106 protein-coding genes, 1 tRNA gene and 2 pseudogenes (2 of these 109 cut by a window edge) are annotated in these 112480 nt (G+C 65.5%); 42 read left to right on the top strand and 67 right to left on the bottom strand.

Going from position 1 to position 112480, the window contains the following annotated elements; genetic code table 11:
* The 3 genes from ILT42_RS08710 to ILT42_RS08700 all read right to left on the bottom strand — a co-directional run.
* A protein-coding gene (locus ILT42_RS08710) for an adenylate/guanylate cyclase domain-containing protein (RefSeq protein WP_204215041.1) crosses the window boundary here: on the bottom strand, positions 1-188 show its 5' end (the start). It extends 1060 nt beyond the left edge of the window; the window shows 188 of its 1248 coding nt (coding positions 1-188); its start codon is at positions 186-188; the stop codon falls past the left edge of the window.
* A gap of 70 nt (positions 189-258) precedes the next feature.
* Entirely contained in the window at positions 259-3441 is a 3183-nt protein-coding gene (locus ILT42_RS08705) for an efflux RND transporter permease subunit (RefSeq protein WP_204215040.1), read from the bottom strand.
* Between the two features lie 76 nt (positions 3442-3517).
* The gene (locus ILT42_RS08700) at positions 3518-4672 is read right to left on the bottom strand and encodes an efflux RND transporter periplasmic adaptor subunit (RefSeq protein WP_204215039.1); all 1155 of its coding nucleotides are present in this window, start codon (positions 4670-4672) and stop codon (positions 3518-3520) included.
* Positions 4673-5050: 378 nt separating this feature from the next.
* On the opposite strand from ILT42_RS08700, the gene ILT42_RS08695 reads away from it, so the two are divergent.
* Positions 5051-7027, top strand: coding sequence for a glycoside hydrolase family 113 (locus ILT42_RS08695; RefSeq protein WP_204215038.1), 1977 nt, complete (start codon positions 5051-5053; stop codon positions 7025-7027).
* Positions 7028-7087: 60 nt separating this feature from the next.
* On the opposite strand, the gene ILT42_RS08690 is transcribed toward ILT42_RS08695, so the two are convergent.
* The 3 genes from ILT42_RS08690 to ILT42_RS08680 form a co-directional block, all read right to left on the bottom strand.
* The gene (locus ILT42_RS08690; protein ID WP_204215037.1) at positions 7088-7654 is read right to left on the bottom strand and encodes an NADPH-dependent FMN reductase; all 567 of its coding nucleotides are present in this window, start codon (positions 7652-7654) and stop codon (positions 7088-7090) included.
* A gap of 164 nt (positions 7655-7818) precedes the next feature.
* Entirely contained in the window at positions 7819-8757 is a 939-nt protein-coding gene (locus ILT42_RS08685) for a ring-cleaving dioxygenase (protein ID WP_204215036.1), read from the bottom strand.
* A 150-nt stretch (positions 8758-8907) separates the two neighbouring features.
* Positions 8908-10347 (bottom strand): M20 family metallopeptidase, encoded by a 1440-nt coding sequence (locus ILT42_RS08680; protein ID WP_204215035.1) that lies wholly within the window; start codon positions 10345-10347, stop codon positions 8908-8910.
* 133 nt (positions 10348-10480) lie between these two features.
* Between ILT42_RS08680 and ILT42_RS08675 the strand changes: the two genes are divergently transcribed.
* On the top strand, positions 10481-11188 hold the full coding sequence (locus ILT42_RS08675; protein WP_204215034.1) for an ArsR/SmtB family transcription factor: 708 nt from the start codon (positions 10481-10483) through the stop codon (positions 11186-11188).
* A gap of 219 nt (positions 11189-11407) precedes the next feature.
* Here the strand turns inward: ILT42_RS08675 and ILT42_RS08670 are convergent, their stop codons facing one another.
* Positions 11408-13261, bottom strand: a complete 1854-nt coding sequence (locus tag ILT42_RS08670; RefSeq protein WP_204215033.1) for an ABC transporter ATP-binding protein — start codon at positions 13259-13261, stop codon at positions 11408-11410.
* Between the two features lie 82 nt (positions 13262-13343).
* A complete protein-coding gene (locus tag ILT42_RS08665) occupies positions 13344-14879 on the bottom strand; it encodes a helicase HerA domain-containing protein (RefSeq protein ID WP_204215032.1) in 1536 nt (511 codons plus the stop codon).
* 248 nt (positions 14880-15127) lie between these two features.
* On the opposite strand from ILT42_RS08665, the gene ILT42_RS08660 reads away from it, so the two are divergent.
* The gene (locus ILT42_RS08660; RefSeq protein WP_204215031.1) at positions 15128-15364 is read left to right on the top strand and encodes a hypothetical protein; all 237 of its coding nucleotides are present in this window, start codon (positions 15128-15130) and stop codon (positions 15362-15364) included.
* Between the two features lie 30 nt (positions 15365-15394).
* Here the strand turns inward: ILT42_RS08660 and ILT42_RS08655 are convergent, their stop codons facing one another.
* Together ILT42_RS08655 and ILT42_RS08650 are read right to left on the bottom strand one after the other, a co-directional pair.
* Positions 15395-16885, bottom strand: a complete 1491-nt coding sequence (locus tag ILT42_RS08655) for an MDR family MFS transporter (RefSeq protein ID WP_204215030.1) — start codon at positions 16883-16885, stop codon at positions 15395-15397.
* A gap of 124 nt (positions 16886-17009) precedes the next feature.
* A complete protein-coding gene (locus tag ILT42_RS08650; RefSeq protein WP_204215029.1) occupies positions 17010-17651 on the bottom strand; it encodes a LysE family translocator in 642 nt (213 codons plus the stop codon).
* 209 nt (positions 17652-17860) lie between these two features.
* On the opposite strand from ILT42_RS08650, the gene ILT42_RS08645 reads away from it, so the two are divergent.
* The 3 genes from ILT42_RS08645 to ILT42_RS08635 all read left to right on the top strand — a co-directional run bounded on the left by ILT42_RS08645 (position 17861) and on the right by ILT42_RS08635 (position 20032).
* On the top strand, positions 17861-18463 hold the full coding sequence (locus ILT42_RS08645) for a LemA family protein (protein ID WP_407664542.1): 603 nt from the start codon (positions 17861-17863) through the stop codon (positions 18461-18463).
* Between the two features lie 150 nt (positions 18464-18613).
* Entirely contained in the window at positions 18614-19417 is an 804-nt protein-coding gene (locus ILT42_RS08640; RefSeq protein WP_204215028.1) for a TPM domain-containing protein, read from the top strand.
* Positions 19418-20032, top strand: coding sequence for a TPM domain-containing protein (locus tag ILT42_RS08635; protein ID WP_204215027.1), 615 nt, complete (start codon positions 19418-19420; stop codon positions 20030-20032).
* A 9-nt stretch (positions 20033-20041) separates the two neighbouring features.
* Here ILT42_RS08635 and ILT42_RS08630 read toward each other — a convergent pair whose 3' ends face one another.
* The 13 genes from ILT42_RS08630 to ILT42_RS08570 all read right to left on the bottom strand — a co-directional run bounded on the left by ILT42_RS08630 (position 20042) and on the right by ILT42_RS08570 (position 30383).
* Positions 20042-20341 carry a CcdB family protein gene (locus tag ILT42_RS08630; RefSeq protein ID WP_204215026.1) on the bottom strand — a complete coding sequence of 100 codons (300 nt, stop codon included), beginning with the start codon at positions 20339-20341 and terminating at the stop codon, positions 20042-20044.
* Positions 20341-20595: a type II toxin-antitoxin system CcdA family antitoxin gene (locus tag ILT42_RS08625; protein WP_229428548.1), complete on the bottom strand. Its 255-nt coding sequence runs from the start codon at positions 20593-20595 to the stop codon at positions 20341-20343. The genes ILT42_RS08630 and ILT42_RS08625 overlap by 1 nt, the downstream gene beginning before the upstream one ends.
* Positions 20596-20670: 75 nt before the next feature.
* Positions 20671-21411 carry a DUF1223 domain-containing protein gene (locus ILT42_RS08620; RefSeq protein WP_204215024.1) on the bottom strand — a complete coding sequence of 247 codons (741 nt, stop codon included), beginning with the start codon at positions 21409-21411 and terminating at the stop codon, positions 20671-20673.
* Between the two features lie 52 nt (positions 21412-21463).
* A complete protein-coding gene (locus ILT42_RS08615; RefSeq protein ID WP_204215023.1) occupies positions 21464-22411 on the bottom strand; it encodes a lipid A biosynthesis lauroyl acyltransferase in 948 nt (315 codons plus the stop codon).
* Positions 22412-22422: 11 nt separating this feature from the next.
* A complete protein-coding gene (locus ILT42_RS08610; protein WP_204215022.1) occupies positions 22423-23445 on the bottom strand; it encodes a zinc-binding dehydrogenase in 1023 nt (340 codons plus the stop codon).
* Positions 23446-23714: 269 nt separating this feature from the next.
* Positions 23715-24179, bottom strand: coding sequence for a PTS IIA-like nitrogen regulatory protein PtsN (gene ptsN / locus ILT42_RS08605; RefSeq protein ID WP_204215021.1), 465 nt, complete (start codon positions 24177-24179; stop codon positions 23715-23717).
* 203 nt (positions 24180-24382) lie between these two features.
* The gene (hpf, locus tag ILT42_RS08600) at positions 24383-24958 is read right to left on the bottom strand and encodes a ribosome hibernation-promoting factor, HPF/YfiA family (protein ID WP_204215020.1); all 576 of its coding nucleotides are present in this window, start codon (positions 24956-24958) and stop codon (positions 24383-24385) included.
* Between the two features lie 146 nt (positions 24959-25104).
* Positions 25105-26601 (bottom strand): RNA polymerase factor sigma-54, encoded by a 1497-nt coding sequence (rpoN, locus tag ILT42_RS08595; RefSeq protein WP_204215019.1) that lies wholly within the window; start codon positions 26599-26601, stop codon positions 25105-25107.
* Between the two features lie 113 nt (positions 26602-26714).
* Positions 26715-27506 carry an LPS export ABC transporter ATP-binding protein gene (gene lptB / locus ILT42_RS08590; protein WP_229428546.1) on the bottom strand — a complete coding sequence of 264 codons (792 nt, stop codon included), beginning with the start codon at positions 27504-27506 and terminating at the stop codon, positions 26715-26717.
* Between the two features lie 110 nt (positions 27507-27616).
* Entirely contained in the window at positions 27617-28288 is a 672-nt protein-coding gene (gene lptA / locus ILT42_RS08585; protein ID WP_204215018.1) for a lipopolysaccharide transport periplasmic protein LptA, read from the bottom strand.
* Positions 28285-29055 carry an LPS export ABC transporter periplasmic protein LptC gene (gene lptC, locus ILT42_RS08580; RefSeq protein WP_204215017.1) on the bottom strand — a complete coding sequence of 257 codons (771 nt, stop codon included), beginning with the start codon at positions 29053-29055 and terminating at the stop codon, positions 28285-28287. The genes lptA and lptC overlap by 4 nt, the downstream gene beginning before the upstream one ends.
* 106 nt (positions 29056-29161) lie before the next feature.
* Complete coding sequence (locus tag ILT42_RS08575) at positions 29162-29776, bottom strand: ribonuclease D (protein WP_204215016.1); 615 nt, start codon at positions 29774-29776, stop codon at positions 29162-29164.
* A gap of 109 nt (positions 29777-29885) precedes the next feature.
* Positions 29886-30383 (bottom strand): hypothetical protein, encoded by a 498-nt coding sequence (locus tag ILT42_RS08570; RefSeq protein WP_204215015.1) that lies wholly within the window; start codon positions 30381-30383, stop codon positions 29886-29888.
* Positions 30384-30585: 202 nt separating this feature from the next.
* Here ILT42_RS08570 and ILT42_RS08565 point away from each other — a divergent pair, with 202 nt between their 5' ends.
* From ILT42_RS08565 to ILT42_RS08545, 5 genes are all read left to right on the top strand, one after another.
* Entirely contained in the window at positions 30586-33660 is a 3075-nt protein-coding gene (locus tag ILT42_RS08565) for an AAA family ATPase (protein WP_204215014.1), read from the top strand.
* Positions 33661-33669: 9 nt separating this feature from the next.
* Positions 33670-34863 carry a YcaO-like family protein gene (locus tag ILT42_RS08560; protein ID WP_204215013.1) on the top strand — a complete coding sequence of 398 codons (1194 nt, stop codon included), beginning with the start codon at positions 33670-33672 and terminating at the stop codon, positions 34861-34863.
* Positions 34860-35612 (top strand): TfuA-like protein, encoded by a 753-nt coding sequence (locus ILT42_RS08555; protein WP_204215012.1) that lies wholly within the window; start codon positions 34860-34862, stop codon positions 35610-35612. Before ILT42_RS08560 ends, ILT42_RS08555 begins: the two co-directional genes overlap by 4 nt.
* A gap of 70 nt (positions 35613-35682) precedes the next feature.
* On the top strand, positions 35683-36882 hold the full coding sequence (locus ILT42_RS08550) for a gluzincin family metallopeptidase (protein WP_204215011.1): 1200 nt from the start codon (positions 35683-35685) through the stop codon (positions 36880-36882).
* 52 nt (positions 36883-36934) lie between these two features.
* On the top strand, positions 36935-37696 hold the full coding sequence (locus tag ILT42_RS08545; RefSeq protein WP_204215010.1) for a hypothetical protein: 762 nt from the start codon (positions 36935-36937) through the stop codon (positions 37694-37696).
* An 83-nt stretch (positions 37697-37779) separates the two neighbouring features.
* Here the strand turns inward: ILT42_RS08545 and ILT42_RS22810 are convergent.
* From ILT42_RS22810 to ILT42_RS08480, 12 genes and pseudogenes are all read right to left on the bottom strand, one after another.
* Positions 37780-39303: pseudogene (locus ILT42_RS22810) on the bottom strand (amino acid ABC transporter permease/ATP-binding protein).
* Positions 39304-39340: 37 nt separating this feature from the next.
* Positions 39341-40324: an ABC transporter substrate-binding protein gene (locus ILT42_RS08530; protein WP_204215007.1), complete on the bottom strand. Its 984-nt coding sequence runs from the start codon at positions 40322-40324 to the stop codon at positions 39341-39343.
* The gene (locus tag ILT42_RS08525; RefSeq protein WP_204215006.1) at positions 40317-41993 is read right to left on the bottom strand and encodes a gamma-glutamyltransferase family protein; all 1677 of its coding nucleotides are present in this window, start codon (positions 41991-41993) and stop codon (positions 40317-40319) included. The genes ILT42_RS08530 and ILT42_RS08525 overlap by 8 nt, the downstream gene beginning before the upstream one ends.
* Before the next feature lie 114 nt (positions 41994-42107).
* A complete protein-coding gene (locus ILT42_RS08520; protein WP_204215005.1) occupies positions 42108-42971 on the bottom strand; it encodes a substrate-binding periplasmic protein in 864 nt (287 codons plus the stop codon).
* 236 nt (positions 42972-43207) lie between these two features.
* A complete protein-coding gene (locus ILT42_RS08515) occupies positions 43208-44257 on the bottom strand; it encodes an ABC transporter ATP-binding protein (RefSeq protein ID WP_204215004.1) in 1050 nt (349 codons plus the stop codon).
* The gene (locus tag ILT42_RS08510; RefSeq protein ID WP_204215003.1) at positions 44254-45261 is read right to left on the bottom strand and encodes an ABC transporter ATP-binding protein; all 1008 of its coding nucleotides are present in this window, start codon (positions 45259-45261) and stop codon (positions 44254-44256) included. Before ILT42_RS08510 ends, ILT42_RS08515 begins: the two co-directional genes overlap by 4 nt.
* Entirely contained in the window at positions 45258-46088 is an 831-nt protein-coding gene (locus tag ILT42_RS08505) for an ABC transporter permease (protein WP_204215002.1), read from the bottom strand. The genes ILT42_RS08510 and ILT42_RS08505 overlap by 4 nt, the downstream gene beginning before the upstream one ends.
* Before the next feature lie 10 nt (positions 46089-46098).
* On the bottom strand, positions 46099-47016 hold the full coding sequence (locus ILT42_RS08500) for an ABC transporter permease (protein ID WP_204215001.1): 918 nt from the start codon (positions 47014-47016) through the stop codon (positions 46099-46101).
* On the bottom strand, positions 47010-48440 hold the full coding sequence (locus ILT42_RS08495; protein ID WP_204215000.1) for a M20/M25/M40 family metallo-hydrolase: 1431 nt from the start codon (positions 48438-48440) through the stop codon (positions 47010-47012). The genes ILT42_RS08500 and ILT42_RS08495 overlap by 7 nt, the downstream gene beginning before the upstream one ends.
* On the bottom strand, positions 48437-49960 hold the full coding sequence (locus ILT42_RS08490; RefSeq protein ID WP_204214999.1) for an ABC transporter substrate-binding protein: 1524 nt from the start codon (positions 49958-49960) through the stop codon (positions 48437-48439). Before ILT42_RS08490 ends, ILT42_RS08495 begins: the two co-directional genes overlap by 4 nt.
* Positions 49961-50093: 133 nt before the next feature.
* Positions 50094-50888 carry an HpcH/HpaI aldolase family protein gene (locus ILT42_RS08485; protein ID WP_204214998.1) on the bottom strand — a complete coding sequence of 265 codons (795 nt, stop codon included), beginning with the start codon at positions 50886-50888 and terminating at the stop codon, positions 50094-50096.
* 107 nt (positions 50889-50995) lie between these two features.
* A complete protein-coding gene (locus tag ILT42_RS08480; RefSeq protein WP_204214997.1) occupies positions 50996-52165 on the bottom strand; it encodes a M20 aminoacylase family protein in 1170 nt (389 codons plus the stop codon).
* A gap of 270 nt (positions 52166-52435) precedes the next feature.
* Between ILT42_RS08480 and ILT42_RS08475 the strand changes: the two genes are divergently transcribed.
* From ILT42_RS08475 to ILT42_RS08450, 6 genes are all read left to right on the top strand, one after another.
* Positions 52436-53338 (top strand): LysR family transcriptional regulator, encoded by a 903-nt coding sequence (locus tag ILT42_RS08475; RefSeq protein ID WP_204214996.1) that lies wholly within the window; start codon positions 52436-52438, stop codon positions 53336-53338.
* 235 nt (positions 53339-53573) lie between these two features.
* Positions 53574-54266, top strand: a complete 693-nt coding sequence (locus ILT42_RS08470; RefSeq protein WP_204214995.1) for a GntR family transcriptional regulator — start codon at positions 53574-53576, stop codon at positions 54264-54266.
* 222 nt (positions 54267-54488) lie between these two features.
* Positions 54489-55736 carry a CaiB/BaiF CoA transferase family protein gene (locus tag ILT42_RS08465; RefSeq protein WP_204214994.1) on the top strand — a complete coding sequence of 416 codons (1248 nt, stop codon included), beginning with the start codon at positions 54489-54491 and terminating at the stop codon, positions 55734-55736.
* The gene (locus ILT42_RS08460) at positions 55682-56200 is read left to right on the top strand and encodes an enoyl-CoA hydratase-related protein (protein ID WP_204214993.1); all 519 of its coding nucleotides are present in this window, start codon (positions 55682-55684) and stop codon (positions 56198-56200) included. The genes ILT42_RS08465 and ILT42_RS08460 overlap by 55 nt, the downstream gene beginning before the upstream one ends.
* A gap of 115 nt (positions 56201-56315) precedes the next feature.
* On the top strand, positions 56316-57398 hold the full coding sequence (locus ILT42_RS08455) for an ABC transporter substrate-binding protein (RefSeq protein ID WP_204214992.1): 1083 nt from the start codon (positions 56316-56318) through the stop codon (positions 57396-57398).
* 39 nt (positions 57399-57437) lie between these two features.
* Entirely contained in the window at positions 57438-57824 is a 387-nt protein-coding gene (locus ILT42_RS08450; protein ID WP_204214991.1) for a cupin domain-containing protein, read from the top strand.
* Between the two features lie 372 nt (positions 57825-58196).
* Here the strand turns inward: ILT42_RS08450 and ILT42_RS23270 are convergent.
* A pseudogene (locus ILT42_RS23270) lies at positions 58197-59111 on the bottom strand (site-specific integrase); the annotation flags it as partial.
* 475 nt (positions 59112-59586) lie between these two features.
* Here ILT42_RS23270 and ILT42_RS08440 point away from each other — a divergent pair.
* The gene (locus ILT42_RS08440) at positions 59587-60144 is read left to right on the top strand and encodes a hypothetical protein (protein WP_204214990.1); all 558 of its coding nucleotides are present in this window, start codon (positions 59587-59589) and stop codon (positions 60142-60144) included.
* Positions 60145-60221: 77 nt separating this feature from the next.
* Here the strand turns inward: ILT42_RS08440 and ILT42_RS08435 are convergent, their stop codons facing one another.
* The 3 genes from ILT42_RS08435 to ILT42_RS08425 form a co-directional block, all read right to left on the bottom strand.
* On the bottom strand, positions 60222-61055 hold the full coding sequence (locus ILT42_RS08435; protein ID WP_204214989.1) for a reverse transcriptase domain-containing protein: 834 nt from the start codon (positions 61053-61055) through the stop codon (positions 60222-60224).
* 720 nt (positions 61056-61775) lie between these two features.
* Positions 61776-65021, bottom strand: coding sequence for an Eco57I restriction-modification methylase domain-containing protein (locus ILT42_RS08430; RefSeq protein WP_204214988.1), 3246 nt, complete (start codon positions 65019-65021; stop codon positions 61776-61778).
* Positions 65022-65113: 92 nt separating this feature from the next.
* Entirely contained in the window at positions 65114-66172 is a 1059-nt protein-coding gene (locus ILT42_RS08425; protein WP_204214987.1) for a Shedu anti-phage system protein SduA domain-containing protein, read from the bottom strand.
* Between the two features lie 326 nt (positions 66173-66498).
* Here ILT42_RS08425 and ILT42_RS08420 point away from each other — a divergent pair, with 326 nt between their 5' ends.
* Positions 66499-67122, top strand: a complete 624-nt coding sequence (locus ILT42_RS08420) for a recombinase family protein (protein ID WP_204214986.1) — start codon at positions 66499-66501, stop codon at positions 67120-67122.
* Positions 67123-67386: 264 nt separating this feature from the next.
* Here ILT42_RS08420 and ILT42_RS08415 read toward each other — a convergent pair whose 3' ends face one another.
* The gene (locus ILT42_RS08415; RefSeq protein ID WP_204214985.1) at positions 67387-69042 is read right to left on the bottom strand and encodes an FG-GAP-like repeat-containing protein; all 1656 of its coding nucleotides are present in this window, start codon (positions 69040-69042) and stop codon (positions 67387-67389) included.
* 328 nt (positions 69043-69370) lie between these two features.
* Positions 69371-69700 (bottom strand): hypothetical protein, encoded by a 330-nt coding sequence (locus tag ILT42_RS08410; protein ID WP_204214984.1) that lies wholly within the window; start codon positions 69698-69700, stop codon positions 69371-69373.
* A gap of 1623 nt (positions 69701-71323) precedes the next feature.
* Here ILT42_RS08410 and ILT42_RS08405 point away from each other — a divergent pair.
* The 3 genes from ILT42_RS08405 to ILT42_RS08395 all read left to right on the top strand — a co-directional run bounded on the left by ILT42_RS08405 (position 71324) and on the right by ILT42_RS08395 (position 74388).
* On the top strand, positions 71324-72019 hold the full coding sequence (locus ILT42_RS08405) for a hypothetical protein (protein ID WP_204214983.1): 696 nt from the start codon (positions 71324-71326) through the stop codon (positions 72017-72019).
* A 169-nt stretch (positions 72020-72188) separates the two neighbouring features.
* Positions 72189-72566, top strand: a complete 378-nt coding sequence (locus ILT42_RS08400; RefSeq protein ID WP_204214982.1) for a hypothetical protein — start codon at positions 72189-72191, stop codon at positions 72564-72566.
* A 469-nt stretch (positions 72567-73035) separates the two neighbouring features.
* A complete protein-coding gene (locus ILT42_RS08395) occupies positions 73036-74388 on the top strand; it encodes a tyrosine-type recombinase/integrase (protein ID WP_204214981.1) in 1353 nt (450 codons plus the stop codon).
* Between the two features lie 165 nt (positions 74389-74553).
* Here the strand turns inward: ILT42_RS08395 and ILT42_RS08390 are convergent.
* A tRNA-Leu gene (locus tag ILT42_RS08390) sits at positions 74554-74638 on the bottom strand.
* Positions 74639-74827: 189 nt separating this feature from the next.
* Here ILT42_RS08390 and ILT42_RS08385 point away from each other — a divergent pair.
* Entirely contained in the window at positions 74828-75934 is a 1107-nt protein-coding gene (locus ILT42_RS08385) for a complex I NDUFA9 subunit family protein (RefSeq protein ID WP_204214980.1), read from the top strand.
* On the opposite strand, the gene ILT42_RS08380 is transcribed toward ILT42_RS08385, so the two are convergent.
* Positions 75931-76680 (bottom strand): sulfate transporter family protein, encoded by a 750-nt coding sequence (locus tag ILT42_RS08380; RefSeq protein ID WP_204214979.1) that lies wholly within the window; start codon positions 76678-76680, stop codon positions 75931-75933. The genes ILT42_RS08385 and ILT42_RS08380 overlap by 4 nt on opposite strands.
* 107 nt (positions 76681-76787) lie before the next feature.
* Between ILT42_RS08380 and ILT42_RS08375 the strand changes: the two genes are divergently transcribed.
* Genes ILT42_RS08375 through ILT42_RS08365 form a run of 3 tightly spaced genes read left to right on the top strand, consistent with a single transcriptional unit; the run spans position 76788 to position 78824 of the window.
* The gene (locus tag ILT42_RS08375; RefSeq protein WP_204214978.1) at positions 76788-78077 is read left to right on the top strand and encodes a flavin monoamine oxidase family protein; all 1290 of its coding nucleotides are present in this window, start codon (positions 76788-76790) and stop codon (positions 78075-78077) included.
* A gap of 59 nt (positions 78078-78136) precedes the next feature.
* On the top strand, positions 78137-78511 hold the full coding sequence (locus ILT42_RS08370; RefSeq protein ID WP_204214977.1) for a type II toxin-antitoxin system RelE/ParE family toxin: 375 nt from the start codon (positions 78137-78139) through the stop codon (positions 78509-78511).
* A complete protein-coding gene (locus tag ILT42_RS08365) occupies positions 78498-78824 on the top strand; it encodes a helix-turn-helix domain-containing protein (protein ID WP_407664514.1) in 327 nt (108 codons plus the stop codon). The genes ILT42_RS08370 and ILT42_RS08365 overlap by 14 nt, the downstream gene beginning before the upstream one ends.
* Before the next feature lie 11 nt (positions 78825-78835).
* On the opposite strand, the gene ILT42_RS08360 is transcribed toward ILT42_RS08365, so the two are convergent.
* Positions 78836-79828: a 2-hydroxyacid dehydrogenase gene (locus tag ILT42_RS08360; protein ID WP_204214976.1), complete on the bottom strand. Its 993-nt coding sequence runs from the start codon at positions 79826-79828 to the stop codon at positions 78836-78838.
* Between the two features lie 142 nt (positions 79829-79970).
* On the opposite strand from ILT42_RS08360, the gene ILT42_RS08355 reads away from it, so the two are divergent.
* Both ILT42_RS08355 and ILT42_RS08350 read left to right on the top strand, forming a co-directional pair.
* Entirely contained in the window at positions 79971-80549 is a 579-nt protein-coding gene (locus tag ILT42_RS08355) for an SH3 domain-containing protein (RefSeq protein WP_204214975.1), read from the top strand.
* 39 nt (positions 80550-80588) lie between these two features.
* Positions 80589-80738 (top strand): hypothetical protein, encoded by a 150-nt coding sequence (locus tag ILT42_RS08350; RefSeq protein WP_204214974.1) that lies wholly within the window; start codon positions 80589-80591, stop codon positions 80736-80738.
* 14 nt (positions 80739-80752) lie between these two features.
* Here the strand turns inward: ILT42_RS08350 and coaA are convergent, their stop codons facing one another.
* From coaA to hisF, 4 genes are all read right to left on the bottom strand, one after another.
* Positions 80753-81730, bottom strand: coding sequence for a type I pantothenate kinase (coaA, locus tag ILT42_RS08345; protein ID WP_204214973.1), 978 nt, complete (start codon positions 81728-81730; stop codon positions 80753-80755).
* 53 nt (positions 81731-81783) lie between these two features.
* On the bottom strand, positions 81784-82104 hold the full coding sequence (locus ILT42_RS08340; RefSeq protein WP_204214972.1) for a phosphoribosyl-ATP diphosphatase: 321 nt from the start codon (positions 82102-82104) through the stop codon (positions 81784-81786).
* A 55-nt stretch (positions 82105-82159) separates the two neighbouring features.
* Positions 82160-82519: a hypothetical protein gene (locus ILT42_RS08335; RefSeq protein WP_204214971.1), complete on the bottom strand. Its 360-nt coding sequence runs from the start codon at positions 82517-82519 to the stop codon at positions 82160-82162.
* Positions 82520-82610: 91 nt separating this feature from the next.
* Complete coding sequence (gene hisF, locus ILT42_RS08330; RefSeq protein ID WP_204214970.1) at positions 82611-83393, bottom strand: imidazole glycerol phosphate synthase subunit HisF; 783 nt, start codon at positions 83391-83393, stop codon at positions 82611-82613.
* 27 nt (positions 83394-83420) lie between these two features.
* Between hisF and ILT42_RS08325 the strand changes: the two genes are divergently transcribed.
* Entirely contained in the window at positions 83421-84164 is a 744-nt protein-coding gene (locus tag ILT42_RS08325) for a DUF3800 domain-containing protein (protein ID WP_204214969.1), read from the top strand.
* Positions 84165-84260: 96 nt separating this feature from the next.
* On the opposite strand, the gene hisA is transcribed toward ILT42_RS08325, so the two are convergent.
* Genes hisA through hisB form a run of 4 tightly spaced genes read right to left on the bottom strand, consistent with a single transcriptional unit; the run spans position 84261 to position 86805 of the window.
* On the bottom strand, positions 84261-85034 hold the full coding sequence (gene hisA, locus ILT42_RS08320) for a 1-(5-phosphoribosyl)-5-[(5-phosphoribosylamino)methylideneamino]imidazole-4-carboxamide isomerase (RefSeq protein WP_324617704.1): 774 nt from the start codon (positions 85032-85034) through the stop codon (positions 84261-84263).
* Positions 85022-85672, bottom strand: coding sequence for an imidazole glycerol phosphate synthase subunit HisH (hisH, locus tag ILT42_RS08315; RefSeq protein ID WP_204214967.1), 651 nt, complete (start codon positions 85670-85672; stop codon positions 85022-85024). The genes hisA and hisH overlap by 13 nt, the downstream gene beginning before the upstream one ends.
* Positions 85669-86166 (bottom strand): DUF2628 domain-containing protein, encoded by a 498-nt coding sequence (locus ILT42_RS08310; protein WP_204214966.1) that lies wholly within the window; start codon positions 86164-86166, stop codon positions 85669-85671. The genes hisH and ILT42_RS08310 overlap by 4 nt, the downstream gene beginning before the upstream one ends.
* A gap of 51 nt (positions 86167-86217) precedes the next feature.
* On the bottom strand, positions 86218-86805 hold the full coding sequence (gene hisB, locus ILT42_RS08305) for an imidazoleglycerol-phosphate dehydratase HisB (RefSeq protein WP_204214965.1): 588 nt from the start codon (positions 86803-86805) through the stop codon (positions 86218-86220).
* Between the two features lie 180 nt (positions 86806-86985).
* On the opposite strand from hisB, the gene hslV reads away from it, so the two are divergent.
* The 5 genes from hslV to ILT42_RS08280 all read left to right on the top strand — a co-directional run bounded on the left by hslV (position 86986) and on the right by ILT42_RS08280 (position 90778).
* A complete protein-coding gene (gene hslV / locus ILT42_RS08300) occupies positions 86986-87513 on the top strand; it encodes an ATP-dependent protease subunit HslV (protein ID WP_204215130.1) in 528 nt (175 codons plus the stop codon).
* Positions 87514-87576: 63 nt separating this feature from the next.
* The gene (locus ILT42_RS08295) at positions 87577-88659 is read left to right on the top strand and encodes a hypothetical protein (RefSeq protein ID WP_204214964.1); all 1083 of its coding nucleotides are present in this window, start codon (positions 87577-87579) and stop codon (positions 88657-88659) included.
* A complete protein-coding gene (gene hslU, locus ILT42_RS08290) occupies positions 88656-89963 on the top strand; it encodes an ATP-dependent protease ATPase subunit HslU (protein WP_204214963.1) in 1308 nt (435 codons plus the stop codon). Before ILT42_RS08295 ends, hslU begins: the two co-directional genes overlap by 4 nt.
* A gap of 100 nt (positions 89964-90063) precedes the next feature.
* On the top strand, positions 90064-90222 hold the full coding sequence (locus tag ILT42_RS08285) for a DUF5993 family protein (protein ID WP_204214962.1): 159 nt from the start codon (positions 90064-90066) through the stop codon (positions 90220-90222).
* Between the two features lie 13 nt (positions 90223-90235).
* Positions 90236-90778, top strand: a complete 543-nt coding sequence (locus tag ILT42_RS08280) for a disulfide bond formation protein B (RefSeq protein ID WP_204214961.1) — start codon at positions 90236-90238, stop codon at positions 90776-90778.
* On the opposite strand, the gene ILT42_RS08275 is transcribed toward ILT42_RS08280, so the two are convergent.
* The 11 genes from ILT42_RS08275 to ILT42_RS08225 form a co-directional block, all read right to left on the bottom strand.
* Positions 90757-91557, bottom strand: coding sequence for a YdcF family protein (locus ILT42_RS08275; protein ID WP_204214960.1), 801 nt, complete (start codon positions 91555-91557; stop codon positions 90757-90759). The genes ILT42_RS08280 and ILT42_RS08275 overlap by 22 nt on opposite strands.
* Positions 91554-91961, bottom strand: a complete 408-nt coding sequence (locus ILT42_RS08270; RefSeq protein WP_204214959.1) for a metallopeptidase family protein — start codon at positions 91959-91961, stop codon at positions 91554-91556. The genes ILT42_RS08275 and ILT42_RS08270 overlap by 4 nt, the downstream gene beginning before the upstream one ends.
* Before the next feature lie 5 nt (positions 91962-91966).
* Entirely contained in the window at positions 91967-92239 is a 273-nt protein-coding gene (locus ILT42_RS08265; RefSeq protein ID WP_204214958.1) for a hypothetical protein, read from the bottom strand.
* Positions 92240-92242: 3 nt separating this feature from the next.
* Positions 92243-93649 carry a 3-isopropylmalate dehydratase large subunit gene (gene leuC / locus ILT42_RS08260; protein ID WP_204214957.1) on the bottom strand — a complete coding sequence of 469 codons (1407 nt, stop codon included), beginning with the start codon at positions 93647-93649 and terminating at the stop codon, positions 92243-92245.
* Positions 93650-93876: 227 nt separating this feature from the next.
* Complete coding sequence (gene rplS / locus ILT42_RS08255) at positions 93877-94269, bottom strand: 50S ribosomal protein L19 (RefSeq protein ID WP_204214956.1); 393 nt, start codon at positions 94267-94269, stop codon at positions 93877-93879.
* Positions 94270-94509: 240 nt separating this feature from the next.
* The gene (trmD, locus tag ILT42_RS08250) at positions 94510-95205 is read right to left on the bottom strand and encodes a tRNA (guanosine(37)-N1)-methyltransferase TrmD (protein WP_204214955.1); all 696 of its coding nucleotides are present in this window, start codon (positions 95203-95205) and stop codon (positions 94510-94512) included.
* Positions 95202-95948: a ribosome maturation factor RimM gene (gene rimM, locus ILT42_RS08245; protein ID WP_407664511.1), complete on the bottom strand. Its 747-nt coding sequence runs from the start codon at positions 95946-95948 to the stop codon at positions 95202-95204. The genes trmD and rimM overlap by 4 nt, the downstream gene beginning before the upstream one ends.
* Positions 95949-95953: 5 nt before the next feature.
* On the bottom strand, positions 95954-96313 hold the full coding sequence (rpsP, locus tag ILT42_RS08240; protein WP_204214953.1) for a 30S ribosomal protein S16: 360 nt from the start codon (positions 96311-96313) through the stop codon (positions 95954-95956).
* A gap of 9 nt (positions 96314-96322) precedes the next feature.
* The gene (locus tag ILT42_RS08235) at positions 96323-96592 is read right to left on the bottom strand and encodes a hypothetical protein (RefSeq protein ID WP_204214952.1); all 270 of its coding nucleotides are present in this window, start codon (positions 96590-96592) and stop codon (positions 96323-96325) included.
* Positions 96589-98151, bottom strand: a complete 1563-nt coding sequence (gene ffh, locus ILT42_RS08230; protein ID WP_204214951.1) for a signal recognition particle protein — start codon at positions 98149-98151, stop codon at positions 96589-96591. The genes ILT42_RS08235 and ffh overlap by 4 nt, the downstream gene beginning before the upstream one ends.
* A 2-nt stretch (positions 98152-98153) precedes the next feature.
* Positions 98154-98369, bottom strand: a complete 216-nt coding sequence (locus ILT42_RS08225; protein WP_204214950.1) for an eL24 family ribosomal protein — start codon at positions 98367-98369, stop codon at positions 98154-98156.
* Positions 98370-99057: 688 nt separating this feature from the next.
* Between ILT42_RS08225 and ILT42_RS08220 the strand changes: the two genes are divergently transcribed.
* Positions 99058-100122, top strand: a complete 1065-nt coding sequence (locus ILT42_RS08220) for an MBL fold metallo-hydrolase (RefSeq protein ID WP_204214949.1) — start codon at positions 99058-99060, stop codon at positions 100120-100122.
* Between the two features lie 3 nt (positions 100123-100125).
* Here ILT42_RS08220 and ILT42_RS08215 read toward each other — a convergent pair whose 3' ends face one another.
* Positions 100126-100863: a GyrI-like domain-containing protein gene (locus ILT42_RS08215; protein WP_204214948.1), complete on the bottom strand. Its 738-nt coding sequence runs from the start codon at positions 100861-100863 to the stop codon at positions 100126-100128.
* Between the two features lie 495 nt (positions 100864-101358).
* Here ILT42_RS08215 and dapF point away from each other — a divergent pair, with 495 nt between their 5' ends.
* Positions 101359-102246, top strand: coding sequence for a diaminopimelate epimerase (gene dapF / locus ILT42_RS08210; RefSeq protein WP_204214947.1), 888 nt, complete (start codon positions 101359-101361; stop codon positions 102244-102246).
* Entirely contained in the window at positions 102246-103517 is a 1272-nt protein-coding gene (mtaB, locus tag ILT42_RS08205; protein WP_204214946.1) for a tRNA (N(6)-L-threonylcarbamoyladenosine(37)-C(2))-methylthiotransferase MtaB, read from the top strand. Before dapF ends, mtaB begins: the two co-directional genes overlap by 1 nt.
* Positions 103518-103623: 106 nt before the next feature.
* Here the strand turns inward: mtaB and ILT42_RS08200 are convergent, their stop codons facing one another.
* Entirely contained in the window at positions 103624-104376 is a 753-nt protein-coding gene (locus tag ILT42_RS08200; protein WP_229428535.1) for an RluA family pseudouridine synthase, read from the bottom strand.
* An 83-nt stretch (positions 104377-104459) separates the two neighbouring features.
* Between ILT42_RS08200 and ftsY the strand changes: the two genes are divergently transcribed.
* Together ftsY and ILT42_RS08190 are read left to right on the top strand one after the other, a co-directional pair.
* On the top strand, positions 104460-105908 hold the full coding sequence (gene ftsY / locus ILT42_RS08195; protein ID WP_204214944.1) for a signal recognition particle-docking protein FtsY: 1449 nt from the start codon (positions 104460-104462) through the stop codon (positions 105906-105908).
* Complete coding sequence (locus tag ILT42_RS08190; RefSeq protein ID WP_204214943.1) at positions 105905-106513, top strand: septation protein A; 609 nt, start codon at positions 105905-105907, stop codon at positions 106511-106513. Before ftsY ends, ILT42_RS08190 begins: the two co-directional genes overlap by 4 nt.
* Positions 106514-106516: 3 nt before the next feature.
* Here ILT42_RS08190 and ILT42_RS08185 read toward each other — a convergent pair whose 3' ends face one another.
* Positions 106517-109105: a DNA translocase FtsK gene (locus ILT42_RS08185; RefSeq protein ID WP_204214942.1), complete on the bottom strand. Its 2589-nt coding sequence runs from the start codon at positions 109103-109105 to the stop codon at positions 106517-106519.
* Positions 109106-109248: 143 nt separating this feature from the next.
* Between ILT42_RS08185 and ILT42_RS08180 the strand changes: the two genes are divergently transcribed.
* Genes ILT42_RS08180 through ILT42_RS08170 form a run of 3 tightly spaced genes read left to right on the top strand, consistent with a single transcriptional unit; the run spans position 109249 to position 111222 of the window.
* The gene (locus ILT42_RS08180) at positions 109249-109635 is read left to right on the top strand and encodes a hypothetical protein (RefSeq protein WP_204214941.1); all 387 of its coding nucleotides are present in this window, start codon (positions 109249-109251) and stop codon (positions 109633-109635) included.
* 40 nt (positions 109636-109675) lie between these two features.
* On the top strand, positions 109676-110614 hold the full coding sequence (locus ILT42_RS08175; RefSeq protein ID WP_204214940.1) for a DUF1775 domain-containing protein: 939 nt from the start codon (positions 109676-109678) through the stop codon (positions 110612-110614).
* A gap of 11 nt (positions 110615-110625) precedes the next feature.
* Positions 110626-111222: an SCO family protein gene (locus ILT42_RS08170; protein WP_204214939.1), complete on the top strand. Its 597-nt coding sequence runs from the start codon at positions 110626-110628 to the stop codon at positions 111220-111222.
* Positions 111223-111468: 246 nt separating this feature from the next.
* Here the strand turns inward: ILT42_RS08170 and ILT42_RS08165 are convergent, their stop codons facing one another.
* Positions 111469-112480 carry the 3' portion of an ammonium transporter gene (locus ILT42_RS08165; RefSeq protein ID WP_229428363.1) on the bottom strand. It continues 365 nt past the right edge of the window, so 1012 of the gene's 1377 nt are visible here — the last part of the coding sequence; its start codon lies beyond the right edge, outside the window; its stop codon occupies positions 111469-111471.

The following is a 112480-nucleotide window of genomic DNA, read 5'->3' as shown; positions in this document are numbered from 1 at the left end:
CGCCAGCGGAAGACGCGGCCCTCATGGATCGGGTGCAGGGTGTCGATGAGCACGTTCGCGCGGGAGATCGGCAGGCCGTTCTCGATCAGCCGGCCGCAGAAATCCCTCAAAAGGTCGAGCTCGGACGCCCCGACGAGGCCGGCCTCGGTCATCGCCTGGGCGATCTGGTTGGCTTGCGCCTCGTTCATGGCTGTCCTTGAGAGCAGACGGGAGCCCCGAAGATAGCACTCCCGGCGCGCTTGCCCAGGGCATCCGCCGTCATTCGGCGGGCGCCGGCTCCGTGGCGTCCTGCGGCGGGGCTGCCTTGGGCTTGCGCCCGAAGCGCAGGACCAGGAGCCGCAGGGCCACGTAGAAGACCGGGGTGAGGAACAGGCCGAAGACCGTCACGCCGATCATGCCGGAGAACACCGCGGTTCCGAGCGCCTGGCGCATTTCCGCGCCGGGACCGGTGGCGATGACCAGCGGCAGGACGCCGAGAATGAACGCGAAGGCGGTCATCAGGATCGGCCGCAGTCGCAGGCGGCAGGCCTCGATGACGGCCTCGATGGGGCTCATCCCCTCCTCTTCGGCCTGCTTGGCGAATTCCACGATCAGGATCGCGTTCTTGGCAGCCAGCCCCACCAGCACCACGAGGCCGATCTGCGTCAGGATGTTGTTGTCCATGCCGCGCAGCATCACGCCGAGCAGGGCCGAGAGCACGCTCATGGGAACGATGAGGATGATCGCGAGCGGCAGCGACCAGCTCTCGTACTGGGCCGCCAGCACCAGGAAGACGAACAGCACGGAGAGCCCGAAGATGAAGATCGCCGTGTTGCCGGTCTGGCGCTCCTGGAAGGCGAGCTCCGTCCACTCGAAGCCCATGCCGGGCGACAGGTTCTGGCGCGCCAGCTGCTCCATGGTGTCGAGCGCCGTGCCCGACGAGACGCCCGGCCCCGCATCCCCCTGCAGCGACACGGACGTATACATGTTGTAGCGCTGGATGAGGTCCGGCCCCGAGATCTCGCGGATTTCCACCAGCGTCCCCATGGGCACCAGCGCCCCGGTGGCGGAGCGCACCCGCAGGCGGTTGATGTCGGCCTGGTCGACGCGGAAGCGCTGGTCGGCCTGGGCGCGCACCTGATAGACCCGCCCGAAGGCGTTGAAGTCGTTCACGTAGGCCGTGCCCAAGTTGATGCGCAGGGTCTCGAAGATGTTGGAGATGGGAACGTTGAGGATGCTTGCCTTCTGGCGGTCCACCGCCAGGAAGACCTGAGGCGAGTTGGCCGAGAAGGTGGTGAACACGCCCGACACGTTCGGGTTCTGGCGCGCCTGGCCCATGATCTGCTGGGCGGCCGCCAGAACGCTGCGCACGTCGTCGCCTGTGCGGTTCTGGAGCTGGAGCCGGAAGCCGCCCGAGTTGCCGAGGCCGCGCACCGGCGGCGGCGGGATCGCGATGATGAAGGCTTCCTCGATCTGCTGCATGCGGCCGAACAGATCGCCGATGATCTTCTCGGCGGTTTCCCCGCGCTCGATGCGCTCCTCGAACGGCTTGAAGCTCGCGAAGATCGCGGCCGCGTTGGTGGCGTTGGTGAAGGTGGCGCCCGAGAAGCCCGCGAAGGCCACCGCGTCCTTCACGCCGGGGGTCTCCTGCATGATCTTGGAGGCGCGCTGCACCACCGCGTCCGTGCGCGACAGGGCGGCTCCGTCCGGCAATTGCACCACTACGATGGCGTAGCCCTGGTCGAGGCTTGGAATGAAGCCGCGCGGCACGTGGTTGGCGATCCAGACCGTGCCGGCCAGAAGCCCCGCATAGATCGGCAGCACGATGAGCTTGTGCCGCACGAACACGCCCACGGTCTTCGCGTAGCCGTTGGAGGTCGCGTCGAAGCCCCGGTTGAACCCGCCGGCCAGACGGCTCCCGAACCGCGCGATGGGGTTGCGCGGCGCCTCGTGGCTGTGCGGCTTGAGCAGAATCGCCGCCAGGGCGGGCGACAGGGTCAGCGAGTTGAAGGCCGAGATGAGGGTCGAGACCGCGATGGTCAGCGCGAACTGGCGGTAGAACTGGCCCGTGATGCCGGGGATGAAGGCGGTGGGAATGAACACCGCCGCGAGCACCAGCGCGATGGCGACAAGCGCCGTACCGACCTCGTCCATGGTCTTGTGCGCGGCCTCCCGGGGCGACAGGCCCTGCGCGATGTTGCGCTCCACGTTCTCCACCACCACGATCGCGTCGTCCACCACGATGCCGATGGCCAGCACCATGCCGAAGAGCGTGAGGGTGTTGATGGAGAACCCGAGCATCGACATGACCGCGAAGGTGCCGATGAGCGAGACCGGGATGGCGATGATGGGGATGATGGCGGTGCGCCAGCTCTGGAGGAAGACGAGCACCACCACGACCACGAGGGCGGCGGCTTCGAACAGGGTCTTGTAGACCTCGTTCACGCTCTCGGCGATGAATTCCGTCGGGTTGTAGACGATCTCATAGGTGATGCCGGGCGGGAAATCCGCCTTGAGGCGCTCCATGGTGTCGATGATCTGGTCCGCCGCCGCAAGCGCATTCGTGCCCGGCCGCTGGAAGATGCCCAGCGCCACCGCGGGCTTGCCGTTGAGATAGGAGTTCGTCACGTAATCCTGCGCGCCGAACTCGACCCGGGCCACGTCCTGCAGCCGCACGAGGCGCCCGTCCGGGGTCGAGGTGACGATGATCTGGCGGAACTGGCGCGGATCCTCGAAGCGGCCTTGCGTGCTCACGGTCAGCTGGAACGCCGCGTCGGAGGGCGTCGGCTCTTGTCCGAGCGCGCCGCCGGAGACCTGCACGTTCTGCTCCTGGATCGCCCGCACGACCTCGCTGGCGGTGAGCCTCGAGGCCGCGAGCTTCTCGGGATCGAGCCACACGCGCAGGGAATATTGCCGCTCTCCGAACAGGATGAGATCGCCCACGCCGTCGAGGCGCATGAGGATGTCGCGCACGTTGTTGCGGGCGTAGTTCGAGACGTAGAGCTGGTCGTAGGTCTCGTCGGGCGAGAGCATGTGCACGACCATCATCAGGTCGGGCGAACTCTTGAGCGTGGTGATGCCGAGCCGCCGCACCTCCTCGGGCAGGCGAGGCGTCGCGATGGCGACCCGGTTCTGCACCAGCACCTGGGCGGTGTCGAGATCGGTTCCGAGCTTGAACGTAATCGTCAGCGCCATCGCGCCGTCGCCGGTGGAATAAGAGGACATGTAGAGCATGTCCTCGACGCCGTTGATCTGCTGCTCCAGGGGCGTGGCCACGGTGGCCGCGACGGTCTCGGCGTTGGCGCCCGGATAGGTCGCCCGCACCACGATGGTGGGCGGCGTGATGTCCGGGTACTGCGCGATCGGAAGACCGAGATACGCGACGCTGCCGACGATGAGCAGGACGATCGACAGCACGCTGGCGAAGATGGGGCGGTCGACGAAGAAATGGGCGAAACGCATAGGTCAATCCCGCCGGGCTGGATCGCGATGGATCGAAGGAAGTGAAAAGGCCCGACACTTCATCGGGCCTTTGGGATCAGGTGCCGTTGCGCTCCCGCACGGGCGGCAGCATGGTCATCTGCGGGCTGACGGGCTGGCCGGGGCGCACCCGGACGATGCCGTTGACCACCACGGTCTCGTCGCCTTTGAGCCCCTCGCGGATCACCCGGTAGCCGTCGATGCGCGGTCCCACGCGCACGGGCCGGATCGCGGTCTGGTTGTTCTCGCCCACCACGTAGACGATGCGCCGATCCTGGTCGCTGCCGATGGCTTCATCCGGCAGGAGAACGGCCTTGTAGGGGTCCGAGCCGCCCAGCGTGACGCGGCCGAAGAGGCCCGGCGTCAGGAACAGGTCCTTGTTCTCGAACACCGCGCGGGCCCGGATCGTGCCGCTTGCGGAATCGAGCCGGTTATCGACGAAATCGACCTTGCCGTTGCGGGTGCCCTGGCGCTCGTCCGTGAGGGTGAGCGACACCTCGTTGGGGGCCCCGTGCGTGGAGGTCTTGGTGCCGCCCTGGTCCTGGCGCGAATAGGCGAGGTAGGAGCGCTCATCCACGTCGAAGTAGAACTGGATCGGGTCCAGCGACACGATGTTGGTCAGGACCGTCTGGTTGGCGGTGACGAGGTTGCCCTCCGAGACGAGCTTGCGCGAGATGCGGCCCGCAAGCGGCGACTTGATCTGCGTGAAGCCGACATCGAGCTGGGCCTGGCGCAGGGCCGCCTGGGAGCGGTCGAGCTCGGCCTTGGCGGTGAGGAAGGCCTGGCGCCTTTGGTCGAAGACCTGGTCGGCGATGTTGCCGGTCTGGCGCAGCTGCTGGGCCCGGTCGAGATCGCTCTGGGCGAAGGTCTGGCGCACCTCCGCCGAGGTCACGGCGGCCTGCGCCTCCTGAAGGGCGTTCTGGTAGGGACGCGGATCGATGGTGAAGAGCAGGTCGCCGGCCTTGACCAAGCTACCGTCCTGGAAATGCACCTTGTCGAGATAGCCCGACACCCGGGCCCGGATGTCGACGTGATCGACGGCCTCGAAACGGCCGATGAAATCGTCCCGCTCGATAATGTCCTTCACGACGGGCTTGGCCACGGTCACGGACGGCGCCGGGGGCGGTCCGCCCTGGGCCTGGGCCGTCCCGAGGGCCAGAACGGAGGAAACGAGAACGCTACCAAGCACACCAACGGTCCGGAGAAGGCACATCGAGAGTCCCCTGAACGAACGGATTGTCCTGAGTCTTAAGAACGCCGCCTCTTGGATCTGTGGCGCACCAGCCCTGGCGACAACCGGGGCGTCCGAGGCCTGACCTTACGGTACGCGGGCCCGGTACCCTTGGCAATATCGCGAAGCTTCGCGCTCATCCCGGCTGCGGCGTCCGTCCCCCGACCTTCCGAAAGGCCGGGACCGTAGTGACCGGGTCCCGGCCGGGCTGTGCGCTGGGGCACACGCGCAACATCGCGCCGCACCCCGTCACGATGGAAGATATCCGGATATAACGATACGTTATTTCGACTACGATTCGTGCGCGTCACAAGCCGACGGGCATCCTGCCCTGCGGCATATCACTGGAACGGGACCACCATGGCAGGCAGCGAAGACACCATGACGTGGGAGGGCATCAGCCTCCCGGCCTTCTGGGGCGGCCGCTACCAGGAGGCCGGCCGCGGCCGCGAGGCCATGGATCAGATCAAGGCTGCGGGCGCCAACACGATCTCGATCGTGCCGGCCTTCTTCATGCCGGACAAGACCAGCAACACGATGGGGATCATGGCGGGGCGCAGCGACACCCTCGCCCAGGTCGAGGAGGCGATCCGGGACAGCCTGTCCCGAGGCCTGAAGGTGGTGCTCAAGCCTCACGTGGAAGTGAACGACGAGGTGGGTACGTGGCGCGCCGAGATCGCGCCCACGAACCCCGACCTCTGGTTCTCCAACTACAAGGCCATGATGGTGGAATACGCCAAGGTGGCCGAGAGAACCGGCGTCTCCATGGTCTGCATCGGCACCGAGATGAAGAGCATGACCGACCCCTCCAAGCCGGGCTACACGCAAAAATGGGGCGAGATCGCCGATGCGGTGCGGGCCGTGTTCAGCGGCCAGGTGATCTATGCGGGCACCGACAGCGAGGCGTTGAAAATCCAGTTCTGGGACAAGCTCGACTATATCGGCGTCGATGCGTATTTCAGCATGATGGCGCAGGGGCAGGCCAACAGCACCCATCCCACCGTCGCTGAGTTGATCGACACCTGGATCAAGCCGTCGGTCAACTGGAATTCCATCGCCGTCTACGGCGCCACCTCCGTGATCGACACGTGGAAGAACCTGTCCGAGCAATGGGGCAAAAAGGTCATCTTCACGGAGATCGGCTACGGCAGCTACGACGGCGTGAACCTCAGCCCGGGCTGGATCCCGTACGGGAGCACGGTCGACCTCCAGGAGCAGCGCGACTGCTATGAGGCCCTGTACCATGTGATGCAGAACTACGGCGGCCAATGGCTCGATGGCGCGCTGCTCTGGGCCTATTACCAGGGCGCCGATCCGGCCTCTTACGGGCTCACGCCCCTGGATTTCACCACCCAGGGCAAACCCGCTGACGCGGTGGTCCATGCGAACTTCTCGGGCCCGGCGCACGTCACCGGACTGACCTGGACCGGCACGAACGCCGCCGACAGGCTGGACGGCGGCTATCACAACGACACCCTGGTCGGGAACGGCGGCGACGATGTGCTCTGGGGCGGGGCTGGCCAGGATGTTCTGACGGGCGGAGCGGGCGACGATATAATCCAAGGTGCTTCCGGCCAGGATACGATGATCCTCTCGGGCACCCGGACGCAGTACGCCGTGACGAAGAATGCCGACGGGTCGCTTCGCATCGTGGATTTCCTGGCGGCCCGCGACGGCAGCGATACGGTGCGGGACGTGGAAACGTTCCGGTTCTCCGACGGCGATGTGTCCCTGGCGGACCTCACCGCCACGGTGCCTGTCGATCCAACTCCGCCGACCACTCCAACCGATCCCACTCCGCCGACCACCCCTACCCCGCCTGTCACTCCGGAAATCCCCGTGACACCCGTAACGCAGGGCACTCCAACCCTGCCCCCAACGCTACCGCCTAATCCCGAGAACAAGATTCTCAACGGCACCAAGGCCAAGAACAATCTCGTCGGCGGCGACGGGCATGACAGGCTTGCGGGCAAGCTTGGCAACGACACGCTCACCGGTAAGGCCGGAGGAGACATCTTCGTCTTCGACACCGCCCCCGGCCCCGGGAATGTCGACCGGATCACGGATTTCTCGGTTGCGGACGACGCGATCCATCTCGGTCACAAGGCCTTCGCGGCTCTCGCCCGCAAAGGCTCGCCGGCAAAGCCCGCCGAGATCAAGAAAGCGGCTTTTTGGACGGGAGCGAAGGCGCACGACGCGTCCGATCGCATTCTCTACGACAAGAAGACGGGCCTCCTGTCGTACGACCCGGACGGGACCGGCGCGTTGGCGGCCGTTCAGGTCGCCAAGCTCGCAAAGGGCCTCTCGATCACCCACAAGGACCTGTTCGTCATCTGAGGCAGGCGGGAGCTTGAGAGGCCGGAACTTGGAAAACAAGAGCCTAGCCGCGAGGCTGGGCTATGCCCGCAACGGCTTGAGGGCGCCGGTCCAGCGCGCCAGCTCGTCCAACAGCGGCTTCACGGATTTTTGCGTGATTTCGCTCGGGCTGAAATTCTGCTCGTCGTCGAAATATTGCGACACCATCGGGATGGTGACGGCCTCAGGGATCGGCATCATCTTGAAGGTGGTCAGCATCAGCTTTTCCATCTGAACAGCCCGCAGGCCGCCGGAGATACCACCGTAGCTGACGAAGGCCGCCGGCTTGTAGTGCCATTCCGTCACCAGGTAATTCATGGCGTTCACCAGCGACGGCGGCGGCCCGAAATTGTATTCCGGCGTCACGAACACGAAGGCGTCGGCCTCGCTCACCTTGGCGCTCCAGGCCTTGGTGTGGGCGTGCCGGTAGTTGCGCAGGCGCGGATGCTCCGGCTCGTCGAAAACCGGAAGATTGAAAGCCGCGATATCGACCAATTCGGCATCGAACCCGCCATGGGCGACGGCCTCCTTGTGAAACCACCCGGCAATGGACGGGCCGATGCGGGTGGGACGGGTGCTGCAAATGACAACGTGAAGCTTGAAGGCCAAAACATGTTCCCTTTTATGATCGATCGGGCGCAGCAGGATTGACCCTACGACACGTCCCAAGCCCGCAAGTGCAAGCCTTCACAGCATCGAGGACAGGTGCGCGGATGGTAGAATCCCGGATGAGGCCACCCTGCCATGCGAGCAGGGCGGCCCTCCCGAGATTGTCAGAGCGGCTTCAGACCCGCCTCGATCTGGGCCCGGCGCGGCTCCAGGAAGGGCGGCAGCGCGAGGCTTTCGCCCAAGGTGGCCAGGGGCTCGTCCGTGGCGAAGCCCGGTCCGTCGGTGGCGACCTCGAACAGGATGCCGCCGGGCTCCCGGAAGTACAGGCTCTTGAAATAATACCGGTCGACCGGGCCGCTGGACGGTGCCCGCAGGGTCTGCAGGCGCTCCCAGCATTCCTGGTAGGTCTGCTCGTTCGGCGTGCGGAACGCCACATGGTGCACGCCGCCCGCGCCCGGCTGGGCCGGCGGCAGGCCGGGATCGACCGCCACGTGCAGTTCGGCGGCGGGACCGCCCGCTCCCATCTCGAACACGTGGATGCTGCGCTCTCCGATGCGGTATTCCCGTGCGGCGCGCATATCCATGCCCTCGGTGAGAACGCGGGCGGTGCGGTCGAGCTTCGGCACGCTCATGGTGATGGGGCCCAGGCCCCGAATCTGGTAGCGCTCGGGCACGGGGCTGCGGTCCCACGGATGCGCGTCACCCGCGCCGCCGTCGTCCACGAGACCGAGGCGCTGGCCTTCCGGATCCTCGAAATCGACCCAGAGCCGCCCATCCCGCTCCACGATGCCCGTATGGGCGATGCCGCGCTCGTCGAAGCGCTTCGTCCACCATTCCAGCGCCTCCTGGCCGCCGACCCGAAGCGCCGTCTGCGTGACGCTGTGGGTGCCCCGGCGCTCGCGGCCGACGGGCCAGTCGAAGAAGGTCAGGTCCGAGCCCGGTGAGGCGAGCCCGTCCGCATAGAACAGGTGGTAGGCGCTGACATCGTCCTGGTTGACGGTCTTCTTGACGAGGCGCATGCCGAGCGCCCCCGTGTAAAAGTCGTGATTGCCCGGCGCATTCGCCGTGACGGCGGTGAGATGATGAATTCCAGTGAGCTGCATGGCGCCCTCCTTGGCGTGTGGGCTCAAGATATGCTTGCAAGGGCGCACAATCGATCCCTGCATCGCCAAGGATAACTTGCCAAAATGCAAGATGCCCAGGCAACCACCAGGGCATCTCGTGGACGTGAAGGAGACAGGAGCGCCGAAGCCCTACGCGGCTTTCTTGCCCCGCAGGTCTTCGGGCGTCACATCGTCCGGGATCGGACAGACATAAGCCTTGCCGCCGGTGCGCTCCTTCAGCTCGGCCTTGGCACGGGCGATGAGGTCCGGGTTGCGGAAGGCATCGGCGGCCGTGGCCGCCATGGCCTTGGCGGCCAGCACCATGCCCTTGTGGGCGGCGGGCAGGTTGCCCTGGGCCACGAGCTGCCAGGTGTGGAAGGGCGTCCCGATGGCGAAGCAGGCCGCGTGGCACTGGGCGGTGGGCACCACCCAGCTCACGTCACCCACATCGGTCGTTCCCATCATGACGGTCTCGCGCTCCGGCATGGCCAGGATCCCGTCGTGCAGCACCTTGACTTTAAGCGACACGTCGTGCGGCTTCACGCTCGCCAGGATGTCCTCGTCCGTCAGCGAGGCCCTCTGGAGCTTCTCGGCGAAGGCCCGATCGGCCGCGTCGAAAGCGGGCGGCCCGAGACGGCGCATGTTCTCGTACATGGCGCCTTGCAGGGCCTTGTTGGGCAGCACGTTGGAGGTGGCGTCGGTGATCTGCACCGACACGCTGGTTTCCGTCATCAGCGCCGCGCCCTCGGCGATCCTCTTCACGCGCTCGAACAGTTTTTGGGCGTCGGCGAGTTCGGGCGAGCGCACCAGATAAAGCGATTCCGCGTAAGCCTGCACCACGTTCGGGGCATCGCCGCCGGTATTGGTGATGGAGTAATGCACGCGGGCGTCGGACGGCATGTGCTCGCGCATGTAGTTCACGCCCACATTCATCAACTCCACCGCATCGAGGGCCGAGCGGCCGAGATGCGGGATCGCGGCGGCGTGGGCGGCGCGGCCCTTGAAGCGGAAATAGGCCTGCACGGTGGCGAGCGAACTCGTGGTCTGCACCTCGTTGACCACGCTCGGATGCCACGAGAACGCCGCGTCCACGTCGTCGAAGGAGCCGTGGCGGGCCATGAAGGTCTTGCCCGATCCGCTCTCCTCCGCCGGGCAGCCATAATAGCGCACCGTGCCGGCGATCCCGGCCTCTTCCAGCGCCATCTTCAGGGCGACGGCGGCGAGCGCCGAGCCGGAGCCGAGGAGGTTGTGGCCGCAGCCATGGCCCGGCGTCCCGGCCATGGTCGGCTTGTGCTCCGTGACGCCCGCCTCCTGGGCGAGATCCGGCAGGGCGTCGAACTCACCGAGGACCGCGATGACGGGCCCGCCCCCTCCGGCCTCCGCGATGAACGCGGTCGCCATGCCGGCGACGTTGCGGGTGATCCGGAAGCCGTCCCGTTCCAGCATGGCGATCTGCTCCTCCACGGAGCGGTGCTCCTCGAAGGCCAGTTCCGGCATGGCCCAGATCCGGTCGCTCGACGCGCAGTAATCCGCCGCGCGGGCCTCCACGTGACGGACGATTTCATCGAGGCTCAGGCGGTCGTTCTGCACGGGCAAAATCCTTCTGGGTTACGTTTCGCGTCTCCTTACGCCCTGAAATGCCCCTGCGAAAGCCTGAGGATCCTTCGCCCCCCGCCGAAGCGTTCGCGATGGCGTTTCGGTGGCGGCGGCCTAAACTGGACCCATGAGCACCGATCACCTTGCCTCCGTGGCCGCCGCCGTGGCCGATTCCGCCCGGGCGGCCATTCTCCTGGCCCTCATGGATGGGCGTTCCCGCACCGCCAAGGAACTGGCCTATCTCGCCCGCGTCTCGGCCTCGACCACGAGCGGCCATCTGGCCAAGCTCACGGATCTGGGGCTCCTGGCCGTGACGCCGCTCGGCCGCAACCGCTATTTCCGCCTCGCCTCGCCGGAGGTCGGCCGCATGATCGAGGCCATGGCCAACGTGGCCGCCGATCTCCGTCCGCGCCGCGCCCGCGTGCCGGGCGATCCTGCGCTCCAGCTCGCGCGCACCTGCTACGACCATCTCGCCGGGCGCCTCGGCGTCGGCATGGCCGATGCGCTCCAGGACCGGGGCCATGTGGCCTTGAGCCCCGACGGCGGCGAGGTGACGCCGGACGGCCGGGCATTTTTCGCCTCCATCGGCGTCTCCCTCGAACGCGCAGGCCTGTCCAAGCGCATCTTCTGCAAGCCCTGCCTCGATTGGACGGAACGCCGGTCCCATCTCGCGGGAGTTGTGGGCGCGGCCTTGTGCCGCCACTGCCTCGACCACGGCTGGATCGAACGCCAGCGTGACAACCGGGCGCTGCGGATCACGCCCGAAGGACACAGGCAATTCGCGCGGTTGTTCGGGCTGCAGCTTGGGGACGACGCGGCCCGTTCGGCGGCTTGATCAACAGGCATCGTGCCAAGGAAGCGTTCTCGACCTCTCTCGACCTCATCCTGAGGAGGCCGTCAGGCCGTCTCGAAGGAGGGCTCCAGTTGGCACCGGCAGCACTCCGCTGGACCATCCTTCGAGACGCCCGCTTAAGCGGGCCCTCAGGATGAGGTCGAGACGAATGACTCCGCCATTCTCTCAGGATGAGACTGTGCGTCAGGTCTCCAAAGACGCCTAAACCCGCTCGCCCCGCGCCCGCTTGCGCGGCGTCAGGAACCCGCCCGACTGGCGCGCCCAGAGCCCTGCGTACAGGCCGCCGCGTTCCAGCAGGGCCGCGTGGGTACCCTCCTCGACGATGCGGCCCTCGTCCAGCACCACCAGCCGGTCCATGAGCTGCAGGGTGGAGAGCCGGTGGGCGATGACGATCGCGGTCTTGTCCTCCATGAGGAACGCCAGCGAGTCCTGGATCGCGGCCTCGACCTCGGAATCGAGGGCGGAGGTGGCCTCGTCGAGCACCAGGATCGGGGCGTCCTTCAGGATCACGCGCGCGATGGCGATGCGCTGGCGCTGGCCGCCCGAGAGCTTCACGCCGCGCTCGCCCACATGCGCCTCGTAATCGCGCCTCTCCTTGTTGTCGACGAGGCGGGCGATGAACGTCGCCGCGTGGGCCGCTGCGGCGGCCTCGCGCATGGCGTCGTCATCCGCCTCGGGACGTCCGTAGAGAATGTTCTCGGCGATGGAGCGATGAAGCAGGGAGGCGTCCTGCGTCACCACCGAAATCCCCGCGCGCAGGCTCTCCTCCGTCACGAATGCGATGTCCTGCCCGTCGATGAGGATGCGGCCCTCCTGCGGCTCGAAGAAGCGCAGGAGCAGGTTGACCAGGGTGGTCTTGCCAGCGCCCGAGCGGCCCACGAGACCGATCTTCTCGCCGGGCCGGACCGTCAGGCTCAGGTTGCGGATGACGGGCTCGCCGGACCCGTAGGCGAAGGACACGTTCTCGAACCGGATTTCGCCGCGCTGGCCCTGCAGGGCCGCGGCACCGGGCCGGTCCTGCAGGGTGAGCGGCCGCGAGATCGTCTTCATGCCCTCCTGCACCGTGCCCACATTCTCGAAGATGCCCATGACCTCGTAGGCGACCCAGCCTGACATGGACACGATCTGGGTGGCGAGGAGCAGGGCCGTCGTCATGGTGCCGGGATCGATGCGCCCGAGGCTGAAGAGCCACACGGCCATGCCGCCCGTGGCCACGAGAAACGCCGCGTTGAGGAACACCAGGCAGACCACGTAGAGGGTGTTGATCCGCTGCTGGCGCAGGAACATCGCGTTGAAGTGGCGGTAGCCGTCGCTGATATAGGCGTCCTCGTCGGCGCGGCGTCCGAAGAGCTTCACGGTCATGATGTTGGTGAAGCTGTCCACCACCTTGCCGGACACGGCGGAGCGCGCCTCGCTCGATTCGCGGGAACGCTTCTGGATGCGGGGCAGCGCGACCGCCAGAAGCGTTCCGTAGAGCACGAACCAGCCCGCCATGGGCAGCGCCAGGCGAATGTCCTGCGTGCCCATGAGGCCGATGGAGGCCGCCCCGAAGATCAGGATCTGCCACACCGCGCGGGCCACCGACAGGACGGTGTCGCGCAGGGGCCGCCCGGTCTGCATGACCCGGTTGGCGATGCGCCCGGCGAAATCCTCCTGGAAGAAGCTCAAGGGCTGGCGCACCACGTGCCAGTAGTTCTGCCAGTGCACCATGCTGGTGAAGGACACCGAGATCGAGTGGTTCACCAGCAGGCGAAAAAGGATCGTCGAGAGCGGCCGCAGCACCAGGATGATGGCCACCATGGCGATAAGCAGCGGGCCGGCATCCCGAAGGATGCCCTCCGGGCTCGTGCGCGACAGGGCGTTGACGAGGCGGCCGATGAGATAGGGCACGACGGCCTCGACCACCGCCAGCACGAAACCCAGCGCGAAGACCGCGATGAACAGGCCTTTCGCCTGACGGATGAAGTGCCAGTAGAAGCCCCACAGGTTGTCCGGCGGCGCGGATTGGGGCGGGCGCTTCGTGAAATCGATGCGGTTTTCGAAAAAGTGGAACATCGCAACAGGGGTATCCGGCCCGAAACGGCCGGGCCACCCCATCAAACTAGGGCGCCGGTCCCGGTCTCCCAGGAGCCTCCCCTCACCCCGCCGCGAAAAGGTCCTGTGGATCCGGGGCCTGCGGCTCCTCGAAGGCATTGGGGTCGCCGGGTCCGGTCTCCCAGCCGAGATCGGGGAGCGCGATGATCCGCAGGCCCCTGGTATCGTTGCGGGTCACCACGATGTTGCGGCTCTCCAGATAGGCCACGAGGCGCCGGGCCCGGCCCGGCGAGCGGCTGCCGCAGGCCCGCGCGATCTCGCCGTCCGGCGGACAGGGTGCGCCCTCCAGGGCGGCGCGGGCGAGGAGCAGGAACACGCCCTGGATGTCCTCGGACAAATCCGCCGCGAAGGTCATGGCCCGACCCCATTCCGAGCCCTCGGCGGTGGCGGTGTCGACGCCCGCGCGGGCGACGGCGAGGCGACGCCGGAACGCGGGCAGATTCGGGGGCTCGCCGGAGACCCGGCGGATGCGGCAGCGGACCAGGAAATCCTGGTACAGAACCGCCACGGTGCGGAAGGCGGCCTCGGGATCGTCCAGGATCTCGCGCAGGATCGTATCGAGCACGGCCTCGCGCTCGGCCTTGGATTCCTCCGTCATCTCCGGGGCGGGCTCGGGAGCGGCGGCCGGACGGGCGCGCACGAGCTGGGCCAGGAGATCATTGGTGCCGGGCGGCGGCGGGGCCACGGGGCGACGCGGGGCGGGAGCCGGGCGGGCGGGCTCGTCCTGGCCCGCCTTGAAGATGAGGTCGCGGGCATCCTCGGCGGGCTGCTCCGGGAGCGGCATCAGCTTGAAGGAGCCGCTGCGGGCCGAGGTCTCCACCGCGCCGATGCGCACCGGGACGGGCCGGCGGGACAGGGCCGGTCCGAGGGCCACGAAATGGCCCCGCTCCAGGTCGCGGAACATCTCGGCCTGGCGGCGCTCCATGCCGAGCAGATCCGCCGCGCGGGCCATGTCGATGTCCAGGAAGGTGCGGCCCATGAGAAAATTCGAGGCCTCGGCCGCCACGTTCTTGGCGAGCTTGGCGAGGCGCTGGGTCGCGATGATGCCGGCAAGGCCTCGCTTGCGGCCCCGACACATGAGGTTGGTCATGGCGCCGAGCGACACCTTACGGGCCTCGTCCGACACCTCGCCGGCGGCCGCGGGCGCGAAGAGCTGGGCCTCGTCCACCACCACCAGCATGGGGTACCAGAGGTCCCGGTCGGCATCGAAGAGGCCGCCGAGAAACGCCGCCGCGCAGCGCATCTGCTGCTCGGCATCGAGGCCTTCCAGGTTGAGCACCACCGAGACCCGGTGCTGGCGCACCCGGGCGGCGATGCGCTGGAGGTCGCCCTCGGTGCGGGAGGCGTCCACCACCACGTGGCCGAACTTGTCGCCTAAGGTGACAAAGTCGCCCTCCGGGTCCACCACGCATTGCTGAACCAGGGGCGCGCTCTGTTCCAGGAGGCGGCGCAGGAGGTGCGACTTGCCCGAGCCCGAATTGCCCTGGACGAGCAGGCGGGTGGCCAGGAGCTCCTCGAGGTCGAGCAGGGCCTGACCGCCGCCGGTGGAGATCGCCCCCATGTCGATTCCAGCCTTCATCCGCTCCCCGCGCGCTCCCTCGCTGCCTGCCCAGCTCTAACAGCACAGGTCCCCGGAAAGTGCCAGGGGCGGCCCGGTGCTCCACAGGCTTTCGGCCGGAAAACCGCACCCTCGGTCCCCAGGCAAGAAGCCGCAGGGCCCGCGTCCCCCGCCGGCCGTCCCGAGGCCCCGAACCCGCTGCCGGCCGGAAACCGATGGCCGCCCGGAACATTAACCCCCCGCGTCCCGCGATCGAGGTGAGCCCGCCGATGACCGTCCTCCCGTCTCCCGCCGCCCCGGTCCGGTTCGACGGGCTGGTCCATCCGGTCCAGGTTCAGGGCAATCCGGGCGTGCCGGCGGGGGACGCGGGGTCCGAGACCCGCCCACCCGCGCCCGGAGCCGACCACGCGGCGGGCGCGTTCGGCTATTTCGGCATGGCGGTCTCGATCCTGATCGTCCTGTTCGCGGTCGCGCTGCTGATCCGTAAAACGCAGCGCTCCAAATAGGAGCATTCACCGGGGAGAAGCGTCCCGGCGCTAGTCCGCGATGGCGGCCTCGGCGGCCTTGCGGGCGCTGCCCTTCAGGGGGAGTTCCTTCATGGCCGCCAGGAACAGGAAGGCCAGGAGGAAGCCGCAGGCCCCCGCCGCGAACACGAAGCGGAACACGTCCCCGAGATCGACGCCGCTCCGGGCCGCGGAGGCGCCGAGGGCCTCGAAGCTCGCGGCTCCGGTGGCGCCCGTCAGGCCGATCACGATGGATCCGAACAAGGCCACGATGATGGCGCCCCCCAGGGAGCGGAAGAAGTTCGCCGTGCCCGTTGCGGTGCCGAGTTCATGGAGCGACACCGCGTTCTGGATCGCCACCGTGGTGACCGGCAGGAGGGTGCCGAGTCCGACGCTGAGGACGAACAGCATCACTTCGACCGCCGCGAGAGGCAGGCCGTTGGCGAAGGCCGCCAGAAGGGCCGTGGTGGCGACCGCCACGACGAGCCCCCCCATCGGGATGCGCTTGTAGTGAGCGACCCGCGCCATGGCGCGCCCGGACAGGGTTGCGCCCGTGACCGTGCCGGCCCCGAGGGGGATGAGCGCCAGGCCCGATTCGCTCGCCGTCAGCCCCCGCACGGCCTCGAAATAGACCGGAAGGTAGATCGTCAGGCCGATATAGGTGCCCATGCCGAAGCAGGCCGACAGGGTGCCCATGCGCACCACCGGGTTGCGCAGCACGCCGGGCGGGATCAGCGGCTCGGACGCCAGGCTCATGCGGGCCGCAAAGACCGCCCACAGGACCGCCGACAGGCCCACGAGCCCGAGAATCGGGGCTGATCCCCACGGATAGCGCAGGCCGCCCCAGCTCAGGGCCAGCATGATCGACACCGTGGCGGCCACCAGCAGCACCGCGCCCAGGAGGTCGAGGCGGTGCGGACGGTCGTGGCGGGGCAGGCGCTTGAGGCCCTGCCAGGCGATCGCGAAGGCGACGAGGCCCAGCGGCAGGTTGATCCAGAAGATCATGGACCAGTGGAAATGCTCCGCGAAGAACCCGCCCAGGACGGGACCGGCGAGGCTCGAGGTCATGAACACGCTGGCGAAATAGACCTGGTACCGGCCCCGCTCCCGGGGGGCCACGATATCGGCCACGATGGTCTGGGCGAGCGCGATGAGCCCGCCGCCGCCGAGGCCCTGGAGCCCCCTGGCCAGGACGAGCACCAGCATGCTCGGCGCCAGCGCGCAGGCCACGGAGCCCAGGATGAAGATCGCGATCCCGATCAGCATGGTGACGCGGCGGCCGTGGGTGTCGCTGAACTTGCCGTAGAGAGGCGTCACCGCCGTGGCGGTGAGCAGGTACGACGTCACCACCCAGGGCAGATGCTCCAGGTCGCCCAGCTCCTTGCCGATGGTGGGCAGGGCCGTGGCGATGATGGTCTGGTCGAGGGCCGCCAGGAACATGGACAGCATGAGGCCCAGGATGATGGTGCGGATTTCCGCGTGGCTCATCACGGGGCGCAGGTCGTGGGGGTGGGGCTGATCCATCGCGGTCTTTCACCGGGCACGGTCATCGGCCGGATCGAGACCCATTTAGGTCAGGTTCCGGCCTTTGTCTCGGATCCCGCCTGCGGGGCAGATATGCACCGGCTGTGCGATGGGCGCGGGGCGTCTATCGGGCCGAGGTCGCCAGGATCTTGACCGCGAAGGCCGAGAACAGGCCCGCGAAGGTGAAGTCGATGCCGCGCATGATCCTGGGACGGTGGCGCAGGGCCGCGATGACCCGGTCGGCGCCCATGATCATCAGGGTGGCGAGCGGGATGCTGAGCGCCACGAAATAAAGGCCGAGGAAGACCAGCTTCTCGGGCGCGTACGGGTCTCCGGCCTGCACGAATTGCGGCAGGAAGGTCACGAAGAACAGGACGATCTTGGGGTTCGTGAGATTGATGCCGACGCCCAGCATGAACGTCTTCCAGAACGAGACCTCGGTTCTGGCCTGGTCCTTCAGGTTGAGGGCCGAGCCGTTGCGCACCGCGTCGAAGGCGAGCCAGAGCAGGTAGAGGGCGCCCACCACCTTGAGCACCGTGAAGGCCGTCGCCGAGGCAGCGAGCAGGGCCGAGAGGCCGAGGGCGGCCAGCAGGGTGTGAACGCAGCAGCCCGCCATGGCGCCCAGCATGGCGGCGATGCCGGCCTTGCGGCCGCCCGACATGGTCTTGGCCAGGAACAGGCTCATGTCCGGACCGGGCGTGATGAACAAAACCACGCAGGCGAGCGAGTAGGTCAGGAAGGTGGCCGTGTCGGGCAGGAAGTTCATGGCGCGTCTCCGGCGCGGTGTCGGCGGGCGATTCCTCAGTCCCGCGCGAGGCGGACCATGCCTCAAACGCGGCCGCGAGGCCAGACCAACTTGTTGAATGCCGGTCCTGCTCCATGTGGTGCGGGAGAAACACCATGCTATGGTGCCGCCTGCGTCGCGCCCCGAAGGCGGGCCACGGCGATTTCGACTTAAAGGGACAGACACCAATGATGCCTCAGATCGTGCCGGCACGAATCCGCGCCGCCCTCCTCGGAATGGCGCTCGCTTTCGGTCTCTCGGCCTGCGGCATCAACAATGTCCCCACCCTCCAGGAGCAGGCTAAATCCGCCTGGAGCGAGGTGCAGAACCAGTACCAGCGCCGGGCCGACCTCATCCCCAACCTCGTCGAGACCGTGAAGGGCTACGCCCAGCAGGAGCGCGAGGTGCTCACCCAGGTGACCGAGGCCCGCGCCAAGGCCTCCCAGATCAAGGTCGATGCCTCGACGGTGACGGACCCGGAGAAGTTCCGCCAGTTCCAGGAGGCGCAAGGGCAGCTCTCGGGAGCGCTCGGGCGCCTGCTCGCCACGGTCGAGCGATACCCGGACCTGAAGTCGAATTCCAACTTCCTGGCCCTGCAATCGCAGCTCGAGGGCACCGAGAACCGCATCGCGGTGGCCCGGCGCGACTACATCGAGACCGTGCGGGCCTACAACACCGAGATCCGCACCATTCCGGGCCGCTGGATCGCGGCCTTCATGTACCCGGACGCCAAGCCCATGGAGACCTTCTCGGCCACCGCCGGCTCCGATCGCCCCCCGGAAGTGAAGTTTTAAGGCGTGAAGCGATCGGATGAGACGGAGCGGCCATACTCACGGCCGTCATGGCCGTCCCCGGACTTGATCCGGGGATCAACCCGGCCACCCGCGTACTCAAATCGGACGTCTCGCGACGTGGACCCGTCGGCCTCCGGATCAAGTCCGGGGATGACGGCTGGGGGATATGAAGCGGCTCGCGCCCTCGCGGGACTGATCGTCGCCTGCCTATTCCTCCTCCTTCCCGTCGCGGCCTTCGCCCAATCCTTCCCGCCCCTCACGGGCCGCGTGGTGGACGCCGCCAACCTGCTCCAACCCGGCCAGCGCCAGAGCCTCGAGGCGAAGCTCATGGCCTACGAGGACAAGACGTCGGACCAGGTGGTGGTCGCCACGGTCCCGTCCCTCGGCGGCACGTCGGTCGAGGATTATGCCAACCGGCTCTTCCGGGCCTGGAAGCTCGGACAGGCTAAAACCGACAACGGTGTGCTGCTGCTGGTGGCTCCCACCGACCGGAAGGTGCGCATCGAGGTCGGCTACGGCCTCGAGGGCGCCCTGACCGACGCTCTCTCCAAGGTGATCATCACCACGGCGATCGCGCCGCAGTTCCAGAAGGGCAACTTCTTCGGGGGCATCGATGCGGGCGTGGACGCCATCCTGTCGATCCTCACGGGCGACGCGGAGCAGTGGCAGCGCCGGGCGCAGGTGCGGGAGGATACGGGCGATCCGGCCGAGATGGTCTTCGCCTTCCTGTTCATCGCCATCATCGTGTTCATCATGTTCCGGTCCGCTCTCGGCAACAGAGGGCTCGCGCCGGTGCCGGGACGCTCCGGCGGGCCCTGGATCGGACCCATGGGAGGCGGATTCCCGGGGGGATTCCCCCGGGGCGGCGGCTTCGGCGGGTCGGGCGGGCGCTCCGGCGGCTTCTCGGGCGGGGGCGGCTCGTCCGGCGGCGGCGGCGCCTCGGGGAGCTGGTAGATGATTTCACCCGAGGACAGGCACCGCCTCGCCCACGCGATCCGCGACGCGGAAGCCACGACGGCGGGCGAGATCGTCGTGGTGGTGGCCGAGGCCGCGAGCCGCTACCGCTCGATCCCGGCCCTGTGGGCGCTGGTCCTGGCCCTCCTGACCCCCTGGCCGCTCATCGCCTTCACGGAGCTGGGGCCGACCCGGATCTTCCTGGCCCAGCTCGCGGTCGCCCTGGCGGCCAGCCTGGCGACGACCTGGCCCCGCCTCCACGCCGCCCTGGTTCCAGGCTTCGTCATGCGGGCCCGGGCGCACGAGGCGGCGCTTCGCGAGTTCAACGGACGCGGCCTGACCCGCACCCGGGGCCGAACCGGGGTGCTGATCTACGTGGCGGCGCTCGAGCACCACGCCGAGATCCTGGCCGATATCGGCGTCGCGGACCGGGCCGGCCAGGCGGTCTGGACCGAGATCATCGCGGACCTGACCGCCGCCCTGCGCGAGGGGCGCGCGGCCGACGGCCTGATCCGGGCCGTGCACAGGGCGGGCGCGATCCTGGCCGAACACGCGCCGCCGGGCTTCGACGACGAGGACGAGCTGCCCAACAAGGTGATCGTGATCGAGGCGTGAGGTGAAGGATCAGATTCCGAAGAACAGGATGTCGAGCGCTCGCTTGATCCTGTCCTGGTCGTCCGCAAGCGATCCGATCCGCTGATGCAATTCCCGCGACGGGACAGCAGCCATCTCGGGGAGAACAACGATGAATTCATTGCCGTTGACCGTCACGGCTGGCGTCAGGCCTGTGATCGCTTCCATGTCCGCTCTCGGGATCAAAGGTGCTACGATCCGTGTCGCAAGTCGGTCGAGAAGACCGGCCTGCAGATCGACGACCGCCCCACCCGACCGGCCGACACCCGTGTAGAGATCGAACTGAGCCATCAAAAGCGACGATAAGCATCGAGGATCAACCCATCGCGTTCGATACGCTCGTTATAGGCCTCGATGGCAGCTTTATTCTCGTTGAGCCAGCGTGCCCGCCGAGCTTCCGCCACCGATTGGGCCAAGCCGCTCTCACAGGCTTGGGACACGTTGACTTGGAGCGCCTTGGCCTCCGCGACTAAGCCAAGCGGAAGAGTCACGTTCGTGGGACGTCTGATCCGACTATCCACGACTTTCGGTTTGGATTTTGGCATGAGCATCCGCCCTCGATGACCGATGCGCATCATATATGCGCATGTCGGATCATGCAAAGGGATGACCGATCCGCCCTAGAGCCCCGGCCCCTTGGTGGCCCCCAGGATGGCGCCGGGCCGGGTGCCGTCGGCGGTCTGGAGCAGCACCACGTAGCTGTCCGCATCCTTGCGGGCGAGCGAGACCGGCACCTTGTACTGGGCTGTGCCGCCGTTCCATTCGCCGACCCGGTTCATGGCCCGCACCACGTTCACATAGGTGATGGCGCGGCCGCGATTCTCGCCACGGTTGATGGACACCATGTGGGAGCGCAGCACCGGCAGCACCCAGACGTCGGCCTTCTGAGGCGTCACCGACTCGGCGGCCTCGTTCACGCTGACCGTGATCGTGCCGTCCGTCTCGGTCGCGGCGACGTTGACGGGCAGGGCCGCGAGGCCCGCCGTGGCGGTGCGGATGGAATCCTCGATCCGGGCCCGGTCGGAGCCGACGCAGGACTGGCTGCCGTTCACGATCATCTGAGGGGTGTAGACCTGCCAGTCGCTGCGTACCTTGGCGTACCCTTTCTGGCGCGCCGTGAAGGCACCCTGGGCCAGGGTGTCCTTCCAGCCGAGATAATCCCAGTAATCCACCGGGAACGACAGGGCAATCATGCCGGGCTGCCGCGACAGCTCCGCCAGGACGGCGTCCGCGGGCGGGCAGGACGAGCACCCCTGCGAGGTGAAAAGCTCGACCACCGCGCGGGTGGATTCCGCCGAGGCATGCGAAGTCAGAGCGGGCTGTGCCAGGAGGACAGCCCCGAGGGCGAGCCAAACTTTCATGCTTGAAACCTTGACGCCATGGGCCACGAAATCAAGCCTGCCAGCACTCACGTTACGTTGAGGGTGCGGCGGGAGCGGGCTTCACGCGCCAGCGGCGATGCATCCACAGCCATTGCTCGGGGGTGTCGCGCACCCAGGATTCCACCACCGACGTCATGGCCTGCATGGCGCCCTGCACGTTGACCTGCCCGTCGGAGTCGCGAGGCAGGTCGAGGGGCGGCGTCAGCTGCAGGCGGAAGCGGTGGCCCGGCAGGCGGATGACCCGCACGCCGTGGACCGGGCAGTCGAAGCGGCGGGCGAACTTGCCGAGGATCGGGTTCACCAGGGCGGGGCGGCCCATGAAGTCCACGATCACGCCGCGGGTGAAATGCTGGTCGATGAGCATGCCGAGATGGCCGCCCTTTTCCAGCGCGCCCTGCATGGCGAAGGCCGCGCCCTGGCGCGCGGCTTCCAACCCGCCCATGGTCTCGCTGCGGATCTCGTGCAGCACGCGGGCGATGGCCGGGTCGTTGGGGGCGCGGAACACCGCCGTGGCGTCGAGCCCGAACCGGGCCGCGCAGATGGCGGGAAGCTCCCAATTGGCCAGATGCGACGAGAAGATGATGCCGGGCTTGTGATCGTCACGAAGCGCCAGGAAGTGATCGATCCCGTCCACCTCGGTGCGGCCGGGGACAGGGCTGTCCGGGTCGAAGTCGAACAGCCGCGACAGGTGAGGATACTCGCCGCCCGTGCGCCCGAGATTGTCCCAGGCGCCCCGCGCGATGGCTTTCACCTCCGCATCAGGCTTGTTCGGATAGACCGCCCGGATGTTGTTGAGCGCGGTCTTGTGTGCGGGCAGGAATGGCCCGACCGTGCGGGCCAGCGCCGCGCCGAGATTCGCCGAGCGCTCCGGCCCGATGAACCGCGCGAAGCCGAACACGCCCCGCACGAGCCCGACCATCGCGGCCTCGAGGATCCGCGAGCCGAGGCCGCGGGAGCGCTTATGGGGAGGACCGAACACGCGCGCCGCCCCTAGAACGTGACCACGACCTTGCCGAAGACCTTGCGGCCTTCCAGCCGCTCCAGGCCTTTTTGGAATTCATCGAGGGGGAAGACCGCGTCGATCACGGGCGTCATGCCGCCCGCCATCTTGTCCAGCGACTGCGCGATGTTCTCGATGCGGCACCCGAAGGAGCCGAAGATCCGGTATTGCTGCTGGAAGAGCTGCATCAGGTTCATGGTGGTGGACACGCCCGACGTGGACCCGCAGGTGACGAGCCGTCCGCCGCGCTTGAGGCAGAGCAGCGAGCCGTTCCAGGTCTCGGCGCCCACATGCTCGAACACCACGTCGACGCCCTTGCGCTTGGTGAGCCGCCGCACCTCGCCCTCGAAGCGCTCGGTGCGGTAGTTGACCACGTGATCGGCGCCCAGGGCCTTTGCCTTCTCGCCCTTCTCGTCGTCGCCCACCGTGGTGTAGACCTCGCAACCGATGGCCTTGGCCATCTTGATCGCCGCCGTGCCGATGCCCGATCCGCCCGCATGGACGAGGATCGACTCGCCCGGCTCCAGCTTCGCGTTGTCGAACAGCATGTGCTGCACCGTGCCGAAGCCGATGGGCGCGCAGGCGGCCTCCTCGAAGGATACGCCCTCCGGCACTGGGATCACCAGGCGCTCGGGCCGGTTGACGAGCTCGCGGGCAAAGCCGTCGATGTGGAAGCCCATGATGCCGGCGACGTTCTCGCAGAGATTGTCGCGTCCCTCCCGGCAGGCCTTGCAATGGCCGCAGGTCTCGGCCCCGTACATGGTCACCGGATCGCCCGCCTTGAACCGGGTCACGCCCGCGCCCACCGCCGCGATCTCGCCCGACGCCTCCACGCCCACGGCCTGGGGCATCTTGCGCTTGGCGAAGGCCATGCCGCGAAAGCCCCAGACGTCGAGATAGTTCAGCGCCAGGGCGCGCACGCGCACCTGCACCTCGCCCGGACCCGGCGGCGGGGGAGGATCCATCTCGGTGATGCGAAGGTCACGGTCGCCGAAAAGCTGAAGGGAACGCATGAAAAGGTCCGGTTGGGCCGGGCCGTCCGGCCGGGCTCAGGAATGTGCTGGCGGCTTAAAGGGCCGGACCGCCGATGACAAGTTTTTGTGAAGACCCGGCCCACACACCCCGTTCACCGCCCTGATCTCGACAGGACAGGGGTGTGGCCGGGGCCTGCCGTTCGGTCATCAGCGAGTGCAGGCCTGACACGGTGCAGGGCGCCGTCCCAGGCGTGGCGCGCGCACGGGCCCGTCCGGCGAAGGCCTGTGAAAACGGTCGCGCGACCGCATCAGGCCGCGCGGGGCGCCTGAATCTCCGACAGGACGGCGTAGAGCGCGTCGGCGTCCCGGGTGGCGCGGACGCGCTCGACGAGGCCGGGTTCGCGCAGGACCCGGGCCACGCGGGCGAGCGCCTTCAGGTGATCGGCGCCGGCGCCTTCGGGGGCGAGCAGCAGGAAGAGGATGTCCACGGGCTGGCTGTCGAGGGCCTCGAAATCGACGGGCTTCTCGAGCCGGGCCGCAAGTCCGACGATGCGGGTGAGGCCAGGCAGCTTGCCGTGCGGAATGGCGATGCCGTCGCCGATGCCCGTGGAGCCGAGGCGCTCCCGCTGCAGCAGGGCCTCGAAGATGCTCCTGGCGTCCAGGCCCGTGAGGGCCGCGGCATGGGAGGCCAGTTCCTGGAGGGCTTGCTTCTTGCCCGAGACTTTCAGGGCAGGAAGAACGGCTTTGGGGTCAAGGAAGTCAAGCAAAGGCATCGATGGAGCTACATGGGTTGTGAAGCCGATATGGCCTCGCGCCTTTTCAAGCAAGTCTTGGGCCAAATCGCCCGGTCCAAGCCGCGGTTCCAGGGCCTCGCCGAATCGTCATCCGAATCGCGCGGGCTCGGGCTCCGCAACCTCGGGCCTTATAGCCGGAAATTGTGGCCGCGTACTGCTCGCCCGGCCCTATATCATCAGACTTAAGATTGGCCCAGCGGCGGATCGACCCAGCCGATGGCGCCGTCGCTGCGGCGGTAGACGACGTTCACCCGCCCGGAGCCCGCATGAATGAACACGAGGGCGGGCGCACCCGTCATGTCGAGTTCCTGCACGGCGTCGCTCACGGCGAATCGATGCAGGGCCTTGGTGGTCTCCGCGATGATCGCCGGGTGGTAGCCTTCCTCTTCCACGGCCTCGTCGGTGGGGGCCTCGAAAACCGAATACGGGATTTCCACGCCCTGGCCGCGCCCGTTGGGCGAGGGCTGGTGGTCCTTGAGGCGATGCTTGTAGCGCCGCAGGCGCCGCTCGATGCGCTCCGCCGTCTGGTCGAAGCTCGCATAGGCGTCCTGGGCGGCCGCGGAGGCCTCCAGCGTCATGCCGGAGGTCAGGTGGACGACGCAGTCGGTCTTGAAGCCGGTCCCGTCCTTCGTGACCGTGACGTGCCCCGAATAGCTGCCGTCGAAATACTTGGCGAGGGCGCCCTTGAGGCGCTGCTGGACCTGGTCCCGCAGGTTCTCGCCGATATCGAGGTTCTTTCCGGACACCCGTAACGTCATCGTTTCCTCCTGCTGGGACCGGGGCTGATCCGCCGGTCCGACGAACAGATGATGCGTCTTCCGGTCGTCATTGCAAGTCTTGACGGCCTCATCGAGTTGCTGGTCAAATCAAACGCCTGCGCTCCTGACTCGGTTCATGACCCACCCTACGCCCGCTTGGCGCGCCGCCGGTCGGCGGATGACGGAATTCGCAGCGATTCCCGGTATTTGGCGATGGTGCGGCGCGCGATGTCGACGCCTTCATGCTTCAATTTTTGGGCAATTGCATCGTCCGACAGCACGGCGTCGGCGGCCTCCGCGTCCACGAGCTGCCGGATGCGGTGGCGCACCGCTTCCGATGCGTGAGCCTCTCCGCCCGTCGCGCCCGCGATGGCGGCGGAGAAGAAATATTTCATCTCGAAAGGACCCCGGCTCGTCCCGAAGGCCTTGTTGGCGGTCACGCGGGAGACCGTCGATTCATGCATGCCGATGGCGTCCGCCACGGTCTTGAGGGTGAGCGGGCGCAGGTGCGAGACGCCGTGGCGGAAGAACCCGTCCTGGTGCCGCACGATCTCGCCTGCCACCTTCAGGATCGTCCGGGCGCGCTGATCCAGGCTGCGCTTGAGCCAATTGGCGCTCTGCAGGCACTCGCTCAGGAACGCCCGATCCTCGTCGCTGCGGGCGGCGCGCGACAGGCGCAGGTAATAGGTCTGGTCGACCAGCACCCGCGGCAGGGTCTCGGGGTTGAGCTCGATCACCCACGTGCCGTCGGGGGCCGCGCGCACGAGCACGTCGGGCACTAGGAATTGCGGCGAAGCGGACCCGAAGGCCAAGCCCGGCTTCGGGTCCAGGCTCCGGATCTCGGCCAGCATGTCGGCGAGATCCTCGTCGTCGACCCCGCACAGGCGGCGAAGCGCGCCCAGGTCGCGCTTCGCCACGAGATCGAGGCGGGTCAGCAGCGCCTCCATGCAGGGGTCGAAGCGGTTGCGGTCCTTCAATTGGAGGCCAAGGCATTCCGCGAGGGTGCGGGCCCCGACGCCCGGCGGGTCGAAGCCCTGGACCAGGGCGAGGGCCCGTTCGATCCGGGCCTCGGGGACCCCCAGGCGGGAAGCGATCTCGGAGATTGTTTCGACGAGGTAGCCGGTCTCGTCCAGGCTGTGGATGACGTGCTGGGCGATGAGCCGGTCCGGTCCCTCGCCGCCACAGAGGTCCAGCTGTCGCTCCAGGTGTTCCGCGAGCCCGATCGGCGCCGCGACCGCGGTTGCGAAATCCCCGCCCTGGGATGGGTCGCCGGATCCGGCACGGCCGGAGCCCGATTGCAGCCCCCCTCGCCCGAGGCTCAAGGACGTGGGCGGCAAGGCGTCCGACGGCTCGAACGGGTGCTGTTCCGGGGGTTGCGGCGCCTCGCTGTCCCGTTGCGCTCCTGCGCCGGGCTCGCCGCCCCATTCGAGGTCGGATCCGCCCGTCCGGCCGTCCGGAGCGCCCGAGCCGGTATCGGGACCGGGTTCGGGATGCGCCAGGAGGGGATTGCGCTCGCATTCGGCCCCGACATAGCTTGCGAGATCGAGATGCGAGAGTTGGAGCAGCTTGATGGCCTGCAGAAGCTGCGGGGTCATGACCAGGGTCTGGCCCTGGCGAAGCTCCAACCGTTGCATCGAGCCCATGCGGCATCCTGAGGGGATCGGCATGATTCTTGCATGCCTGCCGTGCTTGTCTACAGCGCCGTTCCCGCGGCGTCAAAACACTCTTGCGGCTGGCGAGCGACCCGCCCAGGGGATCAGAGCCGGAAATCCTCGCCCAGATACAGCCGCCGCACGTCTTCGTTGGCGATGATGGCGTCGGGATGGCCTTCCGTGAGCACCCGGCCCGAATGGATGATGTAGGCCCGGTCGATCAGCCCGAGCGTCTCGCGCACGTTGTGGTCCGTGATGAGCACCCCGATGCCGCGCCGGGTCAGGTGTCGCACGAGGTTCTGGATGTCGCCCACCGCAATGGGGTCGATGCCCGCGAAAGGCTCGTCGAGGAGCATGAAGGTCGGCTCGCCCGCGAGCGCCCGGGCGATCTCGCAGCGCCTGCGCTCGCCGCCCGAGAGCGCGATGGAGGGCGCCTTGCGCAGGCGGGTGATGTTGAACTCGTCCAGCAGGGCGTCGAGCTTGCGGTCGCGCTCCTTGCGGCTCGGCTCCACGACCTCCAGCACCGCCCGGATGTTGTCCTCCACGGACAGGCCGCGAAAGATCGAGGCCTCCTGGGGCAGGTAGCCGATGCCCAGTCGCGCCCGGCGGTACATGGGCAGGTTGGTGACGTCGTGCCCGTCCAGGCTGATCTCGCCCAGATCCGCCGAGACGAGGCCCGTGATCATGTAGAAGATCGTGGTCTTGCCGGCGCCGTTGGGGCCGAGCAGGCCCACGGCCTCGCCGGCCCTGACGTTCAGGGCCGCCTCGTGCACCACGGTGCGGCCGCGATAGCTCTTCTGGAGGCCGCGCACGGCGAGGATTCCAGGGCCGCCGAACACGGCCTGGGGGTGCATGCGCCGGACATCCGGCTCGGACGCACGGCCCACGGACGGCATCGCGACGGGTGCGTCGGAGACCCGGGCGGCGGCGGCAGGGCGGCGGTTGAAGAAAGGTTTCACGGGTCGTTCACTGATCGAAAGACGCACAATGTCAGGCGGAATGCCCCTTAACGGGTCGGTGCCTGCCGGTTGTTCTGAGGCTTGGCCGGTGCGGGCGCAGGCTTCTGGTTCGGGGCAGGCTTCTGCGCGGCGGCCGGGTCCGACCCGCTGCCCGGCACGAAGAGGGCCCGGACGCGCCCGCCCCCGCCCTGCTTGGCCTCCACGTTGGCGACGCCGGAGTTCAGGTCATAGACCACGCGTTCGCCCCGGGTCACGTTCGGACCGTCGCTGAGCGCCGCGTTTCCGGTCAGATAGATCTTGTTGGCCTGCCGGTCGAAAGTGGCCTCGTTGCCCGTGGCCACCTGCGTCTTCGACACGATGGTGACCGGGCCCTTGCAGTCGATCTTCTTGATCGAGCTGTCGTCCGTGCCCTGCGAGGTGGGCACGATGGAGCCGCCCGCCCCCTCGCGGTTCTGCTCGTAGAACACCGTCATGAGGGTGCAGTTCATGGTGCTGTCGCCCTGGACCGCCACCACATTGCCGGTGAACACCGCCCGGCCCTCCTTGTCGAACACGTCGAGGCGGTCGGCATCGATCTTGATGGGCTCCTTGCTGGAGCCGAAATTGCCGAAGCCCGCCGCCCGCTCCTTCTCGGCCTGGGCCCAGGCCGGCGCGGGCAGGCCCGGCATTGCGGTGAGGAAGGCGCCGGCCAGGAGAGCGGCGTATTTCATGGTGATCATGGACGCTGACTTACGGGTTGGGCCGGCTGGGCCGGAGCTTGTGGGGCGGGCGCGGAGGCGGGACCGGCCGCGGGCTGGCCGGCGGGATTGGCTTCGGGACCGAATTGCGACGTGCGGAACACGGTCTGGACGCGCCCCTTGAACCGCATGACCGTGCCGTTGTCGCTCACCCGCATCCCTTTCGCCTCGATGACCCCGTTGCCGAGGGATACTGTAACAGGCTCCGTCGATACCACAGTGCCGGCCTTGAAGTCGACAAAGGCGGAGCGGAGCTTCACCTCCTGGCCCGCATCCGTGCGCACATGGACGTCCTGGTCCAGCTTCATCTGCTCTTTCTGGGTGTCGAGCACTCCGGTCCTGGCCTGGAGATGGGCGGTTCCGCCCTGGTCGTCGGTGGCCAGATTGGCGCGCAGGTCCTTCAATTCCACGAGATTGGGCTGGCGGACATCCTGCGTGGCGGCCGTGGCGGTGACCTGATAGGGCCGCAGGTCGTTGCGGAAGCCCGACAGCTTGGGGGCCTCCATGGTGACCTGGGTGCCAGACACGGTGATCGGCCCGACGGTGAGCCCGGGCAGGATGTTGCGGAAGGGATCGAACACGATCACGAATGCGACAGCCGCCATGGCGAGCACGGAGCCCACCGGAATGGCCCACTTGGCGAACCGCACCCAGCGCGAGTGCCGGCGCGCCTGTGCGAACGCGCGCAGGCGCTTGGCCGGCAGCGGCGGCCGAACCGTATCGTTCATGGTGCCCTGAAAGACCGTCACCAGCAAAAGACCCTTTTCGCGCTATGCGTGAGGACCGGCGCCATGGGCCATCGCGATGGCGAAGTTATGACCAATTCCAATTTATGCGAGAAAGCTTAAGCGTGCGTCAACTATGCGCGAAGATGTCGATCTCGGGCCAGCCGAGAAGGTCGAGACGGGCGCGCGTGGGCAGGAAGTCGAAGCACTCCTGCGCCAGTTCGGTGCGTCCCTCCCGCGCCAGCATGGCGTCGAGCTTCTCCTTCAAGGCGTGCAGGTGCAGCACGTCGGACGCCGCGTATTCGATCTGAGCCTGGGTGAGCGCGTCGGCGCCCCAATCCGAGGATTGCTGATGCTTGGAGATCTCCGCGCCGATCAGCTCCCGGACCAGCTCCTTGAGGCCGTGCCGGTCCGTGTAGGTGCGCACGAGCCGCGAGGCGATCTTGGTGTCGTAGACAGGCTGCGCCAGGACCCCGAAGGCATGGAACAGAACCGCGATGTCGAAGCGGCCGAAATGGAAGATCTTCAGCACGCTCTCATCGGACAGGACCCGGAGCAAGGTCTCGGGCCTCGGCCCGTCCTTGAGGATCTGCACCACATCGGCCGTGCCGTCACCCGTGGAGATCTGCACCACGCAGAGCCGGTCCCGGTGCGGGTTGAGGCCGAGCGTCTCGGTGTCGATGGCAACCGACGGGCCGGGCCGGTAATCGGCGGGCAGATCGCCGCGATGAAAGCGTATGGTCATCAGATCCGTGTCCGGAGAGGTTGACAGGCTGTAACCTGTCCGCGCCGGGGCGGCAACCGCGAAAAAACCCCGCCGGAGCGGGGTTTTTGCGGGAGACGGCGTCCAATCCCTAGCGGCAGGTGCGAACCTGCCGCACCACCACGTTGCCATAGCGGTTTACCACCCGGCGCGGCTGGTACCAGCATCGGGAGGCGGGCCGGTAATAGGCGGGCCGATAGGCCGGACGGGGCTGGTTGGCGATGGCGCCCAGGGCCAAGCCGCCGATGAGACCCGCCACGACGGCGCCGCTGCTGTCATAGGGCCGATAATACCCATACGGAGCGCCGTAACCGTACCCATAGCCGTAATAGGCCGGACGGGCGTAGCCGCGCCAATAGGGCCGGGGCCGGTAACCGTAATAGGCGGGCCCGTAACCGTAGCCGCCCCGGTAAACCGGGCGGTAGCCGTAGCCCGGTCCGCCCCAGCCGCCCCGGTAATAGGGTCCCACCGGGTTGTCGCCCGGCCCGTACCAGACCTGCGCCTGGGCCGGGGCCGCGGACGACTCGACGGCGAGGCCCGCCGCCAGGGCCGCGAGCCCGACGGCGATCGAACGGAACGACAGGGCCATCATACTCTCCTCACGGGAATGTCAGACGATTCAACGGCTGGACGAGCCCGGCCGTTCCAGCTTGGCGGGCCGTTCCGAGGGGGTGCGACATCCGGGCCGTGCCGATGCGCACAGCGGAAGGGAAACGGGGGATTTTAAATGTTCTCCTAGGGTAAGGTTTATGACTAATGTGAATGGACGTCTGCCGTCAGGAGCGGAGTTGATGGCCATTTCCGCAGGCGAAAACCGATCGTTCCCAAGGGCCCCTTCGGGGCTGGCCGGCGAGCGCCGCCAGGTCACGGCGTTTTTCTACGACATCGTGGGCTCGACGCAGCTCCTTCACGCCTTTGACCCGGAAGAATTCGGCCTCGTGCAGCGCCGGGTGCACAGTCTTGCGGCCGCCTCCATCCAGGAACAGGGCGGGCATCTCGACACCCTGCGGGGCGACGGCGGCGCGGCCTATTTCGGCTATCCGGCCCCCTCCGAAACCGCGGCCGAGAGCGCGGTGGCGGCCGGGCTCGACCTGGTCTCCCGCTGCCGGGCGCTCCAGGAATCCGGTAAGGGCCCGCTGCTTCAGGTGCGCGTCGGCATCGCCACCGGCATGGTGATCATCTCCGATTTCCAGGACAGCGCCCTGCCGGGCGGCTGGGAGGTGATCGGCATCACGCCCGCGCTCGCGGCGCGCCTGCAATCCGAGGCCGAGCCCGACAGCGTGGTGGTGGCCGACGCGACCTTCCGGCTGACCCGCGGCGCCTTCGCGTTCGAGCCCCTCGGCCAGCGCACCCTGAAGGGCTTCGCGGAGGCGGTGCAGATCTGGCGCCCGACCGGACGCCGGTCGCACGGGGTGCGCTTCGCCTCCTCGCGCCATCCCATGACGCCCCTGGTGGGACGCGACGCGGAGCTCGAACGGCTCCGCCACGCCTGGGCGGAGACCCGCGAGGGGCGCGGCCAGGTGCTCACGGTGGTGGGCGAGGCCGGGATCGGCAAGTCGCGCCTCGTGGCCGAGTTCAGCCAGGAGGTGAAGGCCCCGGAAGCCCCGGGGCGAGGCCGGACCGGCGACGTGCGGGTCTTCCAATGCCTGCCCCGGGGCAATGCCCGACCGCTCCATCCGTTCATCGACTCCCTGCATCGCCTCATCCGGGGCGAGACGGCCGGATCGCCGTCGCTCTCGGTGGAGGAGGTGGACGCCTTCATGCGGCACGGCGGCGTGGCGCTGGAGCCCGACGAGACCGAGGTCATCGCGTTCCTGAGCGGCGGGCCGGGCAACCGCCCGGCGGACCGGCTGGCGGACCGGCCGGGCGAGGAGACGCGGCGGCTCGCCCTCGATGCCGCCTTCACGGTCCTGGCCGCCTGGGCGGCGCGCAGGCCGCAGGTGATCGTCGTCGAGGACACCCACTGGGCCGACACCATGACCCGCAGCCTGATCGCGGAGGCGGCCGACCGGCTCGCGGGGCTTCCGGTTCTCGTGCTGCTGACGAGCCGCCAGGACGACGAGGGCGTCCCGCCGCGACCGAACGCCACGACCGTCGCGCTGGGGCGGCTCGACGCGCAGACCGCCCCCCGGATGATCGCCTCCCTGTGGGGCGGTCCGCCGCCGCAGGGCTTCGCCTCCTTCGTGCACCACAAGAGCGACGGCGTTCCCCTTTTCGCCGAGGAGTTGGCGATCCTGCTCAAGGAGCGCTTCCTCCAGGGCGATTCCGACGCCCGCGACTGGGACCGGGCCCTGCGCGAGAGCGGCATCGTCACCCTGCAGGATCTCCTGTCGGCCCGCCTGTCGGGCCTCGGCCCCGCGCGCCGGATCGCCCAGCTGGCGAGCGTGATCGGGCGGGAGTTCGGGGCGGACCTGCTGGCGCGGGTCCTGGAGCGCGAGGAGCCCGCGCTCTCCCTCGACGAGGCCCTCGCGCACCTGCTCCGCTCCGGCATCATCCGCCGCACCCACGAGGAGAGCGACGCCGCCTACCGGTTCCGGCACGTCCTCCTCCAGGAGGCCGCCTATGACAGCCTGCTCAAATCCGACCGGCGCGAGCTGCACGGGCGCGTGGCCGACCTCGCGCCGCGGCAGGGAGGCTCCGTGCTGCCCGACGACGTGATGGCCTGGCATTGCGACCAGGCTGGCCGGCCCCGCGACGCCGCCGGCTACGCCCTGCGGGCCGCCGAGAGCTGTTCGGCCCGCTCGGCCGTGCGCGAGGCCGAGGGCCTCCTGGCCTTCGCCGAGGATCTGATCGGCCGCTGCGAGCCCGGCCCGGACGCGGACGAGCTGTCGCTCCAGCTCCTCGCCGCCCGCGGCCCGGTGGTCATCGCCCTGTCGGGCAAGGGATCGCCGGAGGCCCGCGCCGTCTACGACCAGGGCGTCGCCCTCTGCCGCCGGCAGGAGGTGGCGGGCGAACGCGAGCGCTGGTTCCCGCTCTATTGGGGCTGGTGGTACACATCGCCCGACCGGATCACGAAGAAAACCCGCTCGCAGGTTCTCATCGACGATCTCGACCGGGCCAACGACCCCGAGATCCGGCTGCAGAGCTTCCATTGCGCCTGGGCGGCCAACTATCATGTCGGCCATCACGATGTGTGCATGGACTGCATCGACGAGGGCCTGAAACTCTACGATCCGGATCAGGGCCGCGTCAGCCGCGCCCGCTACGGGGGCCACGATGCCAAGGTGTGCGGCTTGGGGGAGCGGGCCCATCTGCTCTGGCTGATGGGCGATCGGACGGGCGCGCAGGCGAGCATGCGGCAATCCTTGGAATGGGCGGAGTCGATCGATCACCTCGGCAGCCTTTGCCACGCGTTGGATTACGCGGCCCTGTTCAGCGTCTATTGCCGCGACCTCGCGCAAACCGCTGCCTTCGCGAGCCGGATGCACCTTCTGGCGGAAACGCACGGCCTCCCGGAAGTGCACGCCAAAAGCAGGATATTCGGCGGCTGGGCGACGGCCCTGCAAGGCGCGTTCGACACGGGCTTTTCGGAATTCCTGCAGGGGCTCGAGGCTCAGCAGGCCGTCGGTTCGGACGAGGACTGGCCCGTCTACCGCAGCCTGTGGGCTGAGCTGCTGATCCGTGCCGGCCAGGAGGACAGGGCCCTCGTGGTTCTGAACGAAGCGATTCAGGACGCTCAAACATCCGGAAACGCCGTCTGGCTGCCGGAACTCTACAGGATGCGCGCCAGGACCCGCGGCCCCGCGGTGAACCCCGACGCCTCCGTCCAGGATCTCGAAAGCGCCATCCGGCTGGCCGAGGAACAGGGCGCCGCAACGCTCGCCGCCCTGGCCCGCGCCGATCTCGACCGCGCCCGGCAGTCCTGACCTCCCGCCGTGACAAGGGATCCCCCCGCCGCGTCCGAGGTCATGGGACTGCTCCGTGGGGACCGCCCACCCGCTGAGAGCCCGCAAGACTGGCTCGCGCGGCTGATCGCCCGCCGGGCGGATTTCGGCATCACGCGCGTGGGCAGCGTCACCAGGCTCGACCGTATCGGAATTCCCGTGGTGCAGGTCGCCCGCCCCCTCGCGTTCTCGAACGCGGTCAGTCAGGGCAAGGGCACGGCCCCGGGCCAAGCCCTCGCGTCCGGTCTCATGGAGGCGGTCGAAACCTGGGCGGCCGAGCGGATCGCGGACCGAGACCGCCTCCGCAGCCCGTTCTCCGCCCAGCCGCCCGATGTCGCCGCGCTCTTCGGGCCCTGGCTCGGCGGCGCGCCGGAGGATTGGCGCGAGCGGCCGGTTCCGTGGATCGACGGATGGGACCTGCTCGCGGGACGGGTCAGGCCGGTGCCGATGGCCCTGGTGGACACGGTCTACACCCTGCCCTCGCCGCACCCCTGCTTTTTTCCCCGCGTCACCACCGGTCTCGGGGCCGGGCGCAGCCTCGCGGGCGCCGTCTGTCATGCGGGCCTCGAGATCCTGGAGCGCGACGCGATCGCGAGAGCGTACCGGCGGGAGGATTTTCACGACCGCTGGCAGACCGATCCGGCGCCCCTCTTGAGCGCGGAGCGGGCAGGCCTCCTGGCGGGTGTCGGGGCCGCGGGATTCGTGTGCGGCTTCTGGCAGGCGCCCGCCGCCCATGACCTGCCGGTCTATCTCTGCCACGTGATGGAAGGGGACCGGGCCCGGGAGCTTGCACCCTTGCCGGCCCAGGGCTCGGGCTGCGATACGACCCATGAACGAGCCATGGAAAAGGCGCTGCTCGAAGCCTGCCAGGCCCGCCTCACGGCCATTTCCGGCGCCCGGGAGGACGTGACCCGGCGCCATTATCCGGCCGGGCACGACCGCCCGGCGCTTGCGGCCTGGCGCGATCACCTGGCGCATCCGCCGCGCCTGCGCTGGGTCGAGGACCCGCCCTTGCCCGAGACGCCCTCGGATGTCGGCCGGCTGGAGCGTGTGATCGGCGCCCTTCGCCAGGCCGGGGCCGAGGCCGCCATCGTCGTGCCGCTTCACAGCGACCCGGCGCTCGGCCTGCACGTGGCGCGCCTTCTCGCCCCTCCCCTCATCCTCGACCCGGGAGCACGCGCGTGACGCCTCGCACCGTGGTCTTCCTGGGCCCCACCCTCCGCCGCGACGAGGCCGAGGCTTGCCTGCCCGCCGTCTATCGGCCTCCCGCCGAGGGAGGCGACGTCGTGCGGGCGATCCAGGATGGAGGAGCGCGGCGGATCGTGCTGATCGACGGCATCTTCGCGGCCGTCCCGGCCGTGCGGCACAAGGAAATCCTCTGGGCGCTCGCGCAGGGGGTTTCGGTCTACGGCGCCGCCAGCATGGGCGCGCTGCGCGCCGCCGAACTCCATCCCTTCGGCATGAGGGGCCACGGGCTGATCTACCGCTGGTACAGGGCCACTCCCCTGGCCGACGACGACGAGGTCGCGGTCGCCATGATGCCGCCTGCCCTCGGAGGACAGGCCTTGGGCGAGGCGCTCATCGACATGCGTCTCACCTTCCGCCGCGCCGAGCGGCACGGCGTGATCGACGGGCGCCTGCGCGCGGCCCTCGACGCGGCGGCGCGACGGCTGCATTTCCTCGACCGGACCTATGCGGCCCTCCTGGATGACGCCGCCTGTGTCTTGCCGGACCCGCTGCGGGGCGCCGTGCCGGCCCTGCGGGCGTGGATCGAGATTCACGCCGTGCGCCAGAAGCGGGAGGACGCGCTGGGCCTCCTGCGCCACCTGGCATCCCGCCCGGAGGAGACGGTCGTCGCGCCCCCCTTTCGCATGACGGAGGCCTGGGCGGCGGATCTTGATGCGGCGGGCCTAACCGTGCACCATGGCGGCTAGAGTTTTACCCTTTCGCCCGTCAGGTCGAGGATGCGGCAGCCCCCGCATCGCATGAGAAAGCTCGCGCCCCATGGATGCATTCGCAACCTGGTCTCCCGATGCCGGCACGGCGACGGCCAGCGTCGGCACGCGCTTTCTCGTCTATCCCCAGCCGCCCTTCGTGCCGGGCTACGAGCGCCCGGAACTCGTCTGGCTGCCGGTCCCGCCCGGACAGATCACCGCCGGTCCCGCGAGCCGGCGCGCCTATGTGCGCGATCCGGCCCTGCCCAAGGAGCCCTACCAAGCTCCCTACTTGCCACCCTTCCAGGGCCCCTGCTTCAATCCGGTCGCGCCGGGTCCGGACGGGCATTTCGATCATCTCGAGCCCGGCAGCCGCGACTTCATGGCGGCCCACGCCTTCGCGTGCACGCACCGGGTCCTGGACATCTGCGAGAACTATCTCGGGCGCACCTGGCCCTGGTTCTTCGAGCCGGAGCTCGCCCGGCTCGAGATCATCCCGCACGTGCCGTGGGACAACGCCCAGGCCGGTTGGGGCTTTCTCGAACTCGGCGAGGACGAGCGCACGGAAACCCGCTTTCCCTTCGCGCTGAACTTCGACGTGATCGCGCACGAGCTCGCGCACCTGGTGCTGATGAGCACCCTGGGCCTGCCGCGCTATTCGGCGCCGAGTTCCGACTTCCTGGCCTATCACGAGGCCGTGGCGGATTTCGTCTCGCTCATCGGCCTCCTGCATTTCGACACCGCCATGGACCGGATCCTGCGCCGGACGCGGGGCAACCTTCTCGTCATGAACGAGCTCGACCGCTTCGCGGAGCTGTCCGAGGAGAAGCAGGTCCGGCGCTTCAGCAACTCCCTGCGCATGGGAGATGTCGGGCATGAGGTGCATGACCGCTCGAAGCCCTTCGCGGGGGCGCTGTTCGACACGTTGATCGAGATCTACCAGGCCATCCTGTTCGAGCGCGGCCTCTCGCGGCTCGACCCGCGCAGCTTCGCGCATCTGCGCCTGGAGCTTTCCCAGGGCGACCTGGAGCGCGAGCTGCAGATGACGGGGGCGGATTACGAGCTGCGGCACTTTCCCATGAAGGCGGCGCTGGCGGAGGCGCGCGACACGCTCGGCGAGGCGCTCATGCGCTCCTGGGACCTGCTCGATCCCGACCGCATGACCTTCGCGGACGCCAAGGACGCCCTGGTGGAGGCCGCCCTCAGGGGACGCGGCGCGCGCTACGCGGACCGCATCGCCGACAATTTCGCCTGGCGGGGCTTCGACTAGACCGGGCCGCCGTCACGACCCGCAGATCATTCGCATCGAGGAGGCACAGATTATGAGCACAAACGACGTTCCGGCTCCGGGCCTGTCGGCGGGCTTCGCGACGGACGAGGTCATCGTCTATGGAATCTCCCTGAAGCAGACCGGCGTGATCGCCGTCGCGGTCATCGACGGCGGCAGCGGCTACTCGGACTCGACCCGGGTCCGGTTCGGCTTCGACGACGACGCGGATTACGCCACCCACGCCGAAGCCGTCCCGGTCGTCGAGAACGGCGAGATCCGGCAGATCGTCGTGGTCAATCCGGGCACCTACGGCAAGACCGTCCCGACCGTGGAGATCAGCGACGACGCCGGTAGCGGCGCCGACGCCATGGCCGTCCTGGGCCAGGTGGCGGTGCTCAACCTGGAGAACAGCCGGTGGAATGTCGGCCTGCTGGGCATGATCGACAGCCGCAGGCGCCGGCGGGAGGGCGGGCCGACGGATTTCGTCGTTCTGGCGGCCTACGGTTACGCGTTCGAGGGCCATTGCTACCGCTTCGACAAGCCGCGCCTGATCGGCTTTGCCACCCACGGCGACAAGGAGCGGGTGAAGGGCCCCCTGGGCTGCGGTTTCGACCTTCCGGCTCCGGGCAACCCCGAGGCCTGGTACCAGGGCTGGCGCCTGCGCTCCGGCCAGCGCGTCATCGAGATGGGCATGACGGTCGGCCTCGTGCAGGACGTGATCCTCGACGCCAACCGGCCCGGCCGCCGGCCGCCCAACACCTATGCGGGAGAAATGCAGCTCGCCCATCGCGGCGGGCGACTGACCTCCCCTTGAGGGCGTGACGGGCGCGGGCGGCCTCGACGCGGGCCGCGTCCGCCTCGGACGCTGGAGCGCGCCGGGAGGCGACGCGCATTCCCTCAGAGCATCTGCGACAGGAACTCCTTCAGCCGCGCCGACGCGGGTGCGTTGAACATTTGCTGCGGAGGGCCGCGCTCGATCATCCGCCCCCTGTCGAGGAAGACGACCTGGTGCGCGGCCTCCCTGGCGAAGCGCAGTTCGTGCGTGACGACCATCATGGTCATGCCGGACTTCGCGAGGCGCTTCATGATCTCCAGGATTCCCTTCACGAGCTCCGGATCGAGGGCGGAGGTGGCCTCGTCGAAGAGCATGACCTGCGGCCGCATGGCCAGCGCGCGGGCGATGGCGACGCGCTGCTGCTGGCCGCCGGAGAGCTGCGCGGGGCGGCGGTCCTTCATGTCCAGCAGCCCAACCTCGTCGAGCTGGGCCTCGGCGACGTGAACGGCCTCGTCCGTCGGCATCCTTTTGACCCGCGTCAGCGCCAGGGTGATGTTGCGCAGCACTGTCATGTGCGGAAACAGGTTGAAGCCCTGGAAGACCATGCCGACGCGCGAGCGCACGGCGTCGATGTCGGTCCCGGCCCTCGTGATATCCTCGTCGCCGATGATGATCCGGCCCGAACTGGGTTCCTCGAGCCGGTTGACGCATCGCAGGAACGTCGACTTGCCCGAGCCCGACGGCCCGATGATGCATGTTGTCGTCCCGGGATCCACCGTCAGGGTGATGTCCCGCAGGACGGGGTTGCGGTCGAACGCCTTGGTGATGCCTTCGGTACGGACGCCGACGGACGGGCGATGCGAGACCATGGCTATCTCCTTCCGCTAGGACTGATGGGCCGGTGCCGGAGCCACCGCGGGAGCCGGCTCGGACAAGGGTCTTTCGCCCTCGCGCAGCCGCCTGTCGAAGGCGTTGACCGCATAGGTCAGCGGGATCGTCAGGCAGAGATACACCATCCCGGCGGCAACCAGGGGCGATAGGGTCCCGGAGATGTGCGCGGCGTCGGACGCGATGCTGAAGATCTCGCGCTGGTCGGGAAGCAGGCCCAGGAGGTAGACGAGGGACGAGCCCTTGATGATGTGGATGAACTGGCCCGTGAGCGCCGGAAGAACGCGGCGGATGCCCTGGGGGACGATGACCCAGCGCATCGTTTCGAAATAGGACAGTCCCAACGAGCGCGACGCCTCCATCTGCCCGCGTTCGACGCTTTGGATGCCGCTCCGAAAGATCTCGCTGATATAGGCCGCCTCGATCAGGCCGAGCGCCAGCGCCGCATAGGCGTAGCTGTTGCCGCCGAAGATGCGGATGCCGGCGATCGGGAGGCCCTGGCCGACGAGATAGATCGTCAGGATGACGGGCAGGCCGCGGAACACGTCCACGAAGGCTCGCGCCGGAAGGCGCACGGACGCGCTTCGGCTGATCAGCATCATGGCCACGACCAAGCCGAGGCACGAGCCGATCACGACGGCGATCAGGGCCAGAAGGAGCGTGTTGGGAACGCCGACGGCCAGCAGCTCGGGAAGGACGGCGAGGATCTGATCGACGTCGAAGAACGTGCGCCAAAGTCTCTGCATCCCCTCAGGCATCTCGACCCTCCCTCGCGGCTGGTGGCGGCGTCCAACTTTATGCGGCGATCCTGGTGCCCAGGCGCTCGAAGGCGCCGAACAGGTCCTCCGGGCGGGCCGCCCGCGCGATCAGCCCCTGGGCGAATTGCTCATGGCAGATCATCGCGAGCATGCGCTGGTGGGCGACCGCCTCGGTGCCGAAGGGAGGCGTGTCGCCTGGGAAGTCGCGGATCATGGTCTCGACCTCCTCCATCGCCCAGGGCGAGCCTTCCGCGAACTTCTTGGCCTTCGACCACCAGAGATCCCAGGACGCACGCAGGGCGTTATAGAGCGTGATCACGGCCGCGGGGTGAGCCTCGGCGAAATCACGGCGCACCGCGACGATGTGGAAGCCGGGATAGACGCCGGTCCGGCGATGGAACTCCTGCTCGACCTCGCGGTAGTTGCGCACCAGACGGCGGAACTCGCCGTCGGGCTGGAAGACCGGCTCGGGCATGAAGGCCGTCGTGACGGCGTCGATGCTTCCGTCGCGCAGCTTGCCCATGAGCGTCTCGCCGGAGCGCAGGACCCGCGATCCCCTGGGAGGGTCGACGTCCAGGGCGGTCGGCGGCTTGAGCGGCGTGGCCTCGTCGAGGTCGCCGATCACCCAATCCACGTCCGACACCTGGACCCCGGCGTCGCGCATGGCGGCCCGCGCCCACATGGTGCCGGTATCGCTCCAGGAATTCGTCCCGATCGTGCGCCCGCGCAGGTCCGCCAGCGTTTCCAGGGGGCTGTCGCGGCGCACGATGTAGTTCCGGTGCCGGAAGCCGCGCAGGATGAAGGCCGGCAGCCCGATGAGGCTGTCGTCTCCCTTCGCGGCAGCCAGGACATAGCGGTTGAAGGACACCTCGGCCGCCGCGAGCCCCTCCGGAAACGCGCTGGTCAGGGGCGCGCGATGATCCAGGTTGAGCTTGATGCCCGGCGTCGGAACATCGCCCAGGAAGAGAGGCGTCAGGTGGTCATAGGCACGAAGGGTCATGTTCAACGTTAGATCAGGCATGGGTTTCATCTCCGATGGTTGGGCGGGAGCCGGACGAGGATCGGGAACCGGATGCGGGTCCGAGACCGACGGCCCCGCCGCGGGGATCCGCGCCCGGGATCAGGCGGCCGTCCTGGTCGATCTGGATGGCCTGAACGCGCGCCTGATCGATGGCCCGGCGCACGGCGCAGCCTCGGCTCTCGAGTCCCGTGCGAATGGCCTCCGGCCAGCCGGGCTCGAGATGAATGAGCAGGTCTTCCTCGCTGTGGAACCGCGGCAATCCCACGGCGATGTCGGCCGGGATGTCCCGGTCCACGACGTTCAGGAGAACCTGGAGGATCGACGTGATGATCCTGCTGCCGCCCGGGGCGCCGATCACGAGCTTGGTGCGACCGTCCCGGCGGACGATCGTCGGCATTCCGCTGCCGATGCGCCGCCCCGGCAGGATCGACATCGGCCGATCCGGGCGGGGGTCGAAATGGCCGAGGAAGTTGTTGTGCAGAAAGCCGAGCTCCGGCGAAACGAAGCCCGCTCCGGCGACGGACCCGATGGAATGGGTGAAACTGATGGCGAGACCGTCATCGTCGACGGCGACCACATGCGTCGTCCCGGTGCTCCGCCTCTCGGCTTCGCCGGCGATACGCTCGCCTCGAGCGATGCGCTCCGCCCACTGGCGGATGCGGTCTTGCGATGTCACGCGCCGCGTCCAGGCATCCGCCTCCGGGAGCAGAACCGCCTTGACGTCCCGGTTGTCGGCAAAGCCCGCGCGCATCACCTGCGCGATCGTGTCCACGGCCTCGAGGCTGTCGCGCGGATGCGCCGGAATGTTCAACCTCTCCAGGATGCCCAGCATCTCGACGAGCTGGACGCCGGGGCTCGGCGGCGGCGACGTGTGGACGTCGTGGCCGCGATACCGGGCATGCAGGGCCTCCTGCCGACGCACCCGGTAGGACGCGATATCCTCGGCCAGGACCAGGCTGCCCCTGCGCTCCAGGTCCTCGCCGATCTGCCGGCCGACGGCTCCGCCGTAGAAATCCGCCGCCCCAGCCTGCGCGATCCGGTCCAGGGTCCGGGCCAGGGCGGGCTGGCGCAGGCAATCGCCGGTCCGGTACGGCTGCGATCCGTCCTTGAGATAGAGGCGCCTGGCGCCATCGTCCCGCTCGAACTTCGCCATGAGGGACGGATAGCCGGGAGCCGCGGGACCGCGCTCCTCGAACTCCCGGGCCCAGATCGCGGCGATGTAGGGATAGACCTCGAAGCCGGTCGCCAGGCGGATCGACGGCGCGATCAGTTCGGCCCAGGAAAACCTGCCGCTTCCGTGCAGGGCGAGGAGTTCGGCGCAGGTGGCGACGAACCCTGGCGCCATGACCGATGGGGCGCCGATCTGATTGTCGTCTCCTTCGACGATGAACCGGCCGATGGCCTCCGCGCGGCCGTTCAGGTGCCGGGCCCAGCCGGCGGGAACCGGACCCGACCCGGTCTCGGCCTCTCCGTTCAGAACCGTCGTGCCGCCGGTCCTGTCCATGGCGAGAAGGATGGCCGTGCCGCCGAGGCCGCATTGAAAGGGGTTGGTCGCGCCCTGGGCGAAAGCCGCCGCAACCGCCGCATCGGCCGCATTGCCGCCGCGGTGCAGGATGTCGGCGCCGACCGCAGCCGCCGGCGGCTCTGGACAAACGACCATCGAGCCCATGGATCCCTCGAAGCAGGTGTGGGGGGTTGACGGGCTTCTCTCGAGAGAAGCCGCCATCGGGAGCATCGCACGGCGCGGCGGCAGGCCCGACGCGGCCCGCGATCCCGCGCGATCCTACGAGCGCGGGGACGCCACCCCGGGCGCGCGCTGGGCTTCAAGGCCCGGATAATCCTTGTACATGGGCTCCGGCAGGGCGTCCCCCGCATGCCACTTGTCGAAGATCCTGACATAGGTCCCGTCCCGGACGAGCTCGCGCAGCCCATCGTCGAGGGCCTTGCGGAGGGCGTCGTTGCCCTTGCGCACCGGGAAGGCGTTCGGATAGGGCGTGGGCGTCCGTGCCGCGACCGTCAGGTGGGGAAACCGCTTCAGCGTCTCGCCGAGCAGGGCGCTTCCCGTCAGAACGCCGTCGACCTTTCCGGCGTTCAGCGCCGCGACGGCGGCCGTGTCGTTCGGGAACGCCATGAGCTGGATGCCGGGGTGGTTGTCCGCCATGTAGCGTTCCTGGATGCTGCCCTTGTTGATGCCCACGGTCTTGCCCGACAGATCCCCGTACCCGCCGATGCCGGCGCTCTTGTCCACGATCAGCGGAAACCAGCCGTAGTACCAGGAGCCCGAGAAATCGACGACGGCCTCCCGCTCGGGCGTTCTCATGAGGCCCATGGCGGCAAGGTCGTATTGCCGGTTCGAAACGGCCGGCAAGGCCCCGGCGAGATCGGCCTGGGCCTTGAACTCCACCGCGAGGTTGTGGCGTCTGGCAATCTCTTCCACGATCTCCACCGCCATGCCGGTCGCCTTGCCGTCCTTGATGAAGGACGTGGGAGGCGAGGCGGGATTGAACAGGACCGTCAGCTGCCCGGGCACGACGGTCTCCAGCGGAGCCGGTCGGGCCGCATCCTGCGCGACGGCGCCCGTGAAGGCGGCGCTCAAGGTGAGTGCGGCGACACCGAACAGATGCCGGAACGACCTGGGATGCTTCATCTCGTTTCTCCCGAAGACGGCCCTCGCTGGGACGTCGGATGCCCTTGTCGCGTCTCACGTCCGGGCGCTTGGCGTCGTGGCCGGCTGAGGCCGGGTCTCGGGATCATCTTACGCAGCAGGAGATCATCGAAAAATTGAAACATTTGAACGTGGTATAGGCCCGGGCTATACGCCGTCGGGCTCGAGAGCGGGCTGCCCGCTCCGATCCGGAGCGCCGATCCCGGCCGCAATGAGGATCAGGCCGTGGCGCGGGCGAGGGCCATGGCCTGGGCGCCGGCCGGACCGTCCTGAACGGCAAGGCGCTCCGCATGGTGGCACGACACCGTGTGCGCCGGCTCGAGCTCCCGCAGTTGCGGCACCTGCGTGCGGCATTCGTCCGTCGCGTCGGGGCATCGGGTGTGAAAGGGGCAGCCCTCGGGCATGTTCATGGGGCTTGGCGGATCGCCCTGCAGCCTCACGGGTTTTCGGCCCCGCCGGGGCCTGGGCGCCGGCACGGCGGCCAGGAGAAGCTTGGTGTAGGGGTGAAGCGGGTTGGCGAAAATCCGGTCCGTCGGGCCGCTCTCGACGATGCGGCCGAGATACATGATCGCGACCTGATCGCACAGGTACCGCACCACGGACAGGTCGTGGGAGACGAACAGATAGGTGAGGCCGAGCCGGCGCTGCAGGTGGATGAGCAGGTTGAGGATCTGTGCGCGCACGGACACGTCGAGCGCGGAGACGGGCTCGTCGAGGACGATGAAGTTCGGGTGGGACAGGAGCGCGCGGGCAATCGCGATCCGCTGGCGCTGGCCGCCGGAGAACTGGTGCGGAAACCGCTCGAGCGCCGCTTCGGTCAGCCCCACGGCCTCGAGGCTCTGCAGGATGCGTTCGCGGCGCTCCGCGCCACCGAGCGACTCCATCGCCCGCAGCGGTTCGTCGAGAATGGTCTTGACCCGCAGACGAGGGTTGAGCGCCGCGTATGGATCCTGAAACACGATCTGCATCTCGCGCCGCAGGGCGCGCAGCTTGCGCGGGCTCAGTGCGGTCAGGTCGGTGGCGGCGGCGTCCTGTCCCTGCGCGCGGAACAGGATCCGGCCGCCGGAGGGCTTCTGCAGCTGAAGAATGGCCCTGGCGAGGGAACTCTTGCCGCAGCCGCTCTCGCCCACGAGGCCGAACGTGGCCCCCGTCGGGATGGCGAGGCTGACGCCGTCCACCGCTCGGACCGCGCCGACGACCCGGCGGAACAGGCCCTTGCGGATCGGGTAATGGACCTTGAGATCGCTGATGCGCAGGCGCTCGGTCATGCGACGGCCTCCGCGACGGCCGGGTAAAGCCAACAGGCCACCGAATGCTCCGGCGAGAGGTTCTGGAGGGCCGGCATCCGCTCCCCGCATCTTGGCATGACATGGGGACAGCGGCCGGCGAACGGGCAGCCCTGGATCTCCTCGGTGATCGGCGGAACCTGCCCGGGAATGGGGGTCAGCTCGACCCGCCTTCCGTCCGCGGGCGGAAGGGAGGCCATCAGCCCCCGGGTATAGGGATGCGCCGGGTTGTCGAACAAGGCACCCACGCCCGCCTTCTCGACCACGTGGCCGCGATACATGACGATCACGTCGTCGGCATTCTCGGCCACCACGCCCAGATCGTGGGTGATCAGGAGGGTCGCCATGCCGAGCCTCTCGCCGAGATCGCGCAGCAGGTCCAGGATCTGCGCCTGGACCGTGACGTCGAGGGCCGTGGTCGGCTCGTCGGCGATCAGGACGCTGGGAGCGCATGCGATCGCGATGGCGATCATCACGCGCTGCCGCATGCCGCCGGAAAGCTGGAAGGGATAGTGCCCCGCGCGCTCCTCCGGGGCGGGGATGCCCACCAGACGCAGGAGGTCGACGGCCCGTGCCCAGGCCTCTCTCCGCGACAGGCCGAGATGCCGGCGCAGGCCCTCGGAGATCTGGTCGCCCACCGTATAGACGGGGTCGAGCGCCGTCATGGGATCCTGAAAGATCATCGCGATGCGGCGCCCGCGAATGGCCCGCATCTGCCGGCCCGACGGGTCCAGCCCCGCGATATCCTGCGGGCCGTCCTCCGTCCGGAGCACGATGGAGCCCTCGCTGACCCGCAGAGGGGCCGACAGGAGGTTCATGGCCGACAGGGCCGTCACAGACTTGCCGCACCCGCTCTCGCCCACGAGGGCCAGCGTCCTACCCCTGTGCAGCTCGAGGTTGATGCCGCTGGCGATGCGCTGCATGATCGATCGCGGGCCGCCGATGTCGATGCTGACATTGCTCATCTGGAAGACCGGTGCGTTCATCGCAGCACTCCCTGCAGGCGCGGATCGAGTCGGTCGCGAATCCAGTCTCCGACGAAATTATACCCGATGGCCGTGGCCATGATGGCCAGTCCGGGAGCGGCCGTGAGCCACCAGGCCGTGTCGAGCTCGTTGCGTCCCTCTTGCAGCATGCCGCCCCAGGACGGCGTCTCCGGCGGAGCGCCGAGGCCCAGGAAGGAGAGACCCGATTCCATGAGGATCGCGTAGGCCAGCTCGAGGGTGGCGATCACCATCAGGGGTCCGACCATGTTGGGCAGGACGTGCACGGCGAGCGTCCGCGGCAGGGAGATCCCGGCGGCCCGGCACGACAGCACGTATTCCTTCTCCCGGAGCTCCAGCGACAGGGAATAGGTGACCCGGGCGAACTGGGCCCAGCGTACGACCGCGAACGCGATGATGAGGTTGGTGAGGCTCGCGCCCAGCACGCTCATGAGGACGAGCGCCAGCAGGATGAAGGGAATCGACAGCACGATGTCGGTCGCGACGAGCACCAGCGACTCGACCGTGCGGCTCATGAACCCGGCCGCGAGGCCGAGGGGAATGCCGATCAGGGCCGAGACACCGACGGCCCCGAAGGCGACGGTCAGCGACACGCGCGTCCCGTAGATGATGCGGCTCATGACGTCCTGCCCGAGCCTGTCCGTGCCCAGGAGATGGATGCCGCCCTCGCTCCCCTCGGCCATCGGCGCCGCCAGGCTGTTGATGATGTCCTGGGCGTTCGGATCGAAGGGGGAGATCCACGGCGCCGTGATGGCGGCCACGATGACGAGAAGGAGGATGCCGAATCCCGCAAGACCTTTCTTCGACATGGATGTCCCTTCAATTGAGCCGGATCTGGGGGTTGAGCGTGGCGCAGAGCACGTCCACGAACATGTTCACGAGAGAGAACGTGACCGTGACGATGAGAGCCACCGACTGCACGAGCGGGAAATCCCGGGAATAGACCGCGTTGACGGCCAGCCGCCCGACGCCCGGCCAGGAAAAGACGGTTTCGATGAGAACGGCTCCGCCGAGAAGGCCTCCGAGTTGCAGCCCGATGAGCGCCACGATCGGCACGGCGGCGTTGCGCAGGCCATGCTTGAACAGAATGGCGTATTCCGGAATGCCCTTGGCGCGCACGGTCCTCACGTAGTCCTGGCCGAGCACGTCGAGCATCGAGGAGCGCGTGATGCGCATGATGCGCGCCATGGTGTTGAGCCCCAGGGTGACGGCCGGCAGGATCAGGGCGAGCCAGCCTTCCCCACCCATCGAGGGGAGCCACCGCAGGGTGGTGCTGAAGAGCAGGATGAACAGAAGGCCCGACCAGTAAACCGGCATGGCCTGCCCGATGACGGCGATGCCGCTCGCGAAGGTGTCGACCCAGGTGTCGCGCCTGAGGGCCGCCAGGATCCCGAGGGGGACCGCGGTCAGGATGCTGAAGGCGAGGGCCGACGTGGCGAGCAGGATGGTGGCCGGGAAGGCTTCGAGCACGATGGGCAGCGCCGGCTCGTTGTACTTCCACGACAGGCCGATGTCCCCGGTCGCCGCATTGGCCAGGAAGGACAGGTACTGGACGATGAGGGGACGGTCGAGGCCGAGCCGATGCAGGAGGCTCAAGCGCTCCGCCTCCGTGGCCTCGGGCGGCAGCAGGAAGATGGTGGGATCGCCGGCCAGCTTCTGCAGGCCGAAGAGGATCGTCATGACGCCCGCGATCGTGACGATCACCAGAAGGCTGCGCCGGGCCAGGTAGGTCAACATCGCGTTTCTCGCTGATAGCGCGCGAAGCGGTAGAAGAATGTCGCCACGCACTTCATGAACGGCACGATCGCGTCAGCCATGACATATTCGTTCGGCCCATGCGCGCCGGCCCCGTGTCCGAGCCCCCCGAAGGCGTAGGGCAGGCCCAGAACCTGCGAGAAGAGATGCATGGGCGCGGCGCCGGCGTGCAGCGGGTAGATCCTCAGATCGGCGCCATGCGCGCGACAGGCGTCGGCCAGGGCCCGCACGACGGGCTCACCGGCCTCGGTGCTGGAGGCCGGATAGGATGACCGGACGCGGATCTCCACATGTCCGAAACCCCGCCGGTCCAGGTGTCGACGGATCAGCCCCACCACGCGGTCGGGGTCCATGCCCGGCACGATCCGCAGGTCGGCGAAGGCGCTGGCGGTCTGGGGAATGATCGTGGCCGGGTCGTGGCCCTCCTCGACCGTTCCGGCCGCCAGGGCATCGATGTTGAGCGTGCACGAATGCATCAGGGCCGCCAGCAGATCCTGCGGCGGCCCGCTGGATTTGAGGCGTCCGACCCGAACCTCCCGCCGGAAGGCCTCGAAATCGTGGAGCTTCGCCACCTCGTCGATCAGCGATCGCTCGACGCTCGTGGGACCGGGCGTGATGTCGTCGAGCCCGTCGACGGCGAGCCTCTCCTGGCGGTCGACCAGCGTCGCGAGGGCCTGGACGAGCTGCCATGCGGGGCTGGCCACGAGCGCGCCGTGAAGGGCATGGATGTCGCCCGCCACTGGGCCGCCCCAGTCACCCCCCGTGACGCGGAACTCCAGAAGGATCAGGCCCTTGAACCCCAGGCGCAGGATGGTGTGTCCGGCGCCGTTCGTGCCGAAATAGGGGATGAAGGCGGCGTCGCAGCCGGCAAGCGCCTCCCGGTTCGCTTCGATATAGCCAGGGAGGGACGGGCTGCCGATCTCCTCCTCGCCCTCGATCAGGAAGCGGATGTTGACCGGGGGGCGGATGCCGGCTTCCTTGAAGGTCCTGAGGACCGCAAGCGTCCCGAACAAGGGCGCTTTCGAGTTGAAGGCACCCCGGCCGACGAGACGGTCCCGGCCATCGGCGCCGGGAACGATGGCGGCGGCGAACGGGTCGACGATCCATCCCGTCTGGCCGGCGGCCGGCTGCACGTCGTACAGGTCGTAGAGCAGCAGGGTCGGGGCGCTCGCGTCCGTGATCAGCTCCCCCTCCACGATCGGGGCATGGCGTCCCGGCACCAGCCGGGCCTGCGCCCCGAGTTCGTGGAGAGAGTCTTTCGTCCACAGAGCCATCGCGTCCACGCCTTCGCCCGTCTGGCTGACGCTCGGCTGACGGATCGCGCGGCGGATCTCGTCGAGGGAAAGGTCGGCCCGCCGCTCGATGCGGGCCATCAGCCTCGCCTCGTCGGCCGCCTGTGGCCTCATCCGATTTCCTCGGCGATGATGAGATCGTCGGCGCGCGGCCGCCATTTCAAGGAGGGCGCGGCCGCGTAGACGACCTCGTGGGCGAACAGGGGAACCGCGGAGGCGTCATCCCTGAGCTTCTTGATCAGCTGCCCCACGAGGGCGACGCGCTCGGGACCGTCCGCCTGGTTGGCCTTGTCGATCATCGCGTCGAGAGCCGGTTCCTTCCAGCCCGACCAATGGCCTTTGCTGTAGAAGAAGGCGATGATCTGCGGCAGGGGATCGAGCCAGACATTGCCGTGCGGCTGAATGAAGATGGGCGCGACCGTGTTCGATTTGATCTTGGTGGCAAAGGATCCGTACTCCTCGGTCCGTACTTTGACATCCAGCCCGACCCTGCGCAATTGGGCTCCGACGGCGAGCGCCGTCTCCCGGTCGAGGGGATAGCGCCCCGCCGCGCCTGCCAGCTCGATCTCCTTCCCCTTGAGGCCCAGATCCTCGATGATCTTCCTGGCCTCGTTGGGATTGTAGGGGAAATCGCCCTGCGCATCCGCCGGTACGCCCTGGATGGACGACGCGTAGATCGTCTTCACCGGACTCGCATAGCCTTTCATCAGCCCGCGGATGAGTTCGTCGCGGTTGATGGCCAGCCCCACGGCCCGCCGGAAGAGCGGGTTCGTGGCCGGCTCCGCGAACGGGTTGAACTGAACCACCATGACGCGGTTGCTCTCGACCTTGAGCACCTGAACGTCCTCGTTGCTCGACAGGCTTGCGGCCTGATTGGGCGACAGGGACGTGACGAGATGCGCGGCACCGGTCTTGACGGCCGAAATGCGGGCGATCTCCTCCGGCACCGGACGGAACACGATGCGTTTGTATTTCGGCTTGGCCTCGCCGCCATAGGTCGGATTGGCGAGCAGCACGACCTCTTCGTTGCGCCGCCACCGGTCCAGCACGTAGGGGCCGGATCCGATCGGCGCCTCGTTGAACTTCAGGCCGACGCCGGCCGTGTATTTGGGCGGCACGAGCTGCAGGTTCGTCATGCGAGCCTGGAAGAGGGCGTCCGGCGCTTCGGTTTCGATCACCACAGCATTGGGCGATTCGACCTCGACCGTTTTCAGGTTGACGAAGAAGCTGCGGATCGGAGACTTCGTCTCCTCGGCATTGAGACGCGCGATCGTGTACTTGACGGCTTCGGCATCGACCGGTTCGCCGTTGCTGAATGTCATGCCATCGCGCAGGACCAGGCGCCATCGCGTCGGCGACAGGCGCTCGGCCGACTTGGCGACGCCCGGCCCGACGCTCATGTCCGGCATGCGGCTTAGAACGGAGGAGTAGAGATGCTTCTGGACGATTCCCGTCAGCGTATCGAGCCGGTAGGCCGGATCGAGAGACATGATGTCTCCGGTCTGTCCGACGATCAGGGAGTCGCCGCTGACCTGGGCGAACGCGATGCCGGGGCTGCCGATCGTGGCGGCCGCCGTCATGGCGCCCAGGCCGCTGAGAATGTGCCGGCGGGTGAGATCTGGATTGCTGGCCATTGGGTCTCTCCACTTTCTTTCACGTGTAGCCGTTCGAAGTCCTCTGCCGAGCGTTCGGGCCTGGTGCCGGCCTCTTCGCTTTCTGCCGCCCCGCTTCCTCGCGGGGGCGCTCAGCCCTCCTGCCGCGCCTTTCCTACGCGGCGGAGAGCTTGTGGTCGGGATAGGTCTCCCGAAACGCCTTGACGTCGGCGAGCGAGCCGTCCCGCAGCCGCGCCACGTCGCTGCCGGCATTCACGAACTGATAGCCGCGGGCGAACATGTCCTTCCACGTGCAGCCGGGATGCGGGACGGTTCCCATCGGCACGCCCCGGGCCTTGATCCGGTTTTCCGCGTGCTCGATCGCGCGCGCCACATCGGGATGCTTGATGTTGCCGAGCTGGCCCATGGTCCCCGAGAGGTCGTAGGGACCGATGAACATGACGTCGATGCCCTCGACGTCGAGGATCTCGTCAATGTTTTCGACGCCCTTGGCCGATTCGATCTGCAGGACGATCAGGAGATTGGACGCGCAGGTGGAGACGTAGTTCGCCGCCATGCCGTAATTCGAGGCCCGCACCGTGCTGGCGGCCGTGCCGCGGCGGCCCAGCGGCGGGTATCGGCAGGCCGCGACGGCGGCCCTGGCCTCCTCGGCCGTCTCGACGTTCGGGATCATCACGCCCTCGACGCCCGCGTCCAGGACCCGCTTGAGGTAGACGTGGTCGTTCCAGGGCACGCGAACGATGGAGGTGGCGTTCGTGGCCGATACGGCCTGCAACTGCAGGGAGAGAGACGTTGGATCCCCCAACCCGTGCTCCTGGTCGAGGATGAGGTAATCGAAGCCGGACAGGGCCAGGATCTCCGTGATGTGCGGATTGCCCAGCATCGTCCAGCAGCCGAGAACATTGCCCCGATTGCGCAGGCGTTCCTTGAGCGGATTCGTTCGGTACATGGCGGGCGGCTCCCTTCGGTTCGGCCAGTGTTTGGATTGTCCGGAAATGTGAGATCGTCTCTCCCGTCTGGGCCAATACTGATTCTGCGCGTGTCGATAAGGTAAGCCTATGGCCTCCCGCGCGGTAACTCGGTCTCGACGAGCCGGGTCCAGAACCGGGCGCCCAACGGAAGCAGCCCGTCGTTGAAGTCATAGCGCTCGTTGTGAAGGACATGGCCGTCCGACGCGGGTCCGGCGCCGAGCCAGACGAAACAGCCCGGCCTTTTCTGGAGCATGTAGGAGAAATCCTCCGCCCCCATGGACGGCAAGGCGTCCTCGACGACGTTGCCCGGCCCGAACACGCACGCGGCCAGCTTGGCCACGCTCCGGGCGGCCTCCGGATGGTTCACCGTGGCAGGGTAGCGACGGTCATACTCCACATCGACCGCAACCCCGTACGTCTGGGAAATGCCGGCCGAGATCCGGGTCATGGCGGCCTCGATGCCGTCGCGGACACCCGGGTCGAAGGAGCGCACAGTGCCCCGCAGGACGACGTCGGCCGGGATGCCGTTCCAGGTGTTCCCACCGTGGATCTGGGTGACGCTGACGACGTTGGGCTCGGCCGGCTGAATCCGGCGGCTCGGGATGGTCTGGAGCGCGGCCACGAGGGCGGAGGCCGCCACAATGGCGTCCGAACCCATGTGCGGCATGCCGGCGTGGGTGCCCTGCCCCGTAACCGTGATCTCGAACATGTCGGACGCGGCCATGATGGGCCCGGACCGGACGGCCAGGCGGCCGACGTCGATGCCGGGCCAATTGTGCAGGCCGTAGACGGCGTCGACCGGGAGCCGGTCGAACAGGCCGTCCTCGATCATGCGCAGGCCCCCGCCTTCATTCTCTTCCGCCGGCTGAAAGATGAACCGGACGGTCCCCCGGAAGATGTCGGAGGCGGACAGATGGCGGGCCGCTCCCAGCAGCATCGCCATGTGGCCGTCATGGCCGCAGGCGTGCATCTTGCCCGGATGGACGGAACGGTAGGGAAGGTCTCGAACCTCCTCGATGTCGAGGGCATCGAGTTCGGCGCGCAGGCCGATCGTACGGCTTCCGCCCCGGTGCAGGGTGCCGACGACCCCCGTTCCGCCGATCCCTCGCTCGACCTCGAGACCGAACCCGGCCAGGAGGCCCGCCACATAGTCGGAGGTCTTGAACTCCTCGAATGCGGTTTCAGGGATCGCGTGGAGGTGATGCCGCCACGCCGTCATCTGGGCGGCCAGCGGGTCGGAGGCGTGACGTGTCAACGGGCGAGCTCCCATGTCCCAAGGCCTCTGGGCATGGGAAATCTTCAAGGCCGCCTGCAAATCGCGCAAATCGGAAGATGTCGCGGACCGATAGCGTGAAGCTATGGATCCGGCCTGCGGGGCACCTCCCGGAGACGGCATGAGGAAAGGAGCGGTCGGCGCCAGTGGTCACGGATCGGGCAGTGTTGGCTGAATTGCGGCCTTTCATTCCCGGGAGGATTTGGCCAATCTGTTGCCCTCTCCTTGACCGGATCCGAGGCAACGCCGCTCATGAACCTGCGTCAGATGGAAGTCTTCTACGCCATCATGGTGTCGGGCACGGTGACCGGCGCGGCCAAGATGCTGAACATTTCGCAACCCTCCGTGACCGGGGTCCTGCGTCATACGGAGGACCGTTTGCGCTTCAGCCTGTTCCAACGCATCAGGGGACGCCTGGAGCCGACCCCGGAGGCGCGGATCCTGTTCAACCAGATCGAGCACGTCTTCGACCGGGTCGACGGGGTCAAGCGGACCATCCAGGGGCTGCGGGAAGCCCGGAGCGGGTCCCTCTACATCGTCTCCATCCCGGCGATCGGCACCACTCTGCTCCCGTCCGCGGTCGGCGCCTTCCTGAGCAGGCGAAACGACGTCAGCATCCGCTTTCAGATGCACTCGCGACGGGAGGTGATGGAGTTGGTCGCGACGGGGGCCGCCGATCTGGGCTTCGGCTTTCTCACACCCGAACTTCCGACGATCAAGATCGAGGATATCGTCCGGCGGAACCTGATCTGCATCATGCCGAAGGATCATCCCCTGGCGGCACGGGACGCCATCTCGGTGGAGGATATCGGTCCCTACCCTCTCGTCAGCTACACGAGCAGCCAGGGCTTGGCCCCGATCGTCAACGGTATCCTGGCGGAGGCCCGCATCAACTTCCGTCCCGCGATCGAGGTCGGGCTGATCATCAACGCCTGGGCGATGGTGAATACCGGGGTCGGCATTTCGATCGTCGACCCCTATTCGGCTCTCTTCAGCATGTTTCCGAACGTGGCCGTGCGGCCGTTCGTGCCGGAAACGCCCATCATGCTGGAGGCCATCCGGTCCGAGCAGCGCCCGCCCTCCCTGCTGGCCGAGGCCTTCATCTCGGAGTTCCACGCCTTCGTCCGCGCGGGCCTGGAAGACATCTCCCTCTAAGAGATCTCCCTCTGAGGACGCCTCCGGCCCATCGGGTCGTCACGGCGTCATGGATGACATATCGGTGTCTTGAGGCGACGCAGGTGCATCTCGTTCCGTCTTCGAGGGCGTGCTGCCCTTCGTGGGGCCTTAAGCCGGGCGTTCACGGAAATTTTCCTTGCAGGCCTCAAAATAATGTATACGTTAACGAATAGACATAACGGATACGACAACGCATATGAAGTCGATGGGACGTGTGGCACCTGCAGCAGAAGCGCTTTCCAGCCGTTCGCCGGAACGATCCGCCCAGGTCGCCTACGCCAAGATCAAGCAGCGGATCCTCGACAACGACTATGCGCCCGGTATCGCCGTTCTCGAACAGGCGCTCGCCGATGACTTGGGTCTGTCCCGCACGCCGATCCGCGAGGCGCTCGTGCGGTTGGAGCAGGAGGGTCTGGTGCAGGTGGTTCCCCGGCATGGCATGAAGGTTTTGCCGCTCTCGCCGAAGGATATGCGCGAGATCTACGAAATCATGATCAGCCTCGAATTGACGGCAACGGATCTTCTGGCGAGGCGGCGGCCGTCCGAGACGGAAATCGCACCGCTCATGCAAGCCTGCGACGACATGGAAGAAGCCCTGTCGCGGGACGATCTCAAGGCGTGGGCAAGGGCGGACGAGCGCTTCCATTTCTCGCTGGTCGAACTCTGCGGCAACAAGCGTCTTGCTACGATGGTGATGGGAATCTGGGAGCAGTCTCACCGTGCCAGGATGTTCACGCTCCGGCTTCGTCCCAAGCCGGTCGACTCGACACGGGAACATCGCGACGTCGTGAATGCGATCTTGAAGGGCGACGCCACCTTGGCCCGTCAGCTCTACCGGAATCATCGCGAGAAGGCCTCGGACGGCATGATCGCGATCATCGAACAGTTCGGCCTCACGCGACTGTGACGGTTGCGGCGGCGCGGTTCCCACCGTGAAGGCCGCGTCACCGTCTTCATGGGTGGCAGACACAACCGGGCGGAAGACCTGGGAGCAAACCGGACGGCATCGATGTCCGGATCATGATTTCTGGAGGGAGTTCGAGATGCCCAAGTGCGTCAACCCGAAAGCTTGCCTGCGCTTCAGGCCCAGGACGATCCGCTCCCATCGTCGGCAGAGCGGAGTCATCGCATGACGCTCCCTCTTTCCGGCATCCGCGTGCTCGACGTCAGCCAGGTCATGGCCGGACCCTTCTGCTGCATGCTGCTCGGCGACATGGGCGCCGATGTCATCAAGGTCGAACCTCCGGGGACAGGGGACCAGACGCGTCGGGCGATGGGCTTTCGTCTCCAGAGTGACGACAGCCCCGGATTTCTGGCTCTCAACCGCAACAAGAGAAGCATCGAGATCGACCTCAAGAGCGAGACGGGGCGCGCCGTATTCTACAAGCTGGTCGAGACGGCCGACATCCTCGTCGAGAACAACCGTCCGGGCGTCACCTCTCGCTTGAAGATCGATTACGCGACGCTCAGCAGGATCAACCCCCGTTTGATCTATGCCAGCATATCCGGCTTCGGACAGACGGGCCCATGGTCGCAACGCCCTGGCTTCGATCTCATCGCTCAGGCGATGTCGGGCGTTCTGAGCGCCACCGGCTCACCGGGCGGAGAACCCGTGAAATGCGGCGTTCCGATCGCCGACCTCGGATCGGGGATGCTGGCGCTCTACGGAATCCTGAGCGCCTATATCGGCCGCGAAAAGACAGGCCTCGGGCAGCACGTCGATGCCTCGCTGTTCGAAACCGCGCTCGCGCTCTCGATCTGGGAGGTGACGGAGTACTGGGGAACAGGCCGCACGCCTCAACCGCTCGGCACCGCAAACCGCATGAGTGCTCCTTATCAGGCCGTCCGCGCGTCCGACGGATATTTCGTGGTCGGTGCGGCGAACCAAAAGCTCTGGATCAGCTTCTGCAACGTCATCGACCGGCCCGAACTGGTGGACGACCCCCGCTTCGGCGACAACGTCGGACGGTTGAAGCACCGTCAGGAACTCATCGACGAGGTCCAGCCGATCTTCAGCACGAGGCCCGCAGCGGAGTGGGTGGACAGGCTCCTGGCCGTCGGCATCCCGGCCGCGCCCGTGAACGACTTCGCGCAGGCCCTCGCGGCGGACCACACCCTGGAGAGAAACATGGTGATGCAGATCGATCACCCGGCCGAGGGATCGATCAACTCGCTCGGATTTCCGGTGAAGCTCAGCGCAACCCCGCAGGAGGTGCGCTATCCGCCCCCGATGCTGGGGCAGCATACCCGCGAAGTTCTCCGCGAGCTCGGTCTCCCGGCGGATGCGCTGGAGGTCTCTCGGACGGAAGGGGCTGACGCCGCATGGAGGTTTATCTCTCGTCCGTCGAGACCCTCCCCGTTCCGACCCTCGCGGTGATCGAGGGTTGGGCCATCGGCGGCGGACTGGCGATTGCGGGCGTCTGCGATCTCAGGATCGCCACACCGGGTTCACGGTTCGGAATCCCGATCGCGCGCACCCTGGGCAATTGTCTCTCGACGGAGAATTACGCGCGGTTGGTTGCCGGGTTCGGTGCCGCGCGGGTCAAAAGGATGCTGTTGATGGCGGACCCCGTCGGAGCCGAAGAGGCGCTGGCATGCGGCTTCCTGACCGAGATCGTGGCGGCGGAGGCCCTGGACGGACGGATCGGCGATATCTGCGAACGTCTGGTCAGCCACGCCCCGGTCACCATGCGCACGGCCAAGGAGGCGATTCGCCGCCTGATCCATGCGGGGATCCCCTTAGGCGACGACCTTGTCGCCGAAAGCTACGGCAGCCGCGACTTTCGCATCGGCGTCGAAGCCTTCGTGGCGAAGACGCAACCCCAGTGGGAGGGACGCTGAGCACGGATCGGGTTTGCCGCCCCAAGCCGATTGAGAAGCCGCCACACGGGCCGAGCAGGACCCGAATGACAAGCCAGGCGGCAGACCAGAGGTCGGATACAACGGAGGAATCCTTATGCCACGTCAGATCGCACGGCAGGCCATGGTGGCGCTCGCCGCATCGTTTGCGCTACTTGCGGCACCTGCCGCTCATGCCCAGCAAGGCCCGGCGAAAGACATCGTCTTCGTCTTGGGCAACAACCTCTTCAGTGCTCCCGCCTTTGCGGCGGTTGAAAACGGGTACTGGGCCAAGCAAGGCCTCAACGTCCGGCTCAAGCTGGTTGCCAGCGGCCGCGAGATCACCCAGGCGCTAAATGCGGGCGAGGCCCAGCTCGGCGGCGCCAACATGGGCACCACCACTGCCAGCGCCCGTGCCAGCGGCAACATGCTCAAGGGCGTGATCCCCTACTACAACGACGCCGCCTACATCGCGGTGGCGGGCGGGCGCGGCATCATCGGCAGGACCGATCGCGGCGTCTCGAAGGAAGCCAAGTCACTCGTCGGCAAGAAGATCGGCAGCCTCGCGGGCAGCACCCAGGAGGTCTACCTGCGCGAGTACCTGGCCCGGAACGGCCTCGACATCAAGCAGGTTCAGGTCGTCAACGTCCCCGTCCCCGACATGCCGATCTCCCTGGCGCAGGGCCTGGTCGACGCAACCGTGCCGTGGGAACCCTATCTGTCGCAGAGCCTGCGCGAACTCGGTGAGAACTCCGTCGCCGTCAGCCGGGGCGCGCCGGGGCTTGTCGCGGATGTCATCGGCGTCCTGGCCAACGAAAAGTACATCGCCGAGAACAAGAGCCTCCTTGAGAAGTTTGCGATCGGCCTTGCGGAAGGCACCCAATTCGTCCGGAAGAATCCGGAGGAGACCGCCAAGATCGCGACGTATCACCTTGACGGACTGAACATCACGGACGCCATCGAAGGCATCAAGCAAATGGCTTGGGACCCTCGCATTTCCGTGTGCACCGACGAAGGTCTTTTGAGAACCGGAAACGACATGGTCAAGGAGGGGCTGATCAAGGGCGCCGGATTCAAGTCGGCCGGCGAGTTCGCCGAGCGCAGCATCCTCGACAAGGTCGCCAAGGACCAGCCCCAGCTCTTCGACGATCTCCCGCCTCTGCCGGCGAGCGTCTCGGAGTGCAAGGGCGCCCTGAAGTAAGGCCTCGATAGATCCACTCGCAACCCTCAGGAGACACACATGGTACCCTTCGAAAAGCAGGTCGTTACGGTCGTGCGCCAAGCCAGCATCGGAACCGACGTCAGCTACGAGCCGCCGCTGCGGATCGGCTTCGGCATCAGCGACAAGACCGTCGACAATCCGCACGCCACCATGGGACGAAGCATTCTCGTTCCAGGCGCCGGTCCAAACCCGACGCACTATCACGCCGAGAACGACGTGGTCTGGTACATCCTCTACGGCAAGATCAAGCTCTGGCACGCCAGAAGCGATGCAAGCGAGCGGCAGGAGGTGATCCTGGAGGGCGGCGATTTCGTCTATGTTCCGGCCGGAGCCATCCACGTGATCGCGAATGCGTCGGAGACCGAGGAAGCGTCCCTGATCCTCGTAGAACAGACGGTCGCGTGACTGCCCTTGTGCCCATTCGACAAAACCCAAGTCGATCAAGTGGGGGTGAAGCGGCACTACGCGAGCAGAAGGTTTATTTTTGAGGCGGCCCGCAGTCGGGGTGATTTCAATGAACCATAGGCCAGTTTCAGGCTCTTGCTTTACGTCCTGTTGTCGGAGTTGGGCCACCTCGCCCGCTCGCGCTCCTGAGTATGCCATCAGCCATGGGAGCCAGCGGCGTACCGGGCTCTCTTCCCTGATCGCCGCCGTTAGGACTTTCTCGGCTTCGGCAAGTGTGAACCCACGCCTGCCCTCACCTTCATCCCGCCGCCTCACCTTCGGGGCCTCATCGGCTGGGTTGGAGGACACAAGCCGCTTCCCTTTGGCCCAGCGGAATAGCGCCCTCACAGCAGCGAGGTGAACATCATTGATCGTCTTGGCGCTAAGGCCCTTCGCAACCAATTCATCCGTCCAAGCGATGATTGCTTCTGGAGTGATTTGTTCGGGGTCATCAACGCCCGCATGGGTCACAAGGCTCTTGAGGCTTCGACCCCATTCCGCCTTCGTTTTCGGCGCATAGCTCCGCTCGGCTGCCATTTTCTCCAGCAAGTCCGTTAGCGTGAACCGTCCGGCCCGCTGCTTAACCGGCGCGGCAGGCTTTGGCACTTCCGGTTGCTTTAGCTCTGGGAAGCGGTCGGTGCGCGTGTCGGGTCCATAGTCTCCAAGAGCATTGAAGAACAGGCCCTCACTAGCCTCCCGCATTGCCACGCCGATCTGCTCGATCAAACGGGTTCGGCTATCGGCGTCTACAATCAGACTATGCTTGGATAGTGTTGTGTCCGCTATCGGGCCAAATCGCTCCGCCATGCTCGCGGCCCGGAGCTGTTCTTCTGAGCCGATCTTCAAAGCAGCCCGCCCGAATTTTCCCTGATCCGCCCGCACGTTCGCAATTGTTACGCTCGCCCAGAGTTCTGGACTTCCGGGATCATCCTCAATGGCGCTGGTGAAGTCGCGGTAAACCTCCCCAGCCAGGGCCACGACTTGCTTATGGGTGAGGCGACGTGGTCCCTCCCGAACAGCTCGCCACACACCTTCAAGGTAAGCTACAGCCGCCGCATGACGCTCCCTAGCCTCTCGCGGGTCTCGCGTCCCGAGGGACACGCGAATGTCCTCAGCCTTTGCTGAGACGCTCTTCGTTACGAAAGTGTCCCCGACCGGGATAGCAAGCTGCATCCCCCGAACCTTCGACTTTACGTCGGCTGGGATGCGCTGAACAAATTGATGCAGAGTAGACCCGGAACGTTTCATGGGGCGAGGCATCGCAAGGGGCATCGTTGAGCGGTCCTGTTGAACAGTCGGACCCGCCTCAAACCCTTGTCATCGCTTAACTTATTGCGGAAGCACATCTTTTGAGAAAGATGGTGCCCAGGAGAGGGCGTGAAGGATCGAGCATGTCCAAGCACTTAGGTAAACCTGGGGGATGGCTTTTGGCTCGTATTTGCCCGCTCGGTTCCGTACCTCTTCCCCCAGCTTTTTGTAGGGCTTCTGGTTACGTTTAGGCACGAGGTTATCTGTGACTTCGGCGACTGATCAGACTTATCCGCACCACCATCAAGCTGATTAGCCCTTAAAAATCTTATCAGTAAGTCTTTAACTGATCAGTAGGACGCCATAACTTGGACTGGTCCCTGCAATTTCGCAGTGGTCCGGCGCTCAGCGCCGCAACACGGGTGAGCGACTTCTCCTGGGAGATCACAAGGCCGCCCACATGCGGAGTAATCCCATGCCTCAGACTCGCGTCCACATTTTCAATTCGGTCACAGACGGAGAGCCCGGTCAGAACCGGCTGTGCTTCCAGCGTTGCCGATACTTTTTCGCCGATGGCGACCCGGAGGACGGATTCCGCTTTATCTGGCAACGCGACGACGGAACGCTCCAGGCCGCGCGCGGTCAGGCCCGCATCCCAAGCATACAACATGCGCAAAAGCTCATTCAGATGGCCCAGGATGCTGGTTGGGGAAACCATGAAATCGGCTCGAACGGGCTGTTCGTCCCGGAGCGCATCCCGAACGACAATCCTTCCTACTACGAGGGGATTTTGGCTAACGGCGACAAGCTCGGTCCGGAAAACTTCGTCTCCGTTCAGTTCGGCGTCACCGGTCATAAGGGTTGGGCGAACTATCAGATCACTTATGGCGACGGTAGTGTTGAGACATTTCACGGTATGGGGCACGAACCGCACGAGGCCGAGCGTTTCAAGCAGGCTAACCTCACGCGGCCTTATAGCCGCGACGAGGTGATCGCCCTGCTCAACGATGCTAAGTCAAAGCAGGCAGCGTAATCCAAAAGCCCCGGTTCGCCGGGGCTTTTTTATCCACGCGCAAGCTGTCTAGGGCCGCAATAGACTTTGAACTATGTTTACGGCCCACCCGAGCGCGTAGGCGGCACGGCTACTGCTGGAGCGGGTCTTGCCATGCGACGAAAGTACCGCCGCCGCTTTTGCTTTCGAGTTGCCCTCCACGTGTGGGACTTGACGATATCAACATATGTTTCAAAGCCTTCGACACTCGCTGGTGTACGAGGCAATGAGAAAAACTCCGTAACGCGGTCGGGCAGCACTGCGGTGGTGCCATTCTCCAAGCTGCAGTTGAAAATATCGATCACTCTTGCGGGCGAGCGCGTCTTGTCGGCCTTTAACGTAAATCCCGCTTTTGCAACTGCTTCCTTCAATCCTTCAAATGCCTCCCACAACGCGGCCTCATCGTTCGATGAAAGGCAAATGTCGTCCATATACACCGATACGGTGATGACATTTGCATTAAGACTCCGCAGGTAGTCTCCGACAGCAGATGAAACGAGAACCAGCGTAGCGAGAATAGGGGACTGAATGAAACCATAGGGGAGAACGTACCCGCCTCCCTCATACGGGTTTTTCACCGTTGACCACTTAGCGAACTCTTCCGCTTTTCGGACGCCAATATCACGGAGAACACGCTTAACCCGGTTTCGACGGATACTGTAAAAGAACCGCTCAATATCCACCCGGCAGAAGTATGTGTTCTTACGGTGGTTGTGTAGCGCCTTAACGTGGGAACCGTCTTTGAAGTGATATACAAAGTGGTCGAACTTAAAAAGCTTCGCCACCCGACGCTTTATCTTTCGGCCCCACTCCTCGCCCTTTTCACTAGGCGCAAATATCGGCTTGCCGTTTTTCCAGTACGAATGCGCGAAGTTTTCGAACGTATGGGCCATTGTAGTTGACAACCTTGCTGAGCAGATCAACGAGGGCATTCACATTCTTAAGAATGAGATGCGTCACCGTCATCACTGCTACAGCAAGGTTAAGGCGCTTCTGATTTTTCGTCATCGGCGAACCCTCCATTGCTAGACTTCGGCAATCTGCAACTCATCTTCACGATGGAGTTGTCAACTGAGAGAAGGTTAATTCCCGAAGCCCGTCCCATGGTCAGACCCGAGGTCGTACATAGGCTATAGGCCAGCGCGAGGTGCAGCTAACGCCGAAGTCGATGATCATTTAGCTGTCGTGCGAAGCAAATTCAACTGCCTCGCCTACCTCAGTTAGGAATTTTAGGGCGTATTTGTCCGGCCCCCCCCGGAACCGTCAGCCCATTGTTCTCATTTCGTTCCCAAAGGACGGGACGGCAATGGTCGAACGGCTCTCCGAATTTCCGTGGGTGATCGTGTGTGTCGATTGTCCTCTCTGACCTCACCGGAAGGGTCAGTATCGGCTGGCTCGCTTGGCCGGGAGGTACGGAACCGACATTCAGCTATGCGATTTGATCGACAGGATCGCTCTCCATTGCCCAAGGAAGCCCATGCCCTAGGATAGGAAACGTACTCCAGACCAGTGTGATCCCAAACGCAAGGCTCAGATCACCGATCTGGAGATTACTGACTACCATGCTCTGGACTTCCTACCGAATGGTCTCGTAGACGCACCACGAGTTCGCTCTATCGAACTCCCGCCTCGATAATTTCAATTTCTTGGCGCGTAAGCCCAAACAACTTGTAAACAATAGTATCAATGCTGCGCTCGGCACGTTCAATCTCGGCGGTAAGTCTCCTGACAGTGTCACCCTCTGTTTTCAGATACGTCTCCCAGGTATTCCGCTCGGCAAGCGGGATGTCCTGCCGGAAGGTCTTCCGGATTTCGGCACGAAACGAAGCGAAGTCCAGTTTCCACCATTCGTGCAGCTTCGCAGTTAGCTTTGCCACTGCCCCCGCTGGCTTGAGGTCAGGGATACGGCGTCGAACGTCTGCTTGGGCGCGGAGACGCTCAGTTGCGAGTCGCTGACAGGTTTCAGCCAACCGCGCAAGTTCCTGCCGATCTTTGTCGGAAGCATCGGGGATGGGCAGAACTTCGACATACTGTACTCTCATCTCATGGTATCCGCCCCGCACGGCGGGAGCGAGGCCGCTCAAAAGAAACCATTCGAGCTTTGAGTTCAAAAGAGCGAGCAGGAAATAGTCTCCACCTGGGATCGCATAGCCCTTGTCGTTGGGAAACAGGCTCTGGTCATCGAATGAAAAAATGCGATCAACCGCGAAGTGACCGTAAATTATCTTCGGTTGTGCAAATCTTGCTTGATACGCGAACTGCGCCTGTTGCAACTCAAACCATTCTTGTTTGGTGGCGCGGGCATCCAAGGCAGCTTGGAATGGCAGCAGGTGGGCACGTATTGATGGATACTGGTCTATATCAATCCTGCCCTTGGGCGTATTGATCAAGAACAGGTCATCAGATTCGACACGCCAACGCTTGATGTTCTCCCCTCGCAGGAAGGGCTTCAACACCGTATTGGCGTTCGGGTCGGCCTGAACCAGACGGTCTCTCGTTTCTCGATCTACAATGAACGCATCGTTCAAGCCCGTTTTGATGCCGTAGAGGGGCGCACCGTAGACCTCTTTAAGGCTCCTCCGTCCTGTGCGCAGTCGGGCTCGAAGCAGGGCTTGCCCTGCCTCCTCGAAGGCCCATCCATCTTCTCCAAGGCGATCACGTGGCATCAATCTCGCCTTCGCCCGAAATAATGTGGAGAGATCGTCTGGCAAGCGATCTCGCGCTGCCATGAACCGGAGGTCTCCTTGTCCACGGTCACCCTCGCCCGCAACGAGGCGACGTAGGGTCACAATCGCTGGGTAAGTTGTTACTCCCTCAAAGAGTTGCAGGTCTCCAAAATCAACTACAACCTCAATGGCGGTTTTTCCTGAGAGGTAGCGCCGCAGTGGCCGACCCGAACCAGTCCGGAAGAAGGTGGACGAAGAAATATAGCCAAGGCGACCTTTGCCGGGTTTCAGAATTCGGACGCCCTGCTCGAAAAAATAGGCGTAGAGATCAGCGCGGTCGGCCACTACTTCGAAACGGTCTTCCAGATACGGCTTGATGCTTTTGATAAGCTCCATTCTAACGTACGGAGGATTACCGAGAACGACGTCGAAACCTCCCTGGTCGAATATGCTAGGGAAAGCCTTCCGCCATACGAAAGCCCTATGATGGTAGTCCGAGTCCTCGATCAGACTGTTGCCTACGCGGATATTTGCTTCCAGACTGTCGAGAACCTTTCCCCGCTTCGCCGTCTTGATCCAGAGCGATAGCTTTGTGATTTCGACCGATGCTGCATTTACGTCCACCCCATAAAGATTGTGAGCGAGGATTTCCGCATCTGGGTCGAACAAACCAAGCGTACCCGTCACAAATGTAGCATCCGATCCCCGCCGCCCAATTTCCGCAAGGCGATCATTGACTCGCCTATACTCTGCCGAAAGGTAGTCGAAGGCAGCAATCAGGAAAGCTCCTGAGCCACAGGCGGGATCAATGACGGTGAGGCTTCGTAGTTCACTTCTGTATGCCTCCCAGAATTCACGCTCGGCTTTTGCACTTCTCCAGGCAATCTCCTGACCCGGCTCGGGTAACCTCTTACCTTTCGAATACGTCGGTAGAAGCTCAAAGAACCGCTCCTCCAGCGTGCGGCCAATGGTTTGCTCTGCGATGAAGCGTGTTACGAAATTTGGTGTGTAGACGACTCCCTCTCGCTTCCGTTTCGTGGCGACTGGCGCCTCCTCACCACGAGCAATCGCCTGCATGGCCTCTATATCCGTGATCGACTGCTCGAATACGTGGCCCAAGACCTCTACAGAAACATCGCGCTTGAAATCATACTGCGCGAGCCGTTCGAACTCCTGGCAGAGGTCATCAGGCACTACAAGGGCGTCGAGTTCCGGGTTTGGCGCGAAGAGCCCACCATTGTAGGCGTGGATAACTATCTCCTCGACGCCGTTGCGTTTGCGCTTTTTGCCCTTATCAATGGCAGCGAACAGACCTTTGAAAATATCCCAGAGCCTGATCTCAACGTAGTCATTCCGTTGAGCAAGTGCGTTGCGGATCGTATCCTGTGGAATAAGGTCATTGTCCTCGGCGAATGCCATGAACAGCAGTCGGTCGAGGATAGTCTGGGCATAGTCAATCGCTTTCAGTCGGCCAAGGTGGCGATGGTCCTCGTCGAGGGTATCAATGAGCCGATCACGGAGTGCCTTGTAGTCTGCGTAAAGGCTGTCGGTAATTTCCTTGTCGGCATTCTGGCTGCGCTCTAGGAGCGCAGCCGTACGTCCTGACAGGAGGTTTTCTGCTCCAATGAGCAGCCACAGGCGCTTTAGTTCCTCTGGATCATCGAGGCGGTCAAGAGCAAAGGATTCATAAGAATTTCGCCCATGCCCGAATGCGTACAGGCGAAGCTCGACGAGGTTCGAAACGAGAACCCACTTGGAACCTACAAGATCAAGCGCATAGTCCCAAGCTTGTTGAACTGGACTCTTGGCTCGACCCGGCATTATAGCGTCAAGATCACGGGTTTTCGGCCCCTTCAGTTCGAATGGTGCAAGCACTCGACGCGACGTAGATGTGAACTCGCCAAGCGCAAGGTCTACGGAACCGGCACCTGCGGCCTCCTCCTGAGCCAGATTATATGGTCCATCTGCTCGATATGGACGGTAGCCGAGCACCCGTTCGACAATCTCATGCTTGAAGAGTCCCTGGAGCGCCCTTTCCTTCTCCCGTATGAATGACGGGTTACGGGCGCGGCTTACCCATTCGGCAGCGGCCTGAAGTTGATCGTGAGTAGCTGTGAAATCAGTCCCTTTGAGCGCCTGATCCAGGGTCTTCTGGTTGAACAGCGACTGAGCAGAAGATACTTTTCTTGACATGAGCACGTACGTTTTGAGGAAGCCATTTCCAGGCAGCGAGGGGAAATCTTCAACTCTGACTTTGTAGTTCCCGCTTTGCCCAGCGGAAGATTTCAGGGAGTTTCAGTTTCATCTGGATTTTCGAGGTAGGAAAGTACCTGCTGTGCAATTCGAAGAAGCCCATCGAAGGTTATTACCTCGATGCGAGATAGGTGGCCATTGGTTCTCCGAAGCGCCTTCGTTTGATCGTCGTCACCGTCCCGTCCGATCACGATTTTGGCACGTACCTTGTTTGGGTCGAGGCCATCATCGGCCAGGATCGTATCGCGCCTGCGGTCGAGCTTCTCTAGATAGTTCTCAACTTGAGCAATTACCTTAGATAGATCGGCTTTTTTATAGAAGGTTTTATGATCTTTATCATACGCAAACAGGTCCGCACCTGCGAGAGGAGTCTTGATTTCGACAACTTCCAAGTAACCATCTGTAGTACGGGTCAGCAGAAAATCCTGCTGCTCATCGCGTGTCAGGCGCCGTGACTTCGAAAGGCGACTGTATTCACTACCGAACATCCAGGGGTTCTCAGTCAATAACCGCTGGAGGTCATGTTCTCGTACCTGAGTATCTTCGATCAACCGTTCGAGTTCCGCCACAGCCCGTTTGTAAACGGCTAAATTTATGGCCGCAGCGGCCTTTGCAAGAAATTCGTCACCGTCTTTTGCAACGCGCTCCAACACAGCCCGCAGTCGTTCTGGGTGCTCGGCGCCCTGCCGAAGGAGTAGAGCCAATGCCTCCGCAGCGGCCTCCTCCGCCATACCTTGAATTGCACTAAGGACGTGCGTATCATTCGCCTTAGTTGCGGGGAGAACAAGATATCCTCCTGCCTTTTCGGGAACCGCCCCACTGCGAGCAGCAACAACGAAATCTATGAGTTTTTGTGTCTGCTCCCCATCGAGATGAATCGATCTAGCGGGGTCCAATGTGCAAGTCGTCTTATTTAATTCATAGCTCTTAATGGTGAGAGCGTCGTGGTGAAATTCGCCAGTATGTTCGTCGAGAATAACTGTGTGCTTGACCACACGTCGCACTCTTGGACCATCTTTCAACACCGCTGTTGTAGTGCTTTGGAGATTTGGCCTCTCCTCGCGGTCATACCTATTGACCCTGACCTTCATCGAGCGTTCCCGTGCTGTAGCGATTCGTATTTGTACAATGAGAGGGTCGCAGTGCGTTACTGCTGCTCTGGCTTGTCCACATAGGTATGCCGGAGAAGGGCAGAAAAGGCTGCAAGCCTTCCCGTGCGGATCAGTTGAAGTCAGCAGGCGCAAGAATGTCCGAGAAACTCCCCGGTCAATGTGAGGATGCTGGTTCTTTATAACTTGGTTCAGATTGGACATGCCGAGATGAACCAGACTGGAACTGGTTCAGTTTCCGGAAGCTTGACCGTTCAAATTGAACCGGATATATATGAACCATCCTAATTAAACCGATTGAGGTTTTGATGTTCATCCGGGCTTATCTGCGCGCATCTACGAACCAACAAGACGCCACCCGCGCACGCGAGCAAGTCGAAGCCTTCGCTGCGGAGCGTGGGCTGACCATCGCAGCCACATATATTGAAAATGAAAGTGGTGCGAAGCTCGCCCGCCCCGAACTGTTTCGGCTACTATCCGACGCCCGCCCTAACGATATTTGTCTCTTAGAGGCCGTGGATCGCCTCTCACGCCTCAACGCTACCGATTGGGAGAGGCTAAAGACCGAGCTTGCTGCTCGTCAGGTGCGGATCGTAGCCCTGGACCTTCCAACCTCATGGATGATGCTGAACACCAAGGCAGATGATTTCACCGCTCGGATGTTCGACGCCATCAACGGGATGATGCTGGACATGCTCGCTGCTATCGCCCGTAAGGACTACGAGGACCGAAAGCGCCGAACCCAACAGGGTCGGGAAAAAGCAATGGCTCAGGGACTTTATCGGGGGCGTAAGGAAAACACCGCGCGCAACAATGGCATTGCCTCGATGCTCCAGGCTGGTTCCTCATGGACCCAAATCCAGGCCGCGACTGGGTGTAGTCGTGCCACCATTGCGAAGATTGCCAAGCGGTTCAGCGCGGTTCCTGCGTAATTCGGGAGGATAAAAGAATGTCGATGAGACCGATGGCGTGGGTTCGTTTCAGATACAAGAGATCAGAGGCCAGCAGGGCCTGGACGATCAGTTCCACGTCCGTGCGCGTGCTTCACGCATCCGAATTTCTCGTCGTTCAAGAACTTCGCCGGAAATATGGAGAGGTTGAACTCGTCGAGCTTCGGTGGCGCTAGGATCGCCAACTTGGAGGAATAGGAAGGGCTGTCGCTTTCTATCAGGAACAGCCCTCGCTCGGATATGGGCTCAGATAACGTAGAAATCTGCTGCGGTGAGTTTCAGGTTCTTGGCCACCTGGGCGAACTTGATCATCCCGCCGTCGCCCGACCCATCGGCGTCATAGAACAGGCCACCGCTGGCCTTGTTGTAGATGATCTTGGCGTCCCCTTCGTCACCGTAGAGCTTGAACTGGTCAGCGGCCATCAGGCGGGGATTGGCGGGGGTGCCCCACCCGACGCCTTGGAAGATCGCGTTCTCCAGCCAGATCGAATCGTCCTTCACGCTGAAATCCTTGATCGTGTCCGCGTTGCGCTTGAGCAGCGCATCGAACACGAAAGCATCCTTACCCTTGCCGCCAGTCAGTATGTCGTTGCCACCGCCACCCACGAGCTTGTTGTTGCCGCTGTCGCCTTTCAGGTTATCTTTGTAGGCTGTACCCCAGAGATAGGCGGCCTTGGTAGACGTGTTCAGGTGGGTTTTGAAAGTCCACTTGTCGGTGCCAATCCAGCCGTTTGCCTTGCCACCCTGCTGGTAAGACATGAAATCCATGCGCCCATCTTTATTGAAATCCAAGGCGATGATTGTGCCCTGGAAATCCTTGAGCATCGACGCCGGGGCCGGTTTGAACTTACCGCTCGAATTGATCCAGATCATCGTCTGGGTCGTCGGCGTGCCAAGGTCAGCCTGAGCGATCAAGTCCATGTCGCCATCGTTGTCGATATCAGCGGCTTGGATGGTCTGATCCCATTGCCCCTTGCCATCCTGCTTGATCCGGGCCTTGGTTTCGTCGCGGAAATGGCCGGTCCGGTCGTTGATCAGGATTTGCAGTTTCTGGCCCCCGTGCGATTCCGATGCCGTCGCCAACACAAGATCGTTGGAGCCGTCGCGGTTGATATCGACGCTAATGATATCGGTCACGAACGTCTTTTTGGCCCCAAAGACCCCACGGGGAAGGGCGGCTTCGGTCTCCGGCAGGAAAGTGCCCTTGCCGTTATTGAGGTAGGTAACGCCTGCCGTCGAGGCGTCGTTGGTGAATCCAGCGACCAGATCGAGGAAGCCATCGCCATTGATGTCGGTGAGCAAGCTCGAATAGACCGAATTCGAGGCGTCATTGTACCCCTTCCCAATTCGGTCGGGAATACCCTCATCACGCTGTGTAAACCCACCCCGGCCATCATTGATCAGAAAATAGGGGCCAAATTCCTCCCAGTTCGAGCCGCCCGTGAACAGGTCGATGTCGCCATCATTGTCGATGTCGCCGCCCCCGACGTGGTGCGAGAACTCGTTGCGAGCCGGGAGATTGCCGGAGGCGTTCACGAGCTTGTCGCCAGAGGATAGCATCAGGGTGTTGCGCTCGCCCGGCGCGGAGCGGGTATCGTAGCCGTGATTGGCGGAGAAGAAGTCATCGACGCCATCGCCGTTGAGATCGCCCACAAACATCTCACGAGCGTGGACAGCCTTGGGAACCGATTTCATGATTTTGGTCGAATCGAGAACGGACCCGGAAGACGTGACCGAAATGATCTCGAAGGGGCGGGTGACGTTCTTAAACGGCGTTTCAGGACCGCCAAAGGCGAAATCCAGCCGTCCATCGCGATTGAAATCACCAATGCCATAGGAGAGGATCGACCCGGTGTAGGAGATTTTATAGGTTTTGGTTCTGTAAGCCACTGCTGCCCCCATCACTCGCTCTACTGAGACGAGCGGATTGGCATCTGTCTTACTGTTTTCCGCCTCGGGAAAGCCACTATGCTTTTAGGTGATTTGACGCCCGAACGGCTCGTGCCATCGCTCGTGCCTTCTCGGCCTCCGCATTCTTTTTAGCGGCATCGGCCAGCTTCAACGCCACCTCTGCCCGAAGTCTGTCAGCCTCCAACTTCTCTGTTTCAGAAGGCTCAGGGTCACCGTATAGCGCCTGGAGCAGTTCTGACCGGCATATGCCGGTCAGGGTGGAACGCTGGAGGGAGCGGAGGATATCTCCTGCCGTGTCGATTTCATACAATCTCATCACTTAGGTCCACAGTGCCATTTCGAAGCGACGGAGATCGTTCAGGCTTCCGAACTCGACTGCCACCATCTGAATCTTGAGGTCGTCATACCAAGCCTCATTCACTTCAGGGCTCGCTGTAATCATCAAGAACACGTCCGGATCATCAGCGGGCCATCTCTGTGCATCAAATCGGAGCATGAACATGGTCGCTGAACTTAAGTTGGAACAGAAATACCCGCTGAAAGGTGACACCTCGATAGTGGTCTCCAGCCCTGACAGGTTCATGCACTCAGCGGCTTCAAAGGCTTGGTCAAGCGAGATCGGATAGATCGCTGAGACTGTTTCACACATTGGTGCGGGCTCCTCTTATTGTTTTTCTTTGACCCACGGGATTATGGCGCTGGCCCACACCAGGGGTAGAATTCGCATGGTATTTATCTAAACCAGCACCGGCATTGGCTCGCGCGAACAGTCGAACGACGAGCAACCCGGCCTCTCCCTAATCACTCGACCTCTCCGGCTAGGTCGAACTGCCAATTTTATGGCCTGATAACGACCACGGAAGTTGGGATCGGTCGAGATCACGGATGGATGGGCAATGGCGTAAAGCTCTGCACGCAACCTGTTCGGCTCGATAGGCTCGATGATGGTCGGCCACCGCGAACTGAAACCAGCGAGAATTTCTGTTGAAGCGAGTGAGCCGAGATTGATGACACCTCGTATGGTGCCATCCTGGGTCAGCCAAGCGTAAAGGCCGACTGACTTCCACAGGGGACACTTTCTGCGCCGATAGTCGATGAAGTTGCGGGTTGTTATCCGCCACGATCTGAAGCTGTCCTGTGTCATGCCAGGAACCGCAAATTCGAACCGGCACACCTCGCCAGCTTTCACTCGGAGGATTTGGCGAGCCACGCGGCCACAATACCGCCAGCAGCAGGTTTCGCAGACAGTCTGGTTACAGCGATGGGCGGATCGGCATGTGTGGCGCACTGGACGTATTTATGCGGTCTCTAATAACACATATGTCTGCCAAATAATATTTTCGGTTACGATTTTATTATTAATTGATTTAAGCTCACTAACACAACGTATAGTTTTTTCGTATTACTATTTTAATACTTTGACATGAGGTGAAATTTTCTCTTTACAACTCTCCACTGCGATGGATATCTCCTGCCATTGCTTTAGGAGATCGCTGTGAGCGCTGCCTGTCAAATTACTGAGTTCCACAAGGTCTGCACCCACGCCGGGGATAGGAGGCTGCACCATTCTGCGGAAATCACGTGCCTGCTCTCTCACTGCCGTGCAGTGATGTTGCAGATCGTCTCGATGCTTGCCGAGATGATGCCGGATAGCCTGATCGAGTATCGGCTTAAGGACCATAGGCGAGTGAAGATCGTCATCCTGGCCAAGACCCGGAGCGATCTGCTGAGGCTGATGCCGCTCGATCCACCGCGATGGTTTGAGTTGGTCGGAGAACCAGGGTCCAGATACCCATCGCGAATGGGCGTTGGGGCCTTGGGCGGCGTCATGTCTCGACGTTGTCAATGTACGGGATGGCTTCCTCTCGACTTGGTCCTGTCCTTTGGGCCTGACGAGGCGCAGCCGAGCGGAAGCGAATTCGCTCCTTTGATCTCTTTCCGTCAATCGAAGACGCGGTGGCTAACAGCCCGTCGTCTGTTGAATTGACGCATGAGCCCTGGCGAGTGCCGTCAGGGGCAGGTGCGGAGCGGCTGACCTATTAGATTTTGTATCGACTGGAAGGAGATAGATAGCGAAAGCGATATTAGATACGGGCTGAAAGGCCGAAGAAACGAGCTTAAGCTCAGTTTCTCATTAGTAAATATTAGTATATCTATCTCTCGATCATACTAATGAGAAACAATAAAAAAATATCGACTTTAGACATTCAAAAATTGTACGATTTATGTGTAACAAGAACAACTGTTCTGCTTTGTACTTAGGGTATTTTATATGTCAAAGAAATTGATCAATTCATCCAAAGACGCATCGTGGGCTCGTTTGCCCGTCATGGACTCGATCACTGTGCTTCAGGCTCAGTTCTTCGATAATCGGTCTGTGGCCGCTCGGGTCAAAGGCAAGAGCGACTTCGCCCTGAAGCTGTTTGCCTGGACTTCCGGATGGAACATCGACCTGAAGAAACCGGAATGGTGGCGGGTTGTTCAACTGGTTGACCCAAAAACGGTCCTGACCTGGGCCAAAAAGAAGCACGAGGCTAATGGGATGGATGCTGAAATGCTTTCTGTCTATTCGGATGTTTCGACCGAAGCGATGAAGATGCAACAGAGCGGCCACTTTGAACTGGTGAAGATGGGTCACGTATCGAGTCCTCCAGGCACCCAATATTTCGTTGGCCAATTTGTCTTCATTGCTCGGACCGAGGGTGGGGTGTTCAGCGGGTTTGTCTACAACGACGGTGCACATGTTGAACTTGAAGGCATGAAGCCGACGAAAAAGGCTGGCGTGCGCCGCAAATCAGGAACACCAACCCATGCAGCGATTCTCAAGGGTCAGGCACTGTTGAACTGGCAGCGAGAGGCGAGGGAGAAGGAGGCGAATTGGATGTCTCAACAGGACCATCTCCATCCCCTGAACCCTCCTCAGATCGATCCACAAATTCGCGCATTCATAAACGGCAGCCCGTTCTAATTCTGATCGATGCTATAAACGTCGAGCAAGATAGCCACTCAAGCCTCAGATATCACAAATGTGCATTCATGATATGCAGATTAGAGTTTCTGCCTTTTTGCGACCTACCTAGCAACCTTAATCATGTACTTCAGGGTACATCCTTATAATTATCAAGATTCATTCAATTATGACACAAGTTATTACTAATATTTCTGTCCTTGAACGCTCATCAGGCAACGGCGAGCAATCATTTCAACTGTGGACCTCACACCAAGACACTAATTGGAGTTATGAGTGTGGTCCTCGATTCAAGTCAGGTGAGGTACGGAAATTTTGCCGAACCCACGGCTTGGCCTTCAAATACGACCACTCTTTCGGAGGCTATCTGATCTATGCTTACACCCCAGCCGAACAAGTGCATTTCAAGCTCAGGTTCGGAGTCAGCGTTCTGCTTGCGAGCGAGTGGGTGCAATTCCTGCGAGAAGAGCAGGAGCGCCAGGATTATGAACTCGCCTGCTTGGCGGTGGAACTCCAAGCTCAGTGGCATGCCCAACGTGCGGCCTGACGCCCGCTGAGGTCGTACGTAAGCCTTCATTCTGCGGATTTCGGTCCGCAGACTTCCCACAGGGGTAAGCTGCCCAATAACTCGGTATTTCCTGTCGATTCTTTTCAGATTTGACCGGAAGAGCGGATTACCACCTGTCCAAACGCGCCGTCCGCTGAGGCGGTCACCGGGAGTTTAGAATAAGGAGCGTGGACCCGGTGCGCTCCGATGAAGCACAAATGAACACCTCCCGTGTTTACTCCCCTCGGGGTTTTTCTCGCCAGAAAGCTGCCGCCCACATTGGGGTAGGCGAAACGAAGTTCGAGCAGATGGTTGCGGACGGAAGAATGCCCCAACCCTTCGAAATTGACGGTCGTAGGGTATGGTGCGTCTACGAGCTTGATGAGTGTTTTGACCGATTGCCGCGCCGCAATCAGACTGCTGGCACTCAAAGCATCCACAACCCATGGGCGGATCAGAGGGCAGCATAATGGCACGACCGAAACTCGATCCGAAGACCAAGACGACACGCTACAAGCAGGCGAAGCTGGAGGCTGAAAAGCTCAATAAGAAGCTTGGTTCGCATATGTACACAAATGCGTATGCGACTGAGTGGGGCAAGGTCGTGATTTACTACGAGCCCCCTGGAAAAGGAAAAGTCCGAATTCGCGCTCCCTACCCATCCATTGAGTTCGACACTGAACTCCTGGCGGCCAAACAGGGACAACCCTTTCAGGTCCGCTCGGTCAAGGCCGAGAATCCGCAAGTGTTGAAGGCTGCGCCCGCTACATGGCGTTGGGCGTGCCAGGACTACTTCGCCAACGATCCGACCTATCGTGCGATGTCCAACCGCGATAAACGCAATCGTAGGAACGTCTTGGAGAGCACCTGGGACGAGCCTCATGCCAGATTCACACACCTGCGGTATGGGGATTGTCCGCTTTCCGACTTCAACGGCGAGTCGGTGCTGATCCTCATGAAGCGGAAGCTCAAGTGGAAAACAGTGCGCGATGAGATCACAGGAGAAGAGCGCGAGGTCCAAACCAACTTTTCGGCGGCAAATACTCGCCACAAATTTATCAGTGGAGTCCTATCTTATTTGGTTCATAATCATACTCGGCTTGTGGGTGGGCGGAACTGGGCTCGCGATATTAAGACATTCGATCCCGAGAATGAGGACGGCCACCGGACCCCGAGCTTGGAAGAGATTGCTCTCTTCCAAAGCGAGTTTAAGCTCGGGACCAAGGAACGGCTTTTGTTCGATCTCGCCTACTACACGACGCAAAGACGCGCTGATCTGCCCCGGCTAGGCCACCCTGTGCTTGAAAAGGATCGATCCGGCAATGACCGGCTCTCGTTCGTTCAGCACAAACTTCGCAATAAGAAGCCAGTAACTGCCTACGTGCCGCAGTTTCCAGAACTTCGCGACTCGCTTGAAGCCGCGAAGGAGGCAGGCATCCTGGGCGAGACGTTTTACCTCGTGCATGACAAAGGCAACCTATCCCAGCCAGATCGGCCATACGCCGAAGGTAGTCTTGGCAATATGATGCAGGATGCGATCAAGAAGCTGATGTTGAAGACCGGCATGAAAAGGCGGTTTTCACTTCATGGCCTTCGGAAGGCTGGGGTCTGCCGTCTGATCATGATGGGTCTTTCCGTCCATCAGATCATGGCCATCACTGGCCACCGTACTCCCAAGGAAATCGACCGGTACGGTCGCGACTATATGCGGAGCGTTGCGTCTGAACAAGGTTACCAGAGGTATCTGGTATGGCGCGCGCAAAACGAGACTGATTTCCGGTCTGACATCAAGCCTGCCGACTTGGGGGCAGAAGTCGCGTGAGATTTATCCTCACCCTCTTATCAAGAGCCGCCCATGGGCGGCTTTTTTGTGCCTTCTTGGAGGAACAGAAGCGGCCCAAAGTCCCCCAGGTTTTCACCCCAGGTTTTTGATCAAGAGCTATTTGGTAAGCTAAGTTATTGAAATACCAACTCTCTCGAAGAGAGATGGTGCCCAGGAGAGGACTCGAACCTCCACGGTGTTACCCGCTGCTACCTGAAAGCAGTGCGTCTACCAATTCCGCCACCTGGGCATGCCTGTTCGGCGAGGGTTCGTTTACGGTGCTTCGGGGGCGGCGTCAATCGGGGAAAATGCGGGTTCTTTCGATTGGGGGGCGTGCACCCCTTCACAGGCCTGAGACGTTTGACTAGAGACAGTCCAGAATTCCGCATTCCGCCCCTCGGAGGGCGCAGGCCCGTTCGCGGCGGGCAGGAGGCATCTTATGATCGGCGCCATTCGCAAGCCCATCGATCAGGTGGTCACGGTTTTCGGCGGCTCGGGCTTTCTGGGCAGCTACGTGGTGGGTGCCCTCGCGCAGCAGGGCTACCGGGTGCTCGTGCCCACGCGCCAGCCCAACCTGTCCAACTTCCTGCCGCTGGGCCGCGTCGGCCAGATCTACCCAATCCACGCCAACCTGCGAAACCGCGACTCGGTGGCCCATGCGGTGGCCAAGGCCGATCACGTGATCAACCTCGTGGGCATTCTCCAGGAGAGCGGCCGCCAGAGCTTCGACGCCCTCCAGGCCGAAGGTCCGCGGATCATCGCCGAAGTGACGCCGGCCCATGCCAGCCTCACCCACGTCTCGGCCATCGGAGCGGAGTCCTCATCCGAATCCGCCTATGCCCGCTCCAAGGCGGAGGGCGAGGCCGGGCTCCTGGCCGCGCGGCCCGACGCGGTGGTCATGCGCCCGTCCCTGATGTTCGGCCCCGGCGACAGCTTCTTCAACCGCTTCGCGACCCTCGCCCGCATGCTGCCGGTCCTGCCGCTCGCGGGGTCCGACACCCGCTTCCAGCCGGTCTATGCGGGCGACGTGGCGGCCGCCATCGTGAAGGCCGTGGACGGCGCGGTGCCGGGCGGGCGGATCTACGAGTTCGGCGGCCCGCAGGTCGCCACCTTGCGGGAGCTCGTCGAATACGTGCTGCGGGTCACGGAGCGCCGGCGCCTCATCGTGCCGCTGCCCAACCCCGTCGCGCGTCTCCAGGGATCGGTGATGGGAACCCTCGACAGCCTGACCCTCGGCCTGCTGGCCGACGAGATGGTGATGACCCGCGACCAGGCGATCCTGCTGGAGCAGGACAACCTGGTGTCCGAGGCCGCCCTGCGGGAAGGCCGCACGCTCCAGGGCCTGGGCATCACGCCCACGGCCTACGAGGGCCTGGTCGATTCCTACCTGATCCGCTTCCGCAAGACCGGCCAGTTCGATCTCAAGCGCAATGCCGGTCCCACGACGCCGGACCTCCTGGCCCCGCAATCGGGCGGGCCGGACTCCGGCTTCCACCCCGAGCGGGCGCCCGGCTCCGCCACGGCCCCGTCAGCGGCGGGCCATTAAGGCCTCGGCTCCGGCAGCCGGCCCGGGAGGGAGGTCCCGTCCGATCCGGCCGGCAGTCCCCATCGGTCGGAGCGCCGGGCCAGTCCCTTGTGGACGTACACCATCATGGCCACGCCGAAGAGCGGGGTCAGAAGGTTCACGATCGGCACGAAGAGCAGGGCCGCGATGACGGCGCCGGCGAGCAGCACCGTGAGCCGGTTCTCCACCCGCATGCACCCGGCCTCCTTCATGGGACGGAAGCGCCCGGCCGCCAGCTCGAAATATTCCCGGCCCAGCAGATAGGCGTTGGCGATGAAGAACACGCCGATGTTCACGCCCGGGATGAGGAACACCATCAGGGCGGCGAGGTTCACCAGCAGCGACAGTCCCGCGAAGCGCAGACCGTAGAGAAGCGCGCGGCCCATCGGCAGGGCCTCGCCCGGCGGGTCGCCCGGAAAGCTCTTGCGCTCCACCACCTCGGCCACGTCGTCCAGGAAATAGCCCGCCACCACGGCGGAGACCGCCGGGATGAGGTACACCAGCGCCACGAGCAGCCCGAACCCGGTGAGGAACTCCGCATAGCCATCCAGGGCCGGATAGCTGGCGCTGAGGCTGTGATGGTCGAGATAATAGGAGACCAGCCGGGTCAGGACGAGCCAGATGAGGACCAGGAGCGCGACCGTCAGGCCGATCGACTTCCAGAGGATGCGCCGCAGGTCCGGCGAAAGGACCTGGCGGGCCGCCGCGAAGGCCGCTTGAAGGAGCATGATGGGCAATCGTCCTGAAAAGTTGTCGGTTCATCCCTCCAGCCGCCTGGAAGGATGGGCGTTCCTTACTTATGAACGCCTATGCCGGAAGGCGAGAGGGAGCCCGCATGAAGCCTGTTCATACCCCGCACCTGACGGACCTGCCGGCCGATCCCGACGTGGTGGTGGTGGGCGCGGGTTCGGCCGGGATCGCAGCCGCCCGTGCCCTTCTGGCGGCGGGCCTGAGCGTGGCCGTGCTGGAGGCGCGGGACCGTATCGGCGGGCGGGCCGTCACCACGGCTTTCCGGGGCCATCCGGTCGACCTCGGGGCGCATTGGCTCCACGCGGGGCCGATCAACCCCCTGGTGAAGCTGGGTCTCGCGCGCGGCGAGAAACTGCGCCACGCGCCCACCGGCGGCCACACCTTCGTCAGGGGCCGGCAGGCCCCGCCCGCCGCGCGGGCGGCCCTCGACCGGGCCTTCGACCTTGCCGACCGGGCGATGACGCTCGGGGCGCAGCGTCCCGAGGATCGTTCGGCGCAGAGCGTTCTCACGCCTATCGGCCCGCACGCGCAGCGTGTGATCGCCATTCACGGCCTGGTGTCGGGACGGCCCCTCGACGAGGTCAGCCTGCACGATTTCCCAAGTTCGGAATACGCCCATAACTGGTTCATCACGGGCGGGCTCGGCGCCTATCTGGCGCGCCTGGCCGAAGGCCTGCCGATCCGCCTCGGTACCGCGGTGGACGGGATCGACTGGTCGGGTCCAGGCGTGCGGGTCTCCACCGCGTCCGGGACGCTCCAGGCCAGGGCGGTGCTCGTCACCGCCCCCATGGCGGTGCTCCAGGCCGGCGCGATCCGCTTCTCGCCCGGCCTGCCGCCAGGCCTCCAGGAGGCGGTCCAGGCCTTCACGCAAGGGGTTTACGAGCACGTGATCCTGCACTGGCCGGGTTCGCCCTTCCGGGGCCCGGACCGGCTCACGCAGCTCTCGGGCACGCGGCTGGAGCCGCCGGGCCTGCTCACGAACATCGACGGAGCCCCCTTCCATTTCCTGGAACTCGACCTCGAGCGCGCCAGGGCCCTCGACGGCCGCGATCCCCATGCGCCCGCCCGGTTCGCCCGCGCCGTCATGGCAGGGCAATTCGGCTATCGGGCCATCCGGGACCTGCAGGTGCTGGCCGCAACCGCCTGGCGAAACGATCCCTGGTCCCGGGCCTCCTGGGCCGTGATCCCGCCCGGCAAGGCGCCTGCGCGAGAGGCCCTGAAGACGCCGGCGGGCGAGCGGGTCTGGTTCGCGGGCGAGGCCTTGTCCCGCGAACAATGGGGCACGGCGGGCGGCGCCTGGGAGGAAGGGACGCGGGCGGCGGGCGAAATGGTGGCGCGGCTCAGGAAGATCCCAGGAACCCCCCTTGATTTGTAGCACTCGGTGCTATATAACTTTGTATCGAATTGACTATGATCCGGGCCTGAGAGGTTCGGATGAAGCTATATAAGACACGAGAATTTGCACGGCAGGCGCGCCAGTGCCGCTTAGCAGACGCTGATCTTCGAGAGGCTGTCCAAAGGGCTGAGCAGGGTCTCGTCGATGCGGAGATCGGCGCGTGTCTCATCAAACAGCGCGTCGCGAGGAAAGGGCAGGGCCGTTCACGTGGTTATCGGACGATCATCTTTCTAAAGGAGGGTGACCGCGCCGTCTTTCTTCATCTGTTCGAAAAAAGCCGCCAAGCCAATCTGACGATCAAGGAAGAAGAAGCGTTTCGGGATTTTGCGAAATCTCTAGCACGTCTCGACAGCCGGACCTTCGCGTCGTTGGTCGAGACACAAGGATGGGAGAGAATCGATGATGAAAAGTGAGAGGCGCTATAGAAGCAGCCCGCTGCAATCTCTGCACGCGGCGGCTGAGGATCTCCTTGCAGTTGGTGCCATCGACAAGATGACCATGCGCCGTTTCGATGTCGCTTGCCTGACGCCCGTGGACGATTTGCATCCCGACGGCATCCGTCAGATCCGCGAGAAGGCACATATGAGCCAGGCTTTGTTCGCGATGGCTTTGAATGTCACCACATCGCTTGTGAGCCAATGGGAACGCGGCGAGAAGAAGCCGAGCGGCCCCTCTCTCAAGCTTCTGGCTCTAGCCGACAAGAAAGGGATCGACGCGATCCTCTGACGCTTTGCCCCTCACACCATGCTCGGCAGCACCCTGTCCGGCGGCCTGTGACCGTCGAGGAACGCCTTGATGTTGACGATCACCTTCTCGCCCATGTCGATGCGGCTCTCGACGGTGGCCGAGCCCATGTGGGGCAGGAGCACCACCTTGTTCTGACGGGCGAGCTTGACGAGGCGGGGGCTCACGGCAGGCTCCTCCTCGAACACGTCGAGGCCCGCCCCCGCGATGGCGCCGGCCTCGATGAGGCGGGTGAGCGCGGTCTCGTCGATGATCTCGCCGCGGGCCGTGTTCACCACGAGCGCCGTGGGCTTGAGCAGCTTGAGACGCCGGGCCGAGAGGAGGTGGTAGGTGGCGGGCGTGTGAGGGCAGTTCACCGACACGATGTCCATGCGGGCCAGCATCTGGTCGAGGGATTCCCAGTAGGTCGCTTCCAGCTCGTCCTCAATCCGCTGGGGCACCCGGCGCCGGTTGTGATAGTGGATCGACAGACCGAAGGCCTTGGCGCGCCGCGCCACCGCCTGTCCGATGCGGCCCATGCCCACGATGCCGAGGCGCTTGCCGGTGATGCGGCGGCCCAGCATCCAGGTTGGCGACCAGCCTGCCCATTCGTCCCCCGGGATGACCCCCGCGCCTTCCGGGATGCGTCGCGCCACGGCCAGGATCAGCGCCATGGTCATGTCGGCGGTGTCTTCCGTCAGAACGCCGGGCGTGTTGGTGACCGTGATGCCCCGCGCATGGGCGGCCGGCACGTCGATGTTGTCGACGCCGTTGCCAAAATTGGCGATGAGCTTGAGGCCGGTCCCAGCCTCCGCGATCAGGCCCGCGTCGATCTCGTCCGTGACGGTGGGCACCAGCACGTCCACGTCCCGCATCACGGCCGCGAGTTCCTCCCGGGACAGGGGCTTGTCCTCCAGGTTCAGGCGCGCGTCGAAGAGTTCGCGCATCCGGGTCTCGATGACGTCCGGCAACCGGCGGGTGACGACGACGACGGGTCTCTTCTTCATCGGTGCACGGTTCCCCAAAAAGCCGGCGGATTCCGGCCGTTTTTCACGCTCTCTTAACCGCGATGGGCGACTAAGGTCCTGGGCCGCCGCAAGGCCGCCCGTCACGCTTCTCTACCAGAGGCTCGAGCGGAGACAAAACCCCATGAAGAGGTTCGTGAAGAGGTCCTTGCGCCAGGCGTCGTATGCGGCGGCGACTCTCGCCTTCGGGCTGCTCCTAGGCACGCTTGGGGGACCGCCGCCCGCCCTGGCCCAGCAGCCGCCCGGCGGGCGCCTCGGCACGGGCCTGCCGGTGCCGCGCTACGTGAGCCTCAAGACCGACCGGGTGAACTTGCGCGAGGGTCCGTCCAAGGACCACCGCACCGCCTGGGTGTACCAGCGCGCCGGCCTGCCCGTGGAGATCGTGGCCGAGTACGAGACCTGGCGGCGCATCCGCGATTCGGAGGGCACGGAGGGATGGGTTCTGCATTCCCTCCTGTCGGGGCGTCGCACCGCCCTGGTCCAGCCCTGGGCCAAGGAAGGCACTTTCCTGACCCTTCACGACAGCCGCGACGACAAGGGACACGTGGTGGCCCAGCTCCAGCCCGGCGTGGTCGCCAACGTGAAGGATTGCGACGGCACCTGGTGCGAGGTCGTCATCGCCCGCGACAAGGCCCGGGACGTGGACGGCTACATCCACCAGGACAAGCTCTGGGGTGTTTACCCGAACGAGAAGGTGGAATAAGTCCCTGGCCCGAACTCTGTTGCACTCAAGCGAATGCCGATGACCCTCACCTTCAGCCTCAAGAATGTCCTGCCGATCCTGGCGCTGGTTCTGGCCGCCGCCGCCATCGTGGCGCCTCGCTTCCTCAACGTCTACGTGGCCGTCTTCCTGGTCGTGTTCGCGGTCGTCCAGTTCGGGTTCCTGCGCTAGGGCATGCCCTCCCGTCAGAGTCGCCGGAGGGCCACTTCCTCGATGCGGTGGCTCGCGCCCTTCTTGAGAATCAGGCTCGCCCGCTGGCGGGTCGGCAGGATGTTGTCGCGCAGGTTCACCAGATTGATGCGCGACCACAGGCCCTCGGCCACCTCGATGGCCTCGGCCTCGGAAATCTCCGCATAGCGCCGAAAGTAAGATAGCGGGTCCCGGAAGGCCGTGTGGCGCAGGCGCAGGAAGCGATTGACGTACCAGCGGTGCAGATCGTCCTCGTCGGCATCGATATAAACCGAAAAATCGAAGAAATCCGACACGAACGGGATCGCCATGCCGTCCTTCGGGAGACGGGCGGGCTGGAAGACGTTGAGGCCTTCCACGATGAGGATGTCGGGCCGGTCCACCACGGTCTCCTCGCCGGGCACCACGTCGTAGACCAGGTGCGAGTAGAGCGGCGCGCTCACATGGCGCTTGCCGGCCTTGATGTCGGCCAGGAAGCGCAGGAGCTTGCCGGTGTCGTAGCTTTCCGGAAAGCCCTTGCGTTCCATCAGGTTGAGCCGGATCAGCTCCGCGTTGGGCAAGAGGAAGCCGTCCGTGGTGACCAGATCGACCTTGGGGGTGTTGGGCCAGCGGGCCAGCAGCGCCTTCAGCACGCGCGCCGTGGTGGACTTGCCCACCGCCACCGAGCCCGCCACGCCGATGATGTAGGGCACTTTGCCGTCGTTCTCGGCGAGCAGGAAGCGCTGGGTCGCCTTGAACAGCCCCTGGGTGGCCGCGACGTAGAGGGAGAGCAGGCGCGAGAGCGGCAGGTAGATGGCCGCCACCTCGTCGAGCGAGATCGGGTCGTTCAGGGACTGGAGCCGCACCACCTCGTCGGCGGTGAGCGTCATCGGGGCGTCGGCGCGCAGCTGCGCCCATTCCTCGCGGGCGAAGATCCGGTAGGGGGACAGGTTGTCCCCGCCCTCGGACGGGGACACCGCGAGGGGCTGGTCCATGACGGGGCCTTCTCCGGTGGCCGGGAGCCGGGGGCTCCCGATGAACGATGCCCTCAAGACGGGCGCGCGGCCTTTTCGGCCAAGCCGGATTGTGCAGTGCGGCGCTCCAGCTCGGCCATCACGTCATTTAAGGGAATTTGCGCGCCCTGCAACACGACCAAAAGATGATAGAGCACATCCGCCGCCTCGGCCGTCAGGTTGGCCCGGTCCTCCGCCACCGCCGCGATCACGGCCTCCACGGCCTCCTCGCCGAGCTTCTTGGCCGCTTTCGCGGGTCCGCCCGTGATCAGCTTCGCCGTGTAGGATTCCTCCGGCGAGGCGGCGGCGCGCTGAGCCACGATGGCGGCGAGATCGGCGAGGGTGAAGGGGGTCATGGGCTTTCCGTTGAACGCTCAAGGTTTTTTCAGCCAGAACTGGACCTGAGACCAATCATTCCCAATCGCAATTGGACGCAGGATCGATGCCGGCTACTTTCACTTCGGGGTCAAGTTGGATCTGAATTTGTCCGTCTGAGTAGATATCCTCGAACAGTCCTTTCTTGAAGACCAGACGGGCATCCTTACCCTGCAGCGTTCGTAACAAGGCGATATGACCCTTATCCCGGAACTCTACGGTCAGGCGCATCGAGCCGTCTGCCGTATAGCACAGGAGCGTCCTAACGCCGTCGCTTCCGAAAAATATCGGCTTCCCGCTGGAAAAATATCCGGTCCCGGCAAGACTGACGAGACCCAGGATAGCTCCTACCGCGAGAAGGAGAGTGACAGCGAAGATTCTGGCAATAAGCAGCATTTCATTGGATCGGCATTAAGACGTCGACCATTATATGAAACTCTGTTTCATTAAACTAGTCGGCAGCGGTCTCGCTGACGCTCCGTCGCCATTACTGAACGCGATCCAGCCGCATCTTGAGACCGGCCTTGGCCATGTAGTCCTTGGCCTCGCCGATGGTGTGGGTGCCGAAATGGAAGATGGAGGCGGCGAGCACCGCGCTGGCATGGCCGTCGCGCACGCCATCGACCAAATGATCGAGATTGCCGACGCCGCCCGATGCAATGATCGGCACCGGAACCGCGTCCGCGATAGCACGCACGAGCGCGAGGTCGTAGCCGCCTTTGGTGCCGTCCCGGTCCATGGAGGTGACGAGCAATTCGCCCGCGCCCAGCTCCGCCATGCGCTTGGCGAAGCCGACCGCCTCGATTCCGGTGGCGTTGCGCCCCCCGTGGGTGAAGATCTCCCACCGGGGCTCCTCGCCCTCGCCCGAAACCCGCTTGGCGTCGATGGCCACCACGATGCACTGGTTGCCGAACTTTTCGGCCGCCTCGCGCACGAAATCCGGGTTGTTGACCGCCGCCGTGTTGATCGACACCTTGTCGGCGCCCGCCAGCAGAAGCTTGCGGATGTCCTCGACGGTTCGAACGCCGCCGCCCACGGTGAGCGGCATGAAGCAGGCCTCCGCCGTGCGGGTCACCACGTCGAGCAGGATGCCCCGGGCCTCGTGGCTTGCCGTGATGTCGAGGAAGCACAGCTCGTCGGCGCCCGCCGCGTCATAGGCCTTGGCGGCCTCCACGGGATCGCCGGCATCGACGAGGTCGAGAAACTGCACGCCTTTCACGACGCGCCCGTCCTTGACATCGAGACAGGGGATGAGGCGAACTTTCAGCATATTGCCTACCTATGGGTCTAAGTCCGAATGCCATCCTTTTCCGATTATGTCATCTATGTTGATGAGAGCGGCGACCACGACCTCAACTCGATTCACGAGGACTTTCCGCTTTTCGTTCTAGCATTCTGTATTTTCAAAAAATCGGACTATGTCCAAAAAATTGTGCCTGCCGTTCAGGAGTTCAAGTTTCGATGGTTTGGGCACGACATGGTCATCCTGCACGAGCGCGAAATTCGCAAGCAACAGGCACCCTTTAAGTTTCTGCAAAACCAAGGCGTTCGTGCGACTTTCATGGATGAGTTGTCGGGCATCATCAAAAGTGCTGACGTTACGGTCATCGCGAGCGTCATCGATAAGCGAAAATTGCGGCAGCGCTACGCAAAACCGGACAATCCCTACCATATCGGCCTTCAATTCTGCATGGAGAGAACACACACTTTCCTTATGGAGAATGGTCAGGCCGCAAAGGTCTCTCATTGTATGTTCGAGAGGCGCGGCACTAGGGAAGACAATTTGCTCGAACTTGAGTTTCGAAGGATCAAGGACAGGGGCAACTACAAGAAAGCATCCATGGATGAACTCGACATTTGCTTTGCCGACAAGAAAGCGAATTCATCAGGACTGCAATTAGCGGATCTATTCGCCAGACCCATAGGTCTAGGTGTACTTAGGCCTGCGCAACCGAACCAGACCCGTGAGATTATCGCCGAGAAATTCCGCCGCAGCACAACCGGCAAAACGTTGGGCTACGGTCTGAAAATCTTCCCCTAAAAAGCGAAAGGCCCCGGACAAAGCCGAGGCCAGACGCCGACCGAGAACATCCCCCAGTCCATTTTAATCGACTATATAGGAACAAATGAAGAACTGTCAAGAGGTTCTTGACAAGATCTCGCTCCTGAGTCCGTTCGCGCCTCGAATCAAAGCCAAAGCGCCCGCCGGATCGATGCGCCCGTCGTAGAGGGCCCGTCCCGAGATCGCGCCGCCAAGCACCGCGCAATCGGGCTCCACCAGCCGCTCGATATCGGCCATGGAGGCAAGCCCGCCGGATGCGATCACGGGGATCGAGACCGCTTTGGCCAGCGCCAGCGTCATGGGGAAGTTGATGCCCTTGAGGATGCCGTCGCGGGCGATGTCGGTGTAGATGATGGCGGCCACGCCCGCATCCTCGAAACGGCGGCCGAGCTCCTCCGCCGACAGAGTGGAGGTCTGGGCCCAGCCCTCCACGGCCACGAACCCGTCCTTGGCGTCGATGCCCACCGCGATTTGGCCGGGATGGAGCCGCGCCGCCTCACGCACGAAGGCGGGATCGCGTACCGCCGCCGTGCCGATGATCACGCGGGCGACGCCCTGGTTCAGCCAGCCCTCCACGGTCTTCATGTCCCGGATGCCGCCGCCGAGCTGCACCGGGATCGCGACGCGCTTGAGAATGTCGCGCACGGCGGAGGCGTTCATGGGCTTGCCCGCGAAGGCGCCGTCGAGATCGACCACGTGCAGCCATTCGAAGCCTTGCGCCTCGAAATCGGCCGCTTGGGCCGCTGGATCGTCGTTGAACACGGTGGCCTGGTCCATGTCGCCCTGGATCAGGCGGACGCAGCGGCCTTCCTTCAGGTCGATGGCGGGAAAGAGGATCACGGGCGCCACCTCAGGAAATTGGCGATGAGCTTGAGGCCGAGGGCCTGGCTCTTTTCGGGATGAAATTGCGTGCCGACGAGGTTGTCCCGCGCCACCATCGCCGTCACGCTCCCGCCATAGGCGGAGGTGGCGACCACATCCGTGGGATCGTCGGGCGTGAGGGCGTAGGAATGGACGAAATAGGCATGCAGGCCGTCCGGCCCGGTCTCGATGCCGTCGAGCATCGGATGGGACTTTTGCCGCTCGAGGGTGTTCCAGCCCATATGGGGGATCTTCAAGGTGGGATCGCCCGGCACGATGGCCTTCACGTCGCCGTGGATCCAGTCGAGCCCGTGGGAGGTCTCGTATTCGAGGCCCCGCGTCGCCATGAGCTGCATGCCCACGCAGATGCCCAGGAACGGGCGGCCCCGCTCGCGCACGGTCTCGTGGAGGGCCTCCACCATGCCGGGCACGGCATCAAGCCCCCGGCGGCAATCGGCAAAGGCGCCCACGCCGGGCAGGACGACTCGGTCCGCCCGCCGCACGGAATCGGGATCGGACGTCACCGCGATGGTCTCGTCCAGGCCCGCCTCGCGGGCGGCACGCTCGAAAGCCTTGGCGGCGGAGTGCAGGTTTCCGGAATCGTAATCGATGATGGCGACGCTCATCGCGGGCGCTCCGCATCGGGGAAGAGGCCCAGCACGGGAGCCGGGCGGGCAAAGGCGGGACCCGGCCGGGGCGCCCCCTGGGCGACCGCGCGGGCCGGGGCGGGCTCGGGGCGCTCCAGCCAGCGCGCCAGGGCCTTGGCCTCGGCCTCGTCCTGGTTGTCGGCGCTGACCACGTCCACCACGGGCGAGCCGTGCCGGGCGTAGGTCCAGCGGCGGAGCGTGTTGGCCTCCAGCCCCAGCAGGATCGAGGCCAGGAGATGGGCGAGCGTGAAGAAGCCCCGGTGGACGTCGAACAGGTTCAGCAGCACCTGCAGGAGCCCGAAGGCGATCAGGACTCCGAACCCCGCCAGCCACAGCCGGTGGGCGAAGAACCACAGAAAGTTGAAAAAGAATGCCCCCCAGGCGAAGCCGTCCTTGACCAGCTTCGCGTCCTCCAGGCCGGACGGATCGCCCGGCCGTGCGTCCGGCGGCAGGTGCAATGTATAGGTTGTCATCGCTTCTCTTCCCAAAGGCAGGGGCCGAGGCCCGAAGGCCCGGCCTTGAGCTTACAGGGTCCCCTTGGTGGAGGGAACGCGCCCCTCCTCCCGCGGGTCCATGCTCACGGCCCGACGCAAAGCCCGTGCCAGACCCTTGAACAGGCTCTCGGCGATATGGTGGCTGTTCTCGCCGTACAGGGTCTCCACGTGGAGCGTCACCGCCGACTGGACCGCGAAGGCCTGGAAGAACTCGCGCACCAGCTCGGTGTCGAACACCCCGATCTTTTCCGTCGGGAAGGAGGTGCGGAAGACCAGGAAAGGCCTGCCCGAGATGTCGAGCGCCACCCGGGACAGGGTCTCGTCCATGGGCAGGTGGATATCGGCGTAGCGGGTGATGCCCTTCTTGTCGCCCAGCGCCTGGAGAATCGCCTGGCCCAGGGCGATGCCCGTATCCTCCACGGTATGGTGCTGGTCCACGTGCAGGTCGCCGGTCACCTTGACGGTCAGGTCGAACAGCCCATGGCGGGCAAACAGTTCGAGCATGTGGTCGAGGAAACCCACCCCCGTGGCGATCTCGGCCTTGCCGGTGCCGTCCAGGGCAATCGACACGGCCACATCGGTCTCGGCGGTGCGGCGGCTGACGCTCGCGGCGCGCATTCGTCTCATCCTTCGTGGATTGGAAAACGGCGCTTTCTATCAAGCCGCGCGACGAAACACCACCCGCGTTGCTTTTATCGGGAGGATGATTAAGTCACGCCTTGAAACGCCTTGCGGGCCGACACCCCGGCCCGCCCCGCACATCCCCGGAGTTTATTCCCCTTGTCCGACCTTCCCTCCATGCACGCCACCACGATCCTCATGGTCAAGAAGGACGGCCGCACGGTCATCGGCGGCGACGGCCAGGTGAGCCTGGGCCAGACCATCGTGAAGGGCAACGCCCGAAAAGTGCGCCGCCTGTCCAAGGGCGGCGTGATCGGCGGCTTCGCGGGCTCCACGGCGGACGCCTTCACGCTCTTCGAGCGCCTGGAGGGCAAGCTGGAGCAGTATCCGGGCCAGCTGACCCGCGCCTGCGTGGAGCTGACCAAGGACTGGCGCACCGACCGGTACCTCCGCCGCCTGGAGGCCATGATGCTGGTGGCCGACAGGGAGGTGGGCCTCCTGCTCTCCGGCTCCGGCGACGTGCTGGAGCCCGAAGGCGGCATCATGGCCATCGGGTCCGGCGGCAACTACGCGCTGGCGGCCGCCCGGGCGCTCGCGGATTCGGGCCTCGACGCGGAGGCCATCGTGCGCCGGTCCCTCAAGATCGCGGCCGAGATCTGCGTCTACACCAACGCCAACATCGTCATCGAGACCCTGGAGGGATAGGCCCCCTGGCCGCGCGGCGGGTCCCCGTCTAAGAATGCAATGTTGTGTCTTGAGGGCCGGATCATGATCGCCGACGACGTTTTGGACAAGGGAATCGCCAGAGGCATCATCTCGCCCGGGCAGGCCATGGCCCTGCGCGACATCTCCCGCGAGATCGACACCACCCTGGTATCGGAACCTCAAGACGACGAGAAGCTGCGCTTCATCTCGGGCTTCGCCGACATCTTCGTGACCATCGGGATCGGGCTGTTCTCCGTGGCGGTGTGGTATCTGGCGGGCACCTTCGGCGGCGGGGCGGGCGCCCTCGCGCTGGCGGCCGCGTCGTGGCTCCTGGCGGAGTTCTTCACCCGCCGCCGCCGTCAGGCCCTGCCGAGCATCGTGCTCCTGTGCCTGTTCGCCGGTTCGGTCTTCTGGGCCGGACTGGCGCTCGGGGGCGCATTGTTCGGCGTCGAGGGCGCCTTGTCCCATCCGAACCTCGCGTTCGGAGCCGAAGGTGGAGAGCCCGACGGCCTCTGGATCCTTGCCGCAGCGCTCCTGACCGCGATCCTCGCGGCGCTTCACTACGTTCGGTTCCGCGTGCCGATCACCATCGCGGTCGGCGTCGCGGCCCTGGCCGGGGCGCTCATTTTCGGCGTCGTGAGCGTTGCGCCGGAATTCATGACGGCCTACGGCAGCCTCCTCATTCCCCTCGTGGGACTTGCGGTCTTCGCTTTGGCCATGCGCTTCGACATGTCGGATCCGGCCCGGGTCACGCGGCGCACCGATATCGCGTTCTGGCTGCACATGCTGGCGGCGCCCATGATCGTGCATCCGATCATCGCGAAACTCGTCATCGACCGGTCCGACATGACGCCCGCGACCGCCGCCTCCGTGCTGGCCATCTTTCTCGTGCTCGGCATCGTGGCCGTGGTCGTCGACCGCCGCGCCCTGCTGGTCTCGGGCCTCGCCTATGCGGGCTATGCCTCGGCCACGATCTTCAAGACCGTGGGCCTGGAAGGCCAGACCGTCCCGGCGACGCTCCTGGCGCTCGGGGCCTTCATCCTTCTCCTCTCCGCAGGCTGGCGGCCCGTGCGCACGGGCCTGCTCAAACTCCTGCCCGCCAACCTTGCGCAAAAGCTCCCGCACCCCATTCTCTCAGGACCATGACCAACTTCTCCCCCCGTGAAATCGTCTCCGAACTCGACCGCTTCATCGTCGGCCAGCAGGACGCCAAGCGCGCCGTGGCGATCGCCCTGCGCAACCGCTGGCGCCGCCAGCAGCTGGAAGGTAGCTTGCGCGAGGAAGTGGCGCCAAAAAACATCCTGATGATCGGCCCCACGGGCTGCGGCAAGACGGAGATCTCCCGTCGCCTGGCCCGGCTCGCCAATGCGCCGTTCCTCAAGGTGGAGGCCACGAAGTTCACGGAGGTCGGCTATGTGGGCCGCGACGTGGAGCAGATCGTGCGCGATCTCGTGGAGGTGGGCATCGGCCTCGTGAAGGAGGACCGCCGCAAGCAGGTGCAGGCCAAGGCCCACAATGCCGCCGAGGAGCGCGTGCTCGACGCGCTGGTCGGCCCGACCGCGAGCGCCCCCACCCGCGATTCCTTCCGCAAGAAGCTGCGCGCCAACGAGCTCGACGACAAGGAGATCGAGATCGAGGTGCAGGCGGGCGGCGGCGGAATGCCCATGTTCGAGATCCCCGGCATGCCGGGCGCGTCGGTGGGCGCGATCAACCTCGGCGACATGTTCGGCAAGGCGCTGGGCGGCCGGTCCAAGACCCGCCGCACCACCGTGCGCGAGGCCTATGAGCCGCTGGTGGCGGAGGAATCCGACAAGCTGCTCGACCAGGACGCCATCGTGCAGGAGGCGATCCGCCAGGTGGAGAACAACGGCATCGTGTTCCTGGACGAGATCGACAAGATCTGCGCCCGCGAGGGACGCGGCGGCGCGGACGTATCCCGCGAGGGCGTGCAGCGCGACCTGCTGCCTCTCATCGAAGGAACCACGGTGGCCACCAAGCACGGCGCCGTGAAGACGGACCATATCCTGTTCATCGCGTCCGGCGCCTTCCACGTGTCGAAGCCGTCCGACCTCCTGCCCGAACTGCAGGGCCGCCTGCCGATCCGGGTCGAGCTCAACCCGCTCACGGTGGACGACTTCAAGCGCATCCTCACCGAGACGGAGGCGAGCCTCATCAAGCAATCCGTCGCGCTCCTGCGCACGGAAGGCGTCGAACTCGTCTTCACGGACGATTCCATCGACGCGTTGGCGCAAGTCGCCGTGCAGGTGAACGACACGGTGGAGAACATCGGCGCCCGCCGCCTGCAGACCGTGCTGGAACGCGTCCTCGACGACGTCTCCTACACGGCCCCCGACCGCTCCGGCGAAACCGTCACCATCGACGCCGGATACGTTCGCGGCGAGGTGGAGAGCCTGGCGAAGAACACGGATCTGAGCCGGTTTATTTTGTAGGGATTCAGAGCCGTCCACACCCCGTCTTTCCAGGTGCCGCCGCGCTCGCAAGCTGCTAAGCTTGCCGGGGAGCGCGGCGGTTCGGCCGTGCGGGGGCATCATGGACCAGACTTTTCTGTTCGGCGTGTTCGCGGCCGCCATGCTGGCGGCCTGGTTCAACGGGCGACGCGTGGCCGTGGCTTTGTTTCTCGCGGGTCTGATCTTGAGCGTTGCGGATTATCTCCACCACGCGACGGACCGCCTGAACCTGTCCTTCTGAGGAGCGGCTCGTCATGACCCCACGCCTTGCCGTGACGCTCAATGCGCTCGGCCTTTACGCCATCGCGCTCGTCCTGCTGGCCGCGTTCGTGTTGCAGATCACGCTGAGCGAGCTGCCCTGCCCGCTGTGCCAGCTCCAGCGCGTCGCCTTCGCGGCCTTGGCCGTCGGGCCGGTCCTGAATCTGCGCCACGGACCGCGCCCGAGCCATTACGGGATGACGCTGCTCGCCGCGCTCTTCGGCCTGATGGCCTCGGGCCGCCAGATCCTGCTGCATATCCTGCCGGGCGATGCGGGCTACGGTTCGGCGATCCTCGGCGCCCATTACTACAGCTGGGCCTTCGTGGGCTTCGCGGCGGCGGCGGCGGCAACAGCCGCCATGATGCTCTTCGACCGTCAGTTCGGGGATCGCGACACGCCGCGCCTCGGCACCTTCGAGAAGGCCGCCATGGGCCTCATCGTCGGCCTCGTGCTGGCCAACATGCTCAACGGCTTCGCCGAATGCGGCCCCAGGATCTGCCCCGACAACCCGACGGGCTACTGGCTGTTCGGCGGCTGAAGCGCCCGGTCCCCCACCCCCGGGCCGACGCTTTCCAGAAGCAGCGCGTGGGCGGCCTCGACCTCCGGCGGGATCTCCACATGGCCGATGAAGCCACGGCCCTTCGGCCCATAGCCCGAAGGATCGTCGCGCAGGCGCGGGATCTCGCCGAGAATCAGGGACAGGAAGCGCTCCATGGGCCAAAGTCCGGCGATGTCCCGGGAGGTGAACGCGAGCGCGCCGTCCGCGACGCACACCTGCGGCGTGAAGGTGGGCCAGCTCATGAAAGTCGTCGCGGGACCATCGCGCCAGACATGCCGGAACGTGGCGTCGGTGCGGCGCTGCATGGTGGTATCCTGCACGACGACGATCCGATCCATGGGCGTGCCGCTGGCTTCCAGGATGCGCCGGGAGAACAGGGCGTTCTCGCCGCAATTTGTGGAGGCGTCGTCGAGCAGGATCAGGTCCGTCGCGAGGCCGAAGACATCGCGCGCGAGATCGGCGAGAACATGCGCCTCGGGGCGCCCCTCGGCCGCGATGGCGCGGTAGGCCGGATGGGCCACGACCTCCCGCCAGAGACCCTGCGTCGAATGCCCGATGCCGCCGGAAATCAGGACGCGTTGCGCTTGTCCGCTCCGGACGAGCCGGAACGCACCCTCGGCGGTCTGCAACACGCTGTTGCCCGCCAGCACGACGCAATCGGCGGGGCGCACTTCGAGGCTCGCGGACTCGAACGTGTCGAGCGCCAGGTAACCCGCAAGCGTATTGACGGCGGCCACCGTCCCGTCGGGGCCGCTCACGACACCGAGGCCTCGATGGCGTCCATGTCCTCGTCGGACAGCCCGAAATGGTGGCCGATCTCGTGCACCAGCACATGGGTCACGAGATGGCCCAGCGTTTCTTCGTGCTCGGCCCAGTAATCGAGGATCGGGCGGCGGTAGAGCCAGACCATGTTGGGGAACTGCCCCGTCTGCATCATGGCCTCGCCCTGCGCCAGCCCGATGCCGCGAAACAGCCCCAGAAGATCGAAGGGCGTCTCGCACTCCATTTCCTTGAGGGTCTCGTCGTCGGGAAAATCCTCGACCCGGATGATCACGTCGCCGCAAAGTTGGCGGAACGCCCGGGGCAGCGCGTCGAAAGCGACCCGCGCCATCGCGTCGAAGTCGTCCAGGGACGGGGCTTGGAGGGAAGACCAGTCGGTCATGCGTGTCAGAGATATCCGAGCTGATGGGCGAGCCAGAGGCTCAACGCGATGAAGCCGACCACCGAGAGCGCGCGGCCGATGCGGCGGCCCCACAGCTCGATGGGGTCCGTCCCGCCGCCTTCCGCGTCACCGATGGCGTCCCGGGCCGCGAGATGATCACGCAAGCGTCCGCCCGCGCGCCCCAGGGACGACGCCGCGAAGGTCTCGGAATCCCGCCGGACGCGCTCCAGCGCCTCGCGGGATTCCCGTTCGGGATCGGTGAGGGGCTGTTGCGCCACCTCTTATCCGAAGGTCCGGATGTCGACGAACCGGCCCGCGATCGCCGCCGCCGCCGCCATGGCGGGCGAGACGAGGTGGGTGCGGCCCTTGAAGCCCTGGCGGCCCTCGAAATTGCGGTTCGAGGTCGACGCGCAGCGCTCGAGGGGCGCCAGGCGGTCCGCGTTCATGGCCAGGCACATGGAGCAGCCCGGCTCGCGCCAATCGAAGCCCGCGGCCTTGAAGATCTTGTCGAGCCCTTCGGCTTCCGCGTGCATCTTCACGATGCCGGAGCCGGGCACGATCATGGCGCTGACGCTCTCGGCCACGCGCTTGCCCTCGACGACTTTCGCGACGGCGCGCAGGTCCTCGATGCGGCCGTTGGTGCAGGAGCCGATGAAGACCCGGTCCAGGGTGATGTCGGTGATCTTCTGGCCTGGCTTGAGACCCATATATTCGAGCGCCCGCCACTTGGAGACGCGCTTGTTCTCGTCCTGGATGTCGTCCGGGTTGGGCACCGCGCCCGCCACCGAGATCACGTCTTCCGGGCTCGTGCCCCAGGTCACGATGGGCGGCAGGTTGGCGGCGTCGAGGCGGATCTCCGTGTCGAAGAACGCGCCTTCGTCCGTGCGCAGGGAATCCCAGTAGCGCACGGCGGCGTCCCAGGCCTCGCCGGTCGGCGCCTTCGGGCGGCCCTTCAGGTAGGCGTAGGTCTTCTCGTCCGGCGCCACCATACCGGCGCGGGCCCCGCCCTCGATCGCCATGTTGCAGACCGTCATGCGGCCTTCCATGGAGAGCGAGCGGATCGCCTCGCCGGCATATTCCATCACGTGGCCGGTGCCGCCGGCGGTGCCGGTCTCGCCGATGATGGACAGGATGATGTCCTTGGCGGTCACACCCTCCGGCAGCTTGCCGTCCACGGTGACCCGGAAGTTCTTGGCCTTCTTCTGGATCAGGGTCTGGGTGGCGAGCACGTGCTCGACCTCGGACGTGCCGATGCCGTGGGCCAGAGACCCGAAGGCCCCATGGGTGGAGGTGTGGCTGTCGCCGCACACGATGGTCATGCCCGGCAGGGTGAAGCCCTGCTCCGGCCCCACCACGTGCACGATGCCCTGGCGGGTATCGAGCTCGTTGTAGTACTCGACACCGAAATCCTTGGCGTTCTGGGCGAGCGCCGCAACCTGGGTGGCGGCCTCGGGATCCTCGATGCCGTGCGATCGGTCACTGGTCGGCACGTTATGGTCGACAACCGCCAGGGTCTTGCCGGGCTGGCGCACCGTGCGGCCCGTCATGCGCAGGCCCTCGAAAGCCTGCGGGCTCGTGACCTCATGGACGAGGTGGCGGTCGATGTAGAGAAGGCACGTCCCGTCGTCCTGCCGGTCGACGACGTGGTCGTCCCAGATCTTGTCGTAGAGGGTGCGGGGATTGGCCATGGTTCTCTTCCAGCGGTCTTCGAAAGGATGATCCAGTGTTTAGCGGTCCGCCGCCATCCCGAAAAGAGGTCCTGAAGGCGCACCGCGATGAAAGTATCGCATAGCTGAACCGGCAGGCGGCGCAATAAAATTTTCCAGCCCGGCCTAGGGCTCCCCGTGAAGGGCCCGACAGCAAAAAAGCGCGGCCTGAGCCGCGCTTCCCCGAAGGCCTGGCGGTTGGCTCAGGCTTATTCCGCGGCCGCTGCCTTGGCGGCCTTGTCGGACGGACGCTCGGCGCGCTCGGCGATACGGGCCGACTTCCCGCGACGGTCGCGCAGGTAATACAGCTTGGCGCGGCGCACGGCGCCACGGCGCACGACCTTGATCGAGTCGATGTTGGGCGAGAAGAGCGGGAACACGCGCTCGACGCCCTCGCCGTAGGAAATCTTGCGAACGGTGAAGCTCTGGTGGAGGCCGCCGCCGTTGCGGGCGATGCACACGCCCTCATAGGCCTGCACGCGGGACCGCTCGCCTTCCTTCACCTTCACGTTGACGATGAGGGTGTCGCCGGCCTGGAAGTCCGGGATGGTCTTGGCGAGCTTGGCGATCTGCTCCTGCTCGAGCTGCTGAATGATGTTCATGTCTTGCTCCTGCCGTTGCGTGGTCCTGGAAAGACTTTTTGGAAAGCCCCAAGCCCGCTGGATTTCGGCGTCCTGTTTTAAGTTAAGGCGGGCGCTATACAGGGTTTCGGCCGGGATGTCGAGCATCACCTTCCTCTTGAGGGGGAAGGTCGTCGCGTAGCGGCGGGATGGGGTGGGAAACACCACGTTCGGAAATGTCGCGTATCTCACCCCACCTCGGCCTGTGGCCGATCCTCCCCCTCAAGGGGAGGATGAAGGCGACAACAGATCCGGTCGCCGCTCCCGCGTGATCCGCTCCGCTTCCGCGCGACGCCATTTTTCGATGGCGGCGTGGTTGCCGCTCATGAGCACGTCGGGGATCGGTCGCCCCTCCCATTCGCGGGGGCGGGTGTATTGCGGATATTCCAGCCGGTTGCCCTCGAAGCTTTCATCAAGGCCGGAGGATTCCTTGCCCATGACGCCGGGGATGAGGCGCACGCAGGCATCGAGCAGCACAAGGGCCGCGATCTCGCCGCCGGAGAGCACGTAATCGCCGATGGAAACCTCTTCCAGGCCGCGCCCTTCGATGACGCGCTCGTCCACGCCCTCGAAGCGGCCGCACACGATGATGGCGCCGGGGCCCCCTGCCAGTTCGCGCACGCGCGCCTGGCGCAAGGGTCTGCCGCGCGGGCTCATGAGCAGCTTGGGGCGCGGATCGTCCGGCGGGACAGCGGCGTCGATGGCGGCCGCGAGCACGTCGCAGCGCAGCACCATGCCGACCCCGCCCCCGGCGGGAGTATCGTCCACATTGCGGTGGCGGCCGATGCCGTGGTCGCGGATCTGCCGCGCCTCGAGACTCCACAGGCCCCGCGAGAGGGCGTCGCCGGACAGGGAGGCGCCCAGCGGGCCGGGAAACATCTCGGGGTAAAGGGTCAGAACCGTGGCCGCGAAGGTCACGCGCCGTCTCCCGGGCCGTCTCCCGGCGCGTCGGCGGGTTTCGCCTCGGGCGCCGCGAAGAAGTCATCCGGCAGCGCGACGGTGACGCTGCGGCCCGCGATGTCCACGGCGGGCACGAAATCCTTGGTGAACGGCAGCAGCGCGGTGCGGCCACCGGGGCCTTGCGCGATCTCCAAGAGATCGCCGCCCCCGTAATTGGGCACGTCCACGACCGTGCCTACAGGTTTCCCCTCGGCGTCGCGGGCGGTGAGGCCGATCAGGTCGGCCAACAGAAACTCGTCTTCCTCGTCAGGGGGCGGAAGCCTGTCGCGTTCGACATAGAGCTCGACCCGGTTCAGGGCCTCGGCGGCCTCGCGGGTCGACACGCCCTCCACCCGGGCGATCAGCATGTCGGGGGCGGGCCCGGGCGCGGGGCGCACATCCTTGAGGGTGAAGGCGCGGTTCTTGGATGTAGGATTCTTGGAAGACAGCAGGGGACCGTAGGACGCAATTGCCAGCGGATCGCCCGTGTAGGTTTTCAGCCGCACCTCGCCGCGAAGGCCGTGCGCGCGGCCGAACTCGCCCAGGAGGACGAGGTCAGCGGAGGCGGACGGCCCACCCTCCCCTCGAGGGGGAGGGTCGGACCGGAGGTCCGGGGTGGGGTGGTGGCGCGCGCTCTCAGAACGTGGTGTTTCCACCCCACCTCGACCTTCGGTCGATCCTCCCCCTCGAGGGGAGGATGAAGAGCGCGCGCCTTTCCCCATCAGCCTTACGCAGCCTCGCCGCCGGCCGAACCGGCCGCGGCCGCCTTGGCGTCGGCGCGCTCCTGGGACTTCTTGCCCGGAACCGCCTTCTGCGGGTTGTTGCGCGGGGAGCGCTTCAGGAGGCCGGCATTGTCGAGAAAGCGCAGGACGCGGTCGGTCGGCTGGGCGCCCTTGGCGAGCCAGTCCTTGGCCTTCTCGACGTCGAGGGTGACGCGGCTCTCGTCGCCCTTCGGCTTCATCGGGTCGTAGGTGCCGATCTTCTCGATGAAGCGGCCGTCGCGCGGGGAGCGCGAATCGGCCACGACGATGCGGTAGTAAGGACGCTTCTTGGCGCCGCCACGGGTCAGTCGGATCTTGAGGGACATGGTATTCTCCTAGTGTGTCGTCTTGTCGCTGAGTTCGCTGATCAGGCGTTCGATGGAGGTCTCATCCTCCAATTCGCCCGCGGACCGGAGCACCTCCACAACGGTGGTGCCGTCCTCGAGCAGATCGATCTCCCAGTATGCACCGGGAACGCGTGCGAGGATGGTGACGCCATCCTCTCGGAAGAAGCGGATCTCGTTCCAGATATCCGCCTCCTCCAATCTCCTGGCCAGGGCGTAAGCGCTCTGCAGCAGCTCGGATGCGCTGAGGGTCTCGCTCACTTCTTCTTGCCTCCGAACGGGAAGCCCATTCCGGGCAGTCCCGGAATCTTCGGGCCGCCCAAGCCGGGGAGGCCCGGCAGGCCCTTCGGCATCGGCGGCAGGCCGCCGGTGCCGGGAAAATCGGGCAGCTTGCCGCCCATCTGCTTCTGCAGGGCCTCGATCTGCTCCGGCGTCGGCTCGGGCATGCCGCCCATTCCGCCACCCATGCCGCCTCCGAGCCCGAACATCTTGCCGAGCTGACCGGCCATGCCCTTGCCCTTGCCGCCGCCCATCATCTTCATGACGTCGGCCATCTGGCGGTGCATCTTGAGAAGCTTGTTGACCTCCTCGACCTTCGTGCCGGAGCCCGCCGCGATGCGCTTCTTGCGGGAAGCCTTCAAGAGGTCGGGATTGCGCCGCTCCTTCACGGTCATCGAGTCGATGATGGCGCGCTGGCGCTTGATGATCTTGTCGTCGAGATTGGCGTTCTCGAGCTGCGCCTTCATCTTGGCGACGCCGGGCAGCATGCCCATCAGGCCACCGAGCCCGCCGATCTTTTCCATCTGGGCGAGCTGGTCGCGCAGGTCTTCCAGGTCGAACTTGCCCTTGCGCATCTTCTCGGCCATGCGCTGGGCCTGCGCCTGGTCGAAATTCTCCGCCGCCTTCTCGACCAGCGACACGATATCGCCCATGCCGAGGATGCGGTTGGCGACGCGCGAGGGATGGAATTCCTCCAGCGCATCGACCTTTTCGCCCGTTCCCACGAGCTTGATCGGCTTGCCGGTGACGGCACGCATGGAGAGCGCCGCGCCGCCGCGGGCATCGCCGTCCATGCGGGTCAGCACGATGCCGGTGACGCCGAGCCGCCCGTCGAAGGCGCGGGCCGTGTTCACGGCGTCCTGGCCGGTAAGCGCGTCGGCGACGAGCAGGACCTCGTGCGGGCCGGTGGCGGCCTTGACCTCGGCGGCTTCGGCCATGAGGGCCTCGTCCACCGTCACGCGGCCCGCCGTGTCGAGCATCACCACGTCGTAGCCGCCGAGACGCGCGGCCTCCATGGCGCGCCGGGCGATCTGCACGGCGCTCTGGCCCGCCACGATGGGCAAGGTGTCGACACCCACCTGCCCGCCCAGCACGGCGAGCTGCTCCATGGCGGCCGGTCGGCGGGTGTCGAGGGAGGCCATCAGCACCCGGCGCTTGTCGCGCTGGGTCAACCGGCGGGCGATCTTGGCCGTGGTGGTCGTCTTGCCCGAGCCCTGGAGGCCGACCATGAGGATGCCGACGGGCGGGGCGGCGTTGAGGTCGATGATCTCGGCCTCGGCGCCCAGCATCTCCACGAGCTGGTCGTGGACGATCTTCACCACCTGCTGGCCCGGCGAGACGGACTTGACCACCTCGGCGCCCACCGCGCGGGCCCGCACCTTGTCGGTGAAGGAGCGCACGACCTCGAGGGCCACGTCGGCCTCGAGCAGCGCCCGGCGAACCTCGCGGAGCGCCGCGTTCACGTCCTCCTCGGTGAGCGCGCCCCGGCGCGTCAGCCCGTTGAGGATGTTGGACAGTTTATCGGAAAGGCCCTCGAACATGCTCACTCAATCCCTTTAGCCAGGAGGGGAACATCGCGATCCGCGATGGCCTTTTCAAAGTGGTCGAGAGCCGCAGCGAACTTGTCGCGACAGCCCGGATTGCAGAACCCCACGACGACGTCGCGATAGCGGGTGAGCGAATCCGCCGCGATCGGTTTCCCCGACCACGGGCAGGTCTCGTTGACCGCATCCTCGATGTTCAACCCGTCGTCCGACATGGTGCCTTTCTGATCCCTCGACGCAGCCTCATGTCGAGGAGAACGGCTTTGCCGTTCGTCTCGCAGCACGAGGCGTCTGCAGTGCTCTCCGGATCCTCTTTCGAGACGCTGCTTACGCGGCTCCTCAGGATGAGGGCAGAGACCATCGAGAACGGAACCAAACAAAAGCGCGCCCGAGGGCGCATCGCGCTGTCGGACGTTGACCTCCAGCCTCAAGGGCTGGTCGGCGGCTCAGTGGCTCGCTCTACAGATTTGCGGTCAGGCGATAGAGGATTGAGGCGGATGAGTCAAGAATCGGTCTTGGCGCACAGGGTGAACAAGGTTATATTGCCGGAGTGAGAGGCGAGCTTTCGCCCGCCTCTCTTTTCTAGGCTAAGAAATGGACCCGGAGCGAGACCTGCCAGCCTGTCCGGGTCCTTTTCACGTCTAGAGCAATCGTTATGGGCCAAAACCACATGAACGATGCCTCCGGTTCGAAGGCGAGGCTGTCGCCACAGTCCGGGGAGCCTATCCGCCCGGATCGCGCCGCTGGCCCGGCGCTGCTGCTTTCGCCCTCGAGTCCTTTGTGGCTATAATGTTTCAGCAGGTTTGAGATTTCGTTAAGAAGGCCAGGATCTTATCGCCTGTCTTGCAGGATGCGGCTTCGCACCCCACCGTTTAAGGCGACGCTCGAAGGCCCGCATCGTTCATGAACCGCCGTACTCTGCTGAAATTCGCCGCCGTGCCGGCCGCCGCCGCTACGGGCCTCTTCGGCTGGATGGCCGCCGCGCGGTCCACGAACCGCTACTACCAGGGCCCGGTCTCCGATCATTTCGACGGCGTGCGGTTCTTTCTGCCGGGCCAGCCCCAGGACAAAGGTCTGGTGGAGCTGGCGCGCTGGCAGCTCGGCGGCGGGCGCAAGGATTGGCCGGAGCGCTTTCCGAGCCCCTTTCGCGACACGCCGCCCGCCTCCGTGCTGGACCTGCGGGTCAGTCTGATCGGCCACGCGTCGTTCCTGATCCAGGTGGCGGGCCTCAACATCCTCACCGATCCGGTCTTCGCTGAGCGAGCCAGTCCCGTCAGCTTCGCGGGTCCCAAGCGCGTGAACCCGCCGGGCATCGCGTTCGACGATCTGCCGCCGATCCATGCGGTGCTGATCACCCACAACCATTACGACCATCTCGACCTCGACGCGATCGGCCGTCTCTGGGCGCGTCACAAGCCCAAACTCGTCGCGCCCCTCGGCAACGACGCGATCATTCGGGCCGAACATCCCGGCATCCCGGTCGAAACCCGCGATTGGGGCGGATCGGTGGATCTGGGCGGCGGCGTTACGGCCCATCTGGAGCCCGCCTATCACTGGTCGGCGCGGGGCATGAACGACCGGCGCATGGCGCTGTGGTGCGCCTTCGTGCTCACGACGCCGCGGGGCACGATCTACCATATCGGCGATACGGGGTTCGGCGACGGAAAGATCTTCCATGCCGTGCGCGAGCGCTTCGGCAAGCCGCGCCTGGCGAACCTTCCCATCGGGGCCTATGAGCCGCGCTGGTTCATGGCGCCGCAGCACATGAACCCGGACGATGCCGTGAAAGCTTTCGCGATCCTCGAACCCGATCAGGCGCTGGGCCATCATTGGGGCACGTTCCGGCTCACCAACGAGGGCGTGGACGAGCCGCCGCAGGAACTGGCAACCGCTCTGCAAGCGGCCGGAATCGTGCCGGACCGCTTCCGGGCGCTGCGCCCGGGCGAGGCTTGGAGCGTGTCGGCTTGAAGGTTATTCCTTCGGCTGCACGTAGATATTGACCTCGAAATTCGTGTCCTGGCCGTCCGTGAAGTCGCTCACGTATTCCTCGATGAAGGCGTCCTTGGCCACGATGTCCTTGGCGTCGAGATAGGCCGTGATGGTCTCGTAGGTGCCGTCGATCTCATCGTAGGCATCCTTGTGCACGAAACGCAGGGACTTGCCCTCGGGAGTCTTGCCGAACTTGATCTCCGGCGTCAGCTCCGTCCTGCCCTCCGGCACGCTTGCGACCGGCACCATGGCCTCGTAGCGAAAGCCCGCGTCGTCCGTATGCACGAACACCGTCACGGGACGGCCCTTGGGCGGGATCCCGGCCTTGGCGAGCGCGTCCTCGATCTTGCGGAAAACGGCTTTGAGGTTCGTGAAAGCATCCTCCCAGGTGCTGGTCCCGGTCATGACCGCCGCGGGCTGGGACGCCAGCACAACCTCTTCCACATTGGTGGGATCGTTGGGCCCAGGCGCAAGAGTCGTGCGGGTCTGAGGGGCCGCGGGCGCCGGACCGGGTACGGGGACGGCCGCGCCGGGATTGGCCGGCGACGCGCTTGAAGGCATCTGGCTCGAAGGCGCCGCGGGAGCCGTCTGACCCGGCGCCGGAGCGGCGGGATTGGCCGCCGGTGGCGCCTCCGGCGGAGGCGAGGCGGGGGGCGTCTGCGCCCAGCCGGGGGCGGACAGAAGAGCCAGAGCGAGACAGGTGCAGAAGCGGAGCCGCATGGAGGGTTGCCTTGTATGGCCGGAACGTCCCGAATCGGGCGGGCGGCCTCTATCGGGGCACCATAAAGAGGTTCCTTCGCGCCTGCGAGGGTGCGGCGTGACGTCTCACATCGCGCGGATAGCTGCTGAAACCGCCTTCGCGGTCGGGGTTGCACGACGCGTTTGGCCTCGCAGCAGGGGACTTGTAACAAAATTGCTGAAAAATTGGGCAGTGGTGCTGCCCTTTTAATCTTGCCGCCAGAACGGGCAATCCATATATTTTGCAGTGCGATATGGCGATGGCGTCGCCCTATCGCAGCCCTTCTTGGGCGTTTCCTCCCTAAACTTCGGGCCGCTGGCAACAGCGGCCTTTTTTCTTTTGGCTCGGAGCGCAGGGAATTAGGGCGGGACGATGCCCCGGCAAGAGTATTACAATCGGATCGGTCGCTCTCCAGCACCGGGGCGAAGCGGCTGCGGGGTCTCGCGATCCGACGCATTCTGGGCCATATAGACCCCATGACGACATCCCTGGCCAACCGCCGCTTCCTCAAGATGAACGGTCTCGGCAACGAGATCACCGTGCTGGACCTGCGCGGCACCCCTTTGCTTGTCGGCGCCGACGAGGCGCGCGCCATCGCGGCCGATCCGCGCTCGCGCTTCGACCAGCTCATGGTGCTGCACGATCCGCAAAGCCCTGGCACCGACGCCTACCTACGCATCTACAACACGGACGGCTCGGAATCGGGCGCCTGTGGCAACGGGACCCGCTGCGTGGCCTGGGCCATGACGGCCGATCCCATGATGAGCCGTCCCTCGGGCGACCTCCTGATGCTGGAGACCAAGGCCGGGCTTCTGCCGACGCAGCGCATATCCGACAGGGTGTTCACCGTCGATATGGGGGCGCCGCGTTTCGCCTGGAACGAGATTCCCTTAGCGGATCCTTTCCCCGACACCCGCGCCATCGCGGTACGCACGCGCCTGCCCGAGGCGCCGGAGCTGACGAACCCCTCCGCCGTGAGCATGGGCAACCCGCACGCGGTTTTCTGGGTGAAAGACGCCGCCGCCTACGATCTGCGGGCGATCGGTCCAGTGCTGGAACGCGATCCGGTCTTTCCGGAACGCGCCAACATCTCGCTGGCCCAAGTGGTGAGCCCCGACCACATCCTGTTGCGCGTCTGGGAGCGCGGCGCGGGCCTGACCCGGGCTTGCGGAACCGCCGCCTGCGCGAGCGCGGTGGCCGGCGCCCGCAAGGGCCTGACCGGCCGCAACGTCCGGGTCTCGCTGCCCGGCGGCGATCTCATGATCGAATGGCGCGAGAGCGACGGCCACGTGCTGATGACGGGCCCGACCGAGCTCGAGCACGAGGGCGTTTTGTCCCCTGCCCTGTTCGTCGGCGCGGCCTGATGGGGGTCGAGGTCGTCACCTTCGGCTGCCGGCTCAACATCTACGAGTCGGAATCCATGCAGCGCCACGCGGAAGACGCAGGGCTCGACGACCTCGTCATCGTCAACACCTGCGCCGTGACGGCGGAAGCCACGCGCCAGGCGCGCCAATCCATCCGCCGCATCGCCCGCGAGAAGCCGGAAGCCCGCATCGTGGTGACGGGCTGCGCCGCGCAAGTCGAGCCCGAAACCTTCGCGGCGATGCCGGAGGTGTCGCAGGTTCTCGGCAACCACGAGAAGATGAAGGCGCAGAGTTGGGCGGGTGTGGAGCGCGCGTTGAGCGCCCCGCGCGATTTCATCGGCACGCACGAGAAGATCCGCGTCAACGACATCATGGCCGTGAAGGAGACGGCGCTGCATCTCATCGACGGGTTGCGCGGGCATACGCGCGCCTTCGTGCAGGTGCAGAACGGCTGCGACCACCGCTGCACGTTCTGCATCATCCCGTTCGGGCGCGGAAATTCCCGCTCGGTGCCCATGGGGGCGGTCGTCGATCAGGTGCGCACGCTCGTCGAGCACGGCTCCCGCGAGGTGGTGCTCACCGGCGTCGACATCACGAGCTACGGCGCCGACCTGCCGGGAGCACCGAAACTCGGCGCGCTGGTGAAGAGCATCCTGCGTCATGTGCCGGAATTGGAGCGCCTTCGCATCTCCTCCATCGACTCGGTGGAGGCCGATCATGATCTGCTCGACGCGTTCGCGAACGAGGCGCGATTGATGCCGCATCTCCATCTCTCGCTGCAGGCGGGCGACGACATGATTCTCAAGCGCATGAAGCGGCGGCATTCCCGCGGCGACGCAATCGCGTTCTGCGAACAGGTGCGCCGCTTGCGACCCGATGTGATTTTCGGCGCCGACATCATCGCGGGCTTTCCCACCGAGGACGAGGCGATGTTTTCACGTTCCCTCGACATCGTGGACGCGTGCGGCCTGACGCATCTCCACGTCTTCCCGTTCTCGCCCCGTCCGGGAACGCCCGCCGCCCGCATGCCGCAGGTCGCGCGGGACGTCGTGAAGGACCGCGCCCGGCGGCTGCGCGCGCGCGGCGAGGCGGCGCTTCGCCGTCATCTCGACGCCGAAGTAGGCCAGCGCCGCAACGTGCTGATCGAACTGAACCGGCTCGGCCGCACGGAAGGATTCACGCCCGTGCGGTTCTCGTCCGCTGTCGAGCGTGGCGACCTGCGCGCGGTCGTGATCGCGGGACATGACGGGCGGGAATTGCTGGCGGCATAAAAGAACGACCCCGCGCGGCTTGTGATCGCCATCACGGAGGCGGCCGGACTTGCGACCGGTCTTGAGGCTCAACGGCCAAGGCCGCGAGCAAGCGATTGAAAGTTTGTCAGGTCTTCGGCTCCACTTCAAGCGTCAAGCTATCCGGGTTGACGCCGCAAACGTGAACCTGCTCCCGCATATGCCCCGGTACCGGAGCCTCCACCAAAATCGGCGGCTTCTTCGGGTAGAGCGGCACCGTGACGGCGCGGGCGTGGAGGTGCAGGCCGGGGCCGCCATGGCGCGGGGCGGTGCCGTAGATCGGATCGCCCAGGATCGGCCAGCCCGACGCCGCGCAATGGACGCGCAGCTGATGGGTGCGGCCCGTGACAGGGCGCAGTTCGAGGAGGGTGAGAGCGCTGACCGGCCCTCTCCCACAAGGGGGGAGGGGAAGGTCCCCGCCTCGCCCCAAGACCCGCCAGCGCGTCAGGGACGGCTGACCTGTCGGGTCCACTTTCATCCACCACCCGCGATCGGGGGATTTCGGCGCGAGGGCGAAATCGATCTCGCCCTCCTCCGCGTCCGGCCCGCCCTCGACCACGGCCCAGTAGACCTTGTCGACCTCAGCGTTGCGGAACAGCGCGTTGAGGCGCGCGATCGCCTTCGGGTGGCGGCCGAGCACGAGGCAGCCGGACGTGTCCTTGTCGAGGCGGTGCGCGGCCTCGGGACGGCGGGGCAGGCCGAAGCGCAGGGCGTCCAGGTGGTGGAACAGGGTCTCGCCGCCCCCCGGGCCCGGATGGATCGGCAATCCGGCCGGCTTGTCGATCACGAGCATCAGGGCATCGCGATAGAGGATCCGGGACACTATCTCTTCCGCATTCATGTGGCCTCGGGTATCGAGGCGAAGGACGGAAAGCAAGCCGCGCATCCCTTGGGCGGCCCAGCGAAAGCAGCGCGCAGGACATCATGGCCGACACGAAACCCGACAAGCCCGGTTTCTTCTCCCGTCTCTTCGGATGGCAGGCGGAAACGCCCAAGGACGACGCCAAGCCGCCGGAGACCCCTGCGGCCGAACCTCCCTCCCCTCCGGCCCCCTCTGAAGAGGGTCTCGACTTCGCCAACGCGGCCCGGAGCCTGCCGGACGCCCCCCCCACGCTCACGAGCGACTCACCGGACCGGGCGGGTGAACCGCCGCTGGCCCCGGAGCTGAGCGGCGCCGACCTGCAGCCGGTGGAGGGGATCAGCCCCACATCCGAGGAGGTCGCCCGCGAGAACCGGCCGGAGCCGCAGACCGCTCCTGCGCCCGAGACGGCGGCTCCTTCTGAACCGGCGCCGCAGCCCCCGGACCCTGAGCCTCCCGCAGTCGGCCCGGCGCCGGACGTGCCCCCGACGCCGCCAGCGTCCCTGACTCCCGAGGCACCGGGACCGTCGGGCCTCATCACGGCCTTCGGACCCCTGGCCGAGGCGGCTCCCGCGCCTGTCGCCGAGAAGCAGGGCTGGTGGCAGCGCCTCACGCAAGGCATGCGCCGCACCTCCTCGTCCCTGTCGGAGAGCGTCACGGGCCTGTTCACGAAGCGCAAGCTCGACTCCGCTACCCTGGAGGAGCTGGAGGACGCCCTCGTGCAGGCGGATCTCGGCGTGCCCACGGCGATCCGCATCACGGAGGCGATCTCGGCCGGGCGCTACAACAAGGAGATCGAGCCCTCCGAGGTGAAGGCGATCCTGGCGGGCGAGGTGGAAAAGACCCTCGCGCCCGTGGCCAAGCCCCTGGCCGTCGACCGGTCGAAGAAGCCTTTCGTGATCCTTATGGTGGGCGTGAACGGTGCCGGCAAGACCACCACCATCGGCAAGCTCAGCCAGAAATTCCGGGCACAAGGGTTGAAGGTCATGCTGGCGGCGGGCGACACGTTCCGGGCCGCCGCCATCGAGCAGCTCAAGGTGTGGGGCGAGCGCGTGGGCGCGCCGGTGCTCTCCCGCGAACAGGGCGCGGACGCGGCGGGCTTGGCCTTCGACGCCCTCAAAGAGGCGCGGGCCAACGGCACCGACGTGCTCCTCATCGACACCGCCGGACGCCTGCAGAACAAGGCCGGGCTCATGGCGGAGCTGGAAAAGATCGTGCGGGTGCTCAACAAATCCGACGCGGCCGCGCCGCACGCCACGCTTCTGGTGCTCGATGCCACGGTGGGCCAGAATGCGGTCAGCCAGGTCGAGCTGTTCCGGAAGGCCGCCGGCGTCACCGGCCTCGTGATGACCAAGCTCGACGGCACCGCCCGGGGCGGCATCCTGGTGGCTTTGGCGGAAAAGTTCGGCCTGCCGGTGCACTTCATCGGCGTGGGCGAGGGCGTCGACGACCTGGAGCCGTTCGCCGCCAGGGATTTCGCCCGCGCCATCGCCGGGCTAGAGGAAGCTGCATGACATCTCAGACCGCACTCCCCAGAAAGCCCCTCCACCCCCTGCTCAAGCTCGCCCTCGAGCTCGGGCCGCTGGGCTTGTTCTTCTTCGCCAACGCCTATGCGGGCCGGTTCGGCTACGGCGAGGACCAGCGCATCTACGTGGCCACCGCCCTGTTCATCGCCGCGACCGTCGTGGCGCTGGCGGTGAACTACGCGCTCGTGCGCAAGCTGCCGATCATGCCGATGGTGTCCGGCCTCGTGGTGGTGGTGTTCGGCGGCCTGACGCTGTTCCTCCAGGACGAGACCTTCATCAAGCTCAAGCCCACCATCGTGAACACGATGTTCGGACTGATCCTTTTGGGCGGGCTCTATTTCCGGAAGCCGCTGCTGCAGATCGTCCTCGACAGCATGTTCGAGCTCACCGAGGAAGGCTGGCGCAAGCTCACCTTCCGCTGGGCAATGTTCTTCTTCGTGCTGGCGGCTCTCAACGAGATCGTGTGGCGCACCCAGACCACGGATTTCTGGGTCACCTTCAAGGTCTTCGGCATCATGCCCCTGACCCTGGTCTTCGCGCTGGCCCAGACGCCGCTGCTGATGCGCTACGACACGAGCAAGAAGGAGGCGTGAGCGTCAGTCCTCGTCCATCCCGGCGGTTTCCATCAGGATCTCGCGCTTGCCCGCATGGTTGGCGGGCCCGACGATGCCCTCCTTCTCCATGCGCTCCATGAGCGAGGCCGCCCGGTTGTAGCCGATCTGGAGACGACGCTGGATGTAGGAGGTCGAGGCCTTCTTGTCCCGCAGGACCACCGCGATGGCCTGGTCGTAGAGATCGCCGCCGCCGGAGCCGAATTCCCCTTGATCGAAGACCGGCGTGTCGCCCCCGGCCTCGCCCTCGCTCTCCTCCGACGTGACGGCGTCGAGATATTGCGGACGGCCCTGGCGCTTGAGGTGAGCGACGACTTTCTCGACCTCCTCGTCGGAGCAGAACGGCCCGTGCACGCGGGTGATGCGCCCGCCCCCCGCCATGTACAGCATGTCGCCCTGGCCCAAGAGCTGCTCGGCGCCCATCTCGCCCAGAATCGTGCGGCTGTCGATCTTCGAGGTCACCTGGAACGAGATCCGGGTCGGGAAGTTCGCCTTGATCGTGCCCGTGATCACGTCGACCGACGGCCGCTGGGTGGCCAGGATCACGTGGATGCCCGCCGCCCGCGCCATCTGGGCCAGGCGCTGGATCGCGCCCTCGATCTCCTTGCCGGCCACCATCATCAGGTCGGCCATCTCGTCGACGATCACCACGATGTAGGGCAAGGGATCGAGATCCATGATCTCGTCCTCGTACACGGCTTGGCCTGTCTCCTTGTCGAAGCCGGTCTGAACCGTGCGGGTGATGACCTCACCCCGCGCCTTGGCCTCGGAGACGCGGGCGTTGAAGCCGTCGATGTTGCGCACGCCGAGCTTCGACATCTTCTTGTAGCGATCCTCCATTTCGCGAACCGCCCATTTCAGCGCCACCACGGCTTTCTTCGGGTCCGTGACCACGGGCGTCAGCAGATGCGGGATGCCGTCATAGACGGAGAGTTCGAGCATCTTGGGATCGACCATGATCAGGCGGCACTCTTCGGGCTTGAGCCGGTAGAGGATCGACAGGATCATGGTGTTGATGGCCACCGACTTGCCCGAGCCGGTGGTGCCGGCCACCAGCAGGTGCGGCATGCGGGCGAGATCCGCGATCACGGGCTCGCCGCCGATGGTCTTGCCGAGACACAGCGCCAGCTTCTGCTTCGTCGTCTCGAAATCCTGGCTCGCCAGAAGCTCGCGCAGAAAGACCGTTTCGCGCTTGTGGTTCGGCAGCTCGATGCCGATGGCGTTGCGGCCCTGCACCACGGCCACGCGCGCCGAGATCGCGCTCATGGAGCGGGCGATGTCGTCGGCGAGCGAGATCACGCGGGACGACTTGGTGCCCGGGGCGGGCTCCAGCTCGTAGAGGGTCACCACGGGGCCGGGCCGCACATTGATGATGTCGCCCTTCACGCCGAAATCCTCCAGCGTGCTCTCCAGCAGGGCGGCGTTCTGTTCGAGCGCGTCGGCGGAGACCACCGGCCCCTGGGGGACCTTGGGTTCGGCCAGGAGGCCCAGCGCCGGAAGCTGGTACTGGGTCTCGTCCGGATAGGCTTGCGCCTCGCGGGCCATGCGCTTGCCGGGCTTCGGGGCCACCGGCGCGGGCGCCACGCGGGCGGGCGCGACTCCCGCCGGGCCGTGGAGCGTGGGCAGCGGATCGTCGTCCCACATACCGTGTTCTCTGGCGTCCTCGTCCTCGTCATGGAGCGGCGCCGCGATCGGGGCCGGGCGGGCGCGAGCAGGCGCGGGCGCGCCGTCCAAGGTCGGCTCGCGGCGCGTGCGCGGTCCCGCGGCGGAGCGGGGCGCGGGTGCCGTCAACTCGTCGTCGAGCCGTGCACGGCGCGCCTCGGCCCGCCGCCGCAAGGCCCCTTTCAGGCTCATGAATCCGTGGGCCAGGGCCCCGAGGGACACGATGCCCCAGCCGGGCTCGTCCGCGCCGCCCTCGTCCGCCTCGTCCCAATCGGCGGCCTTGCGGCGCCGGGGCTGCTCCGGCTCGTCGAAATCCTCGGTCTCGCGCAGGGGCTCGTCGTCCGAGAAGCCGAAGCCGCAGGCGGCCGTGAGGCTCAGGATCGCGACCGCCGCGAAGATGAAGCCCAGGATGCCGCTGGGCGTTCCGCTGGTGAAGCCCGTCACGGCCTTGGCGGCGGACAGGACCGCATCGCCCACCACGCCTCCGAGCCCCGTGGGCAGGGGCCAGCGGTCGGTGGCCGGCAGCGTGCTCGCCACCGCCGTGGCGGCCGCCACCCCGATGATCCACAGGGCCATCCGCAGCTGCCGCCGTCCCATCTCGCCCGAGCGCATGAGCCGCCAGCCCCAGACCGTCACCGGCAGCAGCGCCGCGATGGCGCCGAGGCCTAGGAGCTGCATGAGCAGGTCGGCCACGATGGCGCCGGGCCAGCCGAGGATGTTGTGAACCGTGCCGTCCGTGGCGTTGTTGAGGCTCGGATCGTCCACCGACCAGGTCGCCAGCGCCGTGGCGGCGAGCCCTGTCAGGCCGATCAGGCACAAGCCCGTCAGCTCCTCGGCGCGCCGGGCCAGAAAGGCCCGCAGCGCGCCGGGCAGACCGTCATAGGTGGAAGTGGACCGGCGGACCGTGCGCATCGCTCGACTCGAATGAAGCTGGACAGGGGCAATCGTCGCCCAATCTAGGCCGAGCCGGTTAAGGGTCCTTTAACCCTAAGCCGCCCGGTTGCGGTAAAGGCGCGCGGTTGACGGGCGACGGGGAACGGCGCAAGGAACGGTTCATGATCCGCAGGGGCCACCGATCCGTCTGGCAGCGCGCGGCCGTTTCGGCCGTGGTCGCCTACGCGCTTCTGCTCCAGGCCTTCCTGTTGTCCATGACGGGCGGCGCCCACGCGGTGCCGGGAATCGACCCGCAAGGGATTATCTGCGCCTATGATGGAACGGCGGGCTCCCATGAGCCGTCCGGGCAGGCCGCCCATACGGGCCTGTGCTGCATCCTGGGCTGCCAGGGATCCTCCGCCCCGCCCGGTCCGGCGCCGGCGGACGCGGTGCTGGCCCTCGTGCAGCGGCCGGCGGTGTTCGTTGCGCCGTCCTATGAGCGCGGGCCCCCGCCCCTCTTCTCCTTCGTCCTGCCTGTGGGGTCGCGCGCGCCGCCGCGCGGGGTTTGATCGCCGCTCGCTCAAACTCAGAATCCACAGGACCTTTTCGATGAAAACCCAGACTTTCGCCGGCGCGCTGGGCGCGGCCGTGCTCTTTGCCGTCGCCACCCCGTCCCTTGCCCATGTGACCTTCGAGCCGGGACCGGCCGCCGTCAATTCCACCGCCAAGGCGGTCCTGCGCATCCCGCATGGCTGCGACGGGCAAGCGACCCTGAAAGTGCGCGTGCGCATCCCCGAAGGCGTGATCGCCGTCAAGCCGATGCCGAAGGCGGGCTGGGCGCTCGACACCGCGCAAGGCCCCTATGCCAAGCCCTCCATGCTCTACGGCAAGCCCGTCGCCGAAGGCGTGACCGAGATCGTGTGGACCGGCTCCCTGCCGGACGCCCATTATGACGAGTTCGTGTTCCAGGCCCGGATCACGGACGCGTTCCAGCCCGGCCAGACGGTGTTCTTCCCCGTGGTGCAGGAATGCGCGAACGGTCAGGAGGCCTGGACCGAGATCCCGGCCGAGGGCCAGGACCCGCACGGCCTGAAGATGCCCGCCCCCGGCCTCAAGCTCGCGGGCGCTCAGGTGGCTGCCGTGAAGGCCGGGCCGCTGACCATCGAGGAGCCCTGGTCGCGGGTCACGCCTGCCGGCGCCAAGGTCGGCGGCGGCTACCTACGGATCACCAATACGGGCACGCAGCCCGACCGCCTCGTCGGCGGCACCTTCCCGCTGGCGAGCCGGGTGGAGGTGCACGAGATGTCCATGAGCGGCGACGTGATGCGCATGAAGGCCGTCGAGGGCGGACTGGCGATCAAGCCCGGCGAGACCGTCGAGCTGAAGCCGGGCGGCCTGCATCTCATGTTCATGGACCTCAAGGAGCCCCTGAAGGAGAACCAGACCCTCAAGGGCACCCTGGTCTTCGAGAAGGCCGGCCCGGTGGAGGTCACCTACACGGTACGCGGCATGGCGGGTTCCGGAGCCGCCGCCGAGCACAAGCACTGAGGGAGGGCCCGATGTCGAAACGATCCCTGATCCTGCCCCTGAGCGTCTTCCTGGTGGCGCTCCTGGGGCTCCTGGGCACGCTGCTCTACGTGTGGCCGAGCCCGCAGGGCCAGGCGCTCGCGCCCGTGCCCATCGGCGGGCCGTTCCGGCTCACGAGCCAGGAGGGCAAGCCGGTCTCGAACGACAGCCTGAAGGGCAAGCCCTTCGCGGTGTTCTTCGGCTTCACCCATTGTCCGGAGGTGTGCCCCACCACCCTCTACGACCTGACCCAGGACCTGCAGGCCCTGGGCCGGGACGCCGACAAGCTCAACGTGGTCTTCGTCACCGTGGACCCGGAGCAGGACAATGCGGAGCTCATGAAAACCTACCTGTCGTCCTTCGACCCGCGCATCATCGGGCTCACGGGCACGCCGGACGAGATCGCCGCCACGGCCAAGGCGTACAAGGTCTATTACAAGAAGGTGCCGACCGAGTCGGGCTACACCATGGACCACACCGCCACGATCTTCCTGATGGACGGCAAGGGCCAGTTCTTCGGCGCGTCGAACTTCCAGGAAGCCGCAGACGTGCGGCGGGAGAAGCTCAAGCGCCTGGTGCGCGAGGGGTGAATCGTCATCCAGGGGCTGCGCCAGCGGAACCCGGGATCGCTCACCGCGCGAGGCTCTCGTTCATCTCTGTCAAACGATCCCGGATCGGCTGCGCCGCCCGGGATGACACCCTGACAAACAAGAAAAGCCCCGGCTCGCGTCGGGGCTTTTCCGTTTCCGCCTCTGGAAGGCGAGCCGCGTTGAGGCGACCTTTTTGGTCTCGCATTTCTTGACGGCGAACCGGAAACCGGTTCGCCGAAAAAGGCTCTAGTAGTTGTAGGCGCGCTCGCCGTGGTCGGCGAGGTCGAGGCCCTCGCGCTCGGCTTCCGCCGTGACGCGCAGGCCGACGATCAGGTCCGTGAGCTTGAACAGGATCGCGGAGCCGATGCCGGTCCAGACCAGGGTCACGACGACCGCGATGGTCTGGGTCACGAGCTGGCCGCCGATGCTGTACTCGGCACCACCGGGGCCGTAGCCGCCGAGCGTGGGAGCCGCCACGATGCCTGTGCCGATGGCGCCGACGATGCCGCCCACGCCGTGGATGCCGAACACGTCGAGCGCGTCGTCATAGCCCAGCGCGTTCTTCACGCCCGTCACGGCGACGTAGCAAACCACGCCCGCCACGAGGCCGAGCACGATGGAGCCCATCGGACCCGCAAGGCCTGCCGCAGGCGTGATGGCGACGAGACCCGCCACCGCGCCCGACGCGATGCCGAGCAGCGAGGACTTGCCCTTGCCGACCGCTTCCGCCGTCATCCAGGCAAGACCGGCCGCGGCCGGCGCCACGATGGTGTTGAGCAGCGCCAGCGCTGCGCCGCCGGTGGCTTCCAGGTTGGAACCGGCATTGAAGCCGAACCAGCCGACCCACAGGAGGCAGGCGCCCACGAAGGTGAGGGTCAGCGAGTGCGGGGCGAGCAGGTCGCGGCCGTAGCCGATGCGCTTGCCGATCAGGATCGCACCCACGAGGCCCGCGACGCCGGAGTTGATGTGCACCACCGTGCCGCCCGCGAAATCCAGCGCCCCGAGACCGAACAGGTAGCCTTCCGAGAACCACACCATGTGGGCGATCGGGAAGTACACGAAGGTGACCCACAGGCCCGTGAACAGCAGCACGGCGGAGAACTTCATGCGCTCCGCGAAGGCGCCCACGATGAGGGCGGGCGTGATCGCCGCGAAGGTGAGCTGGAAGGCCACGAAGACCAATTCGGGGATGGCGACGCCCTTGGTGAAGGTGTCGGCGGTGGAGTCGGTGGTCACACCGGCCAGGAAGGCCTTGGAG

The organism is Microvirga pudoricolor (genome assembly GCF_016892705.1).
Taxonomy (GTDB): domain Bacteria; phylum Pseudomonadota; class Alphaproteobacteria; order Rhizobiales; family Beijerinckiaceae; genus Microvirga; species Microvirga pudoricolor.
Note: the sequence above shows the minus strand (reverse complement) of the source record. Positions and strands in the feature narration are given on the sequence as shown.

What these genes read in the sequence shown, in the direction of transcription:
- ILT42_RS08705 (WP_204215040.1), bottom strand. Translation starts at nt 3,441, where the DNA reads ATGCGTTTCGCCCATTTCTTCGTCGACCGCCCCATCTTCGCCAGCGTG.
- ILT42_RS08700 (WP_204215039.1), bottom strand. Translation starts at nt 4,672, where the DNA reads ATGTGCCTTCTCCGGACCGTTGGTGTGCTTGGTAGCGTTCTCGTTTCC.
- ILT42_RS08695 (WP_204215038.1), top strand. Translation starts at nt 5,051, where the DNA reads ATGGCAGGCAGCGAAGACACCATGACGTGGGAGGGCATCAGCCTCCCG.
- ILT42_RS08685 (WP_204215036.1), bottom strand. Translation starts at nt 8,757, where the DNA reads ATGCAGCTCACTGGAATTCATCATCTCACCGCCGTCACGGCGAATGCG.
- ILT42_RS08675 (WP_204215034.1), top strand. Translation starts at nt 10,481, where the DNA reads ATGAGCACCGATCACCTTGCCTCCGTGGCCGCCGCCGTGGCCGATTCC.
- ILT42_RS08670 (WP_204215033.1), bottom strand. Translation starts at nt 13,261, where the DNA reads ATGTTCCACTTTTTCGAAAACCGCATCGATTTCACGAAGCGCCCGCCC.
- ILT42_RS08665 (WP_204215032.1), bottom strand. Translation starts at nt 14,879, where the DNA reads ATGAAGGCTGGAATCGACATGGGGGCGATCTCCACCGGCGGCGGTCAG.
- ILT42_RS08660 (WP_204215031.1), top strand. Translation starts at nt 15,128, where the DNA reads ATGACCGTCCTCCCGTCTCCCGCCGCCCCGGTCCGGTTCGACGGGCTG.
- ILT42_RS08655 (WP_204215030.1), bottom strand. Translation starts at nt 16,885, where the DNA reads ATGGATCAGCCCCACCCCCACGACCTGCGCCCCGTGATGAGCCACGCG.
- ILT42_RS08650 (WP_204215029.1), bottom strand. Translation starts at nt 17,651, where the DNA reads ATGAACTTCCTGCCCGACACGGCCACCTTCCTGACCTACTCGCTCGCC.
- ILT42_RS08645 (WP_407664542.1), top strand. Translation starts at nt 17,861, where the DNA reads ATGCCTCAGATCGTGCCGGCACGAATCCGCGCCGCCCTCCTCGGAATG.
- ILT42_RS08640 (WP_204215028.1), top strand. Translation starts at nt 18,614, where the DNA reads ATGACGGCTGGGGGATATGAAGCGGCTCGCGCCCTCGCGGGACTGATC.
- ILT42_RS08635 (WP_204215027.1), top strand. Translation starts at nt 19,418, where the DNA reads ATGATTTCACCCGAGGACAGGCACCGCCTCGCCCACGCGATCCGCGAC.
- ILT42_RS08630 (WP_204215026.1), bottom strand. Translation starts at nt 20,341, where the DNA reads ATGGCTCAGTTCGATCTCTACACGGGTGTCGGCCGGTCGGGTGGGGCG.
- ILT42_RS08625 (WP_229428548.1), bottom strand. Translation starts at nt 20,595, where the DNA reads ATGCCAAAATCCAAACCGAAAGTCGTGGATAGTCGGATCAGACGTCCC.
- ILT42_RS08620 (WP_204215024.1), bottom strand. Translation starts at nt 21,411, where the DNA reads ATGAAAGTTTGGCTCGCCCTCGGGGCTGTCCTCCTGGCACAGCCCGCT.
- ILT42_RS08610 (WP_204215022.1), bottom strand. Translation starts at nt 23,445, where the DNA reads ATGCGTTCCCTTCAGCTTTTCGGCGACCGTGACCTTCGCATCACCGAG.
- ptsN (WP_204215021.1), bottom strand. Translation starts at nt 24,179, where the DNA reads ATGCCTTTGCTTGACTTCCTTGACCCCAAAGCCGTTCTTCCTGCCCTG.
- hpf (WP_204215020.1), bottom strand. Translation starts at nt 24,958, where the DNA reads ATGACGTTACGGGTGTCCGGAAAGAACCTCGATATCGGCGAGAACCTG.
- rpoN (WP_204215019.1), bottom strand. Translation starts at nt 26,601, where the DNA reads ATGGGCTCGATGCAACGGTTGGAGCTTCGCCAGGGCCAGACCCTGGTC.
- lptB (WP_229428546.1), bottom strand. Translation starts at nt 27,506, where the DNA reads ATGCCGTCCGTGGGCCGTGCGTCCGAGCCGGATGTCCGGCGCATGCAC.
- lptA (WP_204215018.1), bottom strand. Translation starts at nt 28,288, where the DNA reads ATGATCACCATGAAATACGCCGCTCTCCTGGCCGGCGCCTTCCTCACC.
- ILT42_RS08575 (WP_204215016.1), bottom strand. Translation starts at nt 29,776, where the DNA reads ATGACCATACGCTTTCATCGCGGCGATCTGCCCGCCGATTACCGGCCC.
- ILT42_RS08570 (WP_204215015.1), bottom strand. Translation starts at nt 30,383, where the DNA reads ATGGCCCTGTCGTTCCGTTCGATCGCCGTCGGGCTCGCGGCCCTGGCG.
- ILT42_RS08565 (WP_204215014.1), top strand. Translation starts at nt 30,586, where the DNA reads ATGGCCATTTCCGCAGGCGAAAACCGATCGTTCCCAAGGGCCCCTTCG.
- ILT42_RS08550 (WP_204215011.1), top strand. Translation starts at nt 35,683, where the DNA reads ATGGATGCATTCGCAACCTGGTCTCCCGATGCCGGCACGGCGACGGCC.
- ILT42_RS08545 (WP_204215010.1), top strand. Translation starts at nt 36,935, where the DNA reads ATGAGCACAAACGACGTTCCGGCTCCGGGCCTGTCGGCGGGCTTCGCG.
- ILT42_RS08530 (WP_204215007.1), bottom strand. Translation starts at nt 40,324, where the DNA reads ATGCCTGATCTAACGTTGAACATGACCCTTCGTGCCTATGACCACCTG.
- ILT42_RS08525 (WP_204215006.1), bottom strand. Translation starts at nt 41,993, where the DNA reads ATGGGCTCGATGGTCGTTTGTCCAGAGCCGCCGGCGGCTGCGGTCGGC.
- ILT42_RS08520 (WP_204215005.1), bottom strand. Translation starts at nt 42,971, where the DNA reads ATGAAGCATCCCAGGTCGTTCCGGCATCTGTTCGGTGTCGCCGCACTC.
- ILT42_RS08515 (WP_204215004.1), bottom strand. Translation starts at nt 44,257, where the DNA reads ATGACCGAGCGCCTGCGCATCAGCGATCTCAAGGTCCATTACCCGATC.
- ILT42_RS08510 (WP_204215003.1), bottom strand. Translation starts at nt 45,261, where the DNA reads ATGAACGCACCGGTCTTCCAGATGAGCAATGTCAGCATCGACATCGGC.
- ILT42_RS08505 (WP_204215002.1), bottom strand. Translation starts at nt 46,088, where the DNA reads ATGTCGAAGAAAGGTCTTGCGGGATTCGGCATCCTCCTTCTCGTCATC.
- ILT42_RS08500 (WP_204215001.1), bottom strand. Translation starts at nt 47,016, where the DNA reads ATGTTGACCTACCTGGCCCGGCGCAGCCTTCTGGTGATCGTCACGATC.
- ILT42_RS08495 (WP_204215000.1), bottom strand. Translation starts at nt 48,440, where the DNA reads ATGAGGCCACAGGCGGCCGACGAGGCGAGGCTGATGGCCCGCATCGAG.
- ILT42_RS08490 (WP_204214999.1), bottom strand. Translation starts at nt 49,960, where the DNA reads ATGGCCAGCAATCCAGATCTCACCCGCCGGCACATTCTCAGCGGCCTG.
- ILT42_RS08485 (WP_204214998.1), bottom strand. Translation starts at nt 50,888, where the DNA reads ATGTACCGAACGAATCCGCTCAAGGAACGCCTGCGCAATCGGGGCAAT.
- ILT42_RS08475 (WP_204214996.1), top strand. Translation starts at nt 52,436, where the DNA reads ATGAACCTGCGTCAGATGGAAGTCTTCTACGCCATCATGGTGTCGGGC.
- ILT42_RS08465 (WP_204214994.1), top strand. Translation starts at nt 54,489, where the DNA reads ATGACGCTCCCTCTTTCCGGCATCCGCGTGCTCGACGTCAGCCAGGTC.
- ILT42_RS08460 (WP_204214993.1), top strand. Translation starts at nt 55,682, where the DNA reads ATGGAGGTTTATCTCTCGTCCGTCGAGACCCTCCCCGTTCCGACCCTC.
- ILT42_RS08455 (WP_204214992.1), top strand. Translation starts at nt 56,316, where the DNA reads ATGCCACGTCAGATCGCACGGCAGGCCATGGTGGCGCTCGCCGCATCG.
- ILT42_RS08450 (WP_204214991.1), top strand. Translation starts at nt 57,438, where the DNA reads ATGGTACCCTTCGAAAAGCAGGTCGTTACGGTCGTGCGCCAAGCCAGC.
- ILT42_RS08440 (WP_204214990.1), top strand. Translation starts at nt 59,587, where the DNA reads ATGCCTCAGACTCGCGTCCACATTTTCAATTCGGTCACAGACGGAGAG.
- ILT42_RS08435 (WP_204214989.1), bottom strand. Translation starts at nt 61,055, where the DNA reads ATGGCCCATACGTTCGAAAACTTCGCGCATTCGTACTGGAAAAACGGC.
- ILT42_RS08430 (WP_204214988.1), bottom strand. Translation starts at nt 65,021, where the DNA reads ATGTCAAGAAAAGTATCTTCTGCTCAGTCGCTGTTCAACCAGAAGACC.
- ILT42_RS08425 (WP_204214987.1), bottom strand. Translation starts at nt 66,172, where the DNA reads ATGAAGGTCAGGGTCAATAGGTATGACCGCGAGGAGAGGCCAAATCTC.
- ILT42_RS08420 (WP_204214986.1), top strand. Translation starts at nt 66,499, where the DNA reads ATGTTCATCCGGGCTTATCTGCGCGCATCTACGAACCAACAAGACGCC.
- ILT42_RS08415 (WP_204214985.1), bottom strand. Translation starts at nt 69,042, where the DNA reads ATGGGGGCAGCAGTGGCTTACAGAACCAAAACCTATAAAATCTCCTAC.
- ILT42_RS08410 (WP_204214984.1), bottom strand. Translation starts at nt 69,700, where the DNA reads ATGTGTGAAACAGTCTCAGCGATCTATCCGATCTCGCTTGACCAAGCC.
- ILT42_RS08405 (WP_204214983.1), top strand. Translation starts at nt 71,324, where the DNA reads ATGTCAAAGAAATTGATCAATTCATCCAAAGACGCATCGTGGGCTCGT.
- ILT42_RS08400 (WP_204214982.1), top strand. Translation starts at nt 72,189, where the DNA reads ATGACACAAGTTATTACTAATATTTCTGTCCTTGAACGCTCATCAGGC.
- ILT42_RS08395 (WP_204214981.1), top strand. Translation starts at nt 73,036, where the DNA reads ATGGCACGACCGAAACTCGATCCGAAGACCAAGACGACACGCTACAAG.
- ILT42_RS08385 (WP_204214980.1), top strand. Translation starts at nt 74,828, where the DNA reads ATGATCGGCGCCATTCGCAAGCCCATCGATCAGGTGGTCACGGTTTTC.
- ILT42_RS08380 (WP_204214979.1), bottom strand. Translation starts at nt 76,680, where the DNA reads ATGCTCCTTCAAGCGGCCTTCGCGGCGGCCCGCCAGGTCCTTTCGCCG.
- ILT42_RS08375 (WP_204214978.1), top strand. Translation starts at nt 76,788, where the DNA reads ATGAAGCCTGTTCATACCCCGCACCTGACGGACCTGCCGGCCGATCCC.
- ILT42_RS08370 (WP_204214977.1), top strand. Translation starts at nt 78,137, where the DNA reads ATGAAGCTATATAAGACACGAGAATTTGCACGGCAGGCGCGCCAGTGC.
- ILT42_RS08365 (WP_407664514.1), top strand. Translation starts at nt 78,498, where the DNA reads ATGATGAAAAGTGAGAGGCGCTATAGAAGCAGCCCGCTGCAATCTCTG.
- ILT42_RS08360 (WP_204214976.1), bottom strand. Translation starts at nt 79,828, where the DNA reads ATGAAGAAGAGACCCGTCGTCGTCGTCACCCGCCGGTTGCCGGACGTC.
- ILT42_RS08355 (WP_204214975.1), top strand. Translation starts at nt 79,971, where the DNA reads ATGAAGAGGTTCGTGAAGAGGTCCTTGCGCCAGGCGTCGTATGCGGCG.
- ILT42_RS08350 (WP_204214974.1), top strand. Translation starts at nt 80,589, where the DNA reads ATGACCCTCACCTTCAGCCTCAAGAATGTCCTGCCGATCCTGGCGCTG.
- coaA (WP_204214973.1), bottom strand. Translation starts at nt 81,730, where the DNA reads ATGGACCAGCCCCTCGCGGTGTCCCCGTCCGAGGGCGGGGACAACCTG.
- ILT42_RS08340 (WP_204214972.1), bottom strand. Translation starts at nt 82,104, where the DNA reads ATGACCCCCTTCACCCTCGCCGATCTCGCCGCCATCGTGGCTCAGCGC.
- ILT42_RS08335 (WP_204214971.1), bottom strand. Translation starts at nt 82,519, where the DNA reads ATGCTGCTTATTGCCAGAATCTTCGCTGTCACTCTCCTTCTCGCGGTA.
- hisF (WP_204214970.1), bottom strand. Translation starts at nt 83,393, where the DNA reads ATGCTGAAAGTTCGCCTCATCCCCTGTCTCGATGTCAAGGACGGGCGC.
- ILT42_RS08325 (WP_204214969.1), top strand. Translation starts at nt 83,421, where the DNA reads ATGCCATCCTTTTCCGATTATGTCATCTATGTTGATGAGAGCGGCGAC.
- hisH (WP_204214967.1), bottom strand. Translation starts at nt 85,672, where the DNA reads ATGAGCGTCGCCATCATCGATTACGATTCCGGAAACCTGCACTCCGCC.
- ILT42_RS08310 (WP_204214966.1), bottom strand. Translation starts at nt 86,166, where the DNA reads ATGACAACCTATACATTGCACCTGCCGCCGGACGCACGGCCGGGCGAT.
- hisB (WP_204214965.1), bottom strand. Translation starts at nt 86,805, where the DNA reads ATGCGCGCCGCGAGCGTCAGCCGCCGCACCGCCGAGACCGATGTGGCC.
- hslV (WP_204215130.1), top strand. Translation starts at nt 86,986, where the DNA reads ATGCACGCCACCACGATCCTCATGGTCAAGAAGGACGGCCGCACGGTC.
- ILT42_RS08295 (WP_204214964.1), top strand. Translation starts at nt 87,577, where the DNA reads ATGATCGCCGACGACGTTTTGGACAAGGGAATCGCCAGAGGCATCATC.
- hslU (WP_204214963.1), top strand. Translation starts at nt 88,656, where the DNA reads ATGACCAACTTCTCCCCCCGTGAAATCGTCTCCGAACTCGACCGCTTC.
- ILT42_RS08285 (WP_204214962.1), top strand. Translation starts at nt 90,064, where the DNA reads ATGGACCAGACTTTTCTGTTCGGCGTGTTCGCGGCCGCCATGCTGGCG.
- ILT42_RS08280 (WP_204214961.1), top strand. Translation starts at nt 90,236, where the DNA reads ATGACCCCACGCCTTGCCGTGACGCTCAATGCGCTCGGCCTTTACGCC.
- ILT42_RS08270 (WP_204214959.1), bottom strand. Translation starts at nt 91,961, where the DNA reads ATGACCGACTGGTCTTCCCTCCAAGCCCCGTCCCTGGACGACTTCGAC.
- leuC (WP_204214957.1), bottom strand. Translation starts at nt 93,649, where the DNA reads ATGGCCAATCCCCGCACCCTCTACGACAAGATCTGGGACGACCACGTC.
- rplS (WP_204214956.1), bottom strand. Translation starts at nt 94,269, where the DNA reads ATGAACATCATTCAGCAGCTCGAGCAGGAGCAGATCGCCAAGCTCGCC.
- rimM (WP_407664511.1), bottom strand. Translation starts at nt 95,948, where the DNA reads ATGGGGAAAGGCGCGCGCTCTTCATCCTCCCCTCGAGGGGGAGGATCG.
- rpsP (WP_204214953.1), bottom strand. Translation starts at nt 96,313, where the DNA reads ATGTCCCTCAAGATCCGACTGACCCGTGGCGGCGCCAAGAAGCGTCCT.
- ffh (WP_204214951.1), bottom strand. Translation starts at nt 98,151, where the DNA reads ATGTTCGAGGGCCTTTCCGATAAACTGTCCAACATCCTCAACGGGCTG.
- ILT42_RS08225 (WP_204214950.1), bottom strand. Translation starts at nt 98,369, where the DNA reads ATGTCGGACGACGGGTTGAACATCGAGGATGCGGTCAACGAGACCTGC.
- ILT42_RS08220 (WP_204214949.1), top strand. Translation starts at nt 99,058, where the DNA reads ATGAACCGCCGTACTCTGCTGAAATTCGCCGCCGTGCCGGCCGCCGCC.
- ILT42_RS08215 (WP_204214948.1), bottom strand. Translation starts at nt 100,863, where the DNA reads ATGCGGCTCCGCTTCTGCACCTGTCTCGCTCTGGCTCTTCTGTCCGCC.
- dapF (WP_204214947.1), top strand. Translation starts at nt 101,359, where the DNA reads ATGACGACATCCCTGGCCAACCGCCGCTTCCTCAAGATGAACGGTCTC.
- mtaB (WP_204214946.1), top strand. Translation starts at nt 102,246, where the DNA reads ATGGGGGTCGAGGTCGTCACCTTCGGCTGCCGGCTCAACATCTACGAG.
- ILT42_RS08200 (WP_229428535.1), bottom strand. Translation starts at nt 104,376, where the DNA reads ATGAATGCGGAAGAGATAGTGTCCCGGATCCTCTATCGCGATGCCCTG.
- ftsY (WP_204214944.1), top strand. Translation starts at nt 104,460, where the DNA reads ATGGCCGACACGAAACCCGACAAGCCCGGTTTCTTCTCCCGTCTCTTC.
- ILT42_RS08190 (WP_204214943.1), top strand. Translation starts at nt 105,905, where the DNA reads ATGACATCTCAGACCGCACTCCCCAGAAAGCCCCTCCACCCCCTGCTC.
- ILT42_RS08185 (WP_204214942.1), bottom strand. Translation starts at nt 109,105, where the DNA reads ATGCGCACGGTCCGCCGGTCCACTTCCACCTATGACGGTCTGCCCGGC.
- ILT42_RS08180 (WP_204214941.1), top strand. Translation starts at nt 109,249, where the DNA reads ATGATCCGCAGGGGCCACCGATCCGTCTGGCAGCGCGCGGCCGTTTCG.
- ILT42_RS08175 (WP_204214940.1), top strand. Translation starts at nt 109,676, where the DNA reads ATGAAAACCCAGACTTTCGCCGGCGCGCTGGGCGCGGCCGTGCTCTTT.
- ILT42_RS08170 (WP_204214939.1), top strand. Translation starts at nt 110,626, where the DNA reads ATGTCGAAACGATCCCTGATCCTGCCCCTGAGCGTCTTCCTGGTGGCG.